Source organism: Paractinoplanes globisporus DSM 43857 (assembly GCF_000379645.1).
In the GTDB taxonomy this organism is placed as follows: Bacteria; Actinomycetota; Actinomycetes; order Mycobacteriales; family Micromonosporaceae; genus Actinoplanes; species Actinoplanes globisporus.
Genome location: NZ_KB903300.1, coordinates 112844 through 228186, shown reverse-complemented (window position 1 = coordinate 228186; position 115343 = coordinate 112844). Strand labels below are relative to the sequence as shown.

General features: G+C 67.4%; 92 protein-coding genes, 2 pseudogenes and 1 riboswitch. Of the genes and pseudogenes, 57 read left to right on the top strand and 37 right to left on the bottom strand.

Annotated elements, in window-relative coordinates; translation table 11 throughout:
• Positions 1-72: 72 nt before the first annotated feature.
• A complete protein-coding gene (locus A3CQ_RS0115300; RefSeq protein WP_026205728.1) occupies positions 73-342 on the top strand; it encodes an Lrp/AsnC ligand binding domain-containing protein in 270 nt (89 codons plus the stop codon).
• Between the two features lie 37 nt (positions 343-379).
• Here the strand turns inward: A3CQ_RS0115300 and A3CQ_RS0115295 are convergent, their stop codons facing one another.
• On the bottom strand, positions 380-1465 hold the full coding sequence (locus A3CQ_RS0115295; protein ID WP_020511813.1) for a hypothetical protein: 1086 nt from the start codon (positions 1463-1465) through the stop codon (positions 380-382).
• Positions 1466-1588: 123 nt separating this feature from the next.
• Here A3CQ_RS0115295 and A3CQ_RS0115290 point away from each other — a divergent pair, with 123 nt between their 5' ends.
• From A3CQ_RS0115290 to A3CQ_RS0115270, 5 genes are read left to right on the top strand one after another with little or no spacing between them, the layout of a single operon-like run.
• Positions 1589-3538 (top strand): putative bifunctional diguanylate cyclase/phosphodiesterase, encoded by a 1950-nt coding sequence (locus A3CQ_RS0115290; RefSeq protein WP_020511812.1) that lies wholly within the window; start codon positions 1589-1591, stop codon positions 3536-3538.
• Positions 3535-4425, top strand: a complete 891-nt coding sequence (locus A3CQ_RS0115285) for an ABC transporter substrate-binding protein (protein WP_020511811.1) — start codon at positions 3535-3537, stop codon at positions 4423-4425. Before A3CQ_RS0115290 ends, A3CQ_RS0115285 begins: the two co-directional genes overlap by 4 nt.
• Positions 4426-4458: 33 nt before the next feature.
• The gene (locus A3CQ_RS0115280) at positions 4459-5064 is read left to right on the top strand and encodes a TetR/AcrR family transcriptional regulator (protein WP_020511810.1); all 606 of its coding nucleotides are present in this window, start codon (positions 4459-4461) and stop codon (positions 5062-5064) included.
• A gap of 2 nt (positions 5065-5066) precedes the next feature.
• Positions 5067-6005, top strand: coding sequence for an ABC transporter ATP-binding protein (locus tag A3CQ_RS0115275; RefSeq protein ID WP_020511809.1), 939 nt, complete (start codon positions 5067-5069; stop codon positions 6003-6005).
• Positions 6002-7579, top strand: coding sequence for an ABC transporter permease (locus tag A3CQ_RS0115270; RefSeq protein WP_020511808.1), 1578 nt, complete (start codon positions 6002-6004; stop codon positions 7577-7579). The genes A3CQ_RS0115275 and A3CQ_RS0115270 overlap by 4 nt, the downstream gene beginning before the upstream one ends.
• Here the strand turns inward: A3CQ_RS0115270 and A3CQ_RS64215 are convergent.
• Together A3CQ_RS64215 and A3CQ_RS60810 are read right to left on the bottom strand one after the other, a co-directional pair.
• Positions 7576-7773 (bottom strand): hypothetical protein, encoded by a 198-nt coding sequence (locus A3CQ_RS64215; RefSeq protein WP_020511807.1) that lies wholly within the window; start codon positions 7771-7773, stop codon positions 7576-7578. The two genes, A3CQ_RS0115270 and A3CQ_RS64215, sit on opposite strands and share 4 nt — an antisense overlap.
• 188 nt (positions 7774-7961) lie before the next feature.
• Positions 7962-8111 carry a hypothetical protein gene (locus A3CQ_RS60810; protein WP_020511806.1) on the bottom strand — a complete coding sequence of 50 codons (150 nt, stop codon included), beginning with the start codon at positions 8109-8111 and terminating at the stop codon, positions 7962-7964.
• Between the two features lie 142 nt (positions 8112-8253).
• On the opposite strand from A3CQ_RS60810, the gene A3CQ_RS0115255 reads away from it, so the two are divergent.
• Positions 8254-8490, top strand: a complete 237-nt coding sequence (locus A3CQ_RS0115255; protein ID WP_157295906.1) for a hypothetical protein — start codon at positions 8254-8256, stop codon at positions 8488-8490.
• On the opposite strand, the gene A3CQ_RS57420 is transcribed toward A3CQ_RS0115255, so the two are convergent.
• Entirely contained in the window at positions 8487-9353 is an 867-nt protein-coding gene (locus tag A3CQ_RS57420; protein WP_020511804.1) for a helix-turn-helix domain-containing protein, read from the bottom strand. The two genes, A3CQ_RS0115255 and A3CQ_RS57420, sit on opposite strands and share 4 nt — an antisense overlap.
• A gap of 59 nt (positions 9354-9412) precedes the next feature.
• Here A3CQ_RS57420 and A3CQ_RS0115245 point away from each other — a divergent pair, with 59 nt between their 5' ends.
• Positions 9413-10741, top strand: coding sequence for a M1 family metallopeptidase (locus A3CQ_RS0115245; RefSeq protein ID WP_020511803.1), 1329 nt, complete (start codon positions 9413-9415; stop codon positions 10739-10741).
• 25 nt (positions 10742-10766) lie between these two features.
• Here the strand turns inward: A3CQ_RS0115245 and A3CQ_RS0115240 are convergent, their stop codons facing one another.
• Positions 10767-11846 carry a helix-turn-helix domain-containing protein gene (locus A3CQ_RS0115240; RefSeq protein ID WP_020511802.1) on the bottom strand — a complete coding sequence of 360 codons (1080 nt, stop codon included), beginning with the start codon at positions 11844-11846 and terminating at the stop codon, positions 10767-10769.
• A gap of 205 nt (positions 11847-12051) precedes the next feature.
• Between A3CQ_RS0115240 and A3CQ_RS60805 the strand changes: the two genes are divergently transcribed.
• Positions 12052-12261 carry a hypothetical protein gene (locus A3CQ_RS60805; RefSeq protein ID WP_157295904.1) on the top strand — a complete coding sequence of 70 codons (210 nt, stop codon included), beginning with the start codon at positions 12052-12054 and terminating at the stop codon, positions 12259-12261.
• A 1-nt stretch (position 12262) separates the two neighbouring features.
• On the opposite strand, the gene A3CQ_RS0115230 is transcribed toward A3CQ_RS60805, so the two are convergent.
• The 4 genes from A3CQ_RS0115230 to A3CQ_RS0115215 form a co-directional block, all read right to left on the bottom strand.
• The gene (locus A3CQ_RS0115230; protein WP_020511800.1) at positions 12263-13465 is read right to left on the bottom strand and encodes an RNA polymerase sigma factor; all 1203 of its coding nucleotides are present in this window, start codon (positions 13463-13465) and stop codon (positions 12263-12265) included.
• Positions 13466-13795 carry a YciI family protein gene (locus tag A3CQ_RS0115225; RefSeq protein ID WP_020511799.1) on the bottom strand — a complete coding sequence of 110 codons (330 nt, stop codon included), beginning with the start codon at positions 13793-13795 and terminating at the stop codon, positions 13466-13468.
• Between the two features lie 75 nt (positions 13796-13870).
• Entirely contained in the window at positions 13871-14839 is a 969-nt protein-coding gene (locus A3CQ_RS0115220; protein WP_020511798.1) for a LacI family DNA-binding transcriptional regulator, read from the bottom strand.
• Positions 14840-14898: 59 nt separating this feature from the next.
• Complete coding sequence (locus A3CQ_RS0115215) at positions 14899-15831, bottom strand: HAMP domain-containing protein (protein WP_157295902.1); 933 nt, start codon at positions 15829-15831, stop codon at positions 14899-14901.
• Between the two features lie 69 nt (positions 15832-15900).
• Positions 15901-15983, top strand: a riboswitch (S-adenosyl-L-homocysteine riboswitch).
• Here A3CQ_RS0115215 and ahcY point away from each other — a divergent pair.
• Both ahcY and A3CQ_RS0115205 read left to right on the top strand, forming a co-directional pair.
• Positions 15981-17462, top strand: coding sequence for an adenosylhomocysteinase (ahcY, locus tag A3CQ_RS0115210; RefSeq protein ID WP_211216597.1), 1482 nt, complete (start codon positions 15981-15983; stop codon positions 17460-17462). Its footprint overlaps the riboswitch before it by 3 nt.
• A 49-nt stretch (positions 17463-17511) precedes the next feature.
• The gene (locus tag A3CQ_RS0115205) at positions 17512-19137 is read left to right on the top strand and encodes a Na+/H+ antiporter (RefSeq protein ID WP_020511795.1); all 1626 of its coding nucleotides are present in this window, start codon (positions 17512-17514) and stop codon (positions 19135-19137) included.
• Here A3CQ_RS0115205 and A3CQ_RS52945 read toward each other — a convergent pair whose 3' ends face one another.
• Positions 19138-19443 (bottom strand): hypothetical protein, encoded by a 306-nt coding sequence (locus A3CQ_RS52945; RefSeq protein ID WP_026205725.1) that lies wholly within the window; start codon positions 19441-19443, stop codon positions 19138-19140. It lies immediately after the preceding gene.
• A 187-nt stretch (positions 19444-19630) separates the two neighbouring features.
• On the opposite strand from A3CQ_RS52945, the gene A3CQ_RS0115195 reads away from it, so the two are divergent.
• Positions 19631-21034, top strand: coding sequence for a PepSY-associated TM helix domain-containing protein (locus tag A3CQ_RS0115195; protein ID WP_020511793.1), 1404 nt, complete (start codon positions 19631-19633; stop codon positions 21032-21034).
• 21 nt (positions 21035-21055) lie between these two features.
• Here the strand turns inward: A3CQ_RS0115195 and A3CQ_RS52940 are convergent, their stop codons facing one another.
• From A3CQ_RS52940 to A3CQ_RS0115175, 4 genes are all read right to left on the bottom strand, one after another.
• On the bottom strand, positions 21056-23518 hold the full coding sequence (locus A3CQ_RS52940; RefSeq protein ID WP_245577234.1) for an AAA family ATPase: 2463 nt from the start codon (positions 23516-23518) through the stop codon (positions 21056-21058).
• Positions 23518-24180, bottom strand: coding sequence for a hypothetical protein (locus A3CQ_RS0115185; protein WP_020511791.1), 663 nt, complete (start codon positions 24178-24180; stop codon positions 23518-23520). Before A3CQ_RS0115185 ends, A3CQ_RS52940 begins: the two co-directional genes overlap by 1 nt.
• Before the next feature lie 97 nt (positions 24181-24277).
• Positions 24278-25498, bottom strand: a complete 1221-nt coding sequence (locus A3CQ_RS0115180; RefSeq protein ID WP_157295899.1) for an EAL and HDOD domain-containing protein — start codon at positions 25496-25498, stop codon at positions 24278-24280.
• Between the two features lie 48 nt (positions 25499-25546).
• The gene (locus tag A3CQ_RS0115175) at positions 25547-26542 is read right to left on the bottom strand and encodes a hypothetical protein (protein WP_020511789.1); all 996 of its coding nucleotides are present in this window, start codon (positions 26540-26542) and stop codon (positions 25547-25549) included.
• Between the two features lie 155 nt (positions 26543-26697).
• On the opposite strand from A3CQ_RS0115175, the gene A3CQ_RS0115170 reads away from it, so the two are divergent.
• The 6 genes and pseudogenes from A3CQ_RS0115170 (at position 26698) to A3CQ_RS52935 (ending at position 33481) form a co-directional block, all read left to right on the top strand.
• Positions 26698-28656, top strand: coding sequence for a glycosyl hydrolase family 28-related protein (locus tag A3CQ_RS0115170; protein ID WP_026205724.1), 1959 nt, complete (start codon positions 26698-26700; stop codon positions 28654-28656).
• A gap of 96 nt (positions 28657-28752) precedes the next feature.
• Positions 28753-29655 (top strand): NAD-dependent epimerase/dehydratase family protein, encoded by a 903-nt coding sequence (locus A3CQ_RS0115165; RefSeq protein WP_040432418.1) that lies wholly within the window; start codon positions 28753-28755, stop codon positions 29653-29655.
• Between the two features lie 33 nt (positions 29656-29688).
• Positions 29689-30879, top strand: a complete 1191-nt coding sequence (locus A3CQ_RS0115160; protein WP_026205723.1) for an MFS transporter — start codon at positions 29689-29691, stop codon at positions 30877-30879.
• A 126-nt stretch (positions 30880-31005) separates the two neighbouring features.
• Positions 31006-31170: pseudogene (locus tag A3CQ_RS64415) on the top strand (site-specific integrase); the annotation flags it as partial.
• A 162-nt stretch (positions 31171-31332) separates the two neighbouring features.
• Complete coding sequence (locus A3CQ_RS59040; protein ID WP_157295897.1) at positions 31333-32109, top strand: tyrosine-type recombinase/integrase; 777 nt, start codon at positions 31333-31335, stop codon at positions 32107-32109.
• Between the two features lie 1036 nt (positions 32110-33145).
• Positions 33146-33481 (top strand): histone-like nucleoid-structuring protein Lsr2, encoded by a 336-nt coding sequence (locus A3CQ_RS52935; RefSeq protein WP_020511785.1) that lies wholly within the window; start codon positions 33146-33148, stop codon positions 33479-33481.
• Positions 33482-33887: 406 nt separating this feature from the next.
• Here the strand turns inward: A3CQ_RS52935 and A3CQ_RS0115150 are convergent, their stop codons facing one another.
• Both A3CQ_RS0115150 and A3CQ_RS0115145 read right to left on the bottom strand, forming a co-directional pair.
• Positions 33888-35318, bottom strand: coding sequence for a hypothetical protein (locus A3CQ_RS0115150; protein WP_020511784.1), 1431 nt, complete (start codon positions 35316-35318; stop codon positions 33888-33890).
• Complete coding sequence (locus A3CQ_RS0115145; protein WP_245577239.1) at positions 35311-38700, bottom strand: serine/threonine-protein kinase; 3390 nt, start codon at positions 38698-38700, stop codon at positions 35311-35313. Before A3CQ_RS0115145 ends, A3CQ_RS0115150 begins: the two co-directional genes overlap by 8 nt.
• Before the next feature lie 419 nt (positions 38701-39119).
• On the opposite strand from A3CQ_RS0115145, the gene A3CQ_RS0115140 reads away from it, so the two are divergent.
• Positions 39120-39482 carry a hypothetical protein gene (locus tag A3CQ_RS0115140; protein ID WP_020511782.1) on the top strand — a complete coding sequence of 121 codons (363 nt, stop codon included), beginning with the start codon at positions 39120-39122 and terminating at the stop codon, positions 39480-39482.
• A gap of 270 nt (positions 39483-39752) precedes the next feature.
• On the opposite strand, the gene A3CQ_RS57415 is transcribed toward A3CQ_RS0115140, so the two are convergent.
• The 14 genes from A3CQ_RS57415 to A3CQ_RS57400 all read right to left on the bottom strand — a co-directional run bounded on the left by A3CQ_RS57415 (position 39753) and on the right by A3CQ_RS57400 (position 60951).
• Positions 39753-42617 carry a protein kinase domain-containing protein gene (locus A3CQ_RS57415; RefSeq protein ID WP_051115247.1) on the bottom strand — a complete coding sequence of 955 codons (2865 nt, stop codon included), beginning with the start codon at positions 42615-42617 and terminating at the stop codon, positions 39753-39755.
• 360 nt (positions 42618-42977) lie between these two features.
• The gene (locus A3CQ_RS57410; RefSeq protein ID WP_020511781.1) at positions 42978-44012 is read right to left on the bottom strand and encodes a hypothetical protein; all 1035 of its coding nucleotides are present in this window, start codon (positions 44010-44012) and stop codon (positions 42978-42980) included.
• Between the two features lie 191 nt (positions 44013-44203).
• Positions 44204-44464, bottom strand: a complete 261-nt coding sequence (locus A3CQ_RS0115120) for a hypothetical protein (protein ID WP_157295895.1) — start codon at positions 44462-44464, stop codon at positions 44204-44206.
• 416 nt (positions 44465-44880) lie between these two features.
• Positions 44881-45219, bottom strand: a complete 339-nt coding sequence (locus tag A3CQ_RS0115115) for a hypothetical protein (protein ID WP_157295894.1) — start codon at positions 45217-45219, stop codon at positions 44881-44883.
• A 1247-nt stretch (positions 45220-46466) separates the two neighbouring features.
• The gene (locus tag A3CQ_RS0115110) at positions 46467-49580 is read right to left on the bottom strand and encodes a type I restriction endonuclease subunit R (protein ID WP_020511778.1); all 3114 of its coding nucleotides are present in this window, start codon (positions 49578-49580) and stop codon (positions 46467-46469) included.
• A gap of 10 nt (positions 49581-49590) precedes the next feature.
• The gene (locus tag A3CQ_RS0115105; protein WP_063713564.1) at positions 49591-50724 is read right to left on the bottom strand and encodes a restriction endonuclease subunit S domain-containing protein; all 1134 of its coding nucleotides are present in this window, start codon (positions 50722-50724) and stop codon (positions 49591-49593) included.
• Between the two features lie 82 nt (positions 50725-50806).
• Positions 50807-52384: a type I restriction-modification system subunit M gene (locus A3CQ_RS0115100; protein ID WP_020511776.1), complete on the bottom strand. Its 1578-nt coding sequence runs from the start codon at positions 52382-52384 to the stop codon at positions 50807-50809.
• Between the two features lie 471 nt (positions 52385-52855).
• Positions 52856-54901, bottom strand: a complete 2046-nt coding sequence (locus tag A3CQ_RS0115095) for a hypothetical protein (RefSeq protein WP_020511775.1) — start codon at positions 54899-54901, stop codon at positions 52856-52858.
• A 50-nt stretch (positions 54902-54951) separates the two neighbouring features.
• Entirely contained in the window at positions 54952-55572 is a 621-nt protein-coding gene (locus tag A3CQ_RS52920; RefSeq protein WP_157295892.1) for a hypothetical protein, read from the bottom strand.
• A complete protein-coding gene (locus tag A3CQ_RS52915) occupies positions 55569-56615 on the bottom strand; it encodes a serine/threonine protein kinase (RefSeq protein WP_157295889.1) in 1047 nt (348 codons plus the stop codon). The genes A3CQ_RS52920 and A3CQ_RS52915 overlap by 4 nt, the downstream gene beginning before the upstream one ends.
• 279 nt (positions 56616-56894) lie before the next feature.
• Positions 56895-57461 carry a hypothetical protein gene (locus A3CQ_RS57405; protein ID WP_157295887.1) on the bottom strand — a complete coding sequence of 189 codons (567 nt, stop codon included), beginning with the start codon at positions 57459-57461 and terminating at the stop codon, positions 56895-56897.
• 286 nt (positions 57462-57747) lie between these two features.
• Positions 57748-58227 (bottom strand): PPC domain-containing DNA-binding protein, encoded by a 480-nt coding sequence (locus tag A3CQ_RS0115075; protein ID WP_020511771.1) that lies wholly within the window; start codon positions 58225-58227, stop codon positions 57748-57750.
• Positions 58228-58241: 14 nt separating this feature from the next.
• Positions 58242-59267, bottom strand: coding sequence for an asparaginase (locus A3CQ_RS0115070; RefSeq protein WP_020511770.1), 1026 nt, complete (start codon positions 59265-59267; stop codon positions 58242-58244).
• An 82-nt stretch (positions 59268-59349) separates the two neighbouring features.
• Positions 59350-60951: a hypothetical protein gene (locus A3CQ_RS57400; protein WP_020511769.1), complete on the bottom strand. Its 1602-nt coding sequence runs from the start codon at positions 60949-60951 to the stop codon at positions 59350-59352.
• 406 nt (positions 60952-61357) lie between these two features.
• Here A3CQ_RS57400 and A3CQ_RS0115060 point away from each other — a divergent pair, with 406 nt between their 5' ends.
• Positions 61358-61897, top strand: coding sequence for a class IV adenylate cyclase (locus A3CQ_RS0115060; RefSeq protein WP_020511768.1), 540 nt, complete (start codon positions 61358-61360; stop codon positions 61895-61897).
• A gap of 53 nt (positions 61898-61950) precedes the next feature.
• Here the strand turns inward: A3CQ_RS0115060 and tmk are convergent, their stop codons facing one another.
• The 3 genes from tmk to A3CQ_RS52895 are packed head-to-tail and all read right to left on the bottom strand — an operon-like array spanning position 61951 to position 64788.
• A complete protein-coding gene (gene tmk, locus A3CQ_RS52900) occupies positions 61951-62556 on the bottom strand; it encodes a dTMP kinase (RefSeq protein WP_020511767.1) in 606 nt (201 codons plus the stop codon).
• Positions 62553-64013: a B12-binding domain-containing radical SAM protein gene (locus tag A3CQ_RS0115050; protein WP_020511766.1), complete on the bottom strand. Its 1461-nt coding sequence runs from the start codon at positions 64011-64013 to the stop codon at positions 62553-62555. Before A3CQ_RS0115050 ends, tmk begins: the two co-directional genes overlap by 4 nt.
• Positions 63967-64788, bottom strand: a complete 822-nt coding sequence (locus tag A3CQ_RS52895; protein ID WP_063713568.1) for a DNA glycosylase family protein — start codon at positions 64786-64788, stop codon at positions 63967-63969. The genes A3CQ_RS0115050 and A3CQ_RS52895 overlap by 47 nt, the downstream gene beginning before the upstream one ends.
• A 450-nt stretch (positions 64789-65238) precedes the next feature.
• Between A3CQ_RS52895 and A3CQ_RS52890 the strand changes: the two genes are divergently transcribed.
• Complete coding sequence (locus A3CQ_RS52890) at positions 65239-65820, top strand: GNAT family N-acetyltransferase (RefSeq protein ID WP_020511764.1); 582 nt, start codon at positions 65239-65241, stop codon at positions 65818-65820.
• On the opposite strand, the gene A3CQ_RS60800 is transcribed toward A3CQ_RS52890, so the two are convergent.
• The 3 genes from A3CQ_RS60800 to A3CQ_RS0115025 all read right to left on the bottom strand — a co-directional run bounded on the left by A3CQ_RS60800 (position 65813) and on the right by A3CQ_RS0115025 (position 68596).
• Positions 65813-67450 (bottom strand): NsdA family TPR-like regulatory protein, encoded by a 1638-nt coding sequence (locus tag A3CQ_RS60800; protein ID WP_157295885.1) that lies wholly within the window; start codon positions 67448-67450, stop codon positions 65813-65815. The genes A3CQ_RS52890 and A3CQ_RS60800 overlap by 8 nt on opposite strands.
• Positions 67451-67536: 86 nt before the next feature.
• Entirely contained in the window at positions 67537-67761 is a 225-nt protein-coding gene (locus A3CQ_RS0115030) for a DUF397 domain-containing protein (RefSeq protein ID WP_020511763.1), read from the bottom strand.
• 4 nt (positions 67762-67765) lie between these two features.
• Positions 67766-68596 (bottom strand): Scr1 family TA system antitoxin-like transcriptional regulator, encoded by an 831-nt coding sequence (locus tag A3CQ_RS0115025; RefSeq protein WP_020511762.1) that lies wholly within the window; start codon positions 68594-68596, stop codon positions 67766-67768.
• 842 nt (positions 68597-69438) lie between these two features.
• Between A3CQ_RS0115025 and A3CQ_RS0115020 the strand changes: the two genes are divergently transcribed.
• The 23 genes and pseudogenes from A3CQ_RS0115020 to A3CQ_RS60790 all read left to right on the top strand — a co-directional run bounded on the left by A3CQ_RS0115020 (position 69439) and on the right by A3CQ_RS60790 (position 99116).
• On the top strand, positions 69439-70164 hold the full coding sequence (locus A3CQ_RS0115020) for a hypothetical protein (protein ID WP_020511761.1): 726 nt from the start codon (positions 69439-69441) through the stop codon (positions 70162-70164).
• A gap of 4 nt (positions 70165-70168) precedes the next feature.
• Entirely contained in the window at positions 70169-70975 is an 807-nt protein-coding gene (locus A3CQ_RS0115015; RefSeq protein ID WP_020511760.1) for an SAM-dependent methyltransferase, read from the top strand.
• A gap of 195 nt (positions 70976-71170) precedes the next feature.
• A complete protein-coding gene (locus A3CQ_RS57395) occupies positions 71171-72025 on the top strand; it encodes a GOLPH3/VPS74 family protein (protein ID WP_020511759.1) in 855 nt (284 codons plus the stop codon).
• Positions 72026-72086: 61 nt separating this feature from the next.
• Positions 72087-73595, top strand: coding sequence for an APC family permease (locus A3CQ_RS0115005; RefSeq protein ID WP_026205719.1), 1509 nt, complete (start codon positions 72087-72089; stop codon positions 73593-73595).
• Entirely contained in the window at positions 73595-74218 is a 624-nt protein-coding gene (locus tag A3CQ_RS0115000) for a GNAT family N-acetyltransferase (protein WP_020511757.1), read from the top strand. The genes A3CQ_RS0115005 and A3CQ_RS0115000 overlap by 1 nt, the downstream gene beginning before the upstream one ends.
• 949 nt (positions 74219-75167) lie before the next feature.
• Positions 75168-75701, top strand: coding sequence for a hypothetical protein (locus tag A3CQ_RS0114995; RefSeq protein ID WP_157295883.1), 534 nt, complete (start codon positions 75168-75170; stop codon positions 75699-75701).
• Positions 75702-76022: 321 nt separating this feature from the next.
• Positions 76023-76211: pseudogene (locus A3CQ_RS64020) on the top strand (helix-turn-helix domain-containing protein); the annotation flags it as partial.
• Between the two features lie 117 nt (positions 76212-76328).
• Positions 76329-77087, top strand: a complete 759-nt coding sequence (locus A3CQ_RS57390; protein WP_020511755.1) for a GNAT family N-acetyltransferase — start codon at positions 76329-76331, stop codon at positions 77085-77087.
• Positions 77069-77668 carry an NADPH-dependent FMN reductase gene (locus tag A3CQ_RS57385; protein WP_020511754.1) on the top strand — a complete coding sequence of 200 codons (600 nt, stop codon included), beginning with the start codon at positions 77069-77071 and terminating at the stop codon, positions 77666-77668. Before A3CQ_RS57390 ends, A3CQ_RS57385 begins: the two co-directional genes overlap by 19 nt.
• Positions 77669-77859: 191 nt before the next feature.
• The gene (locus tag A3CQ_RS0114980; protein ID WP_020511753.1) at positions 77860-78252 is read left to right on the top strand and encodes a hypothetical protein; all 393 of its coding nucleotides are present in this window, start codon (positions 77860-77862) and stop codon (positions 78250-78252) included.
• Positions 78253-78585: 333 nt separating this feature from the next.
• Entirely contained in the window at positions 78586-79743 is a 1158-nt protein-coding gene (locus tag A3CQ_RS0114975) for an SAM-dependent methyltransferase (protein ID WP_020511752.1), read from the top strand.
• A gap of 197 nt (positions 79744-79940) precedes the next feature.
• A complete protein-coding gene (locus A3CQ_RS0114970; protein ID WP_245577233.1) occupies positions 79941-81086 on the top strand; it encodes an SAM-dependent methyltransferase in 1146 nt (381 codons plus the stop codon).
• A gap of 904 nt (positions 81087-81990) precedes the next feature.
• On the top strand, positions 81991-83004 hold the full coding sequence (locus A3CQ_RS64015; protein ID WP_369076488.1) for a helix-turn-helix domain-containing protein: 1014 nt from the start codon (positions 81991-81993) through the stop codon (positions 83002-83004).
• Positions 83005-83007: 3 nt separating this feature from the next.
• The gene (locus A3CQ_RS52870; RefSeq protein WP_084699078.1) at positions 83008-84360 is read left to right on the top strand and encodes an MFS transporter; all 1353 of its coding nucleotides are present in this window, start codon (positions 83008-83010) and stop codon (positions 84358-84360) included.
• 662 nt (positions 84361-85022) lie between these two features.
• Positions 85023-85994 carry a DNA-processing protein DprA gene (locus A3CQ_RS0114960; RefSeq protein WP_020511749.1) on the top strand — a complete coding sequence of 324 codons (972 nt, stop codon included), beginning with the start codon at positions 85023-85025 and terminating at the stop codon, positions 85992-85994.
• Positions 85995-86461: 467 nt separating this feature from the next.
• Positions 86462-87781: a site-specific integrase gene (locus tag A3CQ_RS0114955; RefSeq protein ID WP_020511748.1), complete on the top strand. Its 1320-nt coding sequence runs from the start codon at positions 86462-86464 to the stop codon at positions 87779-87781.
• Between the two features lie 146 nt (positions 87782-87927).
• The gene (locus A3CQ_RS0114950) at positions 87928-89514 is read left to right on the top strand and encodes a hypothetical protein (protein WP_157295879.1); all 1587 of its coding nucleotides are present in this window, start codon (positions 87928-87930) and stop codon (positions 89512-89514) included.
• Positions 89511-91667, top strand: coding sequence for a site-specific integrase (locus A3CQ_RS0114945; protein ID WP_020511746.1), 2157 nt, complete (start codon positions 89511-89513; stop codon positions 91665-91667). Before A3CQ_RS0114950 ends, A3CQ_RS0114945 begins: the two co-directional genes overlap by 4 nt.
• Positions 91664-92071 (top strand): hypothetical protein, encoded by a 408-nt coding sequence (locus A3CQ_RS0114940; RefSeq protein ID WP_040432415.1) that lies wholly within the window; start codon positions 91664-91666, stop codon positions 92069-92071. Before A3CQ_RS0114945 ends, A3CQ_RS0114940 begins: the two co-directional genes overlap by 4 nt.
• A 506-nt stretch (positions 92072-92577) precedes the next feature.
• The gene (locus tag A3CQ_RS0114935) at positions 92578-93696 is read left to right on the top strand and encodes a helix-turn-helix domain-containing protein (RefSeq protein ID WP_026205713.1); all 1119 of its coding nucleotides are present in this window, start codon (positions 92578-92580) and stop codon (positions 93694-93696) included.
• Positions 93693-94562 (top strand): glycosyltransferase family protein, encoded by an 870-nt coding sequence (locus tag A3CQ_RS0114930; protein ID WP_157295877.1) that lies wholly within the window; start codon positions 93693-93695, stop codon positions 94560-94562. Before A3CQ_RS0114935 ends, A3CQ_RS0114930 begins: the two co-directional genes overlap by 4 nt.
• 142 nt (positions 94563-94704) lie before the next feature.
• The gene (locus tag A3CQ_RS0114925) at positions 94705-98157 is read left to right on the top strand and encodes an NACHT domain-containing protein (protein ID WP_245577232.1); all 3453 of its coding nucleotides are present in this window, start codon (positions 94705-94707) and stop codon (positions 98155-98157) included.
• 398 nt (positions 98158-98555) lie between these two features.
• On the top strand, positions 98556-99116 hold the full coding sequence (locus A3CQ_RS60790; protein WP_157295875.1) for a hypothetical protein: 561 nt from the start codon (positions 98556-98558) through the stop codon (positions 99114-99116).
• 1451 nt (positions 99117-100567) lie between these two features.
• Here A3CQ_RS60790 and A3CQ_RS0114920 read toward each other — a convergent pair.
• Positions 100568-101545, bottom strand: a complete 978-nt coding sequence (locus tag A3CQ_RS0114920) for a hypothetical protein (protein ID WP_020511741.1) — start codon at positions 101543-101545, stop codon at positions 100568-100570.
• A 582-nt stretch (positions 101546-102127) separates the two neighbouring features.
• On the opposite strand from A3CQ_RS0114920, the gene A3CQ_RS0114915 reads away from it, so the two are divergent.
• From A3CQ_RS0114915 to A3CQ_RS52855, 13 genes are all read left to right on the top strand, one after another.
• Positions 102128-102277 (top strand): hypothetical protein, encoded by a 150-nt coding sequence (locus A3CQ_RS0114915; RefSeq protein ID WP_157295873.1) that lies wholly within the window; start codon positions 102128-102130, stop codon positions 102275-102277.
• A gap of 12 nt (positions 102278-102289) precedes the next feature.
• The gene (locus A3CQ_RS60785) at positions 102290-102772 is read left to right on the top strand and encodes a hypothetical protein (RefSeq protein WP_157295871.1); all 483 of its coding nucleotides are present in this window, start codon (positions 102290-102292) and stop codon (positions 102770-102772) included.
• A 251-nt stretch (positions 102773-103023) separates the two neighbouring features.
• Positions 103024-103440 carry a hypothetical protein gene (locus tag A3CQ_RS0114910; protein ID WP_157295869.1) on the top strand — a complete coding sequence of 139 codons (417 nt, stop codon included), beginning with the start codon at positions 103024-103026 and terminating at the stop codon, positions 103438-103440.
• Entirely contained in the window at positions 103433-103996 is a 564-nt protein-coding gene (locus A3CQ_RS60780) for a hypothetical protein (RefSeq protein ID WP_157295868.1), read from the top strand. The genes A3CQ_RS0114910 and A3CQ_RS60780 overlap by 8 nt, the downstream gene beginning before the upstream one ends.
• A gap of 326 nt (positions 103997-104322) precedes the next feature.
• A complete protein-coding gene (locus tag A3CQ_RS0114900) occupies positions 104323-105789 on the top strand; it encodes an ATP-binding protein (RefSeq protein WP_026205712.1) in 1467 nt (488 codons plus the stop codon).
• Positions 105782-106768, top strand: a complete 987-nt coding sequence (locus A3CQ_RS52865) for a DNA-processing protein DprA (protein ID WP_020511736.1) — start codon at positions 105782-105784, stop codon at positions 106766-106768. Before A3CQ_RS0114900 ends, A3CQ_RS52865 begins: the two co-directional genes overlap by 8 nt.
• A 374-nt stretch (positions 106769-107142) precedes the next feature.
• Positions 107143-108312 carry a hypothetical protein gene (locus A3CQ_RS0114890; protein WP_020511735.1) on the top strand — a complete coding sequence of 390 codons (1170 nt, stop codon included), beginning with the start codon at positions 107143-107145 and terminating at the stop codon, positions 108310-108312.
• A 134-nt stretch (positions 108313-108446) separates the two neighbouring features.
• Positions 108447-109100 (top strand): hypothetical protein, encoded by a 654-nt coding sequence (locus A3CQ_RS0114885; protein WP_020511734.1) that lies wholly within the window; start codon positions 108447-108449, stop codon positions 109098-109100.
• A complete protein-coding gene (locus tag A3CQ_RS0114880; RefSeq protein WP_020511733.1) occupies positions 109097-109534 on the top strand; it encodes a DUF3085 domain-containing protein in 438 nt (145 codons plus the stop codon). Before A3CQ_RS0114885 ends, A3CQ_RS0114880 begins: the two co-directional genes overlap by 4 nt.
• Before the next feature lie 590 nt (positions 109535-110124).
• Entirely contained in the window at positions 110125-111924 is a 1800-nt protein-coding gene (locus A3CQ_RS0114875) for a ParB/RepB/Spo0J family partition protein (protein WP_169516277.1), read from the top strand.
• Between the two features lie 91 nt (positions 111925-112015).
• Positions 112016-112957: a hypothetical protein gene (locus tag A3CQ_RS0114870; RefSeq protein WP_157295866.1), complete on the top strand. Its 942-nt coding sequence runs from the start codon at positions 112016-112018 to the stop codon at positions 112955-112957.
• A gap of 501 nt (positions 112958-113458) precedes the next feature.
• Complete coding sequence (locus A3CQ_RS0114865; protein ID WP_020511730.1) at positions 113459-114406, top strand: bifunctional DNA primase/polymerase; 948 nt, start codon at positions 113459-113461, stop codon at positions 114404-114406.
• Positions 114407-114927: 521 nt separating this feature from the next.
• Positions 114928-115320 carry a single-stranded DNA-binding protein gene (locus A3CQ_RS52855; RefSeq protein WP_020511729.1) on the top strand — a complete coding sequence of 131 codons (393 nt, stop codon included), beginning with the start codon at positions 114928-114930 and terminating at the stop codon, positions 115318-115320.
• Positions 115321-115343: the final 23 nt, after the last annotated feature.

Sequence of the window (115343 nt, the reverse complement as noted above, 5' to 3'; positions counted from 1 at the left end):
AAACACTTGGCGAGCGCACCAAACTCGTGAACGCACCGCGTGATCCGCCCGCGCCGCACCGACCATCGAGTCATGGTCCCCGAAGACGAGCCGCACCACGAGGCGATCGTCTGCGTGCGGCTGGCCCGCAGCGTCGCCGGCAGCAAACTGCTCGAGCACCTGCGAGCCCAGCCGTACGTGGTCTCCGCCTGGTGGATAGCCGCCGACATAGACGCCGTAGTCCTGCTCTCCGCCCCCAGCATGCGCGACCTGCACCGAGCCGTGAACGACCTGCACCTTCTCGGCGGCGCGCTGGAAACCGACACCGACATGATCCTGCGACCCATGACCCTGTCGGGCTGACGTGGTGGGGGCCGCCCGAACCGGGCGGCCCCTTCTCTTACCGGAAAAGCTCTGTTCGTTCCGCTAGCACCGAGGCTCGGCCGTCGCGCAGGCCGAGGACTGTGGCGTGGGCGTCGTTGTGGTGGTAGGCGCCGGTGCCGGAGAGGGCGATCAGGTCGCCGCGGGCGGTGTCGGCCGGTAGCAGTACCGGAACGCCGGCCACGGTCATGGGGTTCAGCGGGGCGCGGGAGACGCGGCCTACCAGGCGGGCCGCGTGGGGCTCGCCGCAGGTGCAGTCCGGGCCGTCGACGGTGTCGGGGTCGAGCAGGCGGTAGACCGTGGTGCCGGCCGGTCCGACCAGGGCGCGGCCGGGGGAGACGGTCAGCCGGGGCGGGACGATCGCGTAGCGGTCGGTGGCCAGGGCCAGCAGGCCGCGCACCCGGGAGGCGAACGCGGCCGTGGCGAAGTCGTTCGAATAGCCGCCGCCTAGGTTCAGGACCGGCACCGGGCGCCGCAGCCGGGCCTGGATCACGGCGCAGAACGCGGCCGCCTCGCGCAGATGTGCCTCGTACGCGCCGAACCGGCTCAGACGGTGACCGATGGAGAGGTCCAGGCCCCGGAAATCGAGTCGTCCGAGATCGGCGATCGCGCTCAACGACGTACCGGAGCCGAGGCGGAAGCCACCGCGGCCGCAAGCGGATGTCACGCGAAGAAGCACCCGCTGGCCGGCCGGAGCCCGGCGATGCAGGGCCGCGACGTCACCCGGAGAGCGCGCCACGATGGTGGCGCCGCAGGCGAACGCCGCGTCCATGTCCTCCAGCGAGATCGACGGGCCGGTCAGCGTGATCCGCGCGGGCGGGAATCCGGCCCGCAACGCCGTCGTGAGCGCGCCACCACCGCCGACGAAACACCCCAGACCGGACGACGCGATCCACTCGGCGAGGCCCGGGTGGAGACCGGCCTTCGCGCTGTAGGCGACCGCGTCCGCCCCGAACGCGGCGGCGTACCCGGCGCAGCGGCGACCCACCTCCCGCTCGTCGAGCACCTGCAGCGGCGTCCCGTGCGCGGCCACGAGCTCGGCGAGTGGATCGTGGTGTAGCGCGGCGAACGAGCGGACGGAGGGGAGTAGGTCGGCAAGCGTCATGAGGGTAAAGGTCCGTCCGGCGGCCGGGCGCGCGACAGGGCCGGATACGGGACGTTCACGGTGCGCGGCCCGATGTTGACGGACTTTTCTCAACCGAACCGCAACCATGTCGATAGACGATCCGTGCGGCGGCGGAGAAGTGCTCGGCGGGAGACGCGGTCAGGATCGCGGCTCTTCGCGACCTATGCCGTCGCCAGCCTCCTGCCGGTCGGCGCGCTCGGCCTGCTGCTGCTCTCCGGCACTCGCGACGACGCCACCAAGCAGGGCCAGGACCAGGGCAAGGCGCAGGCCGCGGTGATCGCCGAGATGGCCATCGCCCCGGCCCTCGACGACGCCGACCTGACCCGCGGGGTGACCGCCGGCCAGCGGGACAGCCTCGCCAAGGCCACCGACCTGGCGCTGTACCACGGGTCGGTGCTGCGGATGCGGCTGCGCAACTTCAACGGTCAGGTGATCTTCTCGGACGACGGGTCGACCTCCGGCGGCGTGCCGGTCGGCGATCCGGCGTTCCAGTCGGCCTCGAACGGGACGGCCACCGCGACCCTGGTCAAGGATCCGGAGGCGCCGGGCGGACAGATCATCCGGGTGCTTCAGCCGATCTTCGCGCGGGCCTCCGGCGAGGCGATCGGGGTGCTCGAGCTCTACCTCCCGTACGACAAGATCGCCGCCCGCCTGCACGAGCAGATGACGGTCACCTACCGACGGCTCGGTATCGGCCTCGGCCTGCTCTACCTGGCCATGGGTCTGATCTCCTGGTCGACGACCCGCTCGCTGCGCCGGTACGCCGCCCGGCAGGAGCACGAGGCGTTGCACGACGGGCTCACCGGCCTGCCCAACCGGGAGGCGTTCCGGCAGCGGGCCTCGGCCGCGGTGACCGACCGGCGGGACGGCGCCGGTGGGGCGGTGGTGGTCGTCGACCTCAACCGCTTCAAGGAGGTCAACGACACCCTCGGGCACCACGCCGGCGACGAGCTGCTGCGGGTGATCACCGCTCGGCTGCGCACGGCCCTGCGCACCGAGGACACCGCGGCCCGGCTCGGCGGCGACGAGTTCGCCCTGATCCTGCCCGGTCTGGACCCGCCGGACGTGCGCGCGCTGCTCGAGCGGGTGCGCGCCGAGCTCACCCGCGAGATGGTGCTCGACGGCGTGCCGCTGACCATCGAGGCGAGCTTCGGGGTCGCTCTCTACCCGGCCCACGGCGAGGACGTGGAACAGCTGCTGCGGCACGCCGACGCGGCCATGTACCAGGGCAAGCGCGGGGCCGCGGACATCGTCGTCTACGCCGGCGAGCGGATGGCGCACCCGACGCAGTGGCTGGTCGTGCAGGCCGAGCTGCGGCACGCGCTGGAACGCGACGAGCTGGTGCTCTACTACCAGCCCAAGATCAGGCTGGCCGACGGCGCGGTCTGCGGCGTCGAGGCGTTGGTGCGCTGGCAGCACCCCGAGCGCGGGCTGCTGCCGCCGTCGGAGTTCCTGCCGGCCGCGGAGCAGTCCGGCCTGATCGAGCCGCTCACCACGTGGGTCCTGCGGCGCGCGCTGGCCGACCAGCGGGAGTGGACGGCGGCCGGTCGTGACTGGACGGTCTCGGTGAACGTGTCGGCCCGCAACCTGGAGTCGGCCGAGTTCGGCCCGCTCGTCGTCGGGCTGATCGAGGAGTTCGGCGTGGCGCCCGGCCGGCTCACCATGGAGATCACCGAGACCGCCGCGATCGTCGACGTGGAGATCGCGCGACAAGCGTTGCGGGCGCTCTCCGCGCTCGGCGTCGGGCTCTCGATCGACGACTTCGGTACGGGCTACACCAGCCTCGCCCGGCTGCGCGGCGTGCCGCTGACCGAGCTCAAGATCGATCGTACGTTCGTGGACGGCGTACTCGCCGATCCCGAGAACCAGGCGATCGTGCGGTCGGTGGTCACGCTCGCGCACGGCCTCGGATGCCGGGTCACCGCCGAGGGCGTGGAGACCGCCGAGGTGGCGGCGTGGATCGCCGAGTCCGGATGTGACGAGGCCCAGGGATATCTGTACTCGCGGCCGGTGCCGTGGGCCGACGTACCGATGATGGAGGAAGTCCGATGAAAGCGCTCGCTCTCTCCCTCGTCGCGGTGGCTCTGGTCGCCGGCTGCGGATCGGCCTCGTCGCCGGCGGCTACCGCCCAGGCCGTCGACAACGGCGTCCCGTTCGACCAGGCGCTGCACGACAAACTGCCGCCCTCGGTGCGCAACACCGGCACGCTGCGGTTCGTCACCGACGCCAGCTACCCGCCCATGGAGCAGTTCGCGCCGGACGGCCGCACGATCGTCGGCTTCGAGCCTGATCTCGCCGACGCGCTCGGCCGGGTCCTCGGCGTCAAGATCCAGATGGTGACCGGGCCGTTCCAGACCGCGCTCGACCGGGTGGCCGACGGCACGTACGACGGCGTGCTCTCGGCGGTGACCGACACCGAGGAGCGGGAGAAGAAGACCGACTTCGTCGACTACTTCTCGGCCGGCACGTCGATCATCGTGCAGCGCGGCAACCCGAGCGCCATCGCCGAGCTGACCAACCTGTGCGGGCACGTCGTCGCGGCCGAGCAGGGCACCGTGCAGGCCGACCTGCTGCACCGCTCGCAGAGCGGCTGCGGCGACCGGCCCATGCAGATCAACCAGTACAAGACCAACGCCGACGCTCTCCTGCAGCTGCGCACCGGGCGGGCGGCGGCGGTGCTCAACGACTACCCGGCGGCGTCGTACCTGGCCGAGGACAGCCGGACCAGCAACTACTACCAGCTGGCCTCGGGCGCGCAGTACGAGCCCGGGCTGTTCGGCATCCCGGTCGCCAAGGGCAACACCCAGCTCCGGGACGCCCTGAAGGGCGCGTTGGACAAGGTCATCGCGTCCGGTCAGTACGCGGATCTGCTCACCCGCTGGGGCGTGAGTGACGGAGCAGTCAAAAACGCGACCGTCAACGGTGCGTTAACGGACTGACGCCGCTACACGCGTGTGTAGTAGGCTACACGCGTGAGTAGTCAGAGCGATCTCACGGCGCGTGCCCGCATCCGGGACGCCGCCATCGAGCTGTTCGCCGACCGGGGCATCGAGGGCGCCACGATCCGCGACATCGCGCAGAAGGCCGGGGTTTCCTCCGGGCTGTTGCGGCACCATTTCGGCTCCAAGGAGGGCCTCCGCGACGCCTGCGACGAGTACGTGCTGAGCGAGCTGATCGGCATCGGCAACCGCTTCATCGAGTTCCAGACGGTCGACGCGATCACGCCCGGCATCCTGCGCATGCAGCGGTACATCACCCGCTCGGTGCTCGACGGCTCGCCCGCCGGCTCCGCGCTGTTCGACCGCCTCATCGAGTACGGCGAGCGCTGGTTCGACACGTCCGACGTCAAGTCCGCCGACCCGAAGGCGTTCATCGCCGTGCTCAGCGTGATGAAGATGTCCATGCTGACCTCGCGCGACCTGCTGACCCGCATCCTCGGCGTCGACACCGGCGAGCCCGAGGGCTGGGCGCGCGTGCTCAAGGCATCCCTGGAGATCTTCTCGACGCCTCTGATCACCACCGATCAGGCCGACCTGGCGCGTGGGGCGCTGGACCGGCTCCACACCCCCGAGGAGTAACCATGACCGAGGCCATCGAAGCCGAGGGACTGATCAAACGGTTCGGCAAGGTATCCGCCCTGGACGGGCTCGACCTGAGTGTCGAGACCGGCGAGGTGCACGGTTTCCTCGGTCCGAACGGCGCCGGCAAGACCACGACGATCCGCATCCTGCTCGGCCTGATGCGCCACGACGGCGGCAAGGTGAGCCTGCTCGGCGGCGACCCATGGTCGTCGGCGACGGCGCTGCACCGCCGCCTCGCGTACGTGCCGGGTGATGTGACCCTGTGGCCGAACCTCACCGGCGGCGAGGTGATCGATCTGCTCGGCCGGCTGCGCGGCGGCCTGGATCCTTCGCGGAAAGATGAACTGCTCGAGCGCTTCCAGCTCGACCCCCGCAAGAAGGGCCGCACCTACTCCAAGGGCAACCGGCAGAAGGTGGCGCTGGTCGCGGCCCTCGCCTCCGATGTGGAACTGCTCGTCCTCGACGAGCCCACCAGCGGCCTCGACCCGCTGATGGAGGAGGTGTTCCGCGAGGTCATCCTGCAGGAGAAACGGCGCGGCGACCGCACGGTGCTGCTGTCCAGCCACATCCTCGCCGAGGTCGAGGCGCTCTGCGACCGGCTCACGATCATCCGCGAGGGCCGGACGGTCGAGACCGGCACCCTCGATCAAATGCGTCACCTCACGCGTACGTCGATCCAGGCCGAGCTGACCGGCCCGCCGGACGGTCTGGCCACCATGGCCGGGGTGCACGATCTGCGTACCGACAACGGCAAGGTGCGCTTCGACGTGGACACCGACGCGCTCGAGCCGGCCCTGCAGACGCTGGTCAAGGTCGGCGTGCGCAGCCTGGTCAGCCAGCCGCCGTCGCTCGAGGAGCTGTTCCTCCGGCAGTACCAGAAGGACGAGCTCCCGAAGGCTGAGCTTCCCAAGGCTGAGCTTCCCAAGGACGTGCGATGACCGGCGTCGGCAAGCTCATCCGGCTCATCCTGCGCCGCGACCGCGTCATCATGCCGATCTGGGTGCTCGTCTTCGGGCTGCTCCCGGCCGGCTACTACAGCTCCTTCCAGGGCCTGTTCCCGACCGACGCCGAGCGCATCCAGTACGCGACGGTCTCGGCGGACAACGCGGGGTTCGTCGCCCTCTACGGCCTGCTCAAGGGCGACTCGTTCGCCGTGCTGACCAACTGGCGAGCCGGCTTCGTGCCCGTCATGATCGGCTTGGTCGCCCTGCTCACGGTCATCCGGCACACCAGGGTCGACGAGGAGGCCGGCCGCACCGAGCTGATCGGCTCCACGGTGACCGGACGGCACGCCCCGCTGGCCGCCGCGCTGATCACCACAGTCGGCGCGTGCACCGTGCTCGGGCTGCTCACCTTTGCCGTGATGGCCGGGCAGAGCGGCTCGACCAGCGGCTCGCTCGCGTTCGGCGCCGAGTTAGCGGCCAGCGGCTGGATCTTCGCGGCGGTCGCGGCGATCACCGCCCAGCTGACCAGCAGCGCCCGCGCCGCCCGCTCGATCGCGATCGTCGCGCTCGGCGTCTCGTACGCGCTGCGCGTCGGCGGCGACATCTCCGCGCTCGGCACCGGCGGCCTGTCCTGGCTTTCCTGGGTCTCGCCGCTCGGCTGGGTGACCCGCATCTTCCCGTACGGCCCGCTGAACTGGTGGCCGGTCGTGCTGTCGGTGCTGCTCAGCGTGGTGGCGGTCGGTGTCGCGGTCTACCTGCGCGGGTTGCGCGACCTCGGCGACGGCCTGTTCGCGGCGCGGCTCGGTCGTGCGTCCGCCGCGGCGAGCCTGAGCACGCCGCTGGCGCTGGCCTGGCGCCTGCACCGCGGCCTGCTGGTCGGCTGGACCGTCGGGCTCGGCCTGCTCGGGCTGATCTTCGGCGGGGTCGGCGGCAGCGTCCTCGACATCGCCCAGGACAACAAGGGCCTGACCGACATCTTCGCCCGCCTGGGCGGCTCCAGCCAGCTGGTGAACAGCTATTTCGCCGGTACGGCCGGAATCGTGGGCCTGATCGCCGCGTGCTACGCGGTCCAGGCCACTCTCCGCCTGCGCGACGAGGAGACCACCGGTCACGCCGAGGCCGTCCTCGCGACCTCGGTGTCGCGGTTCGCCTGGGCCGGCAGCCACCTGCTGTTCTCCCTGCTGGGGCCCGCGCTGGCGCTGTTCGCCGAGGGCCTGGTGTCCGGGCTCGTCTCCACCTCCGGCAACTTCGGCGACATCCTCGGCGGCGTGCTGCTCCAGCTCCCGGCCGTCTGGGTGCTGGCCTCGGTCGCGGTCCTGTTGTTCGGGGTGCTGCCCCGCTGGTCGCTGGTGGCCTGGGCGGCGCCGGCCGCGTGCCTGCTGATCCTGCTGGTCGGCGAGACGCTGCAGCTCAGCCAGTGGCTACTGGATCTCTCGCCGTTCACCCACATCCCGCACCTACCGGGCGGCGACTTCTCGGCGACGCCGGTGATCACCTTGATCGCGGTGGCCGTGGTCGTGGGCGCCGTCGGACTCGTCGGCCTGCGCCGGCGGAACATACCGGACTAGGGCGTAACTGGCGGATCACGGAGCCTGTCGAGGGTTTCGGCGAGGTCGAGTGTGGCCTGGTAGGAGTCGATTCGCTTGTCGTGCCTGGTCGCCAGGCCGCGCCAGTGCTTGCGCCGGTTGAAGCCGCGTTCGACCTGGCCACGTTTCTTGCAGGCGTGCGGGTCGAACGCGGGCGGGCGACCGCGGTCCGGCACGGCCCGTGCTGGGCAGGCAGGTCGGCCCACGGGGCACCAGTGGCTCCAAATCGCCCACTCGCGATCCGTCAGATCGAAACGCGCCGTAGTCGTTCAACGACCGACATCCATGATCCGCCAGTTACACCCAGGCAGTTTCCGGACCCGAGGTCTCGGCCCGAGATCCTCCGCCCAGCGACCCGCCGGGCTCAGCGGCCGAGCTGCGACTGGTGCCGGGGCATGCGATCTTCGCCCGCCACCGCGAGATCTTGCAGGGCGGTCGATCGGGCTACCGCTTGGAAGGAGGCGGCGCCGCCGTCCGAGGACCGGATCGACGCGATCGCAACGTTCTTCTGCACACGACGATCCCTGCGGGGGTCGTCGTTGCGGCTCCGGGCTGAGGCGGAGCTGACGACCGACGAACTCGACCTGCGCAACCAAATCCGGCGGGAACTACTGGGCCTCTGCCGGGCTGCCTTGGCTGACGAGCCAGGGAGCGAGATGATTTCCATCGGTGGCCATGGTCCATGGTTCCTGCCCGGCGATGCCCCGATCACCATCGTGTGCTCCGAGCTGCCCCCGCGCCTGCAGGATCAACTACCGATCGCCCCCTCGGACCCCGACCGATCTCTGGGGCTCATCGGCGGGATCGACTGGAACACGGTCGCCCAGGACGACGCCGACCCGAGCCGCGGATACTTCGAGGTCATCGGGGAGACCGCTTCCCGGGAGAGCTAACCCGCGTTCAGCAGTTGCATCCCGAGCGGAGTCAGGGTGTGCCGGACGGCGCGGCCGGTCCGCCGGGTTGCCGCCAGCCCGGCCTCGCGCAGCGCCGTCACGTGCGCCGACGCGGTGGCCGGGCTGATCCGGAGGTCGCGGGCGAGCTGCATGGTGCCGCAGCCGAAGGTCAGCGCCCGCAGCACCTCGGCCCTGGTCGCACCGACCAGTGTGGCCAGTGGATCGTCGCGCGGGGACGGCGGGGAGGCCGGCGCGGGATGGATCGGGTAGCTCAGCGTCGGTCGCCGATAGCCGGCGACGCTGACGCCCGGTCGGCTCCAGAAGACGGACGGCACCAGCCGCAGCCCACGCCCGCCGAGCCGCACGTCTCCGTCGGCCGGCGTGACCACGGAGAGCACCGGCGGGTCCCAGCTGATCTCCGGCCCGAGCGTGGCCAGCACCGCGTCCACACCGGTCGTAAAGATCAAATGCGCCCGGTGGGCAAGCTCGGCGCGTAGCAGCGCGCCGATCGTCGGCATGGCCGGAGCAATACAAGCCATCTGGTACGCCACGAGAGCGTCGCCGAACGCAAGAATCTCCGTCGACGGGTCCGTCCTCCGGAGCCCGGCGACCGCCCGATCGGTCGGCAGCCGGCTGAACGCCTCCGGGGTGAACAGGTCGGGGACGTAGCCGTCGGCGGGAACGGCCTCGAGCAGGGCGCCGGCGGCACGTGCCTTGGGGCGCATGGCCTGCCCCCACCGGTCGAGGAACGGGCCGCGCCCCGGCTGGCGCAGCGCCTGCAGGCTGCCGATGGTCTCCGAGTGCCAGGCCAGGTCGAAGACGACCCGGCCGAGGTCGGCGGGGTCGAAGTGCAGCCGGAACATACTTCGACCCTGCCCGAAAGGATCGCGCCCGTCGATACCCGGCGACGATTCTGGCGGCCATGACCGTTGTTCTGCACGCCATGAGCGCCCTGCTCCTGCTGGCCCCGGCCACCGCCGTTCCACCGGGTGCCGCCACCGATCCGGCCGGCGCGCTCCGGCCGGTGGCCTACGAGGTGAAACTTTCCAGCGACGCGACCGGCGCCCGGTGGGACGGCCGGGAGCGCATCATCCTGCGCAATCCGGGTCCCGCCCCGGTGGACGCCGTCTGGCTGCGACTGTGGGGCAACGGCGTGGACGGCTGCGCCGCGACCCCCGACGTCAGCGTCTCGGCGTTCGAGGGCGGCACGGCGGACGCGCCCGAGGTCGGGTGCACCGCTGTGCGCGTACGGCTGAATCGGTCTTTGAAACCCGGCCGGACCACGGACGTCGCGTTTGCGCTGACGATCCGGGTGCCTGAGCGCGCCGACCGGTTCGGGCGGGTCGGCGCCTACAACTTCCTCGGTAATGCGCTGCCCGTGCCCGCGATCGGCGACGACCTGCCGCCGTACGTGAGCAATGGGGAAAGCTTCCAGTCGCTGACCTCGAGTTTCCTGGTCTCGCTCGACCATCCGGCGGCGATGGCCGTGCCCGCCACCGGCACCGTGCTCGGCGAAACCCGCCACGGCGGGCGGGTCACCACCCGGATCGCGGCGCCGCTGGTGCGCGACTTCGCCTGGGCGGCCGGCCCGTTCGGGAGCGTAGGCGGACGGACGACAACGGGGGTCCGCCTACGCACCTGGTACACCGACGGCGTCACCCCCGACACGGCCCGAGCGGTCCAGGCCGACGTGGCCCGAACCCTGGAGTTCGGCGCTCGCGAGTACGGCCCGTACCCCTACCCGGAGATGGACACGGTGATCGGCGGCTTCGACGGCTTCCAGGGCATGGAGTACCCCAACTTCGTGCTGACCGAGCCGTCCTCGCTACCCGCCGTGCACGAGACTGCTCACCAATGGTGGTACGCCCTGGTCGGCAACGACGAGTACCGGCATCCTTGGCTGGACGAGGCCCTGGCCCAGTACACAACCGACAAGCTGCTGGGCACGCCCGACTATTGCGCCCAGGCCCCGTTCTGGTTCGACCCCGGCATGCGCATCGACGCCGGCATGGACTACTACGCAACCCACCCCGACTTCTACGCTCCGGGCATCTACGGCGACGGCGCCTGCATGTTCCTGGCCCTGGAAACCCTGATCGGCCCCGACACGGTCCGCACGGCCCTCCAGCACTACCTGTCCGCCAACCGCTTCGGCATAGCCGAGCCGTCCACGCTGCGCGCCGCCTTCCAAGCGGTAACCCCGATCGACCTGACCCCGTTCTGGGACCAGTGGCGCAACACCGCCGACTAGACCCAGAGGGCTTCGTGGACCGGGGTCACGCTGTGCCCCCGGCCCACGAGTACAGGACGGTGCCGGGCGCGGTCCAGTCCGGGGTGGCCATGACCCCGTCCATGATCAAGACGCGAAACAGCAGGCCGAAGGTGTCGGCTTTGGGGAAAGTCTGGTTGAGATATTCGGTATTCCGGACGCGGAATTCCTTCTTGGTCAGGGTGCGGACGGCGCCCAGCACGCCGGCGCCGTACATGCCATTGCACATCGTCACGGTGAAGTCCCGGTTCAGCGGGTTGGGTGCCCGCATGAAGCACCCCACGTCCTCGATCAGCACGTGCTCGGAGCCGGCCGAGCGGAACGTCGGCGCGAACCGCTGCTCCTCCTCGCCGATGACTCCGAAATATCCGCGGCTGGGGTCGAGATCGTCGGAATACTGCCGCACCGGCATCCTGGTGTGGAACATCGTGTCCTGGGTGACCGTGTTCAGGTCGATTCCGCCGATGACCACCAGATGCCCGGTGGCTTCGTCCGCCCGCCAATTCATGGCACCGCGATACCGGACGTCGGCGTCGGGGTTCACCGCCCGGATGTGCCCGTACAACTCAACGAAGGAATCGAGGTCGCCGAACCGGGACAGGTGCGACCAGTCAGGGTCGAACGCGGCGCTCGGAGGTTGTCCGTCCGGGGGAAGCTCGGAGCAGACAATGATGATCGGGGCCTCTCCGGGCAGGTGCCATGCGCCGTGCCCTACGACGGTTCCGGGGCCGGCCGAGCCGTCCGAGAGAGCGGCCCGGCGCAGGTCCAGGAGTTCCCGCCGGAGCATCTCCCGTACCTCGCACTCATCGGCTGTCAGGTCAGCCTCGGTGAGGAGCCGTGGCCACGGGCCCACAAGCGATCGTCGAGTGGAGAAGAAAGTCGCGATCGCCTCGATGCGATCCTCCGGGGGCGTCGTCGGATCGGTCTGCCGCTCCCACGACGAAATCAGCTGCACACTGGCCGGCTTGCGTTGCCCGAGAGCGAATGCCAGCTTCTCCTGGGTGATACGCACGTCGGGCCAGTGCGCCAAGCGCAGATCGCGCAGCCGTTGGGCGAGCGCGTGTGCCGCCTCACGACGCGTCGGCACCTCTGCACCTCCCCAGCTGTGCGCCCTCCGTGAAGGTGGAACTTCATTGTACTTCCGGTAGTCGGCGGGCGATCTGCTGGAATTACTGACCTACTGGGAAAGGTGGGTGGGAAAGTCCTGCGCCAATACCTGCTTCATTCCTGCCTCATGGAGTGCCATGGTCCGATTACCACGCATCGTGGCGTGATGCGAGAAAGGCACGATCGTGATCACTCCAATCTCACGGCCGGCGGCTTCCGGGCCGGATGCGGCTACGACTGTCACCGCCGTTCGTCCAGTGCTGGCCATGCTGGCGGCGAGCTACCTGGCCATCCGGGTCACTTTTCTGATCATCAAACTGTTCACGGCGTTGGCCGGCTGTTTGACGGTTTTGGTCGTTGCGTTCGTCGTCCTCGTTGGCTGGCTGAGTCGATGACCTAGCGGTCCAGATCGGACGCTCGGGTCAGGAGAGCTCGGCGTTCCACATCGGAGGGTGCGGCGGCAGCTGCGGTGCGGAAGAGGGCCGCGGCCCGAGGGAGGTCGCCGGAGCGGGCGGTCAGGTCGGCCTCTACGGCTATCGCGGCAGCGTAGTTGTCCAAGGCGCCGTCGGAGCGGGCCTCGGCGAGCAGGGCCAAGCCGGCGGCGGGGCCGAAGGCGTAACTGTGGGCCACGGCTCGGTTGAGGGCCACCACCGGAGAAGGCTGGATCTCGGCCAGTTTGTCGTACCAGAGGGCTATCGACGGCCAGTCGGTGGTGGCGAGCGTGAGGGCCGTCGCGTGGCAGGCGGCGATGCGGGCCTGGATGGCGTAGGGGCCCTCGACGGGGGTGCGCATCAGGATCGTCACTGCCTCGGCGATCGCCTCCTGGTCCCAGCGGGCGCGGTTCTGCTTTTCGAGGGTTATCAGGTCGCCCATGGCGTCGCGGCGGGCGTGGCGGCGGGAGTGCTGCAGCAGGAACAGGGCCAGCAGGGAGGGCACCTCGGGCTCCGCCGGCATCAGGGAGGTCAGCAGGCGGGCCAGGCGGATCGCCTCCTCGGCGAACGCCGGTTCGCCGTCGGCGTCGTACCCCCTGGTGAAAAGAATGTAGAGGACGGCCAGGACCCCGGGGAGGCGGTCGTCCAGCGCCTTGCCCGTCGGCACGCGGTACGGGATGCGGGCGTCGGCGATCTTCGACTTGGCGCGGGTGATGCGCCTGGTCATCGTCGACTCGGTGACCAGGAAGGCGCGGGCGATGTCCGTCGTGGGCACGCCGGCGATGGTGCGCAGGGTCAGCGCCACTCGTGCCTCCAGCGACAGGGCCGGATGGCAGCACGTGAAGATCAGCCGCAACCGGTCGTCGGCGATCTCGCCGGGGGTGCCGGGGGAGCCGGGGTCCCAGAGCATCGCGACCTCCTGGAGCTTCGTCTTCTCCACGGCGGCTCGGCGCAGCACGTCGATGGCCCGGTTCCGGGCGACGGTCTGCAGCCAGCCGCCCGGGTTGCCGGGGACGCCGTCGCGCGGCCACCGTTCGAGCGCGGCCGCCATCGCCTCCTGGGCACAGTCCTCGGCAAGGGTCCAGTCGCCGGTCACTCTGATCAAAGAGGCGACGATCCTTGCGTACGAGTCCCAGCCGGCGCTGACGGCCGCGGCGACGTCCGTCATCTACAGGTCGGCGTAGGGACGCAGTTCGAGCCGCCCGTTGTAGGCCATGGGGTGGGCCGTGGCGACGGCGATCGCCTCGTCGAGGTCGGCGCACTCGAGGATGTCGAAGCCCACGATCACCTCCTTGGTCTCGGCGAACGGGCCGTCGCTGAGCAGCACCTCGCCACCCCGGACCCGGATCGTGGTGGCGGCCGACGGCGGGGACAGCTGGTTCCCGGTCACCCGGCGGCCGGAGGCGTCGTTCTCGGCGACCCACACCTCGATGTCGGGCACCCGCGACTCGTCGGTCTCGGGCTCGGTGTCGCTGCAGACGAACATCATGTACTTCATCGCGTTCTCCTCTGGTCGGACTTCACCAGCGTGACGAACGACCGGACCGGATCCGGACAACCGCCGCGAGAAATTTCAGGAAAGTGGGGCATTGAACGGGGTGATCACCTGGATCGCGGACTGATGCGAGCCGATCGGGCCGGTCAGCGCGCCCTGCGCCCGCAGGATGGTCAGGCAGGCGTGCCGCAGGTCGGCACGCAGGTCGTGGTGCAGTACCGCGGAGAGTTTGTGGTCGCGCAGCAGCGCGGCGTTCTCGGCGTCGAGGTCGTGCGCCACGAAGACGTCGTAGTTGCGGTGCTCGGCGGCGAACGCGTCGACCACCGCGGTGTTGCCGCCGGCCGCGGGGGAGTAGATCGCCCGCACCGCCGGGCTGTCGGCCAGGATCGCGCGGGCGTCGCCCTCCAGCAGCCGCCGGTTGGGGGCGCGACCGGTCATCTCGGCGCGGAATCCGGCCGCCCGCTCGAACTCTCCAAGATCGGGAGCCGCGCCCCGGACCAGCAGCACGTCCCCGGCCCGGTCGGCCAGCCACTGCTCGACCAGATATGCGGCGGTCGCTCCGGCATCGGCGTGATCGATTCCGACGTACGCGACCCGCTTGCTCGCCGGAAGATCCGAGCCGAGCGTGATCACCGGCATGCCGAGCCGCCCCACCGCCTCGACGGTCTCGGGGGTGTCCGCCGCGTTCAGGATCACGCCCTGCGAATGCGAGCGCCCGATCCGGTCGAGGACGGCCGCCGGGTCGGCGTCGCCGAAGTGGAAGCGGGGCTTGATGACGGCCGGGCGCAGGCTGGGCAGCTCCGCCTCGAGGGCCTGCCGCAGGGCGGCGGTGAAGCGCGGCGGCCCGGGGGCCACGACGTCGATCGGGAAGGCCGGTCCGGCCAGCCGGGCCTGGGCCTGCTGCTGGTCGAGCGCGGCGATGGCCTGGTGGACCTCGCGGGCCGTGCTCTCCCGCACCCCGCCGCGGTGATGCAGCACGCGATCAACGGTCGCCTCGCTGAGGCCGGCCTGGCGGGCGATCTCCCGAATCCGGTAGGGGTGCTTCACGCGTACAGGATGAGGGGTTTTTGAGGTTTTATGGAAGGACCTTGATATTTGTCAAGCCCTTAGCGTGACGCCACGCGGGCCTCGAGTTCGTCCACGAGGGTGACCATCCGGCGGTACTCGGTCTGGATCGAGGCCAGGTAGAGGTGGCGCTGGGTGGCCGGCATCTCGGGGTTGTCCAGCAGCTGGTCGAGGCCCTCGCCGAGCTCGGCCAGCGGGGCCCTGAGCTGCTCGACCTCCTTGCCGAGCTGCTCGGCGAACTCTCGCACCAGCTCGTCGACGTCGGTCTCGGCAGGTGAAGCCTGCGCGGCCGGCGAGGCGGACTGCAGGGAGTCGACCCGCTCGGTGAGGCGGTCGAGGGCACCGTTGAGGGCGGTCCCGAGCTCGGCGACCTCGGGCGGACTGGTCACCTCGGGCAGTCGCTGGCCGGGGTCGTCGGGGGTGATCGCCTGGGCGCCCTGGGCGAGCTTGAGCAGCGGCCGCAGCACGAGGCCGCCGACCAGCCACGTCCCCGCCGCGGCGACAACGGCGGCAAGCAGCACAATGAGGTCAATCATCCTGACATTTCCGGAATGTCGGTCTTCTACGTCCTTGAGGTCGATCAGGAGTTGCAGTTGTACGCCCGACTTCAGCGTCTCGGACCACGAACGCCAGTGTGATCCGTCTTCGGCGGTCACGGTGGAATAGCCATCTTTTACCGGGATCGAGAACTTTGCGGAGGAGCCGACCTCGGCCCGTACGACGGTGCCCTGCACGAGGCGCACGGCATAGCTGCCGTCGGTCGGCAGCGAGCCCGACTTGGTCGCCGCGGTACGCACCTGCGCCGCCCGGGTGGCGAGCGCCTGGTCCACGTCGTCGCGATCGCGGTGGTCGGCGTACAGCACGATGGCCAGCCCGGCGAGCGCCACGACGAGGGCGACAACCGCCGTGATGGCGAGCGTGAGCTGTACGCGGATGGTCCTGGGCCGAAAAACCCGAGGTAGCGCCTCTGGCACGTCCCTACCCTGCCAGTCGAATCACAAGGGGCGGCTAAGAATCGCAGTCTCGGGTTACCCTGTAAAGGCCCGGCCGAGAGGCGCTGCAACGGATCTTTGAGTGATCCGCCACGCTCGGCGGGAGCTTGCTGACGCAAGGGCGCCTCCTGATGAGGGAGGAGCCCTCTTTCGTGTCCGAAAAACTGCAGGTAGTCAACGGCCTCGAGTTCGCCGTTGCCGATCTCTCCCTGGCCGAGGCCGGCCGTCACCAGCTGCGTCTCGCCGAGCACGAGATGCCCGGACTGATGTCGCTCCGCAAGGAGTACGCCGAGTCCCAGCCGCTCAAGGGCGCCCGGATCGCCGGCTCGCTGCACATGACCGTGCAGACCGCGGTGCTGATCGAGACCCTGATCGCCCTCGGCGCTCAGGTGCGCTGGGTCTCCTGCAACATCTTCTCCACGCAGGACGACGCCGCTGCCGCGGTCGTGGTCGGCCCCACCGGCACCGTCGACGCGCCGGCCGGCGTCTCGGTCTTCGCCTGGAAGGGTGAGTCGCTGGAGGAGTACTGGTGGGCCACGATGCGCCTGTTCGACTTCGGTGACGGCGTCGGCCCCAACATGATCCTCGACGACGGTGGCGACGCCACCCTGCTCGTGCACAAGGGCGTCGAGTTCGAGGCGGCCGGCGCGGTGCCGCAGGCCACCGAGGACGACAACCACGAGTACCGGATCATCCTGGAGACGCTGCGCGCCTCGCTCGCGGACGACGACCGGAAGTTCACCAAGATCGCGGCCGGCATCCGTGGTGTCACCGAGGAGACCACCACCGGCGTGGCCCGGCTCTACAAGCTGGCCAAGGAGGAGTCGCTGCTCTTCCCGGCGATCAACGTCAACGACTCGGTCACCAAGAGCAAGTTCGACAACAAGTACGGCATCCGCCACTCGCTGGTCGACGGCCTCAACCGGGCCACCGACGTCATGCTCGGCGGCAAGCTCGCCGTGGTGTGCGGCTACGGCGATGTCGGCAAGGGCGCGGCCGAGACGCTGCGCGGGCAGGGCGCCCGCGTTGTCGTCACCGAGATCGACCCGATCTGCGCGCTGCAGGCGGCCATGGACGGCATGCAGGTCGCCCGGCTCGAGGACGTCGTCGGCGAGGCGGACATCTTCATCACCACCACCGGTGGCACCGAGATCATCCGGGTCGAGCACCTGACCGCGATGAAGCACAACGCGATCGTCGGCAACGTCGGCCACTTCGACGACGAGATCGACATGGCCGGCCTCGGCAAGGTGGCGGGCATCGAGAAGATCGAGATCAAGCCGCAGGTCCACGAGTGGCGCTTCCCGGACGGCCACTCGGTGATCGTGCTCTCCGAGGGCCGCCTGATGAACCTGGGCAACGCCACCGGCCACCCGAGCTTCGTCATGTCCAACTCGTTCACCAACCAGGTGATGGCCCAGATCGAGCTCTGGACCAAGCCCGGCGAGTACGCCAAGCAGGTCTACGTGCTGCCCAAGCACCTCGACGAGAAGGTCGCCCGGCTGCACCTCGACGCGCTCGGCGTGCGCCTGACCACCCTCTCCAAGAAGCAGGCGGAGTACCTCGGCGTGGACGTGGACGGGCCGTACAAGCCCGAGCACTACCGCTACTGACGGGTTCTCTGAAGGGCCGCGCCGTCGGGCGCGGCCCTTTTCCGCGAAAATGGATCTCGTGCATCACGTCGAGGAGATCCTGCTTTTCGTCCTGGCCGCGGTCGCCGTCATGGTGGCGACCCGGTGGGTGTCCCGCCGTACCGGCCTGCCCTCGGCGGCACTGCTCACCATCATCGGCATCGTCTACGCCCTGCTGCCCGGGCCGAACGTCCATCTCAACCCGGATCTGATCCTCACCTTCGTGATCCCGCCGCTGCTCTACAACGCGGCGCTGGACTCCTCACTGGTCGACATCCGGCGCAACATGCGCACCGTCATCAGCCTCTCGGTGCTGCTCGTGCTCTCCACCGCGCTGCTGGTCGGCGTCGGTTTCCACCTCTGGGTCGCGGGCGCCACCCTGGCCGCCGGCGTGGCCCTGGGCGCCGCGATCGCCCCGCCCGACCCGGTCGCCGCGCTCGCCGTCGGTCGCCGGGCCGGCCTGCCCGGCAACATGATCACGCTGATCCAGGGCGAGGGCCTGCTCAACGACGCGACCGCGCTGACCATCCTGAGCGTCGCGGTCGCCTCGGTGGACGGCGAGGGCTTCTCGTTCCCCACCGCGGTCGGGCAATTCGTGATCTCGGCGGCCGGCGGTGTGGTGGCCGGCGTGATCGTCGCCTACCTCGTGCGCCTGCTGCGCCACCTGCGCGACGACCCGATCAACGCGACCGCCGTCTCGCTGGCCACCCCGTTCGCGGCGTACCTGCTGGGCGAGAGCGTGGGGGTCTCGGGCGTGCTCGCGGTCGTGGTGGCCGGCCTGATCATCGGTCACGACGCGCCGCGCTACTCCTCCGGTGCGAGCCGCCTGCAGGCCGGCGCCGTCTGGCGCCTGGTCGACTTCCTGCTGGAGGGCTTCGTCTTCCTGCTCATCGGGCAGCAGCTGCCGGACGTCGTGGACCGGCTGCACGAGTACGAGACCAGCACGATCTGGATCGCCGTGGGCGTGTCGGTCGGCGTGGTTCTGCTGCTGCGTCCGCTCTGGCTGGCGCTCACCCAGCTGTTGCCCCGCCGGATGCACTCGCGGCTCGGCGGTCTGGTCGACGAGCACCACGAGGAGAAGGCCCTCAACCGCACGGAGGTCGTCGCGCTCAGCTGGGCCGGCACCCGCGGTGTCATCACGCTCGCCGCGATCTTCACGCTCGACGACAACGTCCCCGACCGCGACCTCCTGCAGTTCTGCGCGTTCGTCGTCGTGCTGGTCACCCTGCTCGGCCAGGGCCTGACCTTCGCGCCGCTCGTGCGCCGGCTGGGCCTGCGCGCCAACAAGGCCGACCTGGCCCGCGAGCGTAACGAGGCCCGGTCGGCGGCGGTGAAGGCGGCGGTGGAGCGGCTCGACGAGATCCAGCAGGAGAAGCACGACCATATCGAGGACCGGGCCATCGAGAACATGCGCAAGCAGCTCACGGTCCGCCTCGAGCGGTACCGGAGGCGCCTGGACCTGCTCGAGAAGGCCGATTCGGACGAGGTGCCGGTGTCACCGCAGTACGAGGCGGCCCTCGCGGTGCGCCGCGAGGTGATCGAGGCGCAGCGCGAGGAGCTGCTTCGCTGGCGGGACGCCGGCAACCTCACCGACGAGGGCCTGCGGGTTCTGGAGCGGGAGCTCGACCACGAGGAGCGGCTGGCCGAGCGTTCCTGATCAGTACCCCGCGGACGCGTCGACGCCGAAGGCCGAGACGACGCCCGTGACGACGAGGGCGATGGCCATCGCCGCCCCGATGAAGACCGCACCGACCAGGATCAGCAGCAGCGTGGTCTTGGTGATGCCGCCGATGCCCTCGGCGACGACCTTGCCGAGGCTGGGGTGGTCCCAGGTGATCGGCGGGTAGTTCCGGCCGCGCACGGACGGCGTGACCGGAGGCGCGACGATGTTCCCGCGGGGCCGGGCGGAGGGCTCTTCGTGCGCGGTCTGCTGCCGGACCGATGGGCTTCCTTGCAACAACATGATGTTGCCTCCTTCTGGTTCCAGCGCATCCCTGTGGCTACATCATCGGCCGCCGGGTACGCCCGAGTAAGGGGCCATTTGGCCGTACTCTTTGCCCGTATTCGCGGGTATTCTCGCTGGGCAGATGATCAGGGAACTTCTCGCCGCTCTCGCTCGACAAACGGGGTAGACCCGAGCGAGGAGGCCCATGACCGCCGTCGACACCGCCCCGAAGGTCACCACCCGCACCCGTACGCGCATCGGCTTCGGGCCGCTGCTGCTCCGTCTGCACTTCTACGCCGGTTTGTTCGTCGCGCCGTTCCTGCTGGTCGCCGCCCTCACCGGCCTGGCGTACACGTTCACCCCGCAGCTCGAGAAGATCGTCTACGCCGACGAGCTCACCGTCGACGGCCACCACGGCCCGGCCCGCCCGCTCGCCGAGCAGATCGCGGCGGCCCGGGCCGCACACCCCGAGGGCTCGGTGACGACCGTCCGTCCCGGCGAGGGCGACACCACCACCCAGGTCGATTTCACGTCTCCCGCGCTGGACGCCGAGCACTCCCACACGGTCTACGTGAACCCCTACACCGCCGAGGTCACCGGACAGCTGACGACGTGGTGGGCCACCACCCCGCTCAAGACGTGGTTCGACGACCTGCACCGCAACCTGCACCTGGGCGCGGCCGGGCGGCACTACTCGGAGTTCGCCGCGAGCTGGCTCTGGATCATCGCGCTCGGCGGTGTCGCTCTCTGGTGGCGCCGGCGGCGCAGCGTCCGGCGGATGCTCGCGCCGGACCTCTCCGCGCACAAGGGCGTGCGGCGCACCCGGGGCTGGCACGCTGCGACCGGCCTGTGGCTGACGCTGGGCCTGCTGGTCCTCTCCGGCACCGGCCTGACCTGGTCCCGTTACGCCGGTGGCCATTTCCACGATGCGCTGGACTCGCTGCGTTCCGGCACGCCCTCGGTCGCCACCGCCGTGGCCGGCTCTCATCACGGCGGCGGCCACTCCGGCGCCTCGACCGCCGACCCGGCCGCGGTGGACGCGGTGCTCAAGGTCGCCCGGGACAACGGCATCACCGGCCCGGTCGAGGTCGCCGTGCCGCCCGACGACGCCACCGCCTGGACCGTCACCCAGACCCGCAACCTGTGGCCGGTCGGGCGCGACAGCGTCGCCGTCGACGCCGGCTCCGGCGCGGTCGTCGACCGGGTCGACTTCGCCGACTGGCCGCTGCTCGCGAAGCTGACCCGCTGGGGCATCAACGCCCACATGGGCACCCTGTTCGGCCTGGTCAACCAGATCCTGCTGGCCGCGCTGGCCCTCGGCCTGACCTGCGTGATCGTCTGGGGCTACCGGATGTGGTGGCAGCGCCGGCCGACCCGAGCCGACCGACGGGCCATGGTCGGCGCCCCGCCCGGCCGCGGCGCGTGGCTGCACCTGCCGCCGTGGGCCATCGTCGTGGGTGTCCCGGTCGTCTTCGCTCTCGGCTGGATGGTCCCGCTGTTCGGGCTCCCGCTGGCCGCGTTCCTGCTGGCCGACGTCGTGATCGGCGCGCTGCGCGACCGGCGCGGCGGCCCGGACGTCCCGGTGTCGCCGGCGCCGGCCGGCAGCTGACCGGTCGGGCGCGGCCGATCGTCAGTCCTGTGTGGGCGGGTGCCCGTTCTCGATGGGGTTGGCCGCCGGGCCGGGTGCCACGGCGGGCGGGTCCGGCCGGCGCCAGATCTCCAGGTCGGAGGTGTCCGGCTCGGCCAGGACGAGCACCGGCTCCTCGTGGTACCGGGACGGCATGCTCATCGCAAGCTTGGTGTGGTTGCGGTGCGCCGACAGCGCGGCCCGGTGGTAGGTCTCCAACTCGGCGACGAACTCGTCGTCGGCGTAGACCGAGCCGTCGATCAGCGGGCCGGGCCGCCCCTCGAGCACCGCGACCACGTCCTCGCCGGTCAGCGTCTTGTGCGTCTCGAGAGCGTGCGCCAGCGCCAGCACCTGACGGCGGTTCTCCTTGAGGATTCGCTCGGCACGCTGCAGCATCTCGCCGAGGGTGTCCTCGATGCGGTCGGCCAGGGCACGCCGGGCGCTCACGTCGTTCTTCTCGCCCTTGGCCGGACCGCCGGGGCTGCCGACGCCGAGACGGCTTGAGGTCGCGTACGAGGAGACCGTGGAGCCCATGCCCCAGACACCCTCCATGTTGGTCGCGACCGACGTGGCCTGCTCGAGATCGCCAGAGACGCCCGAGGAGCTGTCGCCGTCGAAGAACATCCGCTCGCCGGCCAGCGACGCCAGCGAGACGTAGATGTCCGACTCGTAGTGGCTGCGCCAGGTGGTGAACTGGTCCTCGGGCGGGATGCTGGCGACCATGCCGAGGTAACCGCTGCCCTTCTCGATCGTCGCGATGTCGATCTCCATGTGGTGGCGGGTGCGGTAGGCCACCACCGCGTGGCACGCCTCGTGCACCGCGACCGCGTGCCGCTCCCGCTCGATGTACTCGACGTTCTCGGCCGGGCCTAGCTCCTTGAGCTGCTTGGCGCGGATGATGTCGCGCCAGCCGATGGTGTCGCGGTCGTCGCGGATCGCGGTGATCAGCGCCTCGTTGACCATGTCCTTGATGGTCGCGCCGGTCGCGTACGGCGTGATGGTGGCCAGCTTGTCGATCTGCTCCTCGGTGAGCTCGTGCTTCACCTTGTCCAGATAGCCCTGGTAGGTGCGCACCCGGCCGGCCTTGCTCGGGTACCCGACCTTGTAGATGCGGTCGATCCGGCCCGGCCTCAGCAGCGCCTCGTCGAGCGCCTCGGGCAGGTTGGTCGCCATCATCACGAGGATGCGGTACTTCGGCGGCGGCTTCGGGCGCATGCCGAGCGTCCGGCGCACGTGGCGGTTGATGAAGCCGCGCGGCTTCTTGAGGCCGGACAGCTCGGTGAGCAGGGCCTCGAGCGTGCCCATGCCGCCGCCCCCGCCGCCCATCCCGCCGCCGTACATGATCTGGTTCTGCATCGCTTCGCGGGTGAGCGCCCAGCGGGAGTCCTCGGACAAGTACGAGAACCCGTTGCAGGCACTGCTGAACGGAGCGGGCGTCATGCCGCGCGGGAAGCCACCCTGGCCGCCCTGGGCGAGGGCGCCGCGGCTGCCCAGCGAGTCGGCCTCGTCGAAGAAGACGATCACGCCGCCGTACCGCAGGGCAAGCTTGCGCAGCTTGCGGAACAATCCCTTGACCTTGAGTACGCCGACACCGAAGAACATGTTGATGAAGGCGCCCGGGTCGACGAAGACGTACGGCTTGCCGGTCTCGCCGGCCACCGCCTCGGCCATCAGCGTCTTGCCGGTGCCGGGCGGGCCCCAGAGCAGGATGCCGCCGGGAACGTAGCCGCCCTTGGCCTCGATCGCCTCCGGGTTCTCCAGGTAGACGATGTTCTCCTTCACCCGTTCCAGCACGTGGTCCTGGCCCCACACGTCGGAGAACCGGGTCTTCACGTCGTCCGGGAAGTAGACGTCGACGCCGCCCCGGGACAGGAACCAGAAGATCGCCGCGAACTGCCCGACCGCGATGAACAGGATGAAGATGACCTGGATGAACATCGGCGCCGCCGACCAGAGCAGCGCCGGGATCTGGAACAGCGCCATGGCCGGCGAGGTGTGCAGCACCGAGCCGAGCACCAGCGCGACCACGCCGATGAAGACCAGCCACTTGAAGACGCGGATCAGCCGGAACCTGGTCCAGTCCGAGAACATCCGGTGGGTGAGCCGCTCGATGCCGCCGAAGATGCCGTGCGTCCAGAGCCGGTGGTACCAGGAGACGTGCTCGCTGATCAGGAAATGCAGCTGGCGCAGCAGCTCGAGCCCGAAGAGCACCATGAGCGTGATGCCCTTGCCGCTGCGCACCATCTCGCGCATCGCGTCCTGGAACGGCAGGATCGGATCGTCCGCCATCGAGCTCCACACGAGGGCGAACCACGCCACCGTGAACAGCAGCAGGAACTTCACCCGGTCCCAGAGCGGGAGCTTCTTGCGGGTGGTGCGCTCCCGGGCGCGCGGCATCTCGTCGGGCGGGGGCAGCCCTTCCAGGGAATCAGCCGGTACGGGTTCAACTGGTACGGGGGCGGTCATCACTCGCTCCTCACCGTGAAGGACGTGGCGATCGTGTCGAGCTCGGCCGAACGCTCGCGATAGCAGCTGGTGGAGCACCGGATGATCAGCAGGTAGAGCTTGCTGTTGTCGTTGTTGACCAACGCGGTCTCGTCGAACGTGTGCAGCACGCCGCCGCCCAGCTCGTAGTCGTAGACGACGCGTACGCCGTGCAGGCCGCTCGTCGGCGTCAGGACCTCGTCGTGTACGAGTTCGAAGCCGGTGAGGTCGACACTGGACGCGGCGGCTTCCCGGGCGTCGTCGGTGACGGGCAGGAACACGTCGCGCAGCATGTCGAGCGAGACGGCGTTCTGCTGGGATTCGCTGAGCTGCGCGATCCGGGCGTACACGATGGGCTTGTCGGTGATGCTGTTGGTCAGCAGATGCTCGGCGTCCGGCGTGTTCGCGGCGTCGTAGGCGACCGACCACCACGACTGCTGGCGCACGGCGGCGCCGGCCGAGTCGGGGTTGGTGCCGCTGAGCATGTCGTCGAGCGAGTTCGTTCCGGTCTCGTGCCACTCGTGCGGCACCTTGAAGTACGTCTTCTGCCCGGAGTTCTTGACGTACGTGTACTCGGGGGCGGCGCACGACGCGGCGACCATGATCGCGGCGACCGTGAGGACGTGGATCGACCGTTTCAACATCGAAGACCACCGCTCTGACGGGCTGTCCGTCTTCGCAGTATCTCCCGAGGTTGTTACACGATCGTAGCGTGCGAAAGGATGATGTCCGGAAGGGACGTCAGGCGGCGGCCAGCCGGCTCGAGGCGTCGAGGGCCCGCGTCGACCATCGCACGGCGTCCATGTATTGCCCGGCCAGATCGAAACTGCCAAATTCCCCGTTCTCGTACGCGTCGACCGCGCGCAGCACCTGGCCGAGGCGCCCGGTGCCCTCGGTCAGCGCCGTCACGATCGCCGGCGCCAGCGGGAACTGGTCGGCCATGCCCTCGGGGGCGACCTCGAGCAGCCGGCCGACGCCGCTGATCACGCCGGCCATGAAGGCGGCGTCCGGCGGCGCGCCGAACCAGGTGGCGATGTTCTCGCAGAGCCGGGCCCGGGTGAGCACGCCGACCATGTGCTCCTCGGTGCCGCTGCCCATGTCGTCGAGCGCCATCAGCAGTGCCCACTGCCGGATGTGCGGGAGGCCGACCATGACCACGGCCTGGCGCACCGAGGAGATCCGGTTGGCGTGGCCGGCCGCGACCGAGTTGCTGGCCCGCAGCACGCGCAGCGACAGCGGCGGGTCGCTGGCGATGATGCCGACGATCTTCTGCAGGTCGGGTTCGCTGGAGCTGAGCGCGGCGACCAGCTCGAGGCGGCGCAGCCGGGAGGGGGAGAGGCTGGCGACGGTGAGCACCTGGGGGTGGCTCAGCGCGTAGCCCTGGCGCAGCTCCATGGCGTACTTGTCGGCGATGGCGAGCTGCTCGGCGCCCTCCAGGCGCTCGGCCACGATCTGGATGTTGGGGTACTCGCGGCAGGCGGCGACGATCTCGTCGAGGCGGGACAGGTCGCCGTCGAGCAGGTCGAGCTTCACGTACGAGGCGAGCCCGAACAGCACCTCGTGCCCGGAGCCCCAGACAAAGTCGTCGAGCGCGATCCGGTAGCCGGCCTCGCTCAGCGCGGTGATCCCGGCGACGACCTGCTCGTCCATCTGCACGGTCTCGAGAACCTCGAGGACGACCTGTTCGGGGCCGAACGGCAGGGCGATGTCACCGACGAGGAACTCGCGGGTCAGGTTGATGAAGCAGAGCCGGTCGCCGGCGACCTCGCGGATGCCGAACTCGGTGAACGCGTTGACCATGACGGTGCTGGTCGCGTAGGTGTCCTGCCGTCCCGCCGCGACCGCGTCGACGCTGCCGCGGAACAGCAGCTCGTAGGCGACCACGCCGCCGTGCACGTCGAAGATGGGCTGACGCCCGACGTGCACGAGCTGGGTGCCATCCGCAGCGGCCGTTGGTTTCACACCGCTAGCTATCGGCGGCCCGGCCGGAGATCTGACGAATTCCCCGAATCAGACATCGGTCCGCCACAGTCGCTGCTTCGCGGCCAGCAGCAGCTGTTTCCCACGCGCCGCAACGGCCACGGGCGGCTCGGGAGCCTCGGCCTTGCGGCCATCGAGATACAGACCCCCGCCGACCACCACCGGCTTCCCGTCGGCAAGAGCCAGCGATCGTACGCCGCCCGAGTCGCCCCCGAATGCCTTGCCGGCCGTCCACGCGCCCGCATGCCAGCGCCACAAGCCGAACCGGGTGTCGCGCATGCCGGCCGCCACCACGTCGTCGCCGTCGCGTACCGCCCGCTGGATCTCGTTGAAACCGCCGGCCGCCGGCGGATCGTCCCTGGTCCAGGACTTGCCGTCGGTCGTGAGCCAGACGGCGGCCCGTTGGTCGAGCACGCTGCCGGCGGCCGCCCCGCCGACGATCGCCCATTGCCCGTCCGGCATGGCGACCGCGTCCCGGGCCACGGTCTTGCCGGCCAGGCCGGGCGCGTTCTCGAAGAGCGTGAACACCCGGGCATCGGCGGGGGAGAGCCAGGCCGCGGCGCCGGTCGAGCGGTTGCCCGCGATGGCGAAGCCGGCCGGCCCGCCCGCCAGCCGGCCCACGTCGACCGCCGTGTCACCGCCGTACGTCTCGAAGGGCGCCGCGTTCTCCACCATCCGGCCGCCGTCGAGCCGCCACGAGCTGACCCGGGGGTTGCCGTGCGCGCCGCCCGGGACCGCCCCGATCATCGCGACCCGGTCGCCGGCGCAGGCCACGTCCGTGATCACCTCGCGCGGGCCGTAGAAGCTGGCCGGCAGCGGCGCGAACGGCACGGACCGCCAGGTGTCGCCGTCCGCGCTGGTCCAGGCCGCGGGGCCGCCGCCGGTCCGGCCGCCGACCGCCCACCACTGGCCGCCGCAGTCGGCGACGTCGCGCAGGTCGGCCGCGCCGGGCAGGTCGACCCGGTGCCACGACGGCTCCGGCTTGCTGCAAGCGCTGACCGAAAGCACCGCCAGCACGACGGCCACGGCGCAAGAAAACGATGGCTTCATGTAACGAGCGAGCAATCTGCCGAAAATATGAGACGAGACCTTGTGGACTACGTCACAGCAATCTTATGGTCACTGCACCTCCGAGCGTCCGTCCCGCTTGGAGCATCGCTCCCCAAAAGAAAGACTTGTCGATGAAGAGAGCCGCCATAACTGCCGTCGTGGTCGCCCTTGCGGTCGGTGCGCCCGCCACCGCGTACGCGAAAACGCCGACCCCTCTCCCGGCCGGCACCCGCGCCGCGCTCGCCCCGGCGCTGACCGCCGGGCGTGGTGCCACGGTCGGCTTCACCGAGCAGGAGGCCGAGACCGCCGCCACCAGCGGCACCGTGATCGGCCCCGACCGCAGCGCCTACACCCTGCCCGCCGAGGCCTCCGGGCGCTCCGCGGTCAAGCTCGCCCCCGGTCAGTGGGTCGAATTCACGCTGCCCAAGGCCACCAACGCGATCACCGTGCGGTACAGCATCCCCGACGCTCCCAACGGCGGCGGGATCACCGCGCCGCTCGGCGTCAAGGTCGGCCGTGACAGCCGGTCCATGACGCTGACCTCGCAGTACTCGTGGCTGTACAACCAATATCCGTTCAGCAACGACCCGAACGCAGGGCTGCTGCACCCGGACTGGTGGATCACCGAGTGCGCCTGCGTGCCGAACGCGACCACCCCGGCCCCCGTGATCACCACGCCGTTCCGGCCCAACCACTTCTACGACGAGCAGCGGCTCGCGCTCGGCCGGACGTACCAGGCCGGGGAGAAGATCCGGCTGACCGCGTCGTCGGCCGCGGCCTGGACCGTGATCGACCTGCTCGACACCGAGCTGGTAGGCGCGCCGAAGATCGACCTGATCGCCGCGAACGTGCTGCTGTTCGGGGCCGACCCGACCGGCCGCAAGGACTCGGCGAACGCCTTCGACAAGGCGATCGCGTTCGCCCGCAAGGCCCGGCTCAAGGTGTACGTCCCGCCGGGCACGTACCAGGTCAACCGGCACATCATCGTCGACGACGTGACGATCGAGGGCGCCGGCAACTGGTACACGATCATCAAGGGGCATGAGGTCGCCCTCTCCACGCCGGCGCCGGACAACTCCGTACACCTGGGTGTCGGTTTTTATGGGGTCAACAGCCGCAACGTTCATCTTTCCGGCTTCGCCATCGAGGGTGACGTTCGCGAGCGCATCGACACCGACCAGGTCAACGGCATCGGCGGCGCGATGAGCGACTCGACGATCGACGGCCTCTACATCCACCACACCAAGGTCGGCCTGTGGTTCGACGGGCCGATGAAGAACATCAAGGTCACCAACAACGTGATCGTCGACCAGATCGCCGACGGTCTCAACTTCCACACCGGCGTCACCGACTCGCTCGTCAAGAACAACTTCGTGCGCAACACCGGCGACGACGCGCTGGCCATGTGGTCGGAGAAGACGGCGGACGCGCGGAACACGTTCGACCACAACACGATCCAGACGCCGGTGCTCGCCAACGGCATCGCGATCTACGGCGGCACCGACAACACGGTCTCCAACAACCTGATCGCCGACCCGATCCGCGAGGGCAGCGCGCTGCACGCCGGGTCCCGCTTCGGCGCCGAGGCGTTCACCGGGCACCTCTGGTTCACCAGCAACACCACGGTGCGCGCCGGCACGTACGAGCTGAACTGGAACATCGGGCTCGGCGCGATCTGGCTCTACGCCCTCGAGAAGAACATCGACGCGGACATCCAGGTCGTCGGCGACAACTTCCTGGACAACACGTACAACGCGATCATGGAGGTCGCCGACTTCCCGGTGAAGGACCTCTACTCGATCACCAACGTCCACTACAAGGACATCAAGATCGATGGCACCGGTACGAGTGTGCTCAGCGCCCGGGTCGGCGGCGGCGCGACGTTCGAGAACGTCGACGCCCGCAACGTCGGCGCGGTCGGCATCAACAACTGCGGCCGCTTCAACTTCCCGCCGACCGGTTCCGAGTTCTCGGTGACCGACCTCGGCGGCAACGACGGCGGCTGGCTCGCCCCCTGGATGCTGCCCAACACGATCACCTGCGACGACCGTCCCCCGGTAGTCGCGCCGCCCGCCCCGTCCCCCTGGTAGTTCATCCCCACGGTGCGGCCCCACTCGTTGATTCGGGTGGGGCCGCGCTGTGTTGGTAGCCTTGGCGGCCACTGTCCCGGAGCCGGAGGAAGTTTCGTGAGCCAAACGTTGCTGGTGACCGGTGGCGCCGGATTTGTCGGTTCCAACCTCATCAAGGCGCTGCTCTCCGACTTCCCGACCGCCGCGATCGTCTCGATCGACAACTACTTCACCGGCGCACCGGAAAATCACGTCAACGACCCCCGAGTGACGTACATCGACGGCTCGACGGTCGACATCGCCAAGATCTGGGCCGAGCGCGGCCTGCCCAGCCCCGAGATCGTCTTCCACCTCGGCGAGTACTCCCGCATCGTCCAGTCCTTCGACGACCACGACCTGACCTGGGAGTTCAACCTCCTCGGCACGATGGAAACGGTCAAGTTCGCCTCGGCCAACGGCTCCAAGCTCATCTATGCCGGCTCGAGCTCCAAGTTCGGCAACGACGGACAGGACGAAAACCTCAATCCGTACGCGTGGACCAAGGCGAAGAACATCGAGTACATCCGCAACTACTCGAACTGGTACGGCCTGGACTACGCGATCACGTACTTCTACAACGTCTACGGCCCCGGCCAGATCTCGAGCGGTCGCTACGCCACGGTCATCGGCATCTTCGAAGACCACTACCTGCGCGGCGAGCCCCTCCCGGTCGTGTCGCCCGGCACCCAGACCCGCGACTTCACCCACATCGACGACATCGTCCGCGGCATAGTCCTGGTAGCACAGAAGGGCACCGGCGACGGCTACCTTCTGGGCGCCGGCCACGAGTGGCCCATGCTCGAGGTCGCCAAGCTCTTCCAGGCCCCGTACGCGATGGTCCCCGCCCTGCGCGGCGAGCGAGTCCGCGGCCAGGCCGACACGACCAAGGCCGGCGAACTCGGCTGGACCCCGAGCCACCGCCTCGACGACTACATCGCGTCGTTCGTCACCACACACCGCTTCGGAGAGCTGCGTCACTGACTCTTCGCGCCGGCGACGGGTTGACTTGCGCGAGTGCGTCGCGCCCTGATTCCCCTGCTTGCCTTGGCCTGCGGCCTGACCGTGGCCAACCTCTACTACTCGCAGCCGCTGCTAGACCTGATCGCCGGCGCCTTCGGCGTGTCGCAGGGCGCCGCCACCGTCGTGGTCACCCTCACCCAGATCGGGTACGCCCTGGGCTTGCTCTTGCTGCTGCCGCTAGGCGACCTGATCGAGAACCGTCGCCTGACCACCCGCCTGCTCCTGTGCACCGCCCTGGCCCTGCTGCTGGCCGCGCTCTCTCCGGCGTACCCCCTGTTCCTGGCCTTGTCGGTCTTGATCGGTGTCACCTCGGTCGTAGCGCAGATCCTCGTCCCGTTCGCGGCTCACCTGGCCCCGCCTTCTTCGCGCGGCGCGATAGTCGGCAAGGTGATGGGCGGCCTGCTGCTCGGCATATTGCTGGCCCGGACGGTCTCTTCGTTCGTGGGCGGCCTGTGGGGTTGGCGTGCCATCTACTTCATCTCGGCCGCCCTGATGCTCGCCTTGGCCGTCGCCCTGCGCCGATTGCTGCCGCAGCGCCCGCCGTCCCACACCGCCGGCTATTTCTCCCTGCTACGGACGGTGTGGGACCTGGCCCGCTCCGAGCCGGCACTGCGGCGGCGAGCTCTCTCCCAGGGCCTGCTGTTCGGCGCATTCACCGCATATTGGACGGCGATCGCCTACGAGCTGATCGGCGAACACGGCTTCACCCAGTCCCAGATAGCCATCTTCGCCTTGGTAGGCGCGGGCGGCGCGGCTGCGGCCCCGATAGCCGGCAAGCTGGCCGACCGCGGTCACGGCGCCCTGGCCAGCGGCGGCGCTCTCGCCCTGGCCGCTCTGATGGCCGTCCTGGCCGCGGCCGGTCATCGCAGCGTGATCCTGCTGGGCGTGGCCGGGGTCTTGCTGGATTTCGCAGTCCAGTCCCACCAGGTAATGAGCCAACACGAGATCTACGCCTTGCGAGCCGATGCCCGAGCCCGAATCAACACCGTCTTCATGACCACGGTCTTCACGGGCGGCGCGCTTTCCTCAGCCCTGACCGGCTTGCTTCACCATCGCTACGGCTGGACGGGCGCCTGCGTGCTGGCGGCAATGTTCGCCTTCGCCGGCTTCACCGTCTGGGCAGCGGCGAGGTGGAGAGCCTCGACCCGGCCACGCGAGGTCGCGATCGCTGAGTGCCCCCGGTAGGAATCGAACCTACGACACACGGTTTAGGAACTGTTTGTTCTTGTTGCTCTGACTTGCTGCGACGTACCGTTCATCGCCTGGCGTGCCAGATACGTGCCAGAAGGTATTGAGTAGTGACGGGGGGCGATGAGCAACATGGCTAGTTCACGACGAGGCTGGGGCGCGATCCGCAAGTTGCCAAGTGGGCGGTACCAGGCCCGATATCCTGATCCTGATATCGGCAAGCTCGTGCCAGGTCCGGTCACTTTCGCTGATCGAAAAAGTGCGGATAGGTGGCTCTCTCGCAAGCGAACGGAACTCGACGACGGGACCGCTACCAACGAGAGGTCCGCGACGCGACCGCTGAGCACGTGGTGGTCGGGGTATGAGAATTCCATCCAGCATCTCAAGCATCGAACCAAGCTCGGCTACGTTGGGGCGTGGAAGCTGAGGGTCGAGCCTACTTTTGGCGCTATGCCGGTTCGCCGCATTAATGGGAACAGGGTCGACGACTGGATTTCGGGCATGGTCGCAGCCGGCGTGAGTGTGTCGAAGGTTCTCGAGGCTCTGGGAGTGCTGAAGCGGGTCCTCGACCGCGCCGTCCGCGATCACGCGATTGCCAAAAACCCAGCTACTGACCGGTCTGTGAGGCTGAAGGAGCCACCGCTCCCCAACCGCCCTGTGTTGACGCCGGCGGACGTCGAAAGGTTGGCGCTGCCGTTGAGGTTGCCACGCGATCGCGCGCTGGTGCGACTTCTTGCCTATGGCGGCCTTCGTATCGGCGAAGCGCTCGCCCTTCGCTGGTCGGACATAAACTTCCAGGCCAAGACGGCCAACATTGAGCTCTCAGTCGAAGACACGAATGGCACTGTCATCGTCGGGCCCACAAAGACATATGCCAAACGCACGGTAGATCTGCCTGACGCTCTCATCGCTGAACTGAAAACGCTCAAGAAGACATCTCTTCTCGTCTTCCCTAACCGCCTGGGCGAACACCTCCGTTACCGTAACTGGCGCCGCGATCAATGGGACAAGGCCGTCCGGAGGTCCGGCGTAGAAGCCCTTCCGCACGATCTTCGAGGAACGTGCGCCTCACTTCTCATCGACGCCGGCGCAAGCGTCAAGGATGTGCAGATTCACCTCGGCCACGAGGACGAGCTCACCACTCTACGACTCTATGTTCGTGTCCGTCCCGGCCGTTCCGCTGACCTTGTTACCCGACTCAACAAGCTAATGGCCGAAGCCGCGTGAGAAGCCACAAAACTGCGTGATGACCGACGGGCGCGACGCAGAGGCCCCGCCGTCAGGACGTGGGACGACGCCCTCGTAGCAGCGGGTTCTTCACCCAAGCAACCCATCCAAGGAGCCAGGTTGTGACGTGTGCCACAGATGTCGACGGCCGCCCCGCTAGTGCGTGCCCCTAGCCAACCCAGACACCCCATACCAGAGCGAGGAGCCACAACGTTGCACGAGAACGGAGCACGAAATCCTCGTCGCACCACCTCCGCCCGCCAAGATCCTTCTCCGCGAGTTCAAGGCGACGGGGCATACGCCCCGGCCCATCCGCCGGGTCTCGGTTCGATGAACGCACCCGCGTGCCTGCACTGCGGCGACCCAGGTCCGATGGAGCCTGTTCCGGCCGTTTATCGCGCTGGGCGGCACGTCCTTGACGTTCGAGGCTACGCGTGGGGCCCTGCCGTTTCCCCCTTCACGTTGCGGGCACGTGGGGTTCGAATGAGTCCCCTCGCTGCTTCGCTGGCGCCCCCGACTGTTCTTGGCCTTCGCGTGGTGACGACGTCTGTGATCGGGCTTGTGTTGGTAACTGGCCTCGTCGTGGCAGATGCGGTTTCGTCTCGCCGCCTCGGGTCACCCGCGGAGTCATGCATCTCAACGGCAGGCCCGCTTCTCATGCTGGTGGTTGCTGCCGTGTGGCTCCGTCGTCGCAAGGCCGGCGCTGGTGGCCGGCGAACGCAGCGTGCGTTGTGGCTTTGGCGACGGTGCTGGTACTGCAGACGCTGTGGGCATGTGTCCCTCATGTCACCTGCGACATCGACGGCCCTGCCGCCGACGCGGCTAGCGGATTCGTTGCGCGAACTGGCTGATGGCCTTCAGTGGCGTCCCGTCAGGTGCACAACGAAGGGGCGAAACGCTCCTGAGAGTAAACATTGATGCATGAAACGGCGCGATGCGCTGCGGCGTCCTTCACATCTTTTGGGACAAACACGGGCCTAAGCAGGTCCTATAGTTGCCGAACAATGCTCGACAGAGACTGAGGAACTAGCTCACCATGGCGAAGCAAGTTATCACGCTCCTGACCGATGACATCGATGGCGGCCAAGCAGACCGGACGGTCGAGTTCGGTCTCGATGGAGTCAACTACTCGATCGACCTGTCCGATGCCAACGCCGGGAAACTGCGGAAGGCGCTCGACCCCTACCTCAGCGCGGCCACCCGCATCGGTCGCGGCAGCGGACGCATCCTCTCCCGTGCAACAGCAACAACACGAACCAGCCGAGACGAGAACCAAGCCATCCGCGAATGGGCTGGTCAGAACGGCTATGAGGTGTCGGCGCGAGGACGCATCCCCACGTCTGTCGTCGAGGCGTATCGGGCTCAGAAGTAGCCTCGCGCCGCGATGGCGACGCCCTTACCGGACGGGCGGTTGCGGGCTCCACGGGGGAGAGCTCGCAACCGCCTCATGCGCCACGATAGGTTCCTAACCGTCGGTCGTCCACCATCCAATTCGGTCTACGACTGTCTACGTCCGACATTTACGGATGCCGCACCAGATGTAAACGCGCAAGAGGCGGTGCGGCGGCAGGCGCCGATGCGTCCTGTGGGCGGTTCGGCCGCGGTGCGACAGGTCCTCGGCAATTAGGGCGATGCTCATCGAATGCCGGGCTCGTACTGCTGGATAACGAACTCTGTTCGCCCTTCCGACCGAGCAATAACGCGGCGTTGATCGATACCGTCGAGCACCTGGTCCTTCCGGACCGACGGCGCCGCATCCGGTCGCCTTGGTCGTGCTGCTATGTGCGGGTTGCGGGATGGGCGTGGTCGATCAGTTCGGCGTAGTGCTGGTATTGCTCGTCGGCGTGGTCGGTGTCGCGTACCAGGGTTCCTTCATCTGGCCGGTAGGTGTGGGTGGGCTGATCCCGGAAGGAAAGCCAGTCGAAGCCGCTGTGGACCACGGTGTCGTCGAAGATCAGGATGTTGGGGTGGGGTTCGTTCAGGTGCGCGAGGGTGAGGCGGGGGTAGCGGGCGGCGAGTTTGCGCAGCCGCTCGAGGGCTGTGGTGTCGGTGTGTCTGAGGTCGTGGCCGAGGCCGTAGGCGATGCGGGCGGTCAGGCCGGATCGGCGCAGCATGATCTCGAGTTTGGCGAGCAAGTCGCCGTTGATGACGGCATCTCGCAGGTAGGGGGCGGCGAGCAGGAATCGGGTTCGGCTGGTGTCGAGTGCCGTGGTCAGTAGTTCGCGATGCTCGAAGAACGGCACGCTGCGCACGGTGAGGGTGTCGAGTTCGGCGCGTGCGGCCGTGCGTTCGCGGTCCGCCACGACGCTGGGTGGCGTGGTGGGGTGGGCGTCTCCGGTGGCGGCGGGTTGCTCGGCGCGGCATTGCAGGTCGCGGACGACGTCGTAGGAGGCGCGCTGCTCCAGCAACCGGGCGGGCAGGTCGAGGTCGGTGCGGCCGGTTTCGATGATGATATTGGTGCGGCCGAGTCCGCCAGTTTGGTGCAGGCCGCTGTCGTGAGGTTCGCTGAGGGTGTCGTCAACGACGAGGTTGAAGCGCAGGTCGTCGGCGGTGTCGGAGGTGTAGACGAGCAGCACGGCCGGCAGGAAGAGTCGCGGCTGGCGGGTGATCGCTTCGACGCTGAGCACCTCGACCGCGGAGCGGGAGGTGTCCTGCTGTGCTTGGTCGAGCAGCCGGTTGAGTTGCCTCGGGGTGACCTCACCTGACGTCACCTCGGCCGTCCGCGCCGACGGCAGGACGAGCATTCCTTGCGCTTCGGTGGCGGCGCGGGTGATCAGGTCGGCCCGGGTGTGCGGGATCGGCCGCCACAGCAGCCGGTCGAACGCCTGCTGGTATTCGGTGCGCTGCGGGGTGACGGTGGACATTTCCTCCACGGCCCGGCGACCGCCGTAGGTGAGCTGCACATTGCGGCCGCCGAGGGTGTCGGGCCGGTACTCGACGGTTTCTTCGGACAGCTGGTGGGCGACGGCGTCGGAGATGGTCGGGGTGTCGACGCCGAGGACGGCCGCCATGTTGTCGATCTTGTGGATGCCGTGCTGGGCCAGCCGCAGGACGAACTCGTCGACGACGGGCAGCTTCTTGCGTTGCTGGACCAGGACGTCGAGGGTGAGCAGGGAGACCGGGATGGCTGCTTCACCGGAATAGGCGAGCCGGTAGCCGGGATGCTGGTCGCTGTAGCGGCGTGCCGCGATGACGGTGGCGTCAGCCATGGCTCGCGTCTCCGATCGTGCAGGTATCCGGGTGGCGGCGGATGTACGCGAGGACGTCGCCCAGCGGGCCGCGGGTGGTTTCGCAGAATGTGGCGTCGCCGACGATGACCAGTCCGTACCGCGAGCGGGACAGCGCGACGTTGATGCGGCGCCAATGCAGTGGCCCGAGGAAGCCGAGGTTGCGGCCGGTGTTGCTGCGGACCACGGAGTAGAAGGTGATGTCGGCTTCGCGGCCCTGGACGGCGTCGACGGTGTTGACCTCGATGTCGAAGCCGGCCAGCGGGGCATCGGCGACGGCGTGCCGCAGCCGTTGCATCTGCTTGCCGTACGCGGTCAGCACCAGCACCCGCAGCGGACGGCCGTCCGGCGGGACGATGAGGTTCCTGGCGACGGCGCCGCGCAGGCCGGCGACGGCGCGGCGGATGACACGCACCTCGGCGTGGTTGACGTAGCTGGTGGCGTCCTTCTTCTCGCCGTGGTCGCTGATCGTCGCGGTGTCGAGCCAGGTGACCGGCTTGTAGAGCTGCCGCCAGCCGGGCAGGGTCCTGGTGGACATCGAGACCAGCTGGCCGTCGTAGAAGCAGTGGGAGACCAGGTCGCCGATCCCGGGCACCATCCGGTACTGGTGGGTCAGCTGGTGGCGGGCAGTGGCCGGAGCGTTGTCGAGCAGTCGCTGGAACAACGTCTGCTCGACATCGGCGCGTTCGAGGTGGTGTCGTTCGATCAGCTCCGGGTGGTCGAGGACTTCTTCCTGCATGGGTGGAAGCTGGCGGGGGTCGCCGACCAGGACCCACCGCTTCGAGCGCGACAACGGCACCAGCGTCTCGGTGGCGGTCGCCTTCGAGGCCTCGTCCAGGATGCACAGGTCGAATTCGAGGTCCCGGACGGCGGGATGCGATAGAAACCCGAGGCAGGTGCCGGCGACCACGCGGGAGCGGCGCAGCAGCACACCCTCCAGCTCGTGTCCGGACTCGATGCGCTGGAACCACTCGGCTTGCAGGTCCAGCAAGTCGATCAGCTTGCGCAGTTGCTCGTCGTCGCCGACCACGGCGGCGAAGGCGTCCTCAGCGAGCGGTAGGGTCAGATCGGCTGGCAGTTCGAGGTCGCCGGCCAGTGCATGGTTGGCGCGGGTGCGCAGATCACCGATCCGCTCGGCGAGCGACTGAACGCGCTCGTTGAGCTGAGCGGTCTGTTCCTCCGGGCTCGGCTCGGGTTCCGGCCCGGTCGTGTCGCGCCTGACCGGTGCAGCCTCGAGGGTATCGAGGCGCGCTTGTGCAGCGTCTAGTTCCCGGAGCGCTTCGATCAGCTCCCGGATGGCCGCGGCACCTTCCACATGGCCGGGGCGCACGCCGATGGCGGCGGCGCGCCGCTTTAGTTCGGCTTCGGCTCGTTGCCGGACCTGGCGCACCATGGCCGGCATCTGCTGGTCGAGCAGGTGGCGGCGGGCGTCGTTAGCGATGCGGGGGTCGTCGTCCTTGCCGAGCCGGACCAGCTGATTCACACCGGCCTCTGCGAGGCGCACCAGGGCGTTGTCGACGGCGACGTGGGTCTGGCTGACCAGCAGGATCCGCGCGTCGGGGTTACGGGCCAGTTCCTGCTGGACCAGCTCGGTGATGAAGCTGGTCTTCCCCGTGCCCGGTGGCCCTTCGAGCAGGAAAAAGTCTTTGCTGCCGAGCGCGGCGGCTACGGCGGTCTTCTTGTCGTCGTCCAGCGCGCTGTCCGACCAGGTGGTGATCGCCCGTGGGGTCGGCGCAGCGATCCGGGTCGGGTCGAGCAGCAGCTGTCGCAGCTGGGGACGCACCGAGATCGCTGCGCGGATGTTGGTGACCGCGTCGCGCTGGCGGCGCAATGCCGCCGCGGCCGGGGCGACATGTCGTACAAGCTCCCCGGCCGTCGGCAGGTTCTTGATCTTGCGGGGGTAGGCCAGAGTGATCGTCGATTCATCCTGTGCGATGACCACGCCGGGCCCGCCGATGATGCGGCCCGCCGGGTTACGGCAGACCCGCTCGGCGCCCACGACATCGCCGGCGGCGGCCTCCCGCAGGAAGAACACGACCCGGCGCCCGTCGGTCTCGATCGACCGGTACGCAAGCGGCGGCTCGCGTTCGAGTTCCAGGTCTTCCTTGGCATCCAGCAGGTCGATCCACTTGTCGAACAGCAAGTTCTCGGCCTGGCGATGTTTCTCGTCGTCGAGCTGCACGTAATGGTCGTCGACGCCGGCCAGCGCCACGTCTCGGGCTTCCAGAGCCGCTCGTGGCGGCTGCGGGCGCGTGGTCCAGACGATCTGGTCGCTGACCGGCCAGCCGCGCCGACGCAGCCCTTCGAGTACCGCGTCGGGAGCGTTGTTGACCTTGGTCAGGACCAGCTCGGGCCGGTCCGACAGCACCGCGAGGCGCATTCGCCGCTCACGGCCGATCAGCTCCAGGGTGTCGGCCGCCTCAATACCGTTGCCGTCGGTGTACCGCAGCAGATGGGCTCCCTGACTCAGCTCATCGACCACAGCGCGTTCGATGGCGTCGGGGTCACGGTCCAGCGGTGGCGCTGCGAGCCGGCGGGCGGCGTCCTCGAGGACCCGCAGCTGCACCTTGCGCTGGTAGTCGGAGAACCTGCGGCGCCGCGCCGACTGGATCTCGCGCAGGAGCCCGCGCAGCACCACCGCGTTACGCGGGCGGGCCTGCGGGTCGCTGCTCAGGCACCGCGAAAGCAGCTCGTGCACCTTCGGATGCACGTCGACGTCGCCCAGCGCGGTCGCGATGTCGGGGTAGTCGTCGAACGGCCCGCTGGTCAAACAGCGCAGCGCCGTCGCAGCGAAGCCCCACACGTCGCGGCTGGCACTGCTCATACCTTCGCGGTCCGGCGGCGCGTACGGGCGGGAGAAATGCTCGACCAACGTCAGCTCGGTAACCATCTGATGGCGAATCTTGCTGATCCCGAAGTCGGCCAGCTTCAACGTGCCGTCCTCGCCAACCAGGATGTTCGCCGGCTTGACGTCTCGGTGCACCACATCACGCTCGTGCGCATGCGCCAACGCTTCCGCGAGCGCAAGGCCCCACTGGTCAGCGAAGTCGTCCCAGCCCAGCTCCCCCTCCGCCGCCAGCACCTGCAGGAGATTCCGGTCGAACCACGGCATCACCAGAAAGAAGGCATCGCGCTGCTCGTCCTCGCCAGCATCGCGCAGCGACACGATATTCGGGTGATCCAGCCGATGCAGGGCCTCGACCTCGCGCCGAAAGAAGGCCCGCTGCGTCTCATCGGCGTCACGCCGCGAGATGAACTTCAGCGCGACCGGCGCCCCGTTGTCGCGGCCGTCTATCGCCTTGACGATCGTGCCCTGGCCGCCGATCTGTTCGGCGTCGGTGTTGACGAGATAGCGGTTCGCCACCAACTGCAACGCGCAGCCCCCTCACCGTGTTGGCGCTTGCACCCTATCGGACGAAGCGCAGCGGCCAGTGAGCCGCCGCCGCGCCGTGACACTTTGCAGATACCCTCCGTGAGGGTGAGGCGCGGTCACAGCGTGGACGGACATCTACCTCAAGGCGGACTTCGACCGGGAGAGCCTCACCGACGCCAGCGTGACGATGAGCGAATTCCCTGGTAACCCAGCCGGGGAGACGGGACTCGCCCTTGGGGTGGTTGGGGCGCCATAGCTCGGCGCGACATGCGCCGCGGCACCAGCGCGGCCGGCCGGGAAGGCTTGGATGGCTGGAACGGTCTCGCGGCCGCAACGAGGTCCTGCGCGACTGGACCGACAGACGATGGGGTAATTCGCACGCCTGTTCGATTTGCACGTAAGCTGGCTTTATGATCAACCCGGGAAGCCGGCCTGTCGAGGGCGCGACCGCGGCGCAGGCGGAAGCCAACATGCGCGCCTTCATCGAGGCGGTCCGCGCAGCGGCGGAAATCGCGCGAGAGGTGCGCCCGGTCGCTTCAGTCGGCGAGCCGATGCGGGAGGAGTCGCTCGATGCCGACGGCCGATACGGCTGGGTGTTGCCGATCGGCGAGCGCCTGGTGCCGATCCTCATGCCCGGCGTGGATCTGGCCGTCCTACGCGCACTAGATGCGGCATCGCCGTGTCTCAGGGTCGGCAGCGAATGGGTGTGGTGGCCCAGTGCCGCGGGCGCGGCGGTCCCAGCGACTCGGCCGTACATCCTCGACGCTAGCTGACTGAGGAGCCGGGCCGTGGGTGCGGATGACTACTCAGTTAAGCCGCATGGCGTCCGCGGTCCCCGGCTTTCTCGACAGGATCAAGCGTGACGTTCTTGCAGGCCAACGGCAATATCGCTATATAAAATAGGTATGTAGTTCACCCAAGCCTGCCGGTTTCATGCCCCCAACCGGTCAGTGCGACCGCCGCCCGGACTCTGCCCGAGCCAGGAGCGACGCCGCTGGCCTACGAGATGAAAGGGGATGATTCTCCAGAGCCGTTCGGGTGTCTCAGCTCTTGCGGATCGCCGTTCGGACCCGGTGATCGACGCGCGTGTTGCTGGCTAAGCTCGCGAAGTGTTGGAGCACTTCTGGGTTGCGCCGCAGGGCGCCGGCGACGATCGAGGCGGCCTGTCCTGTTCGGTATGTGATCCATCGTTTGATGTCGTTCTGGACGTTCCAGCGGTCCCACAGATCGAGGTACAGGATCGCCTCGGCGGTGTCCTCGAGTAGGTCCCACTCTTCGAGAATTTCGGCCTGTTGAGCTATGACCAGCAGCCAGGTGACTAGCCGGTCGACGTCATCGTATTCGAGGGTGATTTGGCCGCCGGTGTGCAGGTCTCGCACTGCGCGCACGACGTCGCGGGTCGCAGATGGGTCGGCGGATACGGCGGTGCGGGTTTGCTCTTCGTCGAGGTCGACCAGCACGTCCAGGTACAGCTCGTAGTCTGCATGGCTCCGAACTGCGAGCCGTATTAGTTGTGTCAGCGCTGTGGCGTCTCCGCCCGCCGCCGCGGCCAGCAGCGCCTTGCCCTGGTTCACCGGGATGTCGGGAGGCTCGTCGAGCTCCTGGGCGATGAGGGCAAGAAGCTCGTCGACGGTGCCGGGGCGGCGGGCGGGGTTGAAGTCGGTGGCGGCTTTGACGATGGTGCGCCATGGTCCGGTCAGAGGCAGCAGCGCGACGTTGGCCTGGGGCCAGTTCCCGGTCAGCGCCCAGCCGGCGATTTGCCCGATGCTGTAGATGTCTGCCTGCGGGCCGACGCTATGGGCATCGGCGCCCAGTTCAGGTGCGGCGAAGCCTTCGGTGCCGAACGGTCCTCCTACCTGGGTCCGTTTCGGGTCAGTGGTCTGTCCTCGAGGGCGCCGGCCCAGGCCCCAGTCGGCGACCGTCCATCGATCATCGAGGCGCAGGATGTTGTCGGGTTTGAGATCGCGGTGGATCCAGCCGTGCTTGTGTGGTTCACGCAGCGCCGTGCAGATCGCGGTGACCAGTCTCCGCAGGCGGTCGGAGTCGGCGAGCTCGGCCGATCTGGTTTGCGCGGTATCGTCGGCCAAAGGCATGACGATCCACTCGTAGCTGGGGCTGAAGTCAAGTACGGGCATCACGTGCGGATTGCCGCCGAACATCTGTGCGGCGTCGACCTCGCGTCCCATCCTGGCGAGTTGGTCCGGGCCCTGGAAGTTAACTTTCTTGAAGGCGACCGGCGTGCCGGTGGGCTTGTGGACAGCGCCGAAGACGGTGGCTTGTCCTCCCCGGGCAAGTGGCCGGGGTCCGAGACGATAGTCGCTTCTCAGTCCCCGGGCCGCGATCCGGACCGGGTCGAACCGGTCAACGATCGGGTGGTCGATTACCGCTGGCTCATGCGGATCCGACATAGGAGCGGCGTCTTTGGAGGTCGCTGCGGAACGTTCCCGCACTGGGTCTACGGGAGTCTGGTTGCGGGGCTGAACGGGGTGAGAGCTGGTTGCGGCACTGATCTGTCTATCGATTGCCACGATTACCGGATGCGGCGTAGTGACGTCATTGCCGCGCACGTCACCGAGCATCAGCATCGGAGAATCGGCGCCTTGCCAGGCCAGGCCGCGGACTTTGTTGCTGGCGATCTCGGCGACCAATTCGCTCGCGCCTGTAGCGAGGTCGGTGCGATAAAGCGTGGCGTCCACGCCACGACTGTCCGGTGAAGCGGTCGTGACCTCGCTCGGGCCGGTGACCAGAAGGTGGCCGGGGCTGTGATGCGGGCTTTCAATCCAGTCTTCGCGCTGGACTCGGGTGCTTCGAGCGAGGTCGATCACGGCGGAGTGACCGGCCGCGGCGAGGAAGAAGCGAAGATCACCCAGCCATCCGGCGGTAAGCACATCGGCGCCGAAGACGATGTGACGCTTCTGTTGCTGGCCCGCACGACGGCCCAGCCGGGTCAGCGCGAGGGTGCCGGTGCCAACGCCGAAGCTCGCCCCGTACCCGGACAACACCCACGGGTCCGCACCCGGGCCGGCAAGCAGCGAGCGGGCGTCGCTGAGGTCACCGGCAATGGGTGTGAGCTTGCCATCCTTCCAAGCCACGACGGCGGGCCCGCACAGCGTCAAGACGCTGCCGTCCCCGCACGGCAGCGGGTCACCGCGACAACCATCCAAGGGCAGCAGCCAATCCGTGGTGCCGCGTTTGCCGTCGACTTCGACGATCCCGGCTGCGGTCGTGACCAACAGCCGCCCATCCTCGGTGATGGCCAAGCCGAGCGGCTCAATCCACCCGGCTACTCCACTGAACAGGTGCCGCACCCGCGCCCCGTCCGCCGCTTGCACGCACATGTCCCCGGGCGCCGGCAGCCGATCGGGCGTCACGAAGCCCGCCGGCGTCGGCCGGCCGGTATCCACCAGCAGATCCGTCAGGTCGGTGTACCCAGCCCGGTCGAACAACGCACGGTCACTGGCTTGCCCGAATATCCCGTCGACGGACGCCAACCCGCACAGCATTGCCTCGATATGGAAGCGGTCCATCAGGATGACAACCGGCTCGTCTTCAGCGTGCGACAGCTGCGGTTCAGTGAATCCCGAAATGGACACCAGCACGAGCCGGACGCCGGGCCGAGCGGCGGCGCGCTGGAGATCCAAGATCTGCGCCGGGGTCGCCTGATCGGGCGACCAACTCACCACGACTAGGTACGGCACACCGTTAACGTGCAGCGCTACCGCAGGATGCGGGCCGAGGACCGGCGCGGCACGGCGAGCCGTAAGACCAATGCCGGTCACGAGTTCCACCAGGATGTCAGCCAGCTGACCGGCACGCTGTGCTTGGGGAATCTCGTCCCCGAGTAGCTGACCGTAGCGAACGATCAGGGCAGGCTGACCATCGTCGACGGTGATCGCGCTTTCAGTCATCGCAGAGTGCCGTCCAACACAGGTAACGAGCAGGTCCGCGCCAACAGAGCCCAGAGGCGATATCGACGACCCGGACCACCAACAACCCGCCCTTCGCCGTCGTCATTCCTGATCGTGCGCCGGTGGTGACGCGCAGCGAACGCCCCGCTGAGCACCGCCGGCTGCGCGGTTCAGGTAGCGCTGGTCATATTTCCCAGGCACCTTACCAACCCTGACGCGCGAGGCAGCGTCATGTTCGCGTCGTGCGAGCCGAGTCTGGGCACCCGCCGGGTGATGCCAGTCGGGCCGGCTGCGCGTCGGTGGCCAATCGGGAAGGCGCTGTGGCGGCGGTCTCGGACTGTGCCGTGAAGGTGCAAACGATCAGACGATTCCTATGTGTCGCAGGATTCGAAACGTGTCGTAGCCGTCGATCGTCATGTAACGCCTGGGACGCCTGGGACTCTCGGCATAAACGCGTAGCATGTTCACTACCGGAGCGGTAATGGCGTTGCAATGCTGAACGACGATGAGATCAGCTGCCGTCTGAGCAAGCCGGTCAATTTGATCACCGTTCTTGCCAAGATCGGCAATCCGCATCGGATGAAACTTGGCAGGGCCCTTGAACGCGATGGCAGTTCGTAGCGGCCGCCCCTCCACCGTGAGTCGGTTGAAGGTCCACAGGTCGAACTGCTCTCCGCCCCAGTCTTTGGGAACCTCCGGCTCTCCTAGTAGTTCAGCGAACGCCGTCTTCACCCGCGTCTCTGACACCGTCCGCAACACCTCAAGGTCCTTCTTGGTGAGGCGCTGGGCGAAGTTGACGCCCGCGAACTGGTCGACCGCTCGCGGTGCTATATGCGCCGGATCCCCCGGGTCCCCGATGTCGAGCTCGGGCCTCGGCCGCAGCCACCGCTGCGCGATGACGATCGGCCGCAGCTCCACCTCGTCATCGGTGACACGCTGCACATAGCCCAGAACGAATTGCGATTTCGTACCGGATAACTGGCTGAAGGCAGAGTTACACGTCATGTGCCGGGGATTGAACGTTCCCCGAACCCGCAGCTGTGAGTCCGTCGACAACACCGCGGAGAAAGACGCCCTCGCGTCACGGTCGGCGCCGCTGTCGATCGCCGCCCATGCCGGCCCGAAGCCCTTGAACGAAATCGGTTGTTCCAGCCAGAGCACCTTCCCCTCGGCGAGAGTGCCCTGATGATGCACTGCGGCGAGCGAGGCGACATCGTTGCGGGCCAGGTACGCCGCTACGACTCGTTCGAAGGCGTCGAGTCGCATCGTTTGCGCAAAGGGGTGCGCCGGGCCAGGAATTCGCCGGCCAAGCTCAACACCGTCCTGCCGGGACAGCAGATTAAGAACCAGCTTCTCGTGAACAAACCACGCGTCTAACCCAGTGTCTTCGCTCACCTTCAGATGATCCCACCCGGCAGAGGCGAAGGCCCAGTGTGTGCGGCCAACTGCAGGTCCCCGCGGCACCGGCGACCGTAGTGCCGCTGCGACTGGGTGCTCGCCGCCCACCGCGAAGTCCCGGACCGCCCCCAGCAACCCGCCAGCACTGAGCTGCGCTCAACATGATCTGTCCTACCTGCGGACCTGCGTCATCGGTGGGTGTCTGTGCCGCGGCACCGGATCCGGTCCCAGGCCCGCCTCCGGTCCAATACCTCGCCCAGCGCCGCATGCAGCTCCCGCAGCGCTCCGACGTCCTGGGCCGTCCACTCCCGCACCTGCCCCGGCTTGCCCGGATCGAACGGAACTCCAGCCGCCAGTGTCGCCGCGAAGGCATCCACAAACCGGCGAGCCGCCGCGATGTATGCCGTACGCGCCTGCGTCTGCTCACGCTCCGGTCTGGTGCTACCCACCCGCATATCGTACGCATGTTCGATATCTCAATGTGGCCAGCCGTCAAGGTCGCAGTTGCGATGACCTGTGACCTCCGGTCGTAGTTGGCACTTTCCAGCGCTAGTTGGCACCGTTGGCCAACCCTGGCGACTGAGAGTCCGTGACTTTGCGCGATAGATGGCAGGGACTGCCCGTAAGTTAGCGGCTCGGCCCCGACGGTGCTCGCGACCACGTCGCGGATTGGGATCGAGGCAATCGCCGAGAGTCAGCCGCAGCACAACGAACCGAATCTCAAAGAACCGACGTAAGGACGCATTAGCCGGATCAACCCGACATCCTCGTCGCCATGCCCCGCGCGCCCCGAGTGCGTATCCGGCGTCCACCCCAGGGGGAAAGGGAGGCTCCGCTAGCTAGCGAGTGGACAGCCGGTCAGACATCAGGTGGGTCCATAAGCCGCCCAGCCTTGCGTCGTGGCGGACGCCAGCCGGCTCATGAGCAGGCTGGTGGACCCGACAGCGGCGACGGTCGCGCCGCGGCGGATGCCGCCCGGCCAGGACAGCAGCCAATCCAGCGGCGTCGGGACCGGGAGGATCTTGGTGGCGCCGGGGCGAAGCTCGACCTCGTCCGCAGGCTCGACCACCCGGGCCAGGGCAGCGACCGAGCCGCGGCCGACGGTCGCGACGTTGACCTCGGCCAGGGACGCGTTCCACATCGACGGCTGATCGGATCGATGCGGCCCAAGTACGCGCAGGCCCAGCCACGACTTCCCTCCCACACCTCTTGCTTGGCCGCGGAGAGAAGACCACGGCACGCGCTTCGGGCCGACCTTCGCGGACATCGGCTCGAACATACGTCCTAACGCTCAGAATAGTCGAAGTCAGGACCGGATAGCACCCGCCCGTGACGGACAGGGATAGTTGTCACCTGGACAGCGACAGTTGCCACCATGCTCGCGATGGCCCGGCAAGCTGAGCGGTCATTCGGGATCTCTGACGCTCAGTCACCAACGCGAGGTCGACCCGCCAAGATCAGGTGCGCACCTTGCCGATGAGCTCACTCGGCGAACGGTGCTTCTGTTCGCAGACAACGCAGTTCTGGTTCAACTGCGGCTGTCACTTCGCAGATTTTGGTCTACTGGGACGAGGCGATTTATGCCGGCCGCAGGGCCGACCGTGGGAAGTGTTGGTGCGCGTGACTGCTGAATATAGGGGTGCACTCGGATGACTGCTGCTAATTTTCCGCCAAATCCTTCCCACCGGGTAATCGGCCCGTATTATGCCTGTCGGTATGTCGGTGTGGATCCCGTTCAATCCAGAGACCCGAACGACCTAGACGATGTTGATGTAGTGGTGTGGATGCTCTATGAGGTTTTACCTCCTACCGACGGCCCGCGAGTGGTTGACGGTGTTCTCTACAACCGTCGGCGTGGACAACCGTTACCGGGTGCCCCGGAGCATCGTGACGAGCGGTGGATAGCCCGATCCCACGGGTGGGGGCATCACCACTCGATGCGGCTCCACAACGAACGACGGAACTTCGAAGGCCATACGGAAGCGGAGGCCGTCGAAAGACTGTGGACGTGGGATCCTCGAAGAAACCCTCCACCGACCGCGGGCGAATACAACGCCGCGGTGACGGCGGCCCAAGCAAATGAGGCGGCTTTCGTTAGCGGCAGCAGCTGTGGCTAACGAATACGCGGAAATGGCGACTGGGCAGGTAGGTCCGGTGCATAAACGTCCGCCCGCGCCGTCCGCACATGCGTAATGACGAGTAAGGATCGACCGATCCATCGTCATCACTGATGATACTGAAGCGGCCTAGTGCTTCGGAATTCGGTGAAGGCTAGCCGCACTCTTCCGCGATCCAGGGCGGTCCAACACGCGGGACCGCAACGGAGCGTGAAGCTCGCAGGAGGTTCGGCACTCGCGGAGCGTTGCACCAGCAAGCCGTTAGGTGACAACTGCCCCAACTCGTTGGTGACATGTAGCGGTGTCCGTTCCGGGGCCCTGCCGACGCCAGGTGTCAGTCGACGAGATAGTGCGCTTCGATGTAGGCGACGGTGGAGTCGTACGGTTCGCCGACCGGCTTCAACAGGTACTTGCGGAAGACTGCGGCCGTTGCGCGGCGAACTCCTCGGTTGCGCGCGTCCGCGTTGTCCCACGACTGGGCCAGGGTTCGAGTGACCACCTGGTCGATCTCTTCGGCCAGGTTCCTCTCCGTGATTGTGAGGCCGGGCGGCGCATGGTCGTGGATGATCCGCGACAGGACGCCGACGTGGTCGTCGTCCAACACGACGACGGCTTCATTCGTGTTCTTTCCGGCGTTCACGATGGCCCGAGCGATCCGGAGGGCTTCCGCCAGGAACTCCAGGGCATCCTGGGCGTTCTGAATGATCCGGTCGCGTAGCAGCCGGATCCGCTCCGCGAGGGCTGTGTACCTCGCGGACCCTGGTTCGACCTCTTGGTCGAGGGCAGCCTTGATCTGGTCGAGGATCTCTTTTGGAGACGGCGGCGTTTTGTCCTCGCCGCCGCCCTTGCCACTTCTGGGACGGACCAGGGCCATCAGTTCCTTGAGTACGGTGATGCCCTGGGCGTCCAGGACAAGGGCTTCTTCCTGTGTGGCGACCACGGAGAAGGAGTGGACGTGGGCGTTGATGATCTCCAGGACCATCGGGCCGAGCTCGCTTAGCCGCTCTTTCCGCTCCTCGTCGGTGGACCTCTTGAACAAGGTCATGTAAACCGACCCGAATAGTGCAAAGCCGTCCCGATACTTAGTGATTCGCTGGTCGGTACTGATGAGTGGGTACAGCCGGGCCAGCAGCCGGTAGTCCCGGGAGAACAGTTCGGGGGCTCCGGGGTTGGCGTCTAGGAACGTGTTGATGGCGCGCACGGACTCGTAGCCGTGGACGGTGAGGTCGAGGTCCTCCACGTCTGCAAGGAGGTCTTCGATGCTGGCGAAGGTGATGCGGAACTCGGCCACCAACTCCGTCACATCGGTAACGAAGCCTCCGCCCTCAATGCCGTCATCGGTGTCGGCCGCGGTGGGGTCGACGACGGCGCGCTGGACCTCTTCGGCCAGACCGATGTAGTCGACCACCACGCCGCACGTTTTCACGAATCCGGTCGGAGACACCCAGGTTCGGTTTGGCCTGGTAATGGCCTGGAACAGGGTGTGGGCTTTCATCGGCTTGTCGAGGTAAAGCACGCCCTCGTTGGGTGCGTCGAACCCAGTCATCAGTTTCGCGGTGACAACCACGAAGCACAGCGGATCGTCCGGGGTGAGGAATCGCCGCTTCTGCTCTTCTTCTTCGGCCTCCGAGAGTTGGTAAGGCCGCATGGCACGGTCTTCGTCCTTGGCGTCTGAGACGGAAATGTTCACCTCGGCGGCGATCCGGTCGTGCTTTCCGACCTCGGCAAGTACCTCTGATGCCTCGAAGCCGGCAAGCAGCTCGTTGATCTTGCCGGTGTAGGCCACGGCCAGTTCGCGGTTGTAGGTGACGACCTGGGCCTTGAGGCCGTTGCGGTAGGCGCCGGCGAGGTAGTGGTCGACCATGTCTTGGCAGACTGCGTGGATACGATCGGGGTTGGAGAACACCGATGTGAGCCGCCCGAACTTCCGGGACAGCGCCTCCCGGTCGGGGTCATCGAGATCGAAGTCGTCGGCGAACTGGTCGAATTCGGCCTGCAACTCAGCGTCGTCTATCTGGAACGAAACTGGGTGTGGGTCGAGCATGACCGGGACAGTGGCCTCGTCTTGCAGAGACCGGGACACCGAGTACCGATGCAAGACCTTGTCAGGGTCGTTCTCATCCCCGAACAAGGCAAACGTGTCGGTGGAGAGGTTCCTGACCGGGGTGCCCGTCATGCCAAAGAATTTGGCGTTCGGCAACGCAGCTCGCATCTGCCCGGCAAGCGAGTCCGCCTTGACGATTACCCTTCCACCCTCACGAACGGCGGACTGCGTGCGGTGCGCCTCGTCCACCATCACGATGATGCTCCGGCGAGGCGACAGAGCCTTGCCAGCGTCGGCGAACTTGTGGATGGTCGTCGAGATGACGCCACGTACGTCGTCAGCCAGCAGCGAACGCAACTCCTGGCTGGTAGCCGGCTGATGGAAGTAGGCAAGGCCCATCGCGGAGGTGAACACTCCGGAGGTCTGCCGAACCAATTGCGTCCGGTCCGATAGCAGGATGATCGTCGGCGAGTCGGTACGGGTGTCAGCCAACAACAGCGAGGCGGCGAACACCATCAACAAGGTCTTCCCGGAGCCCTGGTGATGCCAGACTAGGCCCTTAGATCCATCCTCCAGGACCCGCTTGTGGATCAAATGCGCGGCTTCCATCTGCGGATAGCGAGGCAGGTACTTCTTGTCCACCCCGCCACCCGAGGTATCGAACAAGGTGAAGTTCGCCAGCATATCTAGAACGGTTGCTGGCCTCAGCAGTAACTCAACCGAGCGCTTGACGTCAGCCTCGCCCGACAAGGACTCGTCGTCAGCGGTCGACCGGAATGGCTGCCACAGGTTCGTGGGCGCGCCAGCTGCGCCGAACCGGAGCTTCAGGCCGTCCGTAGCGACGGCGAAGATGTTGGGGGTGAAGAACCATGGGTACTCAGTGGCGTAAACGTCGTTGATCTCATGCGCGGCGTCCACCCACCCGGACTTCGAGGTCGGCGACTTAACCTCGACCACGACTAGCGGCAACCCGTTGACCCAGTACACGAGGTCGAACCGGCGAGGAGTCTTGCCCGGGACGGTGATCGTCACCTCGTCCGACGCGACCAACGAGTTATCATTCAGACGCACGAAATCGATGACCTTCAGAGCGTGCCACGCTCCGTCAGCGTCCCGAAACTCTTGAAGTCCACGCAGCAGGCGTATGACCTGCTCGTTGGCTCGCACCAAGCCACCATCAACAGCGTTGACAGTGGCGACGATCTCCTCGACCAACGCGTCGACATCGAACGTGTCGATCACGCCCGGGTTGAGGCGGACGATGGCGTCTCGCAATTCGCCGGCGAGCACCGTCTGAGTCGTCTCACGTGGCAGAGACCTGCCCGGCGTGAAGGTCCAGCCCATCGGCAGAGACCACTGGATCATGAGGTTCTGGAACTCGCGCTCCCGAATGCCCTTCGCCACGGCCAAGACCCTACTCGGCGTCCTCAATCTCGATGGTCCGATCTAGCAGCCTTGACAACAGTCTCGTTCTCACAGCGCTGAGGCGGGAAGCCTCGGCCCGGTGCGCGGCGATGACGTTGCTCATTGCGTCAAGTTGATCTGTGAGCCGCTCCTGCGTTCTGACGTCCGGAAGGTGCACTAGCATCCGAACTGCACGCATAGCAGTGATGTGCTTAATGTTGGTACCTCCCGCAACGTCGAGAAAAGCTCCCGACTCGTAGGCCCACTGGCACCAGTGATTTACGAACGCCGGGATACTCGTTCCTTGGATTGCCCTATACCGCATGAGCGTCTTCTGGAAGCAAATCGGCTGCGGAAGCTCTCCGCGCCACATCGCCGACATGCCAACTGCGGAGTGACTTGCGCTGCCTTCGGACACGAGGACGTCGCCAGGCACTAATCCGAAAACCTCGCGCTCGATCGGCTCGAAATTCATTTCCAATACATCGGTCAGGTCAAGCTCTCCGTACCCCACGTTAGCGGAACGCAAGTAGGGCGTCATATACGGCCCCGCGGCGTATTTCGGCGCACGCTGCCGTCCCATGGTGATCTCAAACGCCTCGTCAGCGCGAACGGCCGGAACGCCGAGGTCGTTGATCAGTTGGGCGCGAAAACGCCGAAGAACCGCCGTCAGCGCGGTCACCTCGGCGTTGAGCGCGGCGATCTGTTTATCCACCGCGCCCACGACCTCGACGATCCGCTGCTGCAGCGGCAACGGCGGAATGTCCATGACGATGCTCAGGAAGTCTCCGGGCTTTACCCTTTCGCGCCTGCCACCCATGCCCTTCGATACGCCTTGCAACGCATCCCACATAATCTGCGTCGTGGTGAGAATCCGGAAAAAGCCCGGGCTCGCATCTGGCGCAAATTCGAAGGTTGGGAACTCCTGCGATGCGAACGATTCCGGCAGATCGTCTGGGGTGACTGTGATCGCGCCTTCAAATGCCTTGAGCCGGCTATAGACGAGCACGCCGGGACCGATCCGGTTGAGTGTTTTGTAGGCTGTAGCGCTTCCTGCAAGGGCATCGCGGTAGAGAAGCCCTCGCCCTCTGTTCAAGACTCCCACTGTCGGGTAGGTCTGTTTCGGGTCGACATCAACAATCATCACGTTCTGCCTAAGGAACCGTGAGAGTGGTGCGCGAACCCAGCCCTCCTCGGCACCAGCCTTCGTAGCGTTGCGCGTCGGGTCAGTCATCGAAGCCGTCGATCCCGGCTTTGGCAAGGACGTCGAGCATGCGTTGTTCGACCTTCTGACGCTCGGCTCGGGCGATGTTGTACGCCTCAATGAGGGTTCCAAGGTCCTCCTGTTGGGTTGCGGCCTGCTTGATGTAACGGCCGATGTTCAGGTCGTACTCGTTCGTGACGATCTCCGCGTATGTGACAAACCTCGTTGCAAGCCCTCCATCGCCATCAGGATCAACCGGTTTACCGTCGGTGGCGAACTTCGAGTGGTATGCCGTTACCGTGTCGGCAATGTCGGCGTCGGTGAGAATGTTGCGATTTTTAGCCTTGGCGAACCTTTTTGACGCGTCGATGAAAAGTACGCCGCCCTGTCGCTCAGGGATTTTCGTGCCGGAGGCGCGAAACACCAGGATCGCCGTCGGGATGGTGGTGCTGTAGAAGAGGTTGGCGGGAAGACCGATGACCGCTTCGAGCAAGTCGGCATTCAGGACACGTTCGCGGATGAGTGCCTCCTGGCCGCCGCGGAAGAGGACGCCGTGCGGCAGGACTACGCCAGCACGCCCCTTTTTCGGGTCCATCGACGCGATCATGTGCTGTACGAACGCCCAGTCAGCCGTCGACTGCGGGGCGACGGCACCGATGGCTCGGGGGTCGTTGGTCCAGGGCTTCCATTTCAGGCTGTAGGGAGGGTTGGCAAGGATCACGTCGAACTGTGCGAGTGAGCCGTCCGGCTTCTTGAAGCGTGGATCCTTCAAGGTGTCGCCGACCTCGACCTGGAACTGGGTGAGGTTGTGCATGAACAGGTTCATACGTGCGACACCGGCAGTGTCCGCTACGGTCTCCTGTCCATATAGGCGAAGCGTGTAGCCGCGTTTCCCTCGCATTTTCAGGAGGTTCGCTGAGGCGATGAGCATGCCACCCGACCCGCATGTCGGGTCGTACACCGACTCGAAGTTGTTGGGGTCCAGGACTTCGACGATTAGCTCAACGACCTCGCGCGGGGTGAAGAACTGACCGGCCCGGGTGCCGGACCCGTCGGAGAACCGCTTCAGCAGGTATTCATAAGCTCCTCCGAGGATGTCATGAGACATGTTGCCCTCGTGCATCTTCGGTACACGGTCCATCGCCTGCATGACCGCGGCTAGTACATCGGCCGGCAGCACCTCCTCGGAAGCCCAAGCCATGTTCCCGAAGAGACGCGAGAACTTGTCAGGGTTAGCCGTTTCGATCGCCTGCAGGGACGCACGGACCCGCTTGCCAAGGCCGGGCTGAGTAACCGTCGCCAGGATGGCTGACCACGATGCGCGCCGTTCTTGGACGGTGTCGCGGTGGATGAAGGGGATCTCGAACGACTGGTAGTCGCGGTACTCAATCTCGTGGGCCTCCTCGGCGGACAGGCCATCCAAAAGACCTTCGTTGTCCGCCAGGAACTGGGCGTGCTGGTGATCCCAGGTATCAGAAAGGTACTTCCAAAACATCAGGGGGAAGACGACCGAGGAGTACTGCGCTTCGGGCATGGCCACGCGCAACTCGTCGGCGGCGTCCCACAGCCGGCTTTCAATCTCCTGCTGGGTCACTGCCATCAGTCGGGGCTTCCTCGCTTGTCAAGGGGCGTTGGCTGGATAGCCGCAATGCTCCTGCTGCTCGCCTACGTCAATCCCGCCGGCAGGCACGCCTGACTCGCCTCTCGCGGGATGAACACACGCCGGGCAGTTTAGTTCGACCCCTTCGCGGCGCCACCATTGACGCGCTCGCACGCAGGGAACGCTCAAGCAACGGGACCGGGGACGAACTCCCTCGGACGCCGCCATACGCGAGAATCCTGCAGCGGATGCCATCCCGTCGTCTGCCGCCGGCGCGGCGGTTGTCCCCAGCGACGTGCTGCGCGGCAAGGTCTGACCGCGACGCCGCATCCTGCAGGGACGGTGACGACGCCTTGCCGTAGCGGGTGGATTACGCGGCCATCCATCCGGTAAGCGAGGTGCGAGCCACACCCTTCCGCTTTCCGAGAGTGCCGCTGGTGGGCTGGCTTCGCCTGCCCGACAGACGCCGGCTCAGGCGATCGCGTCGTCAATGAGACCGTACGGAGGCTGATCGGCCCGCCCTGAGTAGCGCACGACGATGTCATTCTCGGCGCCGGAGGGCGGTGCATTGTCGACGATGATGATCTGGGCGCCGCCGCCAGGACCCGTAAGCCAGGTGTGTAGGTGCTTGTAGAAGTCGGCGATCGTGACGGTGTCCGCGAACTCGGCATCGCGTTCGCCGGTTTGTCCGAGGTTCTTTTGAGGGCTGTCCAGGAGAAGGAAGCCCGGGTGGTAACCGCCTGCCTCCCAAGAGACCTCGAAGATTGCCAGGATCCATGCGAGGGAGATCAGCGTCCGTCCTCCGGAGGACGCCTGCGTGTACCGGAGATCGCGCACCCACGGGACGAGGTCTTCCTTCAGGTGAGCGCCGCTCAGTTTGGGGTATCGCCAGTCTGCGAGGATCGCGGCGAACCGGTCGCTGATGCTGCGGATGATGGCGGCACGGTCAGTTTGGTCCTGACCCGTGGTGGCGAGTTCCTCCCGTAGACCTTTGATCGAGGTTTCGAGACGGAGCACGTTGTCGGCCCGTCGTTCCAAACTGGTGATCATCTGCAGGCCGGTCGCGGCGAACTGCGCCGCTCCGGTGGCGTCTTGTCGCCTGCGAGCGAGTGCGTCACGTTCGGCGAGATATGGGCTGATCGCCCGCTGGGTGGCGTGATCGACCTCGGCTGCGGCTTCCTGTTCGGCGAGGCGAGCGGCGTCGGCGTGGGGCCGCAATCGTCGCACCTCGGCGTCCAGGTCCTCTACGAAGCGGGTGAGCTCCGTCAGGCGAGTCTTGGTAGCGCGCAACTCCTTGCTGACGTCGAACGGAGCCAGAAGGCTCTCCTCGTCCAGCAAGGTGCCATTTCCACTAGTGCCGGCGGCATCAGAACCGTTGACGGCGCCGTTACGCTCCGGCATCGCAGGAGCCACGTCGCCCAAGGTCAACGCACCGGTTGCCCCCGCGACCGGGTGATGGCAGAGAGCGCATGATCCATCCTCGACCTCGATGGTCCGTCCGAGATCAGTTAAGCAGGCTGGGCAGACCTTGATCTGAAGTGGATCGAAGAGCCGGTGCGCTTCCGTAAGCATGGTCAACTTGGCTACGTCCGCTGCGTACTGCGCTCGGAGCGGAACCATTCGGCGAAGTTGTGTCTCGCGATCGCGAAGAACTGCAGCCGCACGGCGTGCCTCATTCGCTGCTGCTTGATGCCGCTGGCGCTGTGCCTCCGCAAAGCCGGCCGCGGCGGCCACCCGCTGGTCGATCGCTTCCTGTGCCCTGGTAACAGCGGCCAAGTCCTCTGCTGCTTGATCCCGGGCGATTTCCAGCTCCATGCGGCCGCCGAGTCCCTGCTCCTCGACGATCTGCTGAGCCGCTTCGTATGCCACTCGGGCTCGAGACAGCCGCTTTTCTAAGTCGTTGATGCGCTGGCCGAGGTCCACGGCGCGATCGTCATGGACGTCGAACACCACGTCGACGACCTGGCGCAGTTTGAGGTTCTTCATGTGCTGGTTCTCGAACAGCAAAGATTTGCTGGCCACGCGCTCATTGGGTAGAAAACACAGGCCCATGAGATCTCGGAAACTGAGCGGGTCTGTGCCAGAGTTCGCCTGCGTCGGTGCTTCCTTGAGTTGGACGCCTTCTAGCTTGCAGTGCATCAACAGGAAGGAACTGAGACTGTCGGGGCTGCCGGGCGGCTTGATCGGCCGGCGTTCAACCGGGGGCCTTGTGTTGTCGTCGAGCATGCCGGGGCGGATGAAGACGTGGGCGGACTGGTCGCCGAGTCCCCGTTCGATGACGTGCGGGGCTCCCGAGAGTTCCACCTCGACGAAGGCATGCAGAACCTTCGCGATCACCTCGGGGTGGCGGGGGTAGTCGTTCGCGCCCAGGCAGTAGTCGACGAACTCCAAGACCGTCGATTTTCCCGTGCTGAAGGCGCCGGCGATGACAGATAGCGAGTTCAGGTCGCCGGTATCGCGGTCGACGAAGGAGACCTCGTAGTGGCGCTCAGGCCCGACGAGCCGGAGCCGGCGCACGCGAATACCTCGCCGACTAGGCGGCAGGACGGCAGGGCTCGCGGGCGAGGTCATTCGGACCCCCCTTCACCGAGGCCCTCAGCGTCGTCCAACTCGCTGGGTTCGACGAACAGATCGGCCAGGTCGATTTGCTGCGGCCCTGAGGACTGCCGGGTCCATTCGGTCACTCTTTCTCGCAGCGGACCGGGCCGGACGCGCTTCAGCCTCCGCACGACGATGGTCGCGGCGGTGGTGTACGAACGTGCGTACATGGCAGTGAATCGCGTCGCCATGACGACACCGGCCTCGGTCGGCCGGTAGAGGACATGGCCACGAGGGGCGACGGCGGTCGCCAGGCCGTAGGCGAGCAGGAGCGCCAGGTCGTGTTTGAGTCGCTCACGCCGGGTGGCGAACCGCTGCGCAGGGCTGGCGTATGACAACGCCCGGTCATCGAAGCCGGCCATGATCAGCTCAAACCGGTCCGGGTCATCATCACTCGAGGCCATGAGCAGCGGGTTCGCGGCGATGAAGTCGTACGCGCCGAGCCGTTCCAATTCCACACCGTCCGGGTGAAATTGGGCTGCCACATGAAGGAGAAGCACAAGTTGAGCGAGCCGGAACACCGTGTCGTTCTCGGGAACCGCCACAGGCGACCGGTTCTTCGCATCCACGGAGGCGGAAGGTGCGGTCATGTGAGCACCTCGGCCGACTCGGCGTCGGCAGCGCGAGGCACCGGCACCGCAGTCTTTACCGGCTGATCGCCGCGATGCGTCGAAGCCACCTCTTCCCAATGAGGCACCCAACCTGCACGGCTGTCCTCAACGATGCGGTGCATCATTCCGCAGCGATGCACCGGCGTCGATCGCAGATCCGACGGCCAAGCTTCGCCCATACCGCGAATCTGCTTCATGACTGACGCGTGCAAACCCGGCAACTTGGTAGCTGCGGGATGCAGCTCGGACACCTCGTTGAACGTCGCCTCCCAGATGCCGTGGACGGTCGCGTCTGCCTCCACAAGGGCAGCAACCTCACCAGGAACATCTTTGTCAACGATCTCGCGGGCCAGCAGCTCTGCGTTGAAAAACTCCAGTTTGGCCGAGCTGACCTGCTGATAATCTGCCTCGCGAAGTTGCCGGACGAACAACGTGGTTTCCAGTTCCGTCAACGTGTCCGGATCAACCTTGACGATTCCCGGCCGGTCCAGCTTTGCATGCGCGGCGGGCCGATAGGGGTCGTAATAGTGACGTCGGACGTCAGCGGCGTCCGGCGAGATCAGGCGCTGCCGCAGCTCGCCCTCGTGCCACAACTCGATCTCAACGTCGAAATCGGACTCCGACTTCTTCTTCCAGGTAGACCACCACTTGTCCATAGGCGCATCCATGCTCGCCGGCACACACAAGATCCACCTTCGTACCCGATGGCCGTGCTTCGCTGCGGCCTTCATAGCGGACGCGAAGGAATCACGGATCTGATCCTGTTGGGCGACGGTCACCACGGGCATGAAGTACTTCGCCTGCCAGATCACAATCTGACCAGCCAGGTCGCCCACCACCACGTCGATGCCCCAGTCACCCGGGTTCGCCGCGATCAGCCGCGCGCCCTGATACCAGGCGCCCACCAACTCGCGAAGCATCTGCTCGAAGTCGTCGCGCGCGCCGGCGAGGTTCGCTGCTCGGATCTCGTGCGCGCGGAAGTTGATCGGCGGCTCCCCTGCCGGCACGGCCACCGGACTCACCGACACAAGACCCCCTTCGACGCCATCGCAGACAGCATTTCAAAGCCGACAGCGCAGCGCAATCAAAGGGTCACAGGACGAGACGCGCGCGAACCCTCCTCCACGCCTTCTTCACCCCGGGCACCAAGGCGCCACGCCGACGCCGCAAGCGTGGGTCAACAATGCTTGGCGGCGAAGGGGCGGAGGCGAGGTTGACTAGGTTTGCCGCGTTCAGAGCGCGGGCAGCCACGTTGGGCCGTTCCGGCGGGCTTATCGCGCGCGAGTGTGGCGTCTCGGACGTTATGACCTCGTCTCGCCGGGGCGCCGGATGCCGGCTTTCGCCACGGATGGACGCCAGTCCAACCCGCTACCAGCCCAGCAGCGGTCGTAACCGGCTTCGATCTCGGACTTGAGCTCGTCAAGATGGGCGTAGAACGCTTGCTGAGCCTGGCTGAGGCCTTTGCCCTTCATCTGCTCCCTCAAGTCATCGAGCCTCTTCTGGACTTGCCGCAGCGCGATGCCGGCGGCCGCACTGAACCCGTCCTCGAATCCTTCGTCACCGCGGGCGCTCTCCCTCTCTTGAACTGCGTCGCGGACGGTGTCCATGAGAAACTGGCCTGCTCTCCGGGTCAGCCCTGCACGTGCCTCCGTACACAGGAATCCGATCCGGGTCAGCACGCGTTGCGCCTCCATGGTCGTGAAGGTTGTGCGGTCCCAACCAGTGACGTGCGCGAGGACCTGCTTGGGCGGGAACATCTGCCCGTTGACCTCGACCATGTGCTTCTGAATCAGTTCAGGATTCTCACCCATCATGCGGGCCTCCACCTCCTGCTGTGTGAGGTCGAAGTCCCGGCCACCTACCTTCATCTGCACCCCTTCGTCCGCTTACTGTAACTTACTATAAGTGACAGTAAGTTACCCCCCGTTCCGCTCGTCATGCGCAAGAGAGCGACGGATGGGCCGGGAATTGGGCGCAGAAGCGGATTTTCAACCCTGACGTTTCTGTCCAGTCAAGCGGGCCCAGATATCCCAGCCGCCAGTGTTGCGGGATTAGGCGACAGGCGTTCGCTGCCACGTCCCGGGGCGAGCGCGCGCAGGAAGGAGATGGTGCGGGCGGTGCCGACTCTGGGTCCGCGGGTCGTGGCGACGTCGTTTAGGCGGCCCTTGTGGATTCTCGGCTGAACCTGAGCAGTGGAACGTCGTACAGCTCAGGTGCTTTCCGGCGGTGCAAGGCGGGGTTGAGGACTTCGACGATGACCATCTCGGTGAGGAACTGCACGGTAGCGTCGAGCAAGTGGCTGGTGTATCCCGTGGCGCCGAGTTCCTTGAGCCCGACCGCGACGTGAATATGTGGTGCAATCTGGCCGGTGGTGTCGTCCCAGGCGATGGTGCCGCCACCGAGCGCTTCGACGTTGGCCAGTTGGACCTTTGACCAGACTGGCGCGTGCGGGTCATCAAGGCGTTGGCAGGTACCAACGAGGTCGACGGCGGCGAAGCCGGCGATGAAGACCGGAATGTATCCGGACCGGATGCCGTGCTCATGGCAGGCCTGCCGGACTGCGGTGTAGAAGTCGTCGCCGTGTTCGAGTACGACGACGACGGTGCGGCCGACCTCGACCTGGCTGCTACGCATCCCTACAGACTCTCCTACTCACGGTGTGGTTGCCGGTGTGGCCAAGGCCAGGTGTTAGCTTGAGTCAGGCCGCTCGCGGCGGCGAAGGCAGCTGCGATCTGCTCGCGATTGGCCCCGGCGGCCAGCGCCAGGTGCAGCAGGATGCGGGCTTTGTAGGGGTGTAGCAGGCCGCAACCGATCAGGCCACGCCCGAGCAGGTCACGTTCGGAGCCAGGGAAGCCGTAGGTGCTGGCCAGCGTCGCCTCTGCGCCGGTCCGCGACGCCAGCACGACAGGTATGCGACCGGCGGCATCCGTCAGGACGGGCAGCCAGCTCTCGGGAACGTGTCCGACTCCGAAACCGGCGACGACCAGGCCGTCGACCTCGCCCGCGAGCGCTTGAATGGCTTTGCCGCTGTCGCCGAGAGTTGCCGTGTATAGAACCACCGATGGCGCTGTCGGCGGCGGCTGTGACGCCGGGAGGACCTGCCTGCCGGCGCGCAGTCGGTTGACCATATGAGCTCGGCTCTCGATCACGTAGCCGAGTGGGCCTCCGTCAGGTGAGGCGAACGTCGCAGTGCTGGTCGCATGGGTCTTGCGGACCCGGCGCGCCGCGTGGATCTCATCGGCCAGGACAACCAGGCAGCCTGCTTCCCGGGCTGCGGGACTGGCGGCGACCTGGACGGCGGCAAGCAAGTTCGCCGGTCCATCGGCGCCGGCGAGGGTCGGGTTGCGCATAGCCCCGGTCACGACGATCGGCTGCGAGTGTGGGTGGAGCAGGTCGAGTGCGTAGGCCGTCTCCTCGATGGTGTCCGTTCCCTGAGTAACCACGACACCGGACACGCCTGCGTCGCACTCCTTCGCGATGAGGTTTGCCAGAGCGGTCAGGTCGTCCATGGTCAACGAGGCGCCCGGTCGGGTCCGGAACGTCAGGGCATCGATCTCGACGCCAAGCCCAGCCAGCGTCGGAACGGCCTCGAGTAACTGCCGGGCGCTCAGCGTCGGCGCGACGCCGCCGGCTGCCGTGGAGGTCATCGCGATGGTGCCGCCGAGGCCGATCACGAGAACGCGTGGGACGTGTCTGCCGGTGTGCGCAGCCAATGGTGCTGGGCCTTCCTGACGGTGGAGGGCTGACGGGGAGAGCCTAGTTGCCCGATCCCGCCGTGTCGGCGAGGAACCGGCAGGCGCGGTCGAACCCGGCCAGCGACAGCAGCCGGCTGCGGGGCTGCGCGATCCCGGCGCGACCGCAGGTGGCCAGTTCGGTGCACCGGACGACTAGCCACGTCCAGTCCAGGCCGAGATAGTCGGCCAGGACCTGCAGCCGTCGCTCAGGCGTCGCCCCGGGACACACGGAATGGTGGATCGCATGGCCTGCGGCGTCGGCAAATCCACGAAGGGTGGTCCGGTCATCTACGACGTCGACATACCAGACACCGTCGGCGCCGATCCAGGTCGCGGTTATCGCGCGACGATCGTTGTCGTACACGAATCCTGGCGTGGCGGCCAGTTCCGACGCGTCAGTGACGGTGGCGCGTATGCCGTAGGACTCCATCAGGGCGGCCGCGAGCAGTAGCAGTGCACGCTCGCTAGACGCGGATTCGGCGACGGCCGACCGCGGTACGCAGAACGCGCGTACGAGCTGTTCGCCGGGGCCTGCTCTGCCTGAGGTGTCTTGCAGATACTGGTTCTTGTGGGTGAACAGCAGCCAGCTGGCTGCCTCTTCGCCGCGCTGCTCCCGGGTCCAGAACACCGGCGGGCCGGTCAGGTCTGAGGTGTGCCGGCGAATGTGGTCGGCGCAGAACATCGACCCCAGCCACATCAAGCTGGCCGGGCTGGCATCGACGGCCACGTCGCGGCTTGCCGCGGACCGGTCCATCGCTGCGTATCCCGCAATGTCGTGCACGCTCGCCGTGAGAACGGCATCGTCGTTCAGCAGGGCATCGTCGAAGGCCGCAACTGCCCACAGCAGGGCCAAGGCCAACTCATCCAAGCGGTAGGCCCGCGGGATCGGCAGCCTGGCCTCGCCGGCCGCACCTCGTAGACGCCGTCGCGCGTGTCGGCTGTCCAACACGAAGGCTCCGGAATCGGGCTCGCCGACCTGGCCAACCACCAGCGCCCTGCTGGAACGCCGGATGAACGGGTCCTCGGCGTAGTTCTCGGGCACCCGCGTCATCACCTGCTCGCTGAGTACCGCGGGATGCAGCTGTACCGGAATGGCTAAACCCGATAGGAAGCGCCCGGCCGGAGTGAGAAGGAACGTATCCGTGGTCTCGCCAACGTCGCCGCCGCGATTAGCTGCTTGGCTCGGCCCGCTGCAGAACAGGTCCATTGGCTGACCGCTGCGGAGTAGGGCTGGATAGCTCGTCGTTTGGGGCCGCACCAGACTCTGGGCCTGCAAGGCAGGTCGTTGCTGGCAGCCGCCGTCGTGCGTAACGCTCGTCGTACAAGATCGCGTGTCCGCCGGCGTGCCGGCTGGGTCGCCTTGCGCTTCTTGATCCGCGCGCGTATTGCGAAAACCGATCTCGGCGTCGGCTGCGACGCCGAAAACCGTGCGAAAGGCCGCTCGCCGCGGCGAGCGGGGAAAGGTGACCACGCCCCGCTCGATCTTCCCGATGTCGGCCGCCGTGATCAGAAAGGCCGGCGCAAGATGAGCGTTCACCGCATCCGCAAGAGCTTCGCGGGTCCCGAACAGCCGGATTCGGGCGCTGCGGAACAACTCGTTGGGTGTGTAGCGCGAGTCCTCCATAGCCCTTCTCCTATTGCATTGGTGCCACGGTTCAGGAGGTGACGCTGCCGTCCACGATAGGCCAATGCGCCGACGCGGCATATCGGGCAAGACCACTGCGAGCCCGACACCGCGGCGGACCTCCGCGACCGCGTTACCCGGGCGCCGGCCGATAGGGGGCCCGTGTCGCGCCCCAGCCAAGCTGCGCCAGCGCCGGCCGATCGACGCAGCCTTGGCTAGCTCTTTGTGAAGCCGAAGCCCCCTACAACCAGAGCGTCGAACAGGGCGCCGCGGATGGCGCGTGGCCGCTGATTGCGCCCACCTCCCGGGCGAATGTGACGTGTTGTCCGCTGAGTCTTCTGTGCGAGTCGTGCCGCTGCGCGCTAGCCTTCCCGGGTTCTCGGAGCAAGAGGGGTAGGCGTACGCGATGAGCGGCGAGGCTGAAGTGAAGTTTCGGGTACTCGACCTTGACGCGCTCATGGCCACGCTTCAGCGTTGCGGCGTGACCCTGTCGGCTCCGGTTCGTCAGGAGGATCAAGCCTATGCTCCCAGCGGGTGGTCGCCCGGCCAGTCTCGGATCGGTGTGACGTTCGCGCGGCTGCGACTGCAAGATGGGGTGTGCCTGTTCACCACCAAGACGCCGGTAGACAACGTCTTGGCGTGTCTTGAGCACGAGACCGTCGTCGATGATCGCGACCAGATGCATCTGGCTGTGCTCGCCATGGGGTATCGCCCGACTGTTCAGGTTGCCAAAACCCGCCGTGTTGGCCGATCCGGTGCCTATGCGTTGTGCGTTGACGAGGTGGATGGGGCAGGCATCTTCCTTGAGGTCGAAGCCATGACAACCGCGGTCGCTGATATGGCAGCGCTCCAAACGGAGTTGGCCGAATGGGTGAAGGGCCTCGACGTACCCCTGGAGCCGGTCGGCGCCACCTACGACCAACTGGTCACGCAGGCAAGGGCGTAGGTGGCTGAAAGGGCGTGAGCCACGGCAGCATCGTTGCCCAGCGCCTTTCGAATTCACCACGTCAGCTCTCGGACAATGATGTCGCGTAGGACGCCCGCGACCTCTGCTGCGGAAGCCAGTCCGATGTTGTGCAGGTGGCTGCGGTAGCCGTGGTCCCGCAATCCGGGGACGAGCCTGCGGTAGGCGTCTGCCTCGCCGATTAGCTCCTCGTGGAATCGGCTGTAGGTGCCCCGTTGTGTGGCTCGTTGTCGGCACAACGTGTCGTCGCCTACGAGAAGAAACGTCAGATCCGGTTTGTTGGCGTCCGCGTTCAGCTGCCAGATCAGTTCGGTCGGCACTCCATCGCGGTATTGCAGGATCAGCGAGGTCGGCAGGTAGCGGTCGCAGACCACGGTCCTTCCGGCCGCCAGCGCCGGGCGGATTTGGGTGGCGAGGTGGTGGTAACGGTCCGCTGTCACCAGGCAGGCCAGGGCAAGTCCGTGGTAGGCGTGGGTTCCGGCGCGTGCGAGCTCACCAACGGGGCCTGTTGATGGCTCGGCCGTGGCCACCACCTCGTGATCGGGGCTGGCCAGGAGCTTCCCAAGTAAATTCACGACTGTCGATTTACCGACGCCGCTGGGTCCGTCGATCACGATGAAGCGCCCGCAGCCGGTGGTCATGCGGCGATCAGCCGTGCGTGTTGTTGCCGTGCAAGGTCCGCGAGATGCCGGCGCACCTCGTGTACGGGCACGTCGCCGAATTGGATGCCGACAGAGAAGTTGAACTCGTCGCGCTGCCGCATGGCTTCGTCGACTCCGTCGCCGGTCAGGTCAACCGCGTCGTAGGCGAGCAGTTGCTGCTCGGTGAAGCGGCCTGTACCCATCAGCCGGCTCCACTCCGGTGTCCCGGGATACGGGCGGAACTCGAACACACTGGAGCGAAACCGCCCGGGCAGATTGTCGGTCAGCTCCCACAGCTCGTGGACCAGTTGGACGGTGTCGTTCAGCTCGGCGGCGGTCTCGCCGGGGAAGCCGAGGATGAAGTAGCCCTTGACGCCGATGCCGCGTTTCGTGAGCCTGCGCACGACGCTGCGGATCATATCGGGGTGGATGCGTTTGTCGATGTACTTCAGCACCCGCGGGCTTCCGGACTCGATGCCTAGAGCCACCTCGCGTAGTCCGTTGGCCACGAGCGCATCCAGGCTCTGGTCACTGGCCCGGTCCAGGATGTTGATCCGGCCGGTGGCGTCCCATACGGCCCATTCTCCGATCCCCTCGGCGGCGAACGCGGTCGTCATGGTGTCGATGACCCGGCGGGCCCCAAGGAAGAGGTCATCGACGAACCGGAACGCCGTCACGCCGTATTGCGAGCGCAGCTCGAGCATCTCCCCGATGATGTTGTCCGGGTGCCGGACTCGGATCTTAACGTCCGGGTTCGCGCTGACCGCGGCGCCGCAGAAGGAACAGTCGTATGGGCAGCCGCGTGCGCCGACCATGTTCGCCTCGATGAGGCCGTCCTCGGCAACGCGTGGGTCCTGGGTCAGGTACCGGCGATCCACGTAGGGCAGTGCGTCGATGTCGGGGGCAAGATGGTGGCTCATGCCGGGTCGGCCGCCGGTGACAGGTTGCCGCAGCACTGGATCAACCCACATGACCCCGGGGAGATCGCCGCGCCGTCGGTGGTCGCGGAGCAATTCGACGACGCGGGTCTCGCCTTCGCCCAGGACCAGTGCCTGGCAATGGCGCATGCGCGAGTCGGTGAGGATTTGCGCTGGCATGGCCTTGGCGTGGTGGCCGCCCAGCATCAGCTTGATGTCGGGGTTCAGGCCTGCGGCAATCTCGGCGCTCATCTCGTAGGTGGGTGCGAGCAGGTTGAGACCAACCCAGCGGGGAGCTAGGGCGTTGACCATCGCGATCGTGTTCTCGATGGGGATGCCGTGCGCTTCGGCGTCCAAGACGCCGACGTTGAAGCCCTGCGTCGCTGCGTAGGTAGCCAGGTATCCCATGCCGAGCACCGGCAGGGTGAAGTCGTTCAGTCGTGGCCGTTCGGCGTAGTCCCGAAGCGGCGCGTTGACGAAAAGCAAGTCGGTTTCACGGGCGCGGTCGAGGCCGGCCACGGGGCTGCTGTGCTCGGGCATGGTTATCTCCCCAGGCGAGGGTGAGCAGGGTGAGGTCGGAAAGGCGGTCGCCGGCGAGGTCCCGCCATACGGAGCCGAAGGCGGCCTCGTCGCTGGGCCACTCGATGTCGGGCGCCGCTCTGCGAGCCCACGTCCGGACAGCGAGGTCGGTGTACGGGTAGAGGGAAAAGTCACCGGTGAAGTCGGCGACCGCCGCGCCGGCGGTCCATGGCCCGATCCGGGGTACCGCCTGCAGAGCCGCGACCAGGTCCGAACCCTGCATCGCGCGCCACTGCGGCCCGTGGGCGAGGTACGCCGCCGCGGCAGCCTGAAGCGCCGGACGTTTGAAAGCCATACCTGCCTCGTCGAACGCCTCGCGGGCGAGACCTGCGACTTTCTCCGCGTCAGGAAAGAGGAAGCCTGACCCGGCGGCCGAGATCAGCGATTCACCATGCAGTTGACAGAACAGCTGGTACATGTCCCGAGCCTGTCCGGCACGGACGACCTGACGGATCACCGCGGTCCCGATCGCATCCCACAAGTCCGCGTTCCGCACACGCCGAACCTGACCAAGACGCTCGAGCGCTTCGCCAAGTACCGAGTCTGACGCGATGCCAGCACTTGCGCGTCGATCAACCGCCGGACCAGGCTTCGCTCCCGCGTCAGTCACGGCCCCATACGACAGGCCACCCGTCTGGGCCTCCCACCGCAACCACACCGCAGCTCGGTCCACACGCATGAACCGGAGCGCGCCGGCCGGCACCGCCGTCCAACCCGGGTGTTCCTGCACCAGCATCGTCCTGTCCTCCACCGCTGTCTCTCAGCTACTGACGCAATAGTCAACGCAACAGGGTCTCCTCTCGTTGGTCGACCGCTGACACGGGGTATATCTGCGTCCATCGCTAGCCGAGTTCGTCACCCGATCCGAACGATGTGCCGCATCGAGAAGGACAGTTGGCGACTCGGCGACTCCCGTGACCTTGCCTTCAGTTCGTTCGCCTGGCCACGCAACTGGGGGTGAAGAAGCACCGCCTCGACGGTGGTTGCAGCCCGCCTTGCACTCCACAGTCCGGCAGTCCAGACCGCTGAGGAACGCCAAGTTGCCGGGAATCGAGCGAGAATTTACCGAGAAGAATGGGCTCAACCAGGAAGTTCTTCCGTGCGAAGCACAGGGGAACCCCTGAGCCGATGTGAGACTAAAAGCCCACGAGGAAACCGGTGTCGGCGGCTGCCGTAGGATCGGAAGATGCCTCCCGCAGACCACGTTGGGATCGAGATCGGTACCGCTACTCTGGCCGCAGCCGCCATCGATCCGATTTGCAGACTGTATGACGAGGTGTTCTCGCAGCCTCCGTTCTTCTGGCGAAGCGATGAGTCCCAACTTCACCGGGAACGGCTAGAGCGGCTGCTGAGCGATCCAAGCTTCGGAGTCACGCTGGCGCGGCGAGACGGTCGCCTGGTCGGTTTCGCGTACGGCTTTACCTTGCCTTCGGATTCCAAGCGGTGGGTCTCACTGACCGAGCCGGTGCCCGCCGAACTCGCGGCCGAGTGGCCGGGGCGAACGTTCGTTCTGTTCGACTTCGCCGTAGAGGTCCCAAGTCGCGGCCAAAGCATCGGGAAGCGTCTGCACGATGGCCTGCTTGGCTCGCGGCACGAGGAGCGCGCCACGCTTACCGTCCAGCCGACGGCCCTCGAAACAAAGGCCCGTTACGAGCGCTGGAAGTGGCGAATGGTTGGCCAGATCGATGGCGGCCCAACGGGCGCAGCGCCTCTGTTTGATGTGTACGTCAGGCCGTCGTTGATCGACCTGCGACCGTCAGTCACATGATTCCGTAGTCGACCAGTTTTTCGCCTAGGTGTGCTACCGCGGAGTGCTGACGCCACGGCGCCAGCTCCGTCCAACCTTGGCGCAATCGCTGCGTGAGCCGTGGCGACCGGTTGTGGGCCGCAAGTCTTGCCGCGTCGCCGATGGTCTTAGCTGCCCGATCCACGTCGGGCCTGGGAGATCGGGTAAGGCACGTCCCGAGATAAAGTGACGTCAAGGCAAGATTCCGGACGAACGAGGAATCGATCGCAGTGAGAGCCTTTTCGGCTTCGGAGACGCCGCGGTCGTCCTGGCCGAGGTACAAGTGACATGCCGCCTTGGTACTGGCCAGCTGACCACGGCTGTAGAAGTAGACGTGCGATTGGTCAGGCGGCATTCCGGCTTGCGGGTGAGTGAGGCTGTTGCTTGCTTGCTCGATGGCGTTGAGCGCGGATTTCTCCTGTTGGTCAAGTGCGTACGCGCGAGCGGCTACATCCCACGCATATGCCTTTAGGCCGTCGTCGTCGGTCTGTGTTGCCCATCCGATTGCCGCAAGAGCGTGATCGATACCGGTTCGTGGCTGACCACGCCAAGTTGCGAGATGGCTAAGGTTGCAGAGTACGAAAGCGCCCAGCTCCGTGTCGTGTGCACGGTGGGCAGCTGTTCGGGCGGTCTCATAGTGGTCTGCTGCTGCTTCGTAATTTCCCAAGTCAAACGAGAGCCAGCCAGCGAACCGGGATAGATTCGCGTAGAGAGACAGTAGCCGGTCCTTCGCCCGCCCCTCCGCGCCAGGCATCAGGGTGAGCACCAGCCGAATCTGAGCGAGGGTGGTGTCGAGCGCCGCCTGCGGACCGAGCGTGTCGTCCTGGCGCATGCAACGCCAAAGTACGGCTTCGATGTGAGCGATGGTGTCGTCGTCTACGCGATGCGGGTTTGCGATGGCCTGAGTCACTCGGTCGGCCGCATCTAAGTCGAGTCCTTCGAGTACCGGCGCGGCAGCGGCCGCGGCGGCCGCGGAACTCAGCCAGTAAAGGACATCCCGACGGTTCATCTTCCGTGCCCAGTCTATAAGCTGCGAGACCAAGGAATGGTAATCGGCCTCTCGCGAAAGGGACGCACCCGCTCGCGCAACGAAAGAGTCAACCCGAGCGAGCCAGTCAAATTCGGGGTCGGGCACAGTAGCCGACACAAAGGCGGTCGGTGGCGGAGGAAGGCGTGAAGGCTCAAGATCGGCGCTTGCACCCATCCCTCGCAAGCTGTGTTCCGTTTCCGCGATCGGTTCCTGTGTACGGGAGTCGTAGAGCCCAATTTCCGCGTCCGTATCAGCATGGAGCTCCATACGTAGCGCGGCACGCCTGGGCGGGCGAGGGTAGGTGACCACCCCTCGTTCGATCAGTCCGATGTCGCTTGCGGCTAGTTGGTACGCCTTCGACAGGTGAAGGTTGGCCGCGTCCGCCAGAGCCTGACGGCTGCCATGCCAGCGAATGCGAGCATTCTTGAAGGCAGCGTTGGGCGTGTAACGCTTCACCACGTCGACCCCCAGATCATTCTCATCGCGTCGAGGATGGTCGTCTAAGGCCAACCAACGATAGGCGCTTCTACGCCGGCTGACCAAGCGCGACCGGTCGAATCTCAGCTTCACTTTTGCGGGCATGACCCCTCCGCTGTTGAAGGGTCGGTTGGTGGAGGCTGACAGCCGAAGGGCTACCAGCCTCGACCGAGCGCCCGTGACTGCCGGAACTAGCGGTCGAAGTCTCCGTCCTTCGCACCACCGACGAATGCGTCGAACTCCGAGTTCGTGAAGATCAGAGTTCCGGCGTCGGGTCGCTTGGAGTTGCGGACCGCCACGCCGCCCTCGTCGAGGTAGCAGACCTCGACGCAGTCTGACCCGCCGCCGGATCGGTTCGACTTGAACCACTGACCCCGGGGACGGGGCGTACCTGGGGTCGCAGCTGCGTTGTTCATCTGGTCATCTCCTACTCAAGCAGTCCTCGGCCGCTGCGGTGAGGACATCAATGGACTCGGCGGGACCGAGCGCGGCCTGCCGAAGCTCGGTGGTGAGATCGTCATAGAGGGCCACCTTGTCCCGGTCATGCAGAAGCAGGTCATCCACGTTCGTGTCGACGACCACGACGACCGGGTCGCCCGGGTCCTCGAAGCTGTAGCGGGTGTACGCCGACCGGGCCTGAAGGTGCCGGCCGGATTCGGCGTCGAACGGCAGCACCCGTACCGTCACCGACCGCCGGTTCAGGGCTTGGCCGATGAGGTACTCCAGCTGGTCGTGCATGACCTGCGCCGGCGCCCCTGACCGACGGACCAGCACCGCCTCATCGAGGATGACCTCGAGCCGAGTCGCATCAGGTCCGGACAGGATCGCCTGTCGCTGCCTACGCGCCTCCAGCATTCGCGCAGTGGAAAACCGGCGCGTGTTGGCCGCCCGGTCCGCCTGGGCACGAACCGTGGCGAACTCCGGCGTCTGGAGAAGGCCGGGGATCAGGAACGGGTGGAACTGGAAGATCGTCGCAGCTCCGGACTCGAGATCGGCTGTGCGCGCCTGGCGTGGTCCCATTTCGTCGTCGTACCGTTCCCACCATCCAGGCGCAGCGGAGCCCTGCGCCAGGCACATGATCGCGTCGAACCGTGTCGCGGGCACCGCAAGGTGACTGAGAATAGTTTTGGTGACGTCGGGCGCGACGCGCCGGTTACCGGTCTCGATGTGACTGATTCTCTGCCGCTGAATGCCCGTCTCGTTGGATAGCCGTTCGCTCGTATAGCCGGCGTCCTGTCGGATGCTCAGCATCTCCTCGGCGAGTCTGACTCTGCATACGTAGGGGCTACGCTTCACCACGTTACCTCCGATACTCGCCCCGACGTGTGACTTCTTTCCATACTGGACTGCGATGACGGCATCGTAACTCAACCATTTCCGCCGCGACCTGCGGCAATATCTAGCCCCTCACGCGTTGTGGCTGCTCAGGGGGGTGAATTCTCGGCCGATTCTCTTTTAAATTCTCGTCAAATTCTCGCCGCTCTGCCTTCCGGACCATTCTGCGATGGGTGATCGTGGACACACGCAATCAGACGGTGTCGCCTGCCCTGGCAAACGCACGAGCAAGCGCCGCCCAGTCAAATGAGCTTTGAGGAGGCGCGGACATGTTCTGCGAAGCATGGCGGATAGACGCAGGGCACTGGGCGATTGCGCAGGCGGCCGTAGCGTCTTTTCTCGAATAGGCGGCCCGCCAACAGACTGCCCGGCCGCGGTGGCTGCGACCGGCATGCGTTGCCGCGGTCGGGTTCCAACGCATTGATTCATCTAGCGAATGCGGGAGGGGTGACGCCAATGATGTCCGGGAATGCGTGTCGCGGATCTCGTGGCGTGACCCCCGCCCGGTCAAGAGCCACGTCGGCACGCTCTCATAGGTCCGCCGACGGCCGGCAGGCTGCCGTCGGCCGAAGCCGTGCTGGGCAGGGCTGGCGACCTGTCCACCCGATCGCCTCGAAGAAGGGCGGAAGACTATGACCGAGACAGGTCCGTTCCTTCCCGGCTCACCAGACGTTGCGGTTCCCTCGCAGACGCGGTGCAACGTTCCCTGGACGCGTCAGACCGTTCGGCACCAACCAGACTTCGCAGGGACCGCCGACGTGGGCGCTGCCCTGCTCACACTGTCTGATGGCGTTCTCGACGATGTTGATCCGGTCACGGCCGCCGCGAACGACGAGCTGATTGTGGCCGCTTTCGGTTTTCTGCGACTGAGGCGAGGCGACAGCGAGACGCAGCTGCTGTGGGGGCGATACGCGTACGCCGCATCGTGTCTGCTGTACGGGGCTGGCCATTCTCTGTCGATAGAGGCCAGCTGTCTGCTGCAACACATCCTCGCTGAGCAGGGCCTGACCTTCGATGCCCTGCATCTGTGCCGGCTGCGGCTGGCTGTCCTTAGCCGCCGCGGGTTGCAGGACGAGGTGTGGTCGACGCGGCTTTCCTTGGCGAACGCGTTGCACGCAGATGGGCAATGCGTGCAGGCCCGACGCGAGATCAGCACGGTGCGACGAAGGTCGGCGCGCTTCGTTGCTGGTCGGCAACACGCGGTACGCGTGTTGCTGAGCGAGGCGACGATCCTGGCCGGCTGCGGCCGTACCGGGCAAGCCGTCCGGCTCCTTCAGGCCCGCGCCGAGACATTGCGCGGGCTTGGGGACTTCGGCCGTCACGCCGCGGCCCGCTGGTTCGCCGTTGCCGAACACACACACCCGAGGGTCTGTGAGGACGCCGCCGCCGGACATACCGCCGTGAACCGCGAGCACGACGACCGCACACGCTTCTGGCAGTCGCAATTGACCGGCGTCACCAGCCAACCCGCAGCGACGGACTAGGGCAATGGACGACATCAACAGCCTCAACACCGGTATCCCGCACCCGGCGCGCCGTTACAACTATTGGCTGGGCGGCAAGGACAACTTCGAGGCCGACCGGGTGTCCGGCGTCCAAATCGCCCAAGCGATCCCCTGGATTCCCACGGCGGCACGGGCGAATCGCGCGTTCCTGAGTCGCGCGGTCAGATTCCTTGTCCGTAAGGCCGGCGTGCGGCAATTCCTCGATATCGGCACGGGCATTCCCGCACCGGGCAACACCCACGAGGTTGCCCAGAGCATCGATCCGCGCGCCCGGGTGGTTTATGTCGACAACGATCCGCTGGTCATGAGCCATCTGCGGGCTCTCGCGACCGGCACGCCTGAAGGCAAGACCGGCTACATCCACTCCGACCTGCTCGACCCGGACGAGATCCTGAGGGAAATCGGCGCAACCCTCGACCTCAGCCAGCCGGTCGCGGTCCTGCTGGTAGCTGTTCTGCATTTCCTCACCGATGACGACGCCGTCCACGCCGCCGTCGGCAAGCTGGTGGCCGCGATGCCCCCCGGCAGTTATCTGATCATCTCGCATGCCGCCTTAGACCTGGTCAGCGACGTCGAACGCGAAGCGCTGGAGAAACTCACCGGCCCCGACGGCGGCAACGGGCCATTCAAGCTGCGCGCCGGCACAGAGATCGCGGCGTTCACCGACGGCATGAAGCTGGTCGAGCCCGGCCTGGTCCCGATCCAGATATGGCGGCCCGAGCCCGACTCGCCATTCGGCCCCGACGAGCAGATCGGCATGTACGGCGTCGTCGCACAGAAGCCGAGCTAGCCCTGCATCAGATCGAGTCCCGCGTCTGTACGCCGACGAATCCCTTACCTCAACAAGGATCCGACACATGACCCCGCATCACAGACCGACTGTCCACAGTGGATCTTTAGCGCCGTCGCGGAGCAGGCTGCTTACGAGCGTTGTTCCGGCGTCGGAGCCAGGATGTGCCGGGCTTGCGGCGCGGACGGAGGCATCATGGCGGTGACGGTGGCTGATTCGCTGTGGCTCGCGGCGCACGACAACGTCAAAGACAAGCCCCGTATCGGCGAATGGCCGCTGGGTATCGGGCTCGGGGCCGGCCTGCTGGCCGAGCTGATCGGCGACGGGCATCTCGAGCTGCGTGACGGCGAGTTCTTCCGCACAATGCAGCCGCCAACCACCGACATGGCCCTGGGCCCGCTGCTGGCGACGATCGTGGAGGAAGAACAGTCCCAGGCACCGCCACAACCGGCAGCGACCCGGCCATGGCAAGAACCCAGCAGACAGCGACCAGGTCCAGCCGCCGACACCCCAGGCTGGCCGTACCCGAGCACGGCCGACCGGAACCTGCACCCACTGCGCGCCAGCTACCCTCCCATGCCTCAATCAGCGGCGCCCGCTTTCGGGCTGCCGCCGGACCCGCAGACCCGTCACCGGCAGCCCGGTCACCGGCTCGCTGATTGGCTCGCCTACCTGGCTTACGACCGGCGCGCTGAGCAGCTGGTAGCCGCCCGGCTCGCTCGGCACGGCCTGGTCACCCAGGTCGAGAAGCGACGACTGATCGGCGCCCCGACAATCCGGCACACGCCGTACAACTCGGTGGTCGCCGGCACCCCCGCCAGTGCGATCACTATCGCGGTGCAACGCCGAGAACCGCTCGACGCCGACCAGCTGCTGCTCGCTGGGCTGTTCCTCGCCACCGGCCTGCACCACCACGCGCTGGCCACCCTGACGCTGGAGCAACGGTCCACCCTCGAAGCCCAGCTCGCCGAGTCTCTGCCCGCCGTCTTCCGCGAGCTCCTGCGGGCCGCGGACATCGCCGTCGGCGAAGCCGCCCTCCGCAAACGCTAGGCCTCACCGGCACCACCGCACTGCCTTGCCCCTCACCCCTTCTGGTAGGAGGAAATCCACGGTGTCCGCACTATCCGCCCCGGCGCCTCGGCGCAGCGTGTCCAGCACGCTGGCCGGCGACCGGCTCGGCGCCTTCGCGATCGGCACAGCGATCGCCTCGTCAGTCGCGCCGTTGACTGTCGTCGCCCTGGTCGTCAGCAGCGCCCTGGCTGTCACCGGGCTGCTCGGTGTCCCGATCGCCCTGCTCGCCGTCGCCGCCATCCTGATGATCTTCGTCGTCGGGTATCTCGCCATGGCCCGCCACATCCCGAACGCGGGAGCCTTCTACGCCTACGTCGCGCACGGCCTCGGACGGCCGTTCGGCGTCGGCACCGCCTGGCTCGCCCTGGCCACCTACAACTGCTTCCAGCTGTGCTGCTACGGCGGCCTCGGCGCCGCGATCGCCGCCCCCCTGGCCAAGCAATGGTTCGGCCTGGACCTGCCCTGGTACGTGTGGGCGTACGCCGCCTTGATCCTGGTCGCGTTCCTGGGCGCCAACGACGTCAAACTGTCGGAGAGAGTCCTGGTCGTCCTGGTCGTCGCCGAGACCCTCCTCGTGCTGGCCTACAGCGTCGCTATCACCCTCACCCCCGGCTTCAGCTTCCACTTCGCAGGCGACGCGCTGTCGCTGCACAACCTGTGGGGCCCGGCCGCCGGGACACTGATCGTGATCGGGATGACCGCGTTCGCCGGGGTCGAGCAATCCGCGGTCTACATCGAGGAGTCGAAGAACCCGAAACGGACCATCCCCACCGCCACCTACGCCACCATCGCCACGATCGCCGCGGTGTACGTCTTCGCCGCGCTGGTCCAGATCTGCGCCGGCGGCCCGGCGATCATCGACCGGGCTGGTAAAGAGGGCCCCGACCTGTTCTTCAACCTGGCCGCCGTCCAGCTCGGCCACACTGCCGTCGACGTCGGCCACGTGCTGCTGGGCACCAGCCTGATCGCGGCGCTGCTCGCCTTCCACAACGCCGTCGCCCGCTACGCCTTCGCCCTTGGCCGCGAAGGCGTCCTGCCCCGTGCGCTGGGCCGCACCACCCTCAACGGCGCCCCCCGCAACGCTTCACTTACCCAAACCATCTTCGCGTTCTGCGTCCTCACGACGTATGCGATTGCCGGCTGGGACCCGCTGGTCCAACTGTTCTACTGGGGCAGCACGTCCGGCGGCCTCGGCGTGCTGTTCCTGATCACCCTGACCAGCATCGCCGTCATCTTCTACTTCGCGCGCGGCAGCCGCGGAGAGAGCCTGTGGCACCGGCTGATCGCCCCGGGCGTAGCCTCGCTGATCCTGCTCGGCGTCAGCTACCTCGCGGTCACCAACCTGGGCACCCTCTTCGGCGTCGACCCAGGGACCGGCCCCGCCCGCGTCGTGCCCATCGCTGCCCTGCTCATCTTCGTCGCCGGTATCGCCTGGGGCTTGATTCTCTACCGGGCCCGGCCCGCCGTGTACCAGGGCATCGGCCGCGGTACCCGCAGCGCCACCGCCGCTTCCGGCCTGTCTGCCGTCCTCGCCGGAGGGAACGCCTGATGACCCTCCAGACGACACCAGACCTGCGCATCGCCACTCGCGCTGACATCGACGACGTCGCCAGACTGGTCGCTGACGCGTTCGACCACCTCGACGTCATTCATTGGCTGGTCTCTGACCCCGACCGCCGAAAGCCGATCTCCCGTGACTGGTACAGGCTCTACGTCGAGCACGCGATCGGCGGTGCCGGGCAAGTTGTCACCACCAGCGACGGTCTGGGCGCCGCGGTCTGGTTCGACCGCACCGGTGAGATCAGCGACCCGGACGACTACGCCAAACGGCTCGCCGAACTCGCCGGCGACCACCTTCCCAGGTTCCTTCACCTCGACCAGCAAATGGAAGCCCACCACCCCGCGGACCCGCATTGGCATCTGCTGTTTCTAGCCGTTCATCCCAGCCGGTGGAGCCAGGGCTACGGCAGCGCACTGATGGATTACACCCACGCCCGGCTCGACGCCGACAGGCTCGCGGCCTACCTGGAGGCCACCAGCCCGCAGAACCGGCGGCTGTACCGGCGGCACGGGTACACCGACATGACCCCGCCGGCCATCGACGTCACCGACACCATCCCCCTCTTCCGGATGTGGCGCCCGCCCGCACCTGACCAGAGTCCCCTGAGCTGATCCCGCCCGGAAACCCGAGCACCCGGCCACAGCGCTGCTCGAGCGCTTTCCGGCCGGTGATTCGAGGTGGTGTGCCGGACCCGCCAGCGCTCCCCCGACGCCCACGGCCGGTACACCACCTCACCCCCGGCAGCACCCAACCCCAGCAAATCCCATCTGGTCACTCGACGACGAAAGCGTGCCTCACGATGACGACCCTCATGGCGGCCACCCACTGCGGGACACCCGATGGCCACCGGACGGTCGCCGCACGCTCTCGCCGTCCGGCCCCGTCACCCCGCGCGCGTGGCCGGGGTGACGCGGTGGTGCGGGGCGGCGTCGTATTGCCGTCCCGCGGGTCGGGTGCACGATCTAGGTTCGCGGCCGCGGATCGTGCACCCGGCACCACCAGCTGCCTGCAGCCCGGCCGCGACGTGACACTGCCGAAGCACGGGCACGGCCGCTGCCGGTCGTTCAGCGCTCAGTTCATCGAGCGTGACTTCCCGCCTCGCCGACGCCAACACCGCCGGTTCCGTCGTCTCGAGCGGTATGCCGGCAGCGGGAATATCGACATACGGCCGTTCCGCATCGTCCTCCCGCCCCGAGGACCGCGGAACAGCCGATCGCTGTCGTGCACGTTCGTTGTGCGCGGCAGCAGCCGCGCCCGCCCACGATCCGCCACGCGGCGGGCGCGCACCGCCGGGTACGCAACGACGAACAGCGACGACGGCCGTTGCGTACCCGGCGCCCACCACCGCACCGGCTCGCGCCGGCCTGGCCGTCCCAGCCGGGCGCGAGGGCACGCGCGATGACCCCCACTGCACCGCTTCCTCCGTCGCCGGCTGTCGCGCCGGTGGTCCTGGCCTTGCGACAGGCCGCCCGCCGGGAGCCGGCTGCCGCTGCGGCCCGGATCGCGCAGCTCCTTGCCCGGAAACCGGCCGCGGACCCAGGAGTCGGCGCGGACTTGCACGTGCTGCTCGCCGAGGTACTGCACCAGTGCGACGAGCACGCCGCCGCCCTCGACGCTGCCGCGATGGCCGCCGAGATCGCCGGCGGCATCACCCCTCTGGATTGGCGACGGTTATTCACGGCGCTACTGGTCGGCGCAGACCTGACGATCTGCACCGGGGACCGGGCCGCGCTCGACGCCTGCGCCAGCGCCAGGAATGCGCTGACCTACCTCCCTCTGCCCGACCCTGAATCGTCGGTGGTCATCACCGGGTTACACGCGGTTGCTGTCTACCACCACGCCAGCCCCGGCCAAGGCGAGCAAGAGCTACAAGCGCTGCGCGCCTCTGTCACCTCTGGAGGCCTCCACGACCAGATGGTCACCGCCGCGCTCGCCGCAATGCGCGCTGAACCCGGCCACCATCACCGACGTGACGGTGCGCCGATGCCCGTACCGGGCGGCATGCTGCAACCACGGCTGGACTTGACCACGATCGGCTGGCTCGCCGACCGCGTCCCCCTCTCGCATCCGCATGACCCGCCGCAGCGCCCGTGACCGGCCATCGCAAGAACCCTCCGCCATGCCGCGCGCGCACCAGCCGCCCAAATAGGGCGCATACCCCCCGCATATCGAATCCGGACGCCCACGCTCACCAACGAGGCGCAATCAGACCGAACACGCCACACCCGTACCCCGCCCAACGACGACACACGGACACAGCCCTCGCCCGCGCACGTCGGCGAAAGCCCCGACCGCCCCAGGCCCACACCATCCTCCGAACTGCCCGCACCCTCTCCTCCGACAGCCATCAAGGAACCAAGAGTGACCAGCACAACCGAACGCCCGATCCCCAGATCGCACCACACCCAACCGCCTATGGCAGCCTTCGCCGGACCGGACCAGCCGCGACGGATCCCCGCCGACCAGCGACCGTGGCTCCGCGCCGCCGTCGCCCAGCACTACACGACCGGGACATCCATCCGCGACATCGCCACCGAACTAGGCCGCTCAGAAGGCTTTATCCGCAACCTGCTCGACGAAGCCCACGTCCAGCGCCGCCCCGCCGGCCGGCGACCACGCTCCTCCGCCGCCGGCACACCGGCCAACCAACCCCATCGGACCAGAACACCAGATCACCCTCACCTCCCCGCCGCGCCACCAGCCACCTGTGAAACATGCCTGATGCCCGCCGACCTCGATCTGCACCTGCGACCCGCCGGCAGCTGGGACAACCACCACATCGTCGACGTCCTCACCAGCGCCGTCGCCGCCACCAGCATCGCCCGATGGATTCTGCCCACCGCGCAGACCCGAGCCCGATACCTGCAACGACGCCTCACCCAGCTGATCACCAGCCGCATCGCAGCCGGCAAGGTCCGCGTCGCCGAACACGACGGACAAATCATCGGCGCCATCGCCTGGACCACCTGCACCGAAACCGGCCCTACTCGCCAGGACCACGGACACGCGCTGCTGCTGGACACCGCCGCCGACGGACACCGCACCCGACAACTACGCACCCGGCTCAACCAGCGGCACCCGACCCGCCCGCACCACCACCTGCTGGCCATCGGCGTCCACCCCGCCCGCCGACGCCAAGGAATCGGAAAACTCCTCCTGCACGACTGGCACCGCCAGCTGCCCACCGACCCCGCACCGGTGTTCCTGCTCGCCCCGGATCTCCTGTTCGGCCTGGCCAGCAGCGCCGGGTACCACACCCTCGGCCACCCGATATCCGCAATGATCAGCGCCCCGCCGCTGTACGTGATGTGGCGACCGACAAATGGCCCGGCACCCGCACTCTGCGCGGCGGCCGGAACCAGCCCGATGCGGACACCGACAACGCGGGCCGTGACGCCACCAGACACCGGCGACCACCCAGACGCGCGGTCCACCCGCAACACGCCATGTCGGGAGGAGCAATGGCAACCGCCCGCCTGACCGTCAAGTCTGCCCACCAGGGCGACCCCGACGCTGCCAGGCAGCAGTCGCACTCGGCGGCGACCCCCGCCGTACACGTCGTCTCCGTGATCGGCAGCATGCAACCGCAATCCACCAGTCGAGCACTGGCATGTGCCATCGTCGACGCCCTCACCGCGGGCCGGTGGGTTCACGCCCATACCCACGACATCATCGACCTCAGCCAGCCCTGCGCCACGTCAGCTGGCCAACCCGCTTTTTTCGAGCTCCACCGCCGGGCACGCACCGCCGACCTACTCGTCGTCGCTACCCCCACCTATCACGGCACCTACTCCGGCCTACTGAAAGCCTTCCTCGACCCACTGCATCCCGGCGCCCTTGTCCAGACCACCGCCGTCATCGCTGTCATCGATCCAGCCGGCAGAGGCCACAGCGCCACCGCCACTCTGCTCGTAAAAATCCTGACCAGCGTCGGCGCTCGCCTTCCCACCCGCCCACTGGTCGTCAACGGCCCAGGAGGCCCCAGAGCGCGAGCCAGCCGCTGGGCCGCCACCCACGGAACGGCGATATGCGCCGCCCTCAGCGGCGGGACAACACCGTGAGTCACCACCCCGATCGTGACCCAAGAACCGCCGCGGACCTCGCCGCCCTCGACAAATTACTCGGCCTCCGACCGCCACCCCGACCGGCCCAAGCCGCGACACCAGCGACCAGCTCGGCGCGCGACGACTTGGACACAGCGCTCGCAGCGGCCTGGACCGCCGCCCATGCACGTGCAGCTGAAGAACACCGGATGCGCTGGCACACTCGGTGGGCCCGCCTGCGGCGGCGTTACCTCAGCAATGACCCACGTCCGCCGCTGGTCAAGTACCTGCCACCGGATTGGATGACCTACCTGCTCTGGTACAGCCGGCACGCCAACACGTGGGTACTCGAGTCCCGCGACGCCGATCGCCTGCTCATCATCGACGCCAACACCAAGCTCGGCCCGCGCGAGCTCTACGCCGCGCAGACCTGGGCCTGCACCCGGTGGGCCACGATCTTCGACGACCCCTGCTACACGTGGCTCCCAATCACCGTGACCAGCCGACACGGCTGGACCCCCATGCACAACCCGAACTGGCGCACCAACCCCTTCTACCACGACCTGCACCCACCCCGGGCCATCGACGACTGCTGCATCTAGAACGACGGCATCCCGTCGTGCCGGTCGGTTTCGATCCGCCTTTCCCGACCTGACCACCGCGCACACCGACGCGATCCGCCAAGTACGCCCTAGCACACTCGCACGAGCGCCCTCTCGTCTTCGTTGCCAACGCCGACCATTGGCGACAAGGCCTGTACCACGACCTGCTCACCGTTTCCTCCCTGCGCTCGTGAATGGCTCCTATACGCCAAGTCGTCAGGCATAGAAGGCACATCGATCTCCTCGGTACTGTGTGGACCGCACCGTCACGTGTACGGACAGAGACTCCTGACGAGACGTGACGGGCGCCAGCTACGCACAACGGGGGTGCCAATGAACGCGTCCGACGAAGCAGGCTCTCTACAGCGAGTCCTTGAAGAAATTCTCCTCAGGGACTGGCACCGCCCCATCCTCCAACTCCTCGCGGACGGACCCAAACGGTACGTCGAGATCAAGGCGGAGCTCCTACGGCGATATGACTCGCCGCCTGGCGAGGGCCAGATCAACTCAACACTTCGCCAGCTGCGCGACCTCGGTGTAGCCGCCAAGCAGGATGGTGTGCGAGGACAGTGGAGCGCCACGACGCTGGGTGAAGAAGCCGTAAGCGAGTTGGACTACCTCGATCATCTGATGGCCAGCGATCCGGCGCCGCGGACGGCTGAGTACCTGTCACCAGAGGACTACGCCGCCGGTGCCGCCCGCTTCAATCCATCCGTTCCACACCCGGCTCGCCGCTACAACTACTGGCTGGGTGGCAAGGACAACTTCGCTGCTGATCGCACCTCTGCCGACGAGTTCGAACGGCTCTTCCCCGGCATGCGAGCGGGTGTACGCGCCAACCGCGATCTGCTCGGCCGAGGCGTCAGCTTTCTCGCCGCCGACCTGGGGATCCGGCAGTTCCTCGACATCGGAACCGGCCTGCCGACAGCCGATAACACACACGAGATCGCACAACGGACCTCCGCCGACGCGCGAGTGGTCTATGTCGACAACGACCCGATCGTGCTCAGCCATGCCCGCGCTCTGCTTAGGGGCTCGCCGGAGGGCGAAACCCAATACATCGAAGCCGATCTCCGCGATCCAGGGAGCATCGTGCACAGCACGGTAGTGCGTGACACTCTGGACTTCTCGCAGCCGATTGCCTTACTGCTGGTTGGCGTCCTGCACTTCATCCGCGGCCAAGGAGCAGCGAAGCCGATAGTCCGACGGCTGGTGGATGCGCTGCCACCCGGTAGCGGCCTCTTCGTCACTCATGTCACGAACGACTTCCAGCCGCCAGAGGTCGTTGCACAGCACGAGCATATGCAGCGCCAGGGCCGCTCGGACTTCTGGATGCGCAGCAAGGATGAGGTGACCGACCTCTTTGCCGGCCTAGAGATCGTGCCGCCCGGCATCGTCCCCGTCACCGAATGGCGCCCCACGCCTGATACGCCGAGTCTGGACCTCCGGGTGGTAAATGCCTGGGCTGGTATCGGCCTCAAGCGCACGTAGCCCGAGCGCGCTGGATCCTAGGTCTACGACAGATCACCGCCAGGGTTGCCCGCAGTGCGGCATGGACAACTCCGTCCAAATATGCGTAGCTGTAAGATGATTCACGTTCGAAGCCACGGTTCGCGATCGATGCCGGGAAGCGCGGACGGCCGGAACGGCAACGAGAAGCGCTAAAGACGCACGGGGGACAGCGAGAGGTGACAGAGCCAGACCAGCAGCCGACGGCTGACGAACGCCGTCATCTCCTCAAGACGGTGCTGAAATACACGTGGTACAAGCCTGTTCTCCAGGCGCTGGGGTCGGGACCTGCTCGGTACGTGGACCTTGCCCGTAACGTCAAGGATCGAGCCGGTAACCCGCCCGTGGAAAGTCAGCTCAACCTGGCCCTCAAGAGCCTCACCGAACTGCAGCTTGCGGAGAAAGAGGATCCGGCCGACGTTCGAGCGAACTGGAAGCTCACAGAGCAAGGGCACGTCACGCTACGGGATCTCGGTTACCTCGAACTCGTCCAGCGTGGCAGACACCGAAACAGCACGCCGCCTGCGGACACCGCATCGATCGACCCCGACATACCGCACCCGGCCCGCCGATACAACTATTGGCTGGGCGGCAAGGACAACTTCCAAGCTGATAGAGAATCGGCCGAGGAGTTCGAGGCCTTGATGCCTGGCTTGCGAGACGGCATCAAGGAAAACCGGGACGTGCTACGCCGTGCGGTGCGCTATCTCGCCGCGCAGGGAGTCCGCCAATTCCTCGACATCGGTACCGGCCTGCCGACCGCTGAGAACACCCATGAGGTGGCGCAGGCCGTAGCGCCGACGAGCAGGGTGGTCTACGTCGACAACGACCCGCTCGTACTCAGTCATGCGCGCGCCCTGATGACCAGCGCGCCGGACGGCAAGACCCAGTACATCGAAGCAGACCTGCGCGAGCCGGATCAGATTCTGCAGAGCGCCGCCGTACACGAAACTCTCGATCTGACACAGCCAGTGGGCGTGCTGCTGGTCGCCGTCTTGCATTTTATCCCCGGCGATGGTGCGGCCAAACCCATCGTTCAGCGCCTTATGCGCGGGGTTGCTCCCGGTAGCTACCTGGTCGTGACACATGGAACGCAGGACTTCGCGCCGGCCCACATCGCAGCAGGTCACGAAGCGATGAGGCGCCAAGGACGCTCCGACATCTGGCCCCGGGGCAGACAAGAGATCACGGACCTGTTCGACGGCCTGGAGCTCGTAGAACCCGGGATCGTCCCGAACACCAAGTGGCGTCCGAGCCCGACCACACCGGATCTGGACCTGCACTTGGTGGCCGGCTGGACCGGCGTGGGATACAAGCGCGGCTGACCTGCGCGCAGCACGGACAGCTCAGGACCGGCTGCATTCGTCGCACGGGTCGAACGCCAGGCTACGCCGGCGGCCGAGAGACACCCTTTGGCCGCCAGTTCGGGCACCTTCTCGGCCGCAGATCGCATCGCCGGTAGTCCCAGGGTAGAAACACCATAGCCGGTACACCGTGCTGTCCCAGCGCACCCAGTAAGCGGCTTGCTGTGCTACCAGTCCACGTCTCGCCGTCGACGAGTGACCCGCGATTATTCGCTGTCGTCATCAGGACCGCAATCAAGCGCACGAGGGGTCCGCCTGCGGAGAGTCCCGCAGAGGACCGGGAGCGACGCTCATGAGCCGAGGCGCGCGCACCAAACGGAGTGAGTCCAATCACACCTAAGCGGAAACGCTTCACCGGCAACGGATCAACTTGATCGTGGAAGGCGAAGCGCCGTATGCGGTAAAACGGATTCGCGCAAGTTGCGAATCATCCACCTGCCTGACGGGGGGTACGTCACGTGTCAAAGGTGTTCGACCAACTCGCTACCCGCGTCCAGCGGGCAAAACCCAGACCGCCCATCAGCCCAGTCCTCACGGCGTCCGAAGAACCACGAATGCGCAAACGACCACGTCGCCATGCGCCGCCTCGTCACGGACCGCGTTAAGCGGGAGGGCGCGGAGGCAGCAGACGGCAGACGGCTTCGAAATCCCCCGGAGATATCGCCGCATACTGAATAGCCTAGTTGTGACGCAACCTTCCCGCGGTTCTGCGAGCAGCAGGCGAGACCATTTCCAATTAGTCACCCGGCTATCCAGGGCGGTGCGCAAACGTCTCACTCACGCCGCCTGACTTCTATCAGCGCGAGTTGCATCACCTTCCACGCAGGCGAGTATCCGTCGGCGTATCCCATGCGTAAACGCATCCATGGCACTAACCCGCACATCTCCTAGACGGCCAACGCCACAACGCGGCACCTGTCTAGCGCCCGGGTCACACCCAGCCCTGTTGGAGGTCGACGACATGACCGTCAGCCCACACTCCCAATCGGCACCGATCCGAGGTCAGCGCACTAACGAGGAACTCGCCAGATGCGTGCGGATGTGGCGCGAACGGCTTAACCCTGACGATATGCCGGAGATCCACGCTCGCAGGGCGCGTCGACCACGGCGCCGACTCGTGAGCCAGACGCAGGTCGCGATGATGATCGGCTGTAGCACCCAATGGTACAGCCAGCTCGAACTCGGCCATCTACAGAACTACTCCGACGATTTCCTGCAACGCGTCGTGCAAGTTCTGAAGTTGGATACCGATGATATGACGTTACTGTTCCTACTGGTAGGCAGAGAACCCCGGAAGATAACAGCTCGCGTCGATCTGCTCGGCCTCGAACGCTTGCTCGACGCCCAGCCATGGCCAGCCTATCTCCGCGACGAGGCATGGGATCTTGTCGGATGCAACAGATATGCTCACGACCTGTTTTCAGGGTGCCGGAGTGGCCGCATTAACGTGATGCAATGGGCCTTAACAAACCCTGACGCTCGCCGATACCTTCATCAATGGGATACGGCATGGGCGCCCTGGTTACTCGCGAAGCTCCGGACCACCCAATTGCGCTACCCGGGCAATAGGCGCATTGGGGAAGTGGTCACTGAGATCCTCGCAGTAAACACAGACGCCAGACGTCTTTGGGCAAGCCCGCTCACTTCCCTGCGACCCATGGTCGCCGAGATCTCACTCAAGCTCCCGTCAGAGTTCAAACCTCACCCTATTCACGTTGTCACGCTGGAGCCTCATCTTGCTCCAGGCCACCGACTGACTGTGCTAATCCCCGCTGTACCAACGGGATGCCAAAACGCGGCGTCGTCCGCAATCCCGGCTCCGGCGAAGAATGGGCTCCATTCAATTCGACGCACCGTGGCCTCACTCAATGACCGTTGAGCGGTGCTGGGTCGCGATGCTTATTGCAGAAGGACCAGCGCGACGGCGAAGTCACGGCGACCGCTGGGCCGCGAGGATTCAGTGATCAGCGGTACAGCGTCTCCGCCTCGCGAGACAGCGGCCGGGCTCGCGAGGCATCGGCCGTTGAGGGGTTTGCTTGCGGCGGTGGCGTGCGTATTGACCGCACAGCGGATCCTGTTGGTAGCGTTGCCGTGGCTGGTGCTCACCAGCACGGGCAGTCCGACGGCAGCCGGGCTGGTCAGCGCCGCGCAGACTGCGCCCGTCTTAATCACCAAGATCTTCGCCGGGCCGCTATTGGATCGCGTCGGGGCAGCCCACATCGCGGTGGCCGGCGACGTGGTCAGCGCCGCAGGGATGGTGTTGCTCGCCAGCATGAGCGCCCCGCCGCTGTGGCTGATCGCAGTCGTCATGGCCGCCGTCGGAGCGACGGACGGGCCATCAGCGGCAGCGAAGACGGCGCTCCTGCCGGAGACGGCCGCAGCGTCTGGGCGCGGCGGCCTCCACCGCAGCATCGGACTGATGACGACCGTCGAACGGGCCGCGACCACCCTGGGCCCGGCCTTGGCGGGCCTACTCGCCGCCGAGCTCGGCGGCCAGCACGCTCTCTTCGCGGCAGCCGCGCTGTTCACCACGGCCTCGCTGCTTATCCGAGTCTCGGCCTTCGACCTGCCGCATAGGCCGACTGCCAGCGGCTATTGGCGTCAGCTCAGCGAGGGCGCCCAGGTGGTCCGGCGTGACCGCACGCTGGTCTGCCTGGCCCTGATGTTCGCGATCACCAACTGGCTCGACCAGGCTCTCCTTATCCTGCTGTTTCCACTCTGGGCCCGAACCCGTGGCCACAGCCCGGCGCTGGTCGGCACAGCGATCAGCGCCGCCGGCGCGACCGCCACGCTCACCGCCCTTGCCACTGCATACATCGGCTACAAGCTCCCACGACGCGCCACCTACCTGTGCGCAGCGACCGTCTCCGGAGCCACCCGGTTCGTCGTACTCGCCGCCGGCTTCCCAGCACCTGCGGTGGTCACGGTGTACGCGATCGCCGGCCTTGGTTCCGGCCTGATGAACCCGCTGCTGGACACCGTTCAGCTGGAGCGGATACCTCCACCAGTACGCGGCCGAGCTCTCACCCTGATCGGAGCTGTCGCCTGGATCGGTATCCCCGCGGGTGCCATCACCGCCGCAGCATTGATCGCAACGTTCGGGCTCACGCTCGCGCTCTGGATCTGCGCAGTCCTCTATCTGGGCGCTACCTTGTTCGCAGGCTGGCAAGTCAGCTGGCATCCATCGTCAGGATGCAAAATCATCTCTGATGACGACGGCGCTGCAACCGCTTAGGTTGCAGGGCATATGCCCAGCTCGGTGGTTCAGCCGCCCGATACCCACGTCCATTCTTTGCCGCCGGAACGCGACATCGCGGCGACATAGATGTCTCGACCTCCCAGGCGCGGCCATCCAGCGCTGCTCGCCGCCGCGGCGTACTGATCGGATCCGGCGGCCACCGTGGTCGACGCCCGCCACGATCGATCCCTCCGGCAACGCGCAGGACGGGCATTACCGCGCACCAGCAGTGACGAACTCGCGCACTAGCTGTCGTGGTTGCGGGCTGAACAAGGCCAATGTGCGTCAGCGCTGCCACGGCGGGACGCGGGTATTGCCTGCCTGAATTCGGTGAACGGCACCCAGCAACGTCCGAGTATGCCGGCGACGGTGCCGGTCTATCTGCGTCCGGACCCTAGGTCTCCCGGACGACGTGTTCACACCGTGGCGGTGACGATCGAGCGCGCGGCAGAGCGCCGCGCGCGGCGGACGCGGCACGGTCCCACCCGGTCCGGCTCGGCGCAAGCCCCACGGCGGCACCGCGGTGGTCCGGGACCTACGTCGCTGTCATCGCCGGGGCTTGCACCGCGCTCGGCCGGGGGTGGGCCGGTTCGTGCCGTCCCACCCGGCGGCGCCTGATGAGCGCGCCACCGGGACTCGCTCGACACGCGGAGGTCCACGTGACCGTCGAAGACGACCCCGTTCATGACGTCCTGGCAGCTCTGTCCTACTACCTCAGCCGCCCCCTTCCGGAGCCTCTGGCCGACCTCGAGCGGTTACACCGTGACCGGCCCGGCGAATCCCCCAGCGACTACCGCGCGCGGGTCCTGCACGCCGCCGGCTCCGGTGACCGCACGTCGGCGCTGCGGGCTCTGGGGCGATCCCTGCGAGAGCGCGCCGACGAGGCGCGCATCTCTCTGCTGATCCGCGGTGACGCGGGCTGGCCTGCCCACGTGGACCTCGACCAGGTGCCGTGCTTGTGGGTCCGCGGCAACCCGGATTTGCACACCACCTTGACTCATTCGGTCACGGTCACCGGCGCTCGGGCAGCCACCGACGAGGGAAAGTTCCTCGCTGCGCAGATCGGGTCCGATCTCGCCGACGCCGGCTTGACCGTCGTTACCGGGTTGTCGGTGGGCATCGACGCCGCCGCGGCCGCCGCTGCGTTCAGCTGCTCGACGGCGCCGGTCCTCGTTGCCGCCGGCGGTCTTGACCAGCACCCCGGCCCCGAACTGCGAAACCTGGCCGGCCGAGCCGTCAAGATGTCCTCGCTGATCAGCCCCTTCCCGCCAGGCTGTGACCGGATCACCCGGCGGTGGAACTACCGCGACACATTGCTCGGCCGACTCAGCGCAGCGACGGTCCTCATCGAGGCCTCAACATCAGCCGGCACCGCGACCGCACACGCTGCGAGCACCTCAGGCCGGCTGGTGTTCGCGGTGCCAGGATCAGGCGCCTCAGCGGCCTGGTCGAGCTGCGCCCAACTGGTCGCCGACGGCATCGCCCAGCCAGTCGCCGGACCGGCCGCTGTGCTAGCTGCGCTACGAGCCGCGGCCGGGCACGGCCCCGTTGCGATGCTCGGCGCGTTCGGCGAAATCGCCAGCACGGGCAACAGCGGCATGCGCCAGCGGCCGGCCGAGCCGGCGTCGTGAACAACTGCGACGTGCGCTCCCGCACTCGGCGCCAGTCTGCCAGCAGTTCCGCGACAGCCGGCAGCGGTGGGTCCGCCGCCGCGACGGCGGCTTTGACCGCGGCCGCTATGTTCTGGCTGTCCTGCACGAAGCGCCCGCGAAAGAGTATTGCCTCGCACACCACTACGCCGGATCGTACCCTTCCCTATTAAATCTGCGTGTCGATGCAGCACGCGCAGAGGATGGTCATGCCTGGTTGGCGGGTGTTTTGGGTGCCACAAGAGCACGTGGGCAGCGGTGTCCGGCGAGCGGTTCTGGACGGGTGGGGAGACCTTCCGCAGCGGGAGGCGGTCGCGGGCATACGTGCTGGTGACCCGATCTTCCTCTCGCCTGATTGTCGCGTTGATCCACTGCTTGGTTCGTATGTCCGATCGAGGACGTTCCGCCGGTACACGACGGAGACGAAGCGGAACTACGCCACGGACCTCGTGCTGTTGCTGACGTTCTTGCGGCGCCGTGGGCGTGGGTGGACCGAGGCGCGATCGCGTGATCTGACCGACTTCGAGGACTGGCGCCGGTTCGCCGAGGCGAATCCGAAGCGGATCGGTGGGTCGAAGTGGGATCGGGAGCAGGCGGCGTTCTACTCGCTCTATAAGTGGGCGAAGGACAACGGGCACGTGGGTAGCATCCCGGTGTCGACGGTGCAGAGCCGGGATTATCACGGCAGCCTCGTGACGACGCCGACGCGATCGAAGGACTCGAGGCCGGCGAACGTGCATTGGCTGACGCCGCGGACCTGGCGGCGCTGGATCGATGTGGGGCTGCGCGGGCACACCGCGGCCGGGGTGGTCGAGCCGGGGTGGACCGGCCGTACCGAGGATCGCAACGTCGCGTTCGTGCGTCTGCTGGTCTCGTCCGGCCTGCGGCGGGCCGAGGGCGGTTCACTGCTGACCTTCGAGGTTCCGCAGCGGCGGTTGGAGGGTGGCCGCTACTACCGGGGGCAGGTCGCGGCTCAGGTGACGCGGGGCAAGAGGATGCGGACGTTCTACATCGCTTCCGAGGCGGTCGGTGAGGTCGAGGTTTACGTCGAGTCGTCTCGGGCGCTGGCGGTGCGGCAGGCCCAGCGTTTGGGCCGCTACGAGCATCTGGCGGGCATGCGGCTGGTCGACGAGGTCACGCGGGGGCTGAAACCGAAGATCCGCTGGCATGACCGGCTGGGCGTCGAAGGCGAGCGGGAGCTGAACCTGCTGACGGCCGGCGAACGCGCGTTGCTGTTCACCGAGGGGCGACGGGGCCCGGAGCCATTGTGGTTGTGGTTGAACGAGCAGGGACTTCCTTTGGGTATCCACTCCTGGGACGGGGTGTTCCGGGAGGCGAACCAGCGGTGCGCGCGGGTGTTGACGCCGCCGGCGTGGCTGGGCATGGACCCGCATCGGGTGTTCGCCCCGTATGCCACACCGCACTCGGCGCGGCATTCGTTCGCGCTGTACATGCTGGTCGTCCTGGAGCGGCTCACGGATCTGCGGTATGGGCTGAGCCCGGAGGAACGCCGAGACTTCCGGCTGCTCTACGGTGATCCGTGGTTTCTGGTTCAGACCTTGCTCGGGCACGCCTCGCGGGACACGACCGTCCGGCATTACCTGGCCCCGGTCGCCGACCTGCAGCTGCGATCGATGCTGGATGCGATCGACGTCCCGGCGCGGGCACCGATGCCAGAGCTGGACGACACGTTCGCGCGGATCGCCCGCGAGTCCGAGGGGATTCAGGACTTCGGCGACGAGATCACACCGCCGGGAGCCGGGGCATGAACGGCCGCGGGATCAGGGCGTCGCCACCTCCGGCCGATCACGCAGCGCCGGAGGTGGCGTCGGAGAACGGGCTGCTCGTCCATCACCACAACCGGCGCGGCATGGTTCGGTCCTATGACTTTTCCAGGTTGCCGGTTGCCGAGCCGATGCAGCGGTCATTGGCGGTCCTGTTCGCGGCCCGCTGTGTTCCGCACCGCTGGTCGGTGCACGCCAGCTCGCAGGGCCATTGGTATTGGGTGAAGGCGTTCGCCGAGCTGGTGGCGACGGTGGAGCAGCCGCCGGCTGACCTGGACGAGCTAACTGCCGCGCACGTCAAGAGGTGGCGGCTCGGCGCCGGGAGCGCGGCCGGCTATCGGGCGGTCGCCCAGCTGCTGCGCCAGGACCCGCGGTTGCGGTCGGGGCCTGCGGCCGATGAGCTGGGCCGCAGGATCGCCTTGCCGGCCTCCAAGGTCCAGTCGTACGCGCAGGTGGACTTCGACCAGGTGAAGCTGGCCGCGCAACGAGATTTCCGAGCTGCGTTGCAGCGGATCCGCCGCAACGCCGCGTATCTGCAGCGGTGGCGGGCCGGGGCGTTCGATCCTGGCAGCCGCGAGTATGTGATCGGCGAGGCACTGGACTTGTTGGCCAGGACCGGCGATCTACCGCGGACTCACAACCCAGTGAAGGACGGAACGATCCTCGGCCGGTACCGCAGCGCCCTGGGCGGCTGCGGCTACGACGTGACGTGGAAGCGGCTGTTCCTGTCGTCGCGGGAGGCGGTGTCATTGGGGGTGTTACTGATGGCGACCTTCGGCTGGAACCTTTCGGTGATCGACACAGCCGAGGTCCCGCGGGCACTGCCGGACCAGGGCACGGACGGGCATCCGGTCTACCGGATCCCGGTGGAGAAGTTCCGGCGGGGACCGCGGCTGCATTTCGAGACCAGGAACGTCGCCGACGACGGCGCAGCCTCCAAGGGACGATTGATCACCGAGGCACTGGATGCTACCCGCTACGCCCGGGCGGTGGTTGAGGAGTTGACCCCGGGTACGGATCTTCTCGTGGTCTGGCGTGCTGCCAAGCGTGGGCAGCCTCGGCGTGAGCTCGATCGGCATCCGCCGGTCGGGAAGTTCCGGTTCGGCATCGACAGTCAGACCGCCACGAAGTGGGGCCGCGGCTTCGGGCTGGACGGGTCGCCGTTCCAGCGGGGACGCCGCACCGTGCTGGTTGTCGACCGGCGGGAACCGGCCCAGCACAGCCAGGACACCCACGACCGCAACTACGCCCTGGTCGACAAGCGGGTCCAGGCCGAGGCGATCGCGGTCGTCGCCGCCGGCGCCGATGAGGCCGTCGAGAAGGCCCGCACGGCGATCCTGGAGGCGCAGCTGGTGGCCGGACCGCTCGCGGGTGACGTGCCCACCGCGATCGCGGACTGCCAGGACATGACGGCCAGCCCTCTCCCGACCGCCGATGGCCGCTGCGCAGCGTCGTTCCTGATGTGCCTGGGCTGCCAGAACGCACACATTCACCCTGGCCACCATCCGCGGCTCGCCTACCTGCACCAGGCGCTGGGCGGACTACGCTCGGCGTTGCCGGCCGCGACCTGGCAGGCCGACTGGGCGGACAGCTACACCCGCCTGGAAGATCTCAAAGGCAAGGTCGGAGCGACAGTCTGGAACACTGCCCTGACTCGTATGACCGAAGCCGACCGGGACACCGTCGGGCTGCTGCTGACCGGAGACCTGGACGCGTGACCGCCGTCGCCGAACCCGACCCCTATCTGCTCCCGCTACCGGGCCCGGAGACGCCGGTCATCCGCGATGATCTGATCGTCGGCGCGAGCCACCGCGGCAACGCTCGCTTCAGCGACCCGCGATGGCCCCTGGACCTGCTGTCGGGCAACCCGAGCGGCGCACGCACGTCCATCCTCTGGACCAAGTGCCCGGCGGTGTTCGAGTCCGAGCTTCGGCTGGCCGCCTGGAACATGATCAACGGGCAGCTGCGGCCGAGTTTCGTCAAACGTAAGCAGCGCGGGGCGATGCGGCAGCGGGTAAGCGCCGGCCACCTCTACGGCACCGTCCTTACTTGGATGGATCTGGCGTCGTGGCTGGCCACGCAAGGCATCAGCACGCTCGCCGCCTGCAACCCGGACGTGTTGGACGCCTACGCGCGGCACCTTGCCGACTCCGGCGCCAGCCGGGGCAAGCTCGAGAAGGCCACGGCAGCGATGACGCGCCTATGGGCATTCGACCAGCTCAGCGCCCGGCCGTGCGGGATCGGGCGACCCCGGTGGGAAGACATCGGGGTCGACGACTACCTGCCGGCCGCCACCCCCGGCGGCGAGAACGCCACCGAGCCTCTGGCGGAGGCCACGATGGGACCGCTGCTGCTCTGGGCGATGCGCGTGGTCGACGACTTCGCTGATGACATCCTCGCCGCCTCGGCGGAGTATCGGCGCCTGATGGCCGCCGCGGCCAGCACACCCGCCACGCCGCAAGGGCTGCAAGCGGTGTGGGACTTCCTGGTTCCGCGCGTCGAGGCCGGGCTGCCGCTACCTGCCATCGCCATGAGCGGCACGATGCGAGTGGCCAGGCACTACATCGCCGACAGCGTCGGCGCGCAGGTCCGCCAGGTCGACCAGGTCCTGGAGACGCTGCTGCAGAAACGTCAGCGGGGAAAGACCATGCGCAGGCCCAAACGGGGGCCGTTCACTCTCAACCTGACCGGGCGGTGTCCGCTGGACGCGCCGATCAGAGGACGAATCTCTGGCCAGCCCTGGCGCCCAGCCATCGACATTGACGAAGCTCACACGCTGCTACGGCATCTGGGCACCGCGGCGTTCATCGTGGTGTCGTACCTGACCGGCATGCGTCCCGGAGAGGTCCTCGGACTGCGGACCGGCTGCTGCCCCGATCCCGATCCGGACGCTGGATCGGGACACCACCTGATCCGCGGCAACGAATACAAGGCCGCGCTGGACGAGGACGGCAACCACCTATCGACCGGGATCGAACGAGGCGTCCCGTGGGTCGCGATCACGCCGGTGGTTAACGCGATCCGGGTCCTGGAACGCATCGTGCCGCACGGGGCTCTGCTGTTCGACGCCGCGGCACATAGCTCCTCCGAGCTGCGGTCACCAGCCGCGGGAGCGATCAGGAACTCGACTCTTCACGACCGAATAGAGTCGTTCGTGGCCTGGGCGAACGAGTTCGCCGCAGCGCACGCGCTCGATCATGAGGTCATCCCGCTCGACCCGCACGGGCCCATCGGGACCAGGCGCTTCCGCCGCACGCTGGCCTGGCACATCGCCCGCCGGCCGGGCGGGCTTGTCGCTTTGGCCGTCCAATACGGGCACCTGCGCACCGCTGTCTCCGGCGCGTACGCCTCCCGAGGCCGCGGCGGCATCGACGACCTACTGGACGTGGAAACCATCCGCGCTGTCGCCGACACGGTCGCCGACTTGGGCGAGCATCTCCAAGCCGGCGGCGGGGTATCGGGTCCCGCGGCCCGTCACGCCATCAAGACCGCTGTATCCGGACCGGCCTTCGCTGGCGCCATCATCAACGCCACCACTGCACGCCGCCTGGCCGCGAACCAGGACATCATGCTTTACGAGAACCCCAACGCGTTCCTTCTCTGCCGGTTCCGCCGCGAGCAGGCCCTCTGCCAACGCGACGGCATCAGCGACGCGCCGCGACTGGACCAGTGTCGCCCGGAGTGCGGAAACGTGGTTCGCACCGACCACCACGCCAGCCAACTGCAAAAACGAGCAGACCTCCTAGAATTGCGCGGCGCCCACGCACCGGGCCCGATCGGCGACCGTCTCCGCGGCAACGCCGCCAAGCTCCGATCCTTCGCCGAGCACCACGACCACACCCGCATCACCCTGCAGGAACCCGCGCAATGAGCGATATTCCAGATGAACGAGCCCGTATCCGCGAGGCCATGCAACGCATCCTCGACGGAACCCCGCACAACTCCACCGGGGCACTGACGATCGTCGCTCTCGCTCACGAGGCCGGCGTGCCCCGCAACGCGCTCACACAGCGGCATCCCGACCTCCGCAACGAGTTCTACGAGCAGGTGAAAAAACGCGGGGCAACGCCCGACGTCGAGGTCCGCCTGCGGGCGCAGATCGCCAAGCTGAAGAAGACCGCCGCGAACAAGGACAAGGAACTGACCCAGCTACGCTCCGACGTCCCCGAACTCGTCCGCGTCATCAACCAGCTCACCGCAGAGAACGCCGAACTTCGCGAGGCGTTGAAGATGCCGCCGGCCAATATCGTCCCCCTGCGGCCACGGCGGCCATGAGGCCACGGAGGGGTCAGTCGCTGAATACGCAACCATCGCACCGGCCCGACGCCGCTGCGCTTTTCGGCAGCCAGGCGACCAGGTCCACTCTGGCGACCGCACTATTTCCGATCGCGTTCGTCCGCGACCACCCTCCGGGTCATTCGTCGGGTTCGCTGAATACCGTCGATAAGCTGGGCGTTCGACTGGAGGCTAGCCATTCCGACAAGCAGGCCTTCCACGAGCGGCTGCCCACTTATCCAGATGAGCGCAGCAGAAATAGCGGACAATGCTATCGCGGGAATTAGTTGTCCGATGCCAATTCGACTTGCCGTAGACCGCATGGCGGCAAGGCGAGCCTTAAAGATCGTTCGAGGTGCTTGCCGGTGTGGTGGTTCGCGCATAGCTCAAGGCTATGAGCGAGGCACTCGCTCGGCTAATGACACGTGTGCATATTTGAGGCCTGTCGTCGGTGTTCACGGCTTGCTATGCTCCGCAGTAAAGCCCTACCGGGCAGGGAGCGTCTCATGTCGAGTGCTACCAGCCGAACCCGCGACAATCTGGCGCAGGTCATCCGCGCCGACCGTTTGCGTCGCGGCCTGACCCAACAACAGTTCGCCGCTCTGATCGGCGTCAGCCAACCCGAGGTAGCCCGCTGGGAGTCCGGACGGATCCGCGAGATCAGCGTCCATACCCGAGAGCTGCTGGCCGACGCGGGAATCGACCGGGCTCTTCTCGGAATCCACGGGTACAGTTTTGAAAAGATTAGCGCGGACTTGCAAGCCGTTCGGGAAATAACCAACAAGGTAGGCAACCTTCGACTTGCCCTAGCTGTGCTCGATCCGCCGCTGGCGTGGCTAGAGAGCAGATGGCACTCATCGGCCTATCAGGCCGGTCAGGCCGAGACCGAATTGATGGCGGGAATGTCGCTTGCCAAAGCTGTCATCCTGACACTGATCTCCATTGACACCAACACGGCCACGCCCTTTCTAGAGCTAGCCGAGTTTGCGTACCACCGCATTCACGACGACGTGCGTCGGTGGGACGGTTTATCGGAGACTCTAATTCTCGGCGGCAATCAGAATCGCAAGCGCGGACGGCTGGAGGACGCGGCCGGCGACCTGGCGAAGGCGGCGGAGTTCGCCGGGCAGGCAAACTTCAACGTCCGCCAAGCGGAGGCACTCGGCCTGCAAGCGTACGTCCGCGCGGAGCTGGGCGACCGAAGAACCTGCCTCCGAATCATCGAAGCCGGTCAGGTCGCTTTCGACCGACCAACCGACGCACGGTCGTCCACAAACGCGGGCGGGTTCAACCTCGCCTCATTCGAGGAGATCCGGCTACGCTGCGAACTACTCGCGGGCAGCACCGCCGACTGTGTACGAGCTGCCCGTCAAGTCATGCTGCCCAACGGCATGACTAGCCCATGGCAGATATTTTATGCGAATACCGCAGGTGGTCTATTGGCCCGAATCCGCGATCCCGGATGTCTGCACTGGTTTGAATTGGCATTGAACGCGGCAATCGCGCACTCTCTACCGGAACAGCTGATGCGTACGGCCCACTTCCTAGCCGCGGTTCCCGGACGGGAGAGTGAGCAGCTCACAGAACGCGCGAACCTTGCCTTCGACGAAATGACGAAAGGATGACTGCGTCCGTGCCATCAGGAGAGCTTGCTGTGGTCCTCCCGTTCTACCCTCATGCCGGCACCGGTGCGGCGGTCGACCAGTTGCATGACGCCGTCGACAAGGCGCGGGAGATTGGCGCGCTGTGTGTCGTCGTGGAGGACGGCTGCGCGTTACTTGACGGAACCGGTGATTATTACCTGCACACCCGTCTAACCTCGAACTCCGGAAAGATCGCGGCTACCCGGGCCGGGATCGAAGTGTTACGCCGTGCCGGATTCCAGGGATTCGTCGGCGTTTGCGACTGGGACGAGGAGCAGGACATTCGCGATCTTGCCGCACTGCACCATCACAGCCGATACCGGAAATGTAACGTTGTTATCGGCGATCGATACGGTTTTCACCCCGCCGAGACCTGGCCGCCGCACCGACACGCCGTCAACTATGTTCAACGATGCGTCGCCAAGACGCTCGGCTTCGATGCCCACGACCTGGTCAGCGGCCTTGTCGGATGCCGGTGGGAGTTCGCCCTCAAGTTTCTGAAGAGCTCCCGCGCGGAGCGGCTCGCGGTCGGCTTCGACTGGGCTGTGCTTGCCTTCCTTGGTGGTTACGATCTACAGCAAATCCCGGTTCGGGCGCCAATGCGCAGCGCCTCGACGGACGCCATCAAGCTAGCCGACACCTTCGCGATCATCGCGCGATATGGGAATGAACTCGCAAAGGCCGGTCGCAGCAGTCTGGTGACCTTCGTGGAAGCCCTGGCCTTTCAACTCCGCGCCGGCCGGGCGGAGTTCGACGTCCCAGTCGGCTTGATCGGAGGTGATCGGCGCTGCACAGCCCGCCGCCTGGGCGATGCCTACTCATGGAGCCTCGATGAGCCACTCCTGTAAGCCTCAGAGTATCGAGGTCACCTACCCGGGCGGAGTCCCCAGGTCCTATTTGATGGCCTTACGCCCTATCGGCGTACGACGTGCAGTGGCTCCGGCAAGACTTTCGTGGCGAAAGATCAATTGGTAGGCAACTGGGCCGAAGATGGGTGCTTACACGCCCGTCGAGCCGGGTTCAGCCGCTTCGGATCTGCCCACGAAGATCTTGCCAGAGCCACCGGAACCCGTACGCCGACAGATGCACGCGGTATCCGTTCCAAGGCATGATGGCACTATGACGCGTCGGCGGCGTTTCTGGGTCGTCTTCGGCGTTGTCGTCGTCGCCTTCGTCCTGACAACGACGGTGAGCGTACGAGCCACCCTGAGCACTGCCGGCACGCTGTGGGGTGTGATCAGCGCGCTGGTCGCTTTCGGTTCCACGGTGACCGGCATGAAGCTGCTCAAGCCCGCCGGTGCGCCGCCGGACGGCGCGGATCTCGAGGGTGCACTTGTGGCTGACGTGAGCCGTCAACTACACGAGGAGGAGCGCCGGCAACGGTTGAACGACCCGTGGCCGATACCGGTGCACCTGACACCGGCGGATGCGGCAATCACCGACCACTGGCAGGTGATCCGGGCGGGAGACGGTGACTGCACCCCGCTGCCGCTCACCGGGGACCTCTCGCAGATCGACACCCTGTTCTCCGCCGTGCCGTCCGGGCGGATGGTGCTGATCGGCCCGGCCGGCTGCGGGAAAACCGTCGCTGCGCGCAGGCTCGCGGTGCTGCGCGCGGACACCTGGCAAGCCGGCCGTCCGGTACCCGTGTTGCTGTCTCTGGCGGCGTGGAACGTCACCCGGCAGCCGCTGCGGCACTGGCTGGTACAGCAGGTCGCCGACGATCACCCGGCGGTGCCGCAGGCCAGGGCCGTGGCCCGCACACTGTTGGAAGCCGGCCGGCTGCTGGTGATCCTGGACGGTTTCGACGAGTTGCTGCCGCAGGCCCGCCGGCGCGCCCTGTCCGAGATTAACCGGAACCTGTCGGTTACGCAGCTGCTGGTGGTCACCAGCCGCGCCGACGAGTACACCGCGGAGGTCACCGCCAGCGACGTGTTGACGGCGGCTGCCGTGCTGCGGCTCCAGCCGGTGCCTTTGACGACCGCATTCACTTTCCTGCAGGAGGCCGGTCCGCCGGTAACCGCGGCACGGTGGCGGGACGTGCAGGCGCGGATCACCGAGCAGGATCCGCTCGCCCTGGTGCTACGGACGCCGCTGTTCGTGACCATGGCCCGCGGCTTGTACGACACCGCCGCGGCTGATCCAGCCGATCTCCTCGACCGGGCCCGGTTACCCGATCGTGCCTCGCTCGAGCGGGCCCTGCTCGACCAGTACGTGGATCAGGCCGCTCGCCGCATCGCAGCAGGCAGCGGGGCCGGCGTCTCGACGCGGCAGGTAGCCAGGGTGCACCGGCATCTGCGGACGCTAGCCGCCCTGGTGCGTACCGGCCGCTCCGGGGATCTCAGTTGGTGGCAGACACCCCGGCTGGTGCCCGCCACGGCGGTCGCCGCCCCGATCTGCGCAGTGCTCGCCGTCCTGGGCGCGGTCAGTTGCGCGGTGGTGCTCGGCGGCCGCTGGCAGGTGCCCTGCACCGCGCTGTTCGGCACCCTGACCGGCATCGTCGTGCTGGTGATGGCCGGGGCCGTCGTCCTTCCCCCGCGGCCACCCGACGGCGCCCGACACATCGGGACGCCGCGCTGGGTGCGAGACCTTCCAGCGCCCGCCCTTGTCGCCGGGGCCGGCGCTGTAAGTCTCCTGGCTGCTGCCGCCGGTGGGGTTGTCGCCGCGGTCGGCGCCGGAGCGCTGGTCGCGGATCTCATCGGTTTGCTATTCGTCGCTGTCGCCACGGTGTGGGTGCTGTCGCCGTCATGGGTGGACCCCCGCTACGCCGACCGGGACCGGCGCCGGGAACGGTGGCTTTGCGCGGCCCTCGCGTTCGCGTGCGGAAGTGCGGTGTACGTGATCGGTGGTGTCGAGGGGCAGACGGGCCCCGGACGGGTTCGTCAGTTCGCCGCGCTGACCGGGTTCGCCGTCGCCGCGGTGGTGAGCGGGATCAGCGCCGGTCGTCGGCCTCGTGGGCAGCCGCGCCGTACGCGGACTCCTGCGTCGCGGGCCCGTGTGGTGCTGAGCTGGCTGGTAGCGGCGACCGTGGTGGCGGTGCCGGCCGTGGCCGGTCCGGTTCTGTGGTGGGATGCGGGGCAGGCGGTGCTCGTCGCGGTGATGTTGTGGGCGGGCGGGCACACCCTGGCCGGGATGGGTCCCGGATATCGCGCTCCGCGCCGGGTCGCCCCCCGGCTCGGTGACACCGCTTCGGTTATCGTGCCGCGTGTCGGCTTGGGCGCGGTTGCCGGCGCGATCGGCGTAACGGTGATGACGCTGCTGTTTCCGCCGCTTTCCTGGCCGGTGCGGTGGGCGGCCGGGCAAGACCCGGGCGGTGTGCCGATGCCGGCGCTGCCGGCGTTGTCGGACATGGCGCCGTTCGTGTTCATCGGCGCTCTGGCCGGGCTGCTGGTCGGGGTGCTGCGCTGGGTTCTGGCACCGGTCGATCATGGCCAGGCGGCGGGTCCTCGGCAGGTGCTTCGCACCGACGCCACGGTGTTGGGGTTGCTGCTGGCCATGCCGGCCGCTGTTGCCGTTCCGCTGGCTGCCGCTCTGGTTCGGCAGCACCCACACCGGCCCACGTTGGTATTCGTCTGCGCGGTGCTGCTGATCACGCTGCCGGTGCTGGTCGCGATCGTGCGGACGTCGGCGTGGCTGCAGTACCGCACGGCGCATCTGTGGCTGGCGGGCACCGGCCGGCTGCCGTGGCGTTTCCTGCGCCTGCTTGAGCAGGCCCGAGATGCCGGCGTGCTGCGACAGACCGGCAGCTCCCATCGGTTCCGGCACGTGCGCCTGCTGCATCAGCTGCACGTACCTGCGACGAGCGGGGCTGGTCCCCGTCGCCGTGCCTGGCCGCCGGAGGTGTGGCCTGCGGCTTGGCGGTGGTCGGCCGGCGCCGGCGTGAGCCTGCTCATCGCCGGGGGCGCCGTGCGTCAGGCCGACGTCGCCGAGACCGCGGCCCGGACTTCGCCGACGCTGGCCGCGCCGACGCGGCAGGATCTGCAGCGGCGCGGCGTCTGCCCGCCCGGATGCCGGGTGACCGGGCATGTCACCGTCGCGCATGAGTCCTGGGGCCAGGTCACAGTGTTCACCACGGTCGACGAGAGGGGTGATGAGCCGATCGCTGGTGTCGTTGTCACCGACCGGACCGGGAAGGTGCGTTGGCAGCGGGAGTTGGACGCGTGGCCCGAGCTCACAGTGGCCCGCCGGGACCGGACCGGCAACGTGTTCCTCATCTTCAATCCCGGCGACGACGACGGGGTGGTCGTGCTCCGCCCGGTGCGTCACGGCTTCGCCGAACTCGGCCCGTCGCCGGAGGATTCGTACTTCTTCTCGAGTGAGCTCGTCGACGCCGGCGACGGTGCGTACGCCATCGACCGCATCAACGACTGTGAGACGTCGTGTGCCGATGGCACGGTGACCCGCACCCTCTACTACTGGACCGGCAAAAGATACCGTCCTTGACGAGCACACGCCGGGCGCTCTGCGCACCTCGTATCGGGAGTTGATCACCCGCTTCGGGAAGGCACGCGGTTCGGTGGCGGCTTGCTCGTCGAGCCCGGATTGAGCCTGCAACGGATCTCTGCCTACGAAAATCTTGCCAGAGACCTTGCAGTGCAGAGCCGCGTACGTCGCGAAGTGCTCGGGAGCCATCAACGTCAGGCGTCCGCGGCAGGAGGCCACGAAAGCCTGCCGACTACGCCAAGTCACCGTCGACCCGGTGCAGCCATGTCCGAATTTGCCGACGGAGTTTACTAGATGTCGGCTTGGTTCGAAGTGAAAGCTTCGGTAATGCCCGCAGCCTCTCACGCCCTGCCTAGGATCTCGGCGCTAGCGTTACACGAATCCAGAGAGGTACGGAAGTGGGAGACGGTGCCGTCAATGCAGCGATTAATGAACTGACAGGATTGCTAGTGGGCGCCCCACAGCAATGGGTGGCGGCTGGCGGCGGCGCTTCTTGGCCCATCGTGTCACACGGGGATTGTGTTGTTTCGACGTGGGAGAACGAACTTGTCATTACTGCCGCATTCGCGCCATCGACTATGGCGGCCACCGCGCTGGTGATGCACCCTCGTTTGCGCAGGCCAAGAGTCGTTGACCTAGGGAACAGCTCGTATGCAACAGGAGTCCAAGAGCAGGTAACCGCGTTCGTTAGGAGGCACTCGATTGGAGGCCTTCTTCCTTTGGGTATCTGGTTCGATAGAAGCAGCGGGCAGCTCCAGGTTGTTCTCGATGTCAACAGGGTGTTCGGATTGACAAATGATCGCCCGGAGGATCGGGCAATCATGCTCGCATTTCTGAACGAACAGACCTCAATCTTCTATCCGGACGCTGATGGTGGTGAAAGGTACTGGCAAGTGCCGCAGGATCAGGCGTTGCCGCTGGACCGAGTTATAAACGAATCTGTGACTCTGAATTCGTGAGCACTTCGCGCTCTCAGGCCGCGATCCGACCGGAGGACGGACTCGATCGATGACTCAGCGTGGTCGACGATCCGCGACGTCGGGTCAACCGGGTATTCCGTCCTTGCGTACGCGGCTCAGCGCTCAAGGCAGTACGCCGACAGCCCCCGCCCAGGCCTCGCCAAGAAGAGGTCGGCCTAGGGCTGAGGGAGGCTCAACACGATAACTTGACAGGGAAGTGGCTGGCGGCCCGGTTGCGCTACGGCATGATCGACCGAGCCGACGGCTTCCTGTGCGGAGCGCTCGTCCTGGGTATCCCCATGCACCCCGCGGTGCTCACCGGCCCGTTCCGCTGTCGGAGCCCTACCGGCAGAGCCTGGAGCTCGCCCGAGTCTCGTTGCTCGACCCTGTCCCGGCCAACGGCGAAACTAGGAATTTGGGACGAGATCGAATGGCATTGACTGATGTTCGCAGCCGCGTCAGCTCGAAGGCGTATTCGAAGGCACATTTGATCGCCGGCCACGTTCTCTCGGGCCGACATCGGCGCCGACCCTTGGGTGGCCGCCTCTCTGCGCCGGTGGACGGCGTTCCGTCTGGCTGGCGCTTCGTGCGATGGCTGCCTCCGGCTTGTGTCGGCGATTCTCGGTCTCGCGTCCGGCGCGTTGGCATTCGCCGCGTAGACAAGTCATCCCAAGAGCGATCATGCCCACCAACGCCACAACAGCTGCTACGAGAACCACGTACCAAGATCCGCCTCTCAGCGCGAGAGTAGCCGGCACTCCCGCGATGGGGCCGAACATCGCGGTGATGAGCAGTGGGTTTGTGCCCCTGCCCTCTCTCGCACTCATGAAGTCACTCCGTTCCGTCGCACGAACCCCTGACCCCGTGGACTGTTTGCGCCGCGGCGTACCGCGCAACACGCCGCCCAGGTCGGCACTTCATCCCAGCCCTGAACCGCCAGCAGGTCCATGACGCGAATGACGCCCCGCTGACTACTAGTCGTTCACAAGTTAGCGAACGACTAGTAGTAGGTGAAGTCTGCTGCAGCTCAGCCAGTTAATGGGTCGATCGCTTGTGGCAGCCCCCGGAGCCCATTGAGGCACATTTGCAGGCCGCCTTCTAGCGCAGTCGATAGGCCATATCGACGCAACACGGACACATATCGCCTGCTCAGGTCATTGGCCAGCCGCCGATTCGGGTTTTTCGCCCCAAGTTCCTTCACTGATGAACCCGGATATTCTCCGTCATATCGCTCCGGGGCGAAGATCGTCGGGAGCCGCCGCAGAATCCCCTGTGGTCCACTCGAGGGTGGAGCGGCTCGTAGTGGATCGGTGGCCGACCGATCGCCCGCGGATCACCTGTTTCAGCGGCGATAGCGCCTCGACCGTGGGATCCGCTCGGAGCGCAACCGCCGGCCTGTCTCACCACGCGGGTAACAATTGCGGCCCCCTCGATGCTTCTCCACCGTGCAATCAGACAAGGCGTCGCGCAGCCGCGGCCTGCCTGGCGTGCAGCTCGGCGCCTTTGCGCTTGAGCTTGCGCCGCACCCGCTCCCCGAAGGCGCACGGATAGCCGCAGAGGACCGCAGCCTGCTCCCACGTGCCGGCGTAGTGCCCAGCGAGCGCCAGCGCGACACGCCGCTCGTCGCGACCCAACATTTCCAGGACCCGTTCGACGCGCATGTCGTCCCACCCGTAGGCCATTGCCTCGAGCTCGTCGGTTGCAGCGACCGTGTCCGCCAGCGTCAGCAGCGTGCCACCCGCCAAACGAACCGGCCGATCGAGCGACGCAACCCGAGCACTCCGAATGCGGGTCCGGCCGAGCGGCCGCCACATCCGGCGCTGATCGCGCACATCGGTCGGCAACCGCCGGACCGCGGCGTGGTCGCCGTCGGGATGCACGCCGTCCAGCGGCGCCTGTAGCAGCGCGTTACCTGTCGCCTCGACGTTCTCATCGGTCGGCGGTAGGCCGAGCCACCGGCTTGCGAACTCGGCCACGGCCGACCGGCTGGCCGACGGTTCCTCGCGTACGAGGGCGTCCCTGGCGTGGTAGGCCGCCCGTACCGCGCACCCCGCGGCCGCGCCCGCGAACGCCGTCTCCTCGAAGGGCGGAAGCTGCTCGGGATCGCCGACCAGGACTAACCGATGCGGGTCCACCCCAAGGTTGCGCCAATGCGTAAGCAACTGCACGACGAAGTTTGAGTCGACGTTGGAGTCGAGGATCATCGTCAGCGCTGATCCGCCACTGGAGCTATCGCGTGGGGCAACGGCGGTGTTGGATTGGGGCGGCACGAGGTGCCGTACGACCGCCTCGATTGCCGGTCCGGCCACGGCTGACGGAAAGTCGATTTCGCTCAGTTTCGCGTTCTGGTGGGCGCCACGGATGACAACATATGACGCCGCGGCGGTCAGTGCGCTCGCCATGGCGCCGTCGATGCCCGCCGAGTCCACGGCGGCGCATTCCCGGCACACGCCCTCCGACCCTCGCCGGCGCGCCGGGCCCTCCGAAAAGTTGTTCTGCGCAGAGTTAGCCGAGCCACTGGGTTCCGCGGCCACCTCATTGGAGCCGGAGCCGGCTGGCTGAGGCACCCACCACCCCACACCACCCGCCGGTTCGTCGCTGGTGAACCCGTCCTTATGACCCATGCGCTCGCCCTTCCTCCGTCAGCTGATGTACCCCTCACCTTCTTGGCTGCGCAGCGCCAAGAACCGGCAAAAAATCTTGGAGCGACTTTGTTCCGCATCTTCGGCACTCTGCCGCACCCGACACGCAAAGTCCGGTGCTTCTCGAGGCACCCAGCACGCGCTCTGTCGTGCCTGCCTGACGAACGGTACCGGCCGTCGCGCAAGCCACGTGGTTCAAGTGGTGCAGGTCGATTAGGCGGACTTGGTCTGCTCGCACACAATCGTCGCCTACGAATCCGCACCCTCCGCCAGGAGAGCTGGTTCATCACCCAGGCGCTGCGGCATGCCGCCGGACTCGGCGTGCGCGGCGTCGTCGCCTTCGCCGATCCCATACCGCGATGGCGGCACATGTCTCGCGGCCGTGTCCTGGTCAAGCCGGGTCACATCGGCGTGCTCTACCAAACCTGCTCGGCGCTCTACACCGGGCAGGCCACGCCCCGGTCGCTGATCATGCTGCCGGTGCCACCGTGCTGGCTGCGCGGGCTGCCGCGAAGTTGACGGCCAGGGAGCGTGGCGGGCCGGGGGGGTCGTGGCTCGCCTCGTCGAACTCGGCGCGAGCCCGCCGAGCGCGGGGCAGTTGCCGCGGACTGGCTGAAGCAGGCGCTGGCCGATGTCGGCGCCACCCGGATCCGGCATCCCGGCAATCACCACTACGTGATCAAGGTCGGCGGTCCGCGACAGCGCCGCAAGACCGTCATCGCGTACGCCGGCCGCCTCTACCCGGCACCCGCTATCCCTGACCCGAAGGAGCTGACCCACCCATTGACCCCGCCATCACACAAGCAGTGCGCCGCCGGGCCACCCGCCCCCACGACCGCCACGCTCGCGGCGACCGCCACGCTCGTGGCCGAGCACACGCCGCAAAGGACACAAAGGCGGCTGCGCGGCGCACGCAGCGCTCACGGCGAGGTGCAGCCTTGTTCACCGCTGGCCGGAAACTTTGATCTCGGCAAGTGTTCGAGCCGTCTCGAGGCCGCATTCACGACCCGGTGAGCGAGGCGCTGCGGGTCGCGTGGCCCCGGATCCTGGCCGACCCCGGCTCGTCCCGCAAGACCCCACCCCGTGAGCCTGCTGCTCAACAAAGAGTTCTTGCGGGTGGGTCTTGCGGGCCAGCGCCGATCGGCCGGCCGTCAGGATCGGGCCAGCGCCCCGGGGCTGCGTCGCACTCCGGGGTCTTCGCCGCGCGGCCGGCTGTCCGGTTCGGAAAGCACACGGCGCGGCCTGCTTCACGGGAGGGCCGATTCATGCCTTTGCACGTCATCACCGTCTACCACAACACGAGCGGCCGGTTCCGTCCGTACACGTCGGCCGACACCCTTCGGGAAGTGATCTCTCATTGCCGCGAGCTGCCCGCGATCGTTGAGCTGGAACAGGTCGCGGAGTGGCTGTTCAACCTGTTCAACGCGGATCTGGAGGCTCTCGAGCAGGCGCGGGAGAACCCCGGTGGCGAGTCCGGCTTCCTGCTTGCCTGCACCTACCGGCTGCTGCGCCTTCGCTCGCTGTCGGTCGGCGATGTTGTCGCGATCACGGCCGGCGAGCACACGACGTGGCTGTCCTGCGACCCGGCCGGCTGGCGCCGCATCGTCGCACCGGAGCAACCAGCGCGGCAGACGCTGGTGACCGCCATCGGCGAGGCCGTGCGGACGCGTCGCCATGGTTGAGCACCCGTGCCAGCAGCATCCTCTCGCTCAGCACACCGATCGCTGCCGAACCGGCGTCTGCCGATTCTGCCGGGCCGACCTGCCCACCTCTGGTGCGGTGGAGTGCCGGGCCTGCCGGCTGAACGTGTGCCCGGGTTGCGACGGCCGGTTCCAACCCGAGCTCGGTCCGCTGTGCCGGCCGTGCACACCACCGCCGCACGAGCCGAGACCCGGCGCCGGGCAGCAGTTGTTCCGGCTCTGTGTCTTCGAGCTCGCACTCACGTGCGGGCACCTGGCCACCGTTGCGCTCACCGGCTGGTATCCGGTGAGCGTGTCCTGCTGCGACCGGCTCGGTGGCACCGTCCGCGACGGTCTCTACGTGCCGTTCTCCTCCGACGTGGACTACGTCAAGGTCCTGTCGGAGCGATACGAGCACCGGCCCGCGGCGACCCCGGCCGCACCGACCCGGGTGATCAACCGGCGACCTCGCACCGACGACCCTCACCAAGGGATGTATCCGGGCCTGGGCACTACCGGCCGTTATCCCGCTCGCGTCGGCGCCACCTGTCAATGCTGACGAACCTCGGCCGGTGATCACCTGCCATCGAGCCGGAGCCGGCTGGCGCCTGTGCTCGCGCAACGCCGCCGACCGGCTTTGTACCTACATATCTTCGTAGCGGTGTTCTCCGCCGCTGACTGACAGCGGTTCGGCCGGAGACGTCGCGACCGGCGCCGCCCTGAAACGTTCGGCGCTCAGCCCGAGAGCCTGCCCGCCGCTACATGGGCAGGCTGCCATTTCCCTTTCGGCCACCTCATCTCACGCAAGGGACCAGCCATGATCATTTTTCTTACGCTCTCGCCGTCGGTGAGCACGCATCGCGCGCATGGACGGCGGTGGCCGGCATGACCTCGGTGACCGCCCTGAGCCTGTGCCCCGAAGGAATCCTCGACCGCCTCGTTCTCGTCTCGGCCGAGACGACGGCCGGCGGTGGCCGGTTGGACATCGCCGGGCCCGACGGGGCCGCGACGCCCGAGCTGCGCGACCGCGTCTACGCCGGCATCATCAACAGCGGCCTGACCTGGCGGCCGCAGACCGTGACGGTCGCGGTCAACCCGCTCGGCGGCGCGACGGCGCATGCCTGCGCCGATCTGGCCGTGGCCGCCGCGATACTCGCCGCGACGGGGTACCTGCCGGCGACGGCCCTGGACGGGGTCGTGTTCCTCGGCGAGCTCGGCCTAGACGGCGCCATCCGAACGGTGCGCGAGACGCTGAAGCTGGTGGCGTCCGCCGCCGAGCTCGGCTACTCGACGGTGGTCGTCCCGGCCGGCAACGCCGCGCAGGCGCGACTGGTGCCCGGCATCCGCGTCGTCGCGGCCGAGACTCTGCACCAGGTCGTCCGGTGGGCGACGACCGGCGAAGACCCGGTACTGATGGAGGCTGCCGAGCCGAGCCGGCCGTCCGCCGTAGTCGATGTGCCGGACCTGGTGCAGCTTCCCGCCGGCTGGCGAGCGACCCGGTTCGCCCTGCAGATCGCGGCGGCAGGCGGGCACCATGTGCTGTTCACGGGGCCGGCGGGTGAGGCGGTTCTGGCGGCGCGCTGCCTGCCGTCGCTGCTGCCGGATCTCGACGACCCGGCGGCATTGCAGGTCAGTGCCCTGCACGCCGCGGCCGGGCTGACAGTGGAGGAGCTGATCCGGCGTCCGCCGCTGCTCGCCCCGCACTGCAGCTCGTCGTTCGCGTCGGTGCTGGGTGGCCGCAAGCCGGGCGCGGTGAGCCTGGCACATCGCGGTGTTCTGCTGCTGGAGGACGCGTCCGAGTTCGACGAGCGGATCCTGCGGGCGCTGCGCCAGCCTCTGGACTCCGGGATCGTCCAACTCGCCCGAGCGCGCGGAGCGCACACCTATCCGGCCGGCTTCCAGATGATGCTGACCTGCCGCACCGGCCACGGCAGCGCCGTCGCGCAGCGCGCCTACCGAGCCCGGCTTGCCGGCATCGCCGACCGCGCTGACATGACGATCGCGGTCGGCAACACCCCGTCCGCCGACGCGGAACCCGGCGAGGCATCAGCGCCGGCCGCCGCTCGGGTCGCCGCGGCCCGGGCCGTGGCCGCGGACCGCTGGCGGGCCGAGGGCTACGCGACCAATGCCGACATCCCGCTCGACCGGATCCAGCAGCGCCCGTTCCGGCTGCCGCCACCCGTACTCGCCCCGGCTGCCCGGCTGCGGGAGCAGGGCGCGATCAGCAACACCGGCTACGGGCAGATCGCCCGGCTGGCGTGGACCATCGCCGACCTCGACGGGCTGCCCTTGCCCGGCCGCGACGAGGTCGAGCGGGCGATTCAGCTGCGCCGGGGAGAAGCTCATGACTGACCGTCACGACGACCGGGCCGCGCGGGTGGCGCTGAGCCATCTGGTCGAGCCGGGCAACCTGGGCCTGCACGAGATGGTGCGCGACGGCGGTGCCGTCGTCACCGTGCAGCGGTTGCTGTCCGGTGACATCCCGGACGAGTCGCTACGCGCCAGGCTCGGTGCGGCTTTCGCTGTCGGCGGTGACCCACGCCGCCGGGCCGACGCAGCCCTGCACCGCGCGGAGCGGTTCGGTGCCCGCGTCGTCGTCCCCGGCGATGACGAGTGGCCCGCCAGCGTCGACGACTTGGGCGTTGCCGGCGCCGACGGCCGCATAGATCCGGGCCTGCTCGCGCCACTGTGTTTGTGGGTGCGCGGACCCGGGTCGCTGCGCGACTGCGCGCGGCGGTCGGTCGCGGTCGTCGGCGCCCGCGCCGCCACCGCGTACGGCATCCACGCCTGTACGGATCTGGCGTCCGGGCTGGCTGAGCACGGCTGGAGCATCGTCGCCGGCGGCGCCTTCGGGATCGACGCCGCCGCGCACCGGGCTGCCCTGTCCCGTGACAGCTGCACCGTGGCGGTCCTGGCCTGCGGTGTGGACCGGCTGTACCCGGCCGGCAACGCCGCATTGCTCGAGCAGATCGCCGCATGCGGGCTGCTGGTCAGCGAATATCCGCTCGGAACGGAACCGGTGAGGCATCGCTTTCTCGCCCGAAACCGGCTCGTCGCCGCCGTAGCGTCAGGGGCGGTGCTGGTGGAAGCGGCACGGCGCAGCGGCAGCATCCACATGATGGGCCGCGTCCTCGACCTACACCGGCCCGCGATGGTCGTACCGGGCCCGATCACCTCGGCCCTGTCGGCTGGCTGCCACGAACTGCTGCGCACCCGGCCCGAGGCCACCCTGGTCACCGAGACCGCGCACATCCTCGAGGCCCTCGACCGGGCCGAGATAGCGGCCACCACACCCCCGACGAGCTCGACAAGCCGTAGGCGACGGGGGTGAGCGACGGCGATCCAGCGCCGACACACGTGACCTGACTCCGTCATCGCCATGGCGTACCACGCCAGCTCACGTCGCGACGCCGCCGCCGGATCTCGTGAACCCGAGACGCGGCCATCACGGCTGCGTGCTGGGCGCCGGGTCGATGCTGGCCAGGCACTGTGGCCGACCGGCGGGGCGGGCGCAAGGCGTGTCGAGAACATCTTGGCCTTCGGCCAGAGATCTTCTCGCCCCACTGCCGTGCGCCCGCCACCGGCCACCCGGCCTCACCGTGCCGGCGGGCCAGCACACGCCCACTGGCGCCAGCCTTTCGGACCGGTAGGCGTGTCCATCGGCCGCCATTCGCGGCCTTCAACCCGTGAAGGGCTGACATCGTCATGACCTCCTCCGTTCTCACCGTGGCACCCAACCGGCACCTGAGCCTCAGCACGCTCACCGACCAGCTGCGCCGGCAAAAGGAACAGAGTTTTGATGTCATCGCCAGCGCCGACACGCTGCGCTGCGTCGACGGCGGCCTGGTCATCCCGCGGACCGTGCCCACCCCCACGCCCGATGGTGTGGACATGGGCACTGGCTTCTACGGGCTCAACGACATCGCCCTGGCCGGTATCAGCGCGAAACTCGACATCCCGCTGCCGTACCTGCGCCGCATGGCCGGCCTGCGCGAGCCCGCCGACGCGAACCTGCGGCTGCTAGATGCCAACGTCAACGGCTGGCTCGAGCGCGACGACCGCCGGTTCCTGGTCCGGCTGCTACGTAACCAACCGTCATCCGATCACGGCACCGTCCGGGCGTTGCTGTCCGACCGGTACCTGCGCCTGAACCACCTCGACGTGCTGATCGCCGCGCTCGACGGCATCCGCCAGGCCGGCGTCGGCGTGCAGGTCGCCTCCTGCGACCTGACCGACCGGCGCATGTACGTCCGGTTCGTCTCCCCCGAGATCCATGTCATGGCGCCGCAGCTGCTGCGCAACTATCGGTCGCCGTTCGACGGGCGCCGCGGCAGCGACCTGCCGATCATCTCCGCCGGGTTCCTGCTCACCAACTCCGAGACCGGCTACGGCCGCTACACCCTCGCCCCGTATCTGCGGGTCGAGGTGTGCCAGAACGGCCAGACCATCGACCACGCCAAGATCGGCCGCACCCACGTCGGTGCCCGGATCACCGACACCGACGGCATCATCACCGCGTCCGAGCGCACCATCGCCCGCTGGCTCGACCTGATCCGCGAACAGACCACCGACGCGGTCCGCGCCTACCTCGACGTCAACTTCCTCACCCGCGCCGTGCACGACCTGGAACGCGCCGCCGGCATCGCCGTGCCCAAACCGCAGGACACCATCAAGATCGTGGCGCAGCAGCTGCGCTACACCCAGCAGCAGCAGGACGACATCCTCGCCCACTTCATCCAGGGCGCCGATCCGACCGCCGGCGGCGTCATGCAGGCCGTCACCTCGCTCGCCCGCAGCACGTCCGACGCCGACACAGCATTCCAGCTGGAATCCAGCGCGACCCGGGCCTTGCGCGTCGCCGCAGCCGCGGCCTGACCAGCCACCGCCCACGGAGGAAGGGGATGGCTCCGGACCTCGGCGGCATCCCCTCGTTCGCGACCGCAGCAGACCACCGGCGGTTCCGCCGGCTCTCGCTCGTCAGCCCTATGCCTCACAGGAGGTGCATCGTGATGGCCGATCCGGTCACCCTGCACAACGGCTACTACCTGATCGACACCCACGCGTGGCTCGCCCAGCGCACCGGCGAACGCCACGACAGCTACAGCACCCAGCTGGCCGACTTCGCCCGCTGCGACGTCTTCGACCAGTACACCCCGGCGATGGACACCGCGGCGCGGATGCAGCTGTGGTGCGCCGCGCGTGGCTTCGCTCTGCACGAGGAGGTCGCCTCGATCGAGCACGACGACGAGTGCCTGGCCGCCCCCGTCACCATCGTTCTCGCCACCACCACCAGCGTTCCGGCGCAAGCCCTCGCTCTGGTCAGCATCGGCGGCGGGACGCCTCAGGTGTACGCCGACATCACCGACGACAGCTTCTGGCAGACCGTCGGCATCATCGCGATCACCTGCCTCGTAGGGCACCGCTGGAGCTGGGATGGCGGACGGTACCTGTACGCCGACGACGGCACCGAGCACTGCGTCAGCGACCTGTACGGCCGCGACGCGAGCGTGATCAGCACCTGCCACGCCTGTCAGGCGTACGACAACGGCGACTTCGACGAGATGTGCCCTTGTCCCGGCTACGCCATCTACTGCCCGACCTGCGCCGTGCGCTGTGATGTCGGATTGCCCGAGATCCCGACCATGACGGAGGCGCCGCGATGATCCGGCTCGTCTTCCCGCTGATGGACGTTCTGGCGCTGGCCGAGCACGCTATCTTCGCGCCGCGGCACAAGCAGTTGCACCTCGAACACGAGACCGGGGCCAGGGCGATGCCGGCGCTGTGGTTCGTCGGCGACCACGGCCTGTACCTGATGTCCAACGGCCTACCCGGACGGTCCAGCGGTGCCGGACCCGACCGGCCGCCCGACGTCTACGCCCGCGGCTACCACACCGCTATCGACAAACACGCCATCAGACAGGCCATCGGCGGTGACGACTTCGTCGAGGTGCTCGCACTCGTCGAACGGCAACCCGACGGGTCGGCCCTGTACGCCAAGCTCACCGGCGGCGCCGCTGCGGGCGCGACCTGGCTGGTGTTCGACATGGACCACACCCACCTGGAGCTGTCTCTCGCCACCGGCGACGCCCCGCTGTGAACCGTCGATAGCACGGCCAGGCAGGCACCTCCCACGGCGCGTGCGGGTCAGCGCCAGGCAGCCGGCCGCAACGGGCAGGCCCACGTATTCGAGGGCGCCGAGCAGTCAGCGCCGGGCTCGCCGTACGGCGGCCACAACGAGAATCACGCGTCCGCCTCACCGGCTTGATCGAGAACCCGTTCGAGGCGCACCGGGCAACGTCCGGCCCGGATAAGGCCTGACCGCGCGAGCGCCGCGCTGCGTCGTCCGCTCCAAACGAGTCCGGCTCCGGTGGCGGCACCAACCCGCACAGATGTAGATACGTTCCTTTCTTCTGGTTCTTGATGTTGTCAGTCGCCGCCATTCGACGGGTGGTGGCGTTGGCCAGCCCGGGGCTCGCGCGGGTGCTGACCGCTGATCCTGGCCGCCCGCGGCTGGTCCCGCAAGACCCGCCCGGCCAGCCATCATCCCGAAGCGAATCCGTGGGCTGGGCGAGTCTTGCGGGCCTGCGCCGATCGGCCGGCCCGGGACGGATCAGGCCAGCACCGCTCGGGCGAGCGCCCGCAGCGGTCCCGCAACCCCTTCCCTTTATCTGCTGGAGGCATTGCATCGTGACTACTGTCGCCACTGACACCAGCACCATCGTGGAGCCGGGCCTGGACCAGGACGGACTGTTCGAACCGGAGCCGGTTCCGGGCACCGACCTGCAGCCGGCACAGCCCGCGTCCGCCGGCGGAATCGTCGCAGTCCAGGTCGTCGAGGGTGAGATCGTCGACGGGCCGGTCCACCTGAACACCGGCGAACAGCCGGCGCCGATGCCGTTTCGGGCCGGGATCCTCGACGCCCGCACGCTGCGCGAGTCCACGCGCTTCAGCCGCGAGGACATCGGCGACCTCACCGAGCTCATCGAGTCCATCCAGCAACGCCGCGGGGTCAAACTGCCCCTGATCGTGCTCTCAGTCCCTGACGAGGGCTCCGACCACGAGGCATTCGAGATCGTGGACGGGCGGCGCCGCAGGCTGGCCGCGATCGAGGCCGGCTACTACCCGGTGCCGTGCTGGATCCTCGACGACGAAGCCGACATCGAGCTGATCCTGACCATGCTGGAGGTCAACGAGCACCACAAGGACCTCGCAAACGTCGAGATCGCGAAGGCCTACCAGACGATGCTGGACCTCGGTTCCTCCGAGCAGCAGATCGCGGTCGCACGTCGCCAGCACGTCGACGACGTACGCGCGGCGGTCCGGGCCCGGCAGTTGCCGGCTCCGGCCCAGCGGGCGTTGAACGCCGGCACGCTGACCTTCGAGATGGTGCAGGCGGTCGACGAATTCGCCGACACCCCGGACGACCAGCAGAAGCTGCTCGACAAGATCGGCGACGAGTGGAGCTTCCGGCAGGTACTGGCGCGGCTGCGGGACAAGCGCAGCTACCAGCGGGAGCGGGATCTGGCCAAAGCGCGGCTGCTGCTCGACGGCGTCGACGTGACCCCGCGGCCGCGTGCCCTGGACTACTCCGACGGTCCCACCCCGATCGACAGCCTGGTCGACGCGGACGGCCAGCCGGTCGACGTCGAGGCGGTCAAGGCCCTACAGGGTTTCCACGGGTTCGTCGAGAAGGACGGCGCCCAGGCGCGCACGGTCGTCTACTGCGACGACCCGGCCGCGCACGGCTACACCCGCCGCAAGGCCCTCTCGGCGGCTTATCACGGCATGTCCGAGGAAGAAGCCGCCGCCAAACAGGAGCAAGAACGGCTCACCGCCGAGCGGATCGACCGGCTGCGGCTGGCCGCCGGGGTGCGCCGCGAATTCGTGGTGTCGGTGTACGGGACGGCCAAGGCCGCCAAGACGCTGTTCGTCGAGGCGCTGCGTGCCGTCACCCTGGGCGCCGCGCTGACCCGCCCGGCGGACCTGAACGACCTGTTCACCGCGCTCGGCGGCTCCGACCCGGACGTCCTCGCCGATGCCGGGGAGGACCGGCTGCGGCGCACCCTGGTCGCGAAGTTCATCTGCCGCCTGGAAGCCAACCTCGACACGCTGCTCGACCAGCTGGCCGGCCGGTGGACGCGGCCCGACGAGGCCGCCGTCATCGCCTGGTACGACCGGCTCGCCGCCCACGGCTATCCGCTCACCGATGACGAGCAGGGCGTCCTCGATGAGCTCGCGGCGACGATCGCCGCCGATCAGGACCCGGCCCCCGACGACGGCGAAGAAAACGAGAAAGACGAAGACAACGAGGACGACACGGAGCTCGCCGAGCAGGGCGCGTCGCCGCACGACCCGTCGCAGGCATCCGCCGTCCACGACGACGCGGAGGTGGAGCCGCCGGCCGAAGTGGTTGACCTGTCATTCGGCGCCAGCGCCAGCGCCAGCGGCGACGGCGACGAGCTGGGCGAGTTCGAGGACGCGGCCTGATCGACGCAGGCCCGCCCCTGTGTGGCCCTCGCCGACTCCCCCCGGTGAGGGCCACACCCGGCCGCCGATTTCACGAAGGAGATGGCGAACGATGGCTCGCTGCACCATGGCCGAGGCGTGGCGCCGCATCAGCACGCTCAACCCCGCCGACGCCAGCCGGCTCGTCGGCTACAGCCTGCTCGACAACCACATCCCGGCGATCCCGACCGGCGCCCTGACCGAGTCAGCGGCGCAGGCGCTGCACGACAACCTCTACCGCGACGGCAAGCCCGCGACCGGCGACAGCATCGCTTACGTCGTCTGCAGCGACGACACCCCCGTCGCCTGGGTCACCTACCACGCCAAGATCGTTCTTCCCGAAGCAGACCTGACGACCTATCGGGCCGCCCACCAGATCAACGCGATGGGCGCGCTCACCCAGCTGTCGCGTCGTGCGCTCACGGACCTGGCGCGGCGCCGCGATGACCGCGAGCACCGCAAGCCCGGCGCGAGACGCGAGATCCGCTGCGACTACACCCGCGTGCTGGTCGCCGACCCGGCCGAACCCACCCTCACGTGGTGGACCAGTCTGCCGGCCGATCCGGACCAGGCCCGCGCGCATCTGGCGGCCGTCACCGGCGGCACCGACGTGCTGGTGCTCGACGCCTACGGCTACGGCGCCTACAGCCTCGGTGACCACCTGCTGCCGGTACCGATGCTGTGCACGATCGAAGCCCTGGCCGCCGAACACTACCTGCCCGCCTGGGTGGTCGGTGACTGGCTGACAGCTGAGGGTGCGCCGCGTTCACAGCCCGACGCCGCCACCGTGCGGGCCGAGTTCGACGCCGCCTACCTCGGATTGTTTGCGAATCTACGCGCCTACGCCCGCACCGAGTATCAGCGGCGCGGCTGGGCCGATGTGTTCACCGTCGCCGGCATCCCGCCACGGCTGTTCGGTCTGGACCGGTTCACCGCGGACCTGTTCTGCGATCAGGTGCGCCAGGTGCGCCTGCCGCACGGCCAGATCGCCGTGTTCCGGCGGTGCACCGGCTGACCGACTCGACCTGCTGTCCCTTTGCCGGCGTGGTCCCGGGCGCTTCGCACCAGCGCCCGGGACCACGCCCCCCTTTGCTGCTGTGAGGAGGTCCGCTCCAGCTGAGGCGCTGGCCGGCATTCCGGTTCTGCGCCGCCCGGATGCACCGCGACCGTCACCGCCGCTCGCACGGCCAGCCCTGGCCGACACCGTTCCCGACCGCGGGCAAAAAACCGCCAGTGGAGCTTTCGAGTCTTCGCTCAACTGTCGTGCCCGGTGAGGACGCGGCCCGTCACCGTGGAGTTGTCATGATCTGGTACCCGTCAATCGCACTCAGCCCTGGCATCTGTGATCCGTCGTCGGCGCAGGCTCCGTCGGTGGCTTGCGCTCGTCCTGAGGCGGGAAACGCTCAGCGGACTGCACACCATCGGCGCCACGGCACCCTCGCCGCCGCCCACGTCACCGTCACGCCCCACGCGTTCCGGCGTAGCCCGTCGTGGCCGGCTCGGGAGGTGACGTGACATGGTGGTCTCGTCGGCACGCCGCACGGCCCTGCCCGGCTGGGCACGCTCGTTGGCCGGGGCGGCGGCACGGTACGCCGCGGCGGGGATTGAGGTCCTGCCGTTGCACACCCCTGCTCCCGGTGGCGGCTGCAGTTGCCGTGACGGCGCGGCCTGCCCGTCGCCGGGCAAGCATCCGCGGCTGCATCACGGTCTGCGCGACGCCTCCCGTGCTCCCGCGGCAGTTGCCGGCTGGTGGCGCCGCTGGCCGCAGGCGAACATCGGCCTGGTCACCGGAACCGTCCTCGATGTCTGCGACATCGACACCAACGACGGCCTGCACGCGGTGCTCGACCTGCTCGACGTTGCCCGGCCACCCGGGCCGCTGATCCGCACCGGGGCAGGCTGGCACCTGTGGTACGCCGCGGACGGCCTGCCCAGCCGCGTCGGCTTGCTGCCGGGCGTGGACTGGCGTGGCCGCGGTGGCCTGGTGGTCGCGCCGCCGTCGCGGCACGCCAGCGGCGCCCGCTACACCTTCCAGCAACCCTGGCACCTGCATCTCGCCCTACCGGCCTGCCCACCGCAGCTGCGCACGCTGGTCCAGCCTCCACCACCGGGCGCGCCGCGCGGCGATCGCCTGATCGCTGACCTGGACCGCTACACCCAGGCCGCCCTTGACGGCGAACTGCAGCGGATCCGCAACGCACCGCGACCGACCGTCCGGAGCGGCCGGCGCATCACCGCAGGCGGCCGGAACAACGCGCTCAACATCGCCGCGTTCCGGCTCGGGCAACTGGCCGCTCGCGGCCCGATGGATGAGGCCGCGGTGCGCCGCCACCTCGCGGACACCGCGATGGCAGCCGGCCTCGGGCGCGAGGAAACCGAACGCACGATCGCCTCCGGCTGGGAAGCCGGCCTGCGGCAACCCCGACGCCGACCGGCACCGGCACCGGCACCGGCACGGTCGTGACGCTGCCGGACGCGGGAGCATCTCGCGGTAGCCGGGTCGCACCCCGCTCTGCGAGGACCAGGACGCACTCGCGCCCTGTCGTCGCTCCCTGTCGTCACTCGCTGGCGTCCAACACGATGTCAGTCGCTGGTCCCCAGCACGATTGAAGGTCCTGCCGGTTAACGCGCTCCAGGCTGCCGAAGGGCCGGGATACCGGTAGCGCGCGTGGCCGGCGCCCATGCCGAGCATGAACGTCACCCCCGGTCCGCAGGACGGGGCTGATCCGTGTGCGGCCGAAGGTGCTCGGCTGAGGACCCGAAGGTCAGCCCACCCGGGCCGGGGACACAAAGCCCCGTACAGAACATCTTGGCAACCGTGTCTTGCTGCGCGCGACGCCAAGATCTCCTGCCCGGGGCCTTGCCTCCCTCGGCCCATGGGTGGGCTCTGACCGGCCCGTCAGCGCGGCACCCCGGGCGCCAGGACCACCCGGTCCGCATCCCGGCGGCTGCCGCACCAGCATCAAGCTGATCGGAGCCACACCGATGCACCAGCACACCCTCTCCGGCCGTCTCGGCGACCAGCCGCAGCTGCGTCACACACCGAATACCGGCACGTCCGTCTGCACCCTGCGTCTGGCCCACGACCGCTGGTCCAAGGGACCCGACGATGAATGGATCCAGGGCGAGACGCTGTGGCTCGACGTCACCGCGTGGGGCGAGCTCGCCGAGCGCTGCTGCCAGTTCGCGAAGGGCACGAAGGTGATCGTGAATCTGCGCGATGACCTGAGGACGCGGACGTTCCGCCGCGGTGACGACACCGTCGGCGTCCGGCTGGAAGCCACCGCCTCCACCGTCGAGGCGGTTCAGCCGCGACCGCGGGCAGACGAGGACGCCAGGGCCGATTCGTACGCGCAATACGACCTACAAGCCGCCTAGCCCGCCGCATGTCCGGGGCCGTC

What these genes read in the sequence shown, in the direction of transcription:
- A3CQ_RS0115300 (WP_026205728.1), top strand. Translation starts at nt 73, where the DNA reads ATGGTCCCCGAAGACGAGCCGCACCACGAGGCGATCGTCTGCGTGCGG.
- A3CQ_RS0115295 (WP_020511813.1), bottom strand. Translation starts at nt 1,465, where the DNA reads ATGACGCTTGCCGACCTACTCCCCTCCGTCCGCTCGTTCGCCGCGCTA.
- A3CQ_RS0115285 (WP_020511811.1), top strand. Translation starts at nt 3,535, where the DNA reads ATGAAAGCGCTCGCTCTCTCCCTCGTCGCGGTGGCTCTGGTCGCCGGC.
- A3CQ_RS0115275 (WP_020511809.1), top strand. Translation starts at nt 5,067, where the DNA reads ATGACCGAGGCCATCGAAGCCGAGGGACTGATCAAACGGTTCGGCAAG.
- A3CQ_RS0115270 (WP_020511808.1), top strand. Translation starts at nt 6,002, where the DNA reads ATGACCGGCGTCGGCAAGCTCATCCGGCTCATCCTGCGCCGCGACCGC.
- A3CQ_RS0115255 (WP_157295906.1), top strand. Translation starts at nt 8,254, where the DNA reads ATGATTTCCATCGGTGGCCATGGTCCATGGTTCCTGCCCGGCGATGCC.
- A3CQ_RS57420 (WP_020511804.1), bottom strand. Translation starts at nt 9,353, where the DNA reads ATGTTCCGGCTGCACTTCGACCCCGCCGACCTCGGCCGGGTCGTCTTC.
- A3CQ_RS0115245 (WP_020511803.1), top strand. Translation starts at nt 9,413, where the DNA reads ATGACCGTTGTTCTGCACGCCATGAGCGCCCTGCTCCTGCTGGCCCCG.
- A3CQ_RS0115230 (WP_020511800.1), bottom strand. Translation starts at nt 13,465, where the DNA reads ATGACGGACGTCGCCGCGGCCGTCAGCGCCGGCTGGGACTCGTACGCA.
- A3CQ_RS0115225 (WP_020511799.1), bottom strand. Translation starts at nt 13,795, where the DNA reads ATGAAGTACATGATGTTCGTCTGCAGCGACACCGAGCCCGAGACCGAC.
- ahcY (WP_211216597.1), top strand. Translation starts at nt 15,981, where the DNA reads ATGAGGGAGGAGCCCTCTTTCGTGTCCGAAAAACTGCAGGTAGTCAAC.
- A3CQ_RS0115205 (WP_020511795.1), top strand. Translation starts at nt 17,512, where the DNA reads ATGGATCTCGTGCATCACGTCGAGGAGATCCTGCTTTTCGTCCTGGCC.
- A3CQ_RS52945 (WP_026205725.1), bottom strand. Translation starts at nt 19,443, where the DNA reads ATGTTGTTGCAAGGAAGCCCATCGGTCCGGCAGCAGACCGCGCACGAA.
- A3CQ_RS0115195 (WP_020511793.1), top strand. Translation starts at nt 19,631, where the DNA reads ATGACCGCCGTCGACACCGCCCCGAAGGTCACCACCCGCACCCGTACG.
- A3CQ_RS52940 (WP_245577234.1), bottom strand. Translation starts at nt 23,518, where the DNA reads ATGACCGCCCCCGTACCAGTTGAACCCGTACCGGCTGATTCCCTGGAA.
- A3CQ_RS0115185 (WP_020511791.1), bottom strand. Translation starts at nt 24,180, where the DNA reads ATGTTGAAACGGTCGATCCACGTCCTCACGGTCGCCGCGATCATGGTC.
- A3CQ_RS0115170 (WP_026205724.1), top strand. Translation starts at nt 26,698, where the DNA reads ATGAAGAGAGCCGCCATAACTGCCGTCGTGGTCGCCCTTGCGGTCGGT.
- A3CQ_RS59040 (WP_157295897.1), top strand. Translation starts at nt 31,333, where the DNA reads ATGCCGGTTCGCCGCATTAATGGGAACAGGGTCGACGACTGGATTTCG.
- A3CQ_RS52935 (WP_020511785.1), top strand. Translation starts at nt 33,146, where the DNA reads ATGGCGAAGCAAGTTATCACGCTCCTGACCGATGACATCGATGGCGGC.
- A3CQ_RS0115150 (WP_020511784.1), bottom strand. Translation starts at nt 35,318, where the DNA reads ATGGCTGACGCCACCGTCATCGCGGCACGCCGCTACAGCGACCAGCAT.
- A3CQ_RS0115140 (WP_020511782.1), top strand. Translation starts at nt 39,120, where the DNA reads ATGATCAACCCGGGAAGCCGGCCTGTCGAGGGCGCGACCGCGGCGCAG.
- A3CQ_RS57415 (WP_051115247.1), bottom strand. Translation starts at nt 42,617, where the DNA reads ATGACTGAAAGCGCGATCACCGTCGACGATGGTCAGCCTGCCCTGATC.
- A3CQ_RS0115105 (WP_063713564.1), bottom strand. Translation starts at nt 50,724, where the DNA reads ATGATTGTTGATGTCGACCCGAAACAGACCTACCCGACAGTGGGAGTC.
- A3CQ_RS0115100 (WP_020511776.1), bottom strand. Translation starts at nt 52,384, where the DNA reads ATGGCAGTGACCCAGCAGGAGATTGAAAGCCGGCTGTGGGACGCCGCC.
- A3CQ_RS52920 (WP_157295892.1), bottom strand. Translation starts at nt 55,572, where the DNA reads ATGACCGCACCTTCCGCCTCCGTGGATGCGAAGAACCGGTCGCCTGTG.
- A3CQ_RS57405 (WP_157295887.1), bottom strand. Translation starts at nt 57,461, where the DNA reads ATGAAGGTAGGTGGCCGGGACTTCGACCTCACACAGCAGGAGGTGGAG.
- A3CQ_RS0115075 (WP_020511771.1), bottom strand. Translation starts at nt 58,227, where the DNA reads ATGCGTAGCAGCCAGGTCGAGGTCGGCCGCACCGTCGTCGTCGTACTC.
- A3CQ_RS57400 (WP_020511769.1), bottom strand. Translation starts at nt 60,951, where the DNA reads ATGGAGGACTCGCGCTACACACCCAACGAGTTGTTCCGCAGCGCCCGA.
- A3CQ_RS0115060 (WP_020511768.1), top strand. Translation starts at nt 61,358, where the DNA reads ATGAGCGGCGAGGCTGAAGTGAAGTTTCGGGTACTCGACCTTGACGCG.
- tmk (WP_020511767.1), bottom strand. Translation starts at nt 62,556, where the DNA reads ATGACCACCGGCTGCGGGCGCTTCATCGTGATCGACGGACCCAGCGGC.
- A3CQ_RS0115050 (WP_020511766.1), bottom strand. Translation starts at nt 64,013, where the DNA reads ATGCCCGAGCACAGCAGCCCCGTGGCCGGCCTCGACCGCGCCCGTGAA.
- A3CQ_RS52895 (WP_063713568.1), bottom strand. Translation starts at nt 64,788, where the DNA reads ATGCTGGTGCAGGAACACCCGGGTTGGACGGCGGTGCCGGCCGGCGCG.
- A3CQ_RS52890 (WP_020511764.1), top strand. Translation starts at nt 65,239, where the DNA reads ATGCCTCCCGCAGACCACGTTGGGATCGAGATCGGTACCGCTACTCTG.
- A3CQ_RS60800 (WP_157295885.1), bottom strand. Translation starts at nt 67,450, where the DNA reads ATGCCCGCAAAAGTGAAGCTGAGATTCGACCGGTCGCGCTTGGTCAGC.
- A3CQ_RS0115030 (WP_020511763.1), bottom strand. Translation starts at nt 67,761, where the DNA reads ATGAACAACGCAGCTGCGACCCCAGGTACGCCCCGTCCCCGGGGTCAG.
- A3CQ_RS0115025 (WP_020511762.1), bottom strand. Translation starts at nt 68,596, where the DNA reads ATGCTGAGCATCCGACAGGACGCCGGCTATACGAGCGAACGGCTATCC.
- A3CQ_RS0115015 (WP_020511760.1), top strand. Translation starts at nt 70,169, where the DNA reads ATGGACGACATCAACAGCCTCAACACCGGTATCCCGCACCCGGCGCGC.
- A3CQ_RS57395 (WP_020511759.1), top strand. Translation starts at nt 71,171, where the DNA reads ATGGCGGTGACGGTGGCTGATTCGCTGTGGCTCGCGGCGCACGACAAC.
- A3CQ_RS0115000 (WP_020511757.1), top strand. Translation starts at nt 73,595, where the DNA reads ATGACCCTCCAGACGACACCAGACCTGCGCATCGCCACTCGCGCTGAC.
- A3CQ_RS57390 (WP_020511755.1), top strand. Translation starts at nt 76,329, where the DNA reads ATGCCCGCCGACCTCGATCTGCACCTGCGACCCGCCGGCAGCTGGGAC.
- A3CQ_RS57385 (WP_020511754.1), top strand. Translation starts at nt 77,069, where the DNA reads ATGGCAACCGCCCGCCTGACCGTCAAGTCTGCCCACCAGGGCGACCCC.
- A3CQ_RS0114980 (WP_020511753.1), top strand. Translation starts at nt 77,860, where the DNA reads ATGCGCTGGCACACTCGGTGGGCCCGCCTGCGGCGGCGTTACCTCAGC.
- A3CQ_RS0114975 (WP_020511752.1), top strand. Translation starts at nt 78,586, where the DNA reads ATGAACGCGTCCGACGAAGCAGGCTCTCTACAGCGAGTCCTTGAAGAA.
- A3CQ_RS64015 (WP_369076488.1), top strand. Translation starts at nt 81,991, where the DNA reads ATGGCACTAACCCGCACATCTCCTAGACGGCCAACGCCACAACGCGGC.
- A3CQ_RS0114950 (WP_157295879.1), top strand. Translation starts at nt 87,928, where the DNA reads ATGCAGCGGTCATTGGCGGTCCTGTTCGCGGCCCGCTGTGTTCCGCAC.
- A3CQ_RS0114940 (WP_040432415.1), top strand. Translation starts at nt 91,664, where the DNA reads ATGAGCGATATTCCAGATGAACGAGCCCGTATCCGCGAGGCCATGCAA.
- A3CQ_RS0114935 (WP_026205713.1), top strand. Translation starts at nt 92,578, where the DNA reads ATGTCGAGTGCTACCAGCCGAACCCGCGACAATCTGGCGCAGGTCATC.
- A3CQ_RS0114930 (WP_157295877.1), top strand. Translation starts at nt 93,693, where the DNA reads ATGACTGCGTCCGTGCCATCAGGAGAGCTTGCTGTGGTCCTCCCGTTC.
- A3CQ_RS0114925 (WP_245577232.1), top strand. Translation starts at nt 94,705, where the DNA reads ATGGGTGCTTACACGCCCGTCGAGCCGGGTTCAGCCGCTTCGGATCTG.
- A3CQ_RS0114915 (WP_157295873.1), top strand. Translation starts at nt 102,128, where the DNA reads ATGTCTCGCGGCCGTGTCCTGGTCAAGCCGGGTCACATCGGCGTGCTC.
- A3CQ_RS0114910 (WP_157295869.1), top strand. Translation starts at nt 103,024, where the DNA reads ATGCCTTTGCACGTCATCACCGTCTACCACAACACGAGCGGCCGGTTC.
- A3CQ_RS60780 (WP_157295868.1), top strand. Translation starts at nt 103,433, where the DNA reads ATGGTTGAGCACCCGTGCCAGCAGCATCCTCTCGCTCAGCACACCGAT.
- A3CQ_RS0114900 (WP_026205712.1), top strand. Translation starts at nt 104,323, where the DNA reads ATGACCTCGGTGACCGCCCTGAGCCTGTGCCCCGAAGGAATCCTCGAC.
- A3CQ_RS52865 (WP_020511736.1), top strand. Translation starts at nt 105,782, where the DNA reads ATGACTGACCGTCACGACGACCGGGCCGCGCGGGTGGCGCTGAGCCAT.
- A3CQ_RS0114890 (WP_020511735.1), top strand. Translation starts at nt 107,143, where the DNA reads ATGACCTCCTCCGTTCTCACCGTGGCACCCAACCGGCACCTGAGCCTC.
- A3CQ_RS0114885 (WP_020511734.1), top strand. Translation starts at nt 108,447, where the DNA reads ATGGCCGATCCGGTCACCCTGCACAACGGCTACTACCTGATCGACACC.
- A3CQ_RS0114880 (WP_020511733.1), top strand. Translation starts at nt 109,097, where the DNA reads ATGATCCGGCTCGTCTTCCCGCTGATGGACGTTCTGGCGCTGGCCGAG.
- A3CQ_RS0114870 (WP_157295866.1), top strand. Translation starts at nt 112,016, where the DNA reads ATGGCTCGCTGCACCATGGCCGAGGCGTGGCGCCGCATCAGCACGCTC.
- A3CQ_RS0114865 (WP_020511730.1), top strand. Translation starts at nt 113,459, where the DNA reads ATGGTGGTCTCGTCGGCACGCCGCACGGCCCTGCCCGGCTGGGCACGC.
- A3CQ_RS52855 (WP_020511729.1), top strand. Translation starts at nt 114,928, where the DNA reads ATGCACCAGCACACCCTCTCCGGCCGTCTCGGCGACCAGCCGCAGCTG.